The following is a 114650-nucleotide window of genomic DNA, read 5'->3' on the forward strand; positions in this document are numbered from 1 at the left end:
CACGACGATGCCTTCGGCACCCTGCGTGTAGCGGTCGATTTCCAGGTCGTGCGGACGCACATAGGCCGTGCCCTTGCTGTCGCTCACGCCCGCGTAATCAGGCACCTCGAAGCTGGCGTCGCCCGTGGCCATCACGCCGTCATGCACGCGGCCGTGGAACAGGTTGACGTTGCCCAGGAAGCCGTACACGAAAGGCGACGCCGGGTGGTTGTACACTTGCTCAGGGGAACCCAGCTGCTCCACGGTACCCTTGTTCATCAGCACCACCTGGTCCGCCACTTCCAGCGCCTCTTCCTGGTCATGCGTAACGAAAATGCTGGTGACATGCAAGTCGTCATGCAGGCGGCGCAACCAGCGGCGCAATTCCTTGCGCACCTTGGCGTCGAGCGCGCCGAACGGTTCGTCCAGCAGCAGCACACGGGGCTCGACGGCCAGCGCGCGCGCCAGGGCGATACGCTGGCGTTGCCCGCCCGACAGTTGCGGCGGATAGCGGTCGGCCAGCCAGTCCAGCTGCACCAGTTCCAGCAAATCTTTCACCTTGCGGCGGATCTGGTCTTCCGACGGGCGCTCGCTACGCGACTTCACGCGCAAGCCGAAGGCCACGTTTTCGAACACCGTCATGTGCTTGAACAGCGCATAGTGTTGAAACACGAAACCGACTTGGCGCTCGCGCACGTGGCGGTTCGACGCGTCTTCCGCATCGAGCAGCACCTGGCCGCTGTCCGGATGTTCCAGGCCGGCGATGATGCGCAGCAAGGTGGTCTTGCCGCAGCCGGACGGGCCCAGCAGGGCCGTCAGTTCGCCGGCGGGAAAGTCCAGCGAGATATTGTCGAGGGCGACGAAATCGCCAAAACGCTTGTGGATGTTTTTAACTGCGATGGTCATATCAGTGCTCCGTGGAACGTAAGGCGGAATCGTCGGCGTCGCTCTCGTTCAAACGCCACTCAATGAAAGCTTTCAGGGCCAGGGTCACCAGCGCCAGCAGGGCCAGCAGGGAGGCGACGGCAAACGCGGCGGCGAAGTTGTACTCGTTGTACAAAATCTCCACCTGCAGCGGCATGGTGTTCGTTTCGCCGCGGATATGGCCGGAGACCACGGACACGGCACCGAACTCGCCCATGGCACGGGCATTGCACAGGATCACTCCATACAGCAGACCCCACTTGATGTTTGGCAAGGTCACTCTGCGGAAAGTATTCCAGCCCGACGCACCCAGCACGAGGGCGGCCTCCTCCTCTTCGCTGCCCTGCGACTGCATCAGCGGGATCAGTTCGCGCGCCACAAACGGGAAGGTAATGAAGATGGTGGCCAGCACGATGCCGGGCACGGCAAACAAAATCTTGATGTCGTGTTCCTGCAGCCATGGTCCGAACCAGCCCTGGGCGCCAAACATCAGCACATAGATCAGGCCGGAAATCACGGGGGAGACGGAAAACGGCAAGTCGATCAGGGTCAGCAGGATGCTCTTGCCGCGGAATTCGAACTTGGCGATGCACCAGGAGGCGGCCACGCCAAACACCAGGTTCAGCGGCACGGCGATGGCCGCCGTGATCAGGGTCAGCTTGATGGCGGAAATCGCGTCCGGATCGATGATGGCGGCGATATACGCTTCCCAACCCTTCTTGAACGCTTCCGCAAACACGGCCACCAGGGGCACGATCAAAAAGGTCGTCAGGAACAGCAAGGCGATGGTGATCAATACCGTGCGCACCCACAAAGGTTCCAGCACGACGGGACCGACATTCGGCTCAAAACGGCGCGCTGTCGGCCGTGCATTGTCCACGCCAGCGACGGCAGTCGTATTCGTACTCATGATTTCTTCGCCTTTCCGCGCGTCCATGCTTGCAGCAGGTTAATCGTCAACAACAGCAGGAAGGACACCACCAGCATCACCACGGCGATGGCTGTGGCGCCTGCGTAATCGTATTGCTCCAGCTTGGTAATAATGAACAGCGGCGTGATTTCCGACACCATCGGCATATTGCCGGCGATAAAGATCACTGAACCGTACTCGCCCGTGGCACGGGCAAAGGCCAGCGCAAAGCCCGTCAACAAGGATGGCAGGATGGTCGGGAAGATGACGCGGATAAACGTTTGCAATGAATTGGCGCCCAAGCTGGCGGCCGCTTCTTCCAGTTCCTTTTCCGCGTCTTCCAGCACCGGTTGCACGGTGCGCACGACAAACGGCAAGCCGATGAAGGTCAGCGCCACCACCACGCCCAGCGGTGTGAACGCCACCTTGATGCCCAGCACGCCTTCGATGAACTGGCCGAACCAGCCGTTCGACGAGTACAGGGCCGTCAGGGTGATGCCGGCCACGGCCGTCGGCAAGGCAAACGGCAAGTCGACCAGTGCGTCAATGATGCGCTTGCCGGGGAATTTATAGCGCACCAGCACCCAGGCCAGGATGCCGCCAAACACCACGTTCAGCAGCGCGGCGATCAGCGAGGCGCCAAATGTCAGGCGGTACGACGCCATCACGCGCTCGGACGTGACGGCGCTGAAGAAGGCGTCCGATGTCATGGTGAAGGTCTTGAGGAACACCGACGACAGCGGAATGAGGACGATCAAGGCCAGGTAAAAGAGCGTGAAGCCCAGTGACAGCTTAAACCCCGGCATGACCCGAAACGGCGCTCCGCGCGCCTTGAGCGGTGCTGCTGATGCTGCAGACATAGAAACTCCTTCTTATTACATTTTTGAGTTATAGGGCGCAATAATCACATGCAATCGTTATAAAAAGAACTAACCATTTCTCATTTGCTTAGATGGATTTTGCATACTTGCTGGCAGAATCGACTGGCCAAAAAAAACGCACCGATGAGGTGCGTTTTTGCTTCTTAGACATATTTATACCCGAGACAAATGCTGGGGTCAGACCCGACGGGTCTGACCCCGGAATTACTTGTTGGGCTGCGGCGTCAAGCGCAAGTACGGTTTCGCGGCCGTAAAGCCCTTCGGGTATTTCTGCTTGATCACGTCCGGGTCTTGCACGGTCAAGGGAATGATGACGTCGTCGCCATCTTGCCAGTTGCCGGGCGTGGCGACCGTATAGCCGTCCGTCAGTTGCAGGGCATCGATGACGCGCAGGATTTCATTGAAATTGCGGCCCGTGCTGAGCGGATACGTGAGGATCAGGCGTACTTTCTTGTTCGGGTCAATGATGAAGACGGAGCGCACGGTAGCCGTGACGGATTGCTCCGGATGGATCATGTCGTACAGCACCGACACTTTCTTGTCGACGTCGGCGATGATGGGGAAACCCACCACGGTGTTTTGCGTCTCTTCGATATCCTTGATCCAGCTCTTGTGCGACTCGGCAGCGTCCACGGAGAGGGCGATGGCCTTCACATTGCGCTTGTCAAATTCCGGCTTGAGCTTGGCTGTCAAGCCCAGTTCCGTGGTGCACACGGGGGTAAAGTCGGCCGGGTGGGAAAACAGCACCACCCAGGAATCGCCAGCCCACTCGTGGAACTTGAGCTTGCCGATCGAGCTGTCTTGTTCAAAATCAGGGGCGACATCGCCCAGGCGTAAGGTCATCGTGATCTCCTTGAAAAGTTATGTGGCAGGATGTTCGTCGTGTCAGGCTGCCTGACGGTGGCGTTTGTCGCTTTGCGCCAGATCAAACAGTGTCTGCAGTTGCGCCTGGCCGTAGACCCAGTCCCCCAGGCGCGACTCGGCGTTGATATGGCCCAGCGCACCGCCATCAATATACTTGCAATTCCAGCGCCGTGCCCACTGCGCCGCGTGTTCGGCCGTCATCCACGGGTCGGTCTGGCTGGCGATCAGGATGCCGGGGCAAGGCAATCTCTTTTGCGGCAAGGCTTTCGCTACGCCAAACTTGTCCGGATCGGCAGGCCCCACCAGCAGCACGCCGGCCACGCCCTGCGGGTCGCGGGCCAGGCTGTGCGCCGTCGTCAGGCAGCCGAAGCTGTGGGCGACGATCAGGATGGGGCGCGCATCTTGCCGCCGCACCTGATCCAGACGCGCCGACCAGGTGGCCAGGTCGGGCTCGTTCCAGTTGTCCTGCTCGACCCGCTCAAATTGCGGATACAGGCGCTGCCAGCGGCTCTGCCAATGCTCGGGGCCGCTGTTATGCAAGCCCGGCACGATCAGTACCCGGTAATCGGAAAAGCTGCGCAGCGCCATGATGGATCCCTTTTGGTAACAGTCTGGCAATCGTCTCCGATTGCCATCCGACATTACTTGGGTTGGTAGATCTGGTCGAAGATGCCGCCGTCGGCAAAGTGCGCCTTCTGTGCTGCCGTCCAGCCGCCTGCCACTTGCTCGATGGTGAACAGGTTGACCTTGGCGAACTGGGACGCGTATTTCTTCGCCGCCTTGTCCGTGGCCGGACGGTAGTAGTTCTTGGCAATGATATCCTGCGCTTCGTCCGTGTACAGGTAGTTCAGGTAAGCCTCGGCCACCTTGCGCGTACCGTGCTTGTCGGCAAACTTGTCGACGACGGCGACGGGCGGTTCGGCCAGGATGCTGACGGACGGCGTGATGATGTCGAACTTGGTCGGGCCCAGTTCCTTGACGGCCAGGTAAGCCTCGTTTTCCCAGGCGATCAGCACGTCGCCGATACCGCGCTCAACGAAGGTGGTGGTGGCGCCGCGCGCACCTGAATCGAGCACGGGCACGTTTTTATACAGTTTGCCGAGGAATTCCTTGGCCTTGGCTTCGTTGCCGCCCGGCTGGCGCAAGGCGTAGCCCCAGGCAGCCAAATGGTTCCAGCGGGCGCCGCCCGAGGTTTTCGGATTCGGCGTGATGACGGACACGCCCGGCTTGATCATGTCATTCCAATCCTTGATGCCTTTCGGGTTGCCCTTGCGCACCAGGAACACGATGGTCGAGGTGTAAGGCGAGCTATTGTGCGTCAAGCGCTTTTGCCAGTCGGCGGCCAGCAGCTTGTGTTCGGCCAGCGCGTCGATGTCATAGGCCAGGGCCAACGTGACGACGTCCGCTTCCAGGCCGTCAATGACGGCACGCGCCTGCTTGCCGGAACCGCCGTGCGATTGCTTGATCTTGACGTTGTCGCCTGTCTTGCCTTTCCACTCCTTGGCAAATGCCGTGTTCACATCCTGGTACAACTCGCGCGTCGGGTCATACGACACGTTGAGCAGGGTGATATCGGCAGCTTGCGCCGTTTGCAGAACGGCAAACGCGCTGAGGGCGGCGGCAATGATGATTTTTTTCGACAGCATCTAAGATCCCCGTATGGTTGAACTTTCAGAGCCACCAGATTACGGCGCAACGGCCGCAAAGAGAACGAAGCGTTTCGTCGTTTGATATGCGTTTTTCGCATATGGGCGGTGCGCAACGGGGATATAACGCTTAATAAAAGCGGTTGAACAATACAACGGCCCAGGTAGCAAAGGCCAGGATGCAAGTCAGCAGCACGGCGGCGCTGCCGAAGTCCTTGGCGTTTTTCGACAGAGGATGAAGCTCGAGCGAGATGCGGTCGACCACGGCCTCCAGCGCAGAGTTAAGCAATTCTATGATCAATACCAGCAGCAGCACGCCGATCAGCACCAGCTTTTCAAAGGCGGAGATGCGCAGCAGCAAGGCGATCACCGTGCCGACGACGAACAAGCCTAGTTCCTGGCGGAATGCATGTTCATGGCGCCAGGCCGCCTTCAAGCCGTCGAGCGAGTAGAAAAAGGCGGAAAAAATCCGTTTCAAGCCGCTCTTGCTCTTGAATTCATTGACAGGTTGCATAATTTTCCATGGTTCAAAGTACGTCCAGCCGCCAATTATGACGGCCAATATGAGAATTGTGACAATTTATTCGCTGAATATCTCGGAACATTTCACTATTTTTTCACATCATGGTATAAAGAAGCATGAATACTGCATTGCACCAAATCCATCATGAAAATTGAACCGGTCGCTCCCCCGAAGACGACGATCCAGGTCATCGAACGCATGGTCGCCCTGCTCGATGCCCTGGCCAAATATTCCGACCCGGTCAGCCTGAAGGAATTGTCCAAGGTTTCCGGCCTGCACCCGTCGACGGCGCACCGCATCCTCAACGACATGGTGCTGACGCGCTTTGTCGACCGCATCGAACCGGGCACGTACCGCCTGGGCATGCGCCTGCTGGAACTGGGCAATGTGGTGAAAAGCCGCCTCAGCGTGCGCGAAGCGGCGCTTGACTTCATGCGCCAGCTGCACAAGAAAACCCAGCAAACCATCAACCTGTCCGTGCGCCAGGGCGACGAGATCGTCTACATCGACCGCGCCTTTTCCGAGCGCTCTGGCATGCAAGTGGTGCGCGCCATCGGTGGCCGCGGCCCGCTGCATCTGACTTCGACCGGCAAGCTGTTCCTGTCAGTCGATGAGCCGAAAGCCATCCGCGCGTACGCCACGCGCACGGGCTTGGCCGGACACAACAAGAATTCCATCACGGATCTGCAAAAACTCGAGCGCGAGCTGAGCCTGGTGCGCGAGCGCGGCTATGCGCGTGACAATGAAGAGCTGGAACTGGGTGTGCGCTGCATGGCCGCCGGCATCCGCGACGACTCTGGCAAGCTGATCGCCGGCCTGTCGATCTCGGCGCCAGCCGACCGCCTGCAAGATGAGTGGCTGGTGGACCTGGTCGAGACGGCCAACCAGATTTCTGTCACCTTGGGATTTATACCGCAGGACTAGACCACTGCCGCATAAAAATGTTCAGGGCAAGGCGCACTAACGAAGACAGTACGACTAGTACGGCAAGTTAGTGCAACGCTGCCATGGACATTCGCATTGAAACTTAATTAACCGCCAGGCAAGCTCATGTTGGCAGGCTTGAGTGCTTCCAGCCACTTGCGCATGCGTCCCGCATCGGCCGTACGTGACTGTTTCCCTTTGGAATCGAGGAAGACCATGATCACGGCCCGTCCCTCGATGACGGCCTGCATCATCAGACAACGTCCCGCTTCATTGATGAAGCCCGTCTTTTGCAAGCCGATTTCCCAGCCCGGATTGGCCACCAGATGATTCGTATTGCCAAACTGCATGGGCTGGCCACTGGCTTCGACGATGGCTTTCGGGTCCGTCGAGTACTCGCGCAGCAATGGATGGCGGAAGGCGGCCATGGCAAGCTTGCCCAGGTCGCGCGCGCTGGCCACGTTCATTTTCGACAAGCCGCTGGAATCGACGTAATGCGTATCGAGCATGCCCAGCTGGCGCGCCTTGCTATTCATGGCGTCGACAAAGGCCGGCAAACCGCCCGGATAATTGCGGCCCAAGGCCGAGGCGGCGCGGTTTTCCGAGCTCATCAGGGCAATGTGCAGCATATTGCCACGCGTCAATTGCGAGCCCACTTTCAGGCGTGAGCTGCTGAACTTGGCACGGTCGACATCCTCGTCCGTGATCGTCAGCACTTCATCCATGTCCTGGCGCGCTTCGACCACCACCAGGCCCGTCATCATCTTGGTGATGGAGGCGATGGGCAAGGCCACATTGGAATTCTTTTCAAACAGCACTTCCGAATTGTTCTGGTCCAGCACCAGCGCCACGCTGGACTTGAGGTCGAGCGGATCGCGCGTCAGGTTCAGGCCGGCCAGGTCGCCCATGGTGGGCATCGGTGCGGCCATGGGCACGGCCACGCTGCTGACTTTTTGATAGATAACCTTGCGTTTGCCACGCACCATGACGACCCGGCGCACGGTCTTTTCGCGCGGCGCGGCCGTCGCACCCTTACGCAGCACGACTTTGACTTTCTTGGTGTTGTGTTTCTTTGCGGCTGAGGATTTGCCGTTCGCCTCCCTGGCGTGCACGGCCGCAGCCGGCGCCAGCGCAAACAGCAGGGAAGCCAGGATACCCAGCGCAAGTTTAAACTTAGCCATTCGATAATTCCCCGTGAAGCTGTTGCCTTATTGCAGTGTAGCGAAATGCAGAGTAATCGCAAGCCTATTTAACAGTTGGAACAGTATTTATTGCAGTAACGAAATACAAATAGTTATCTATCAGCAAACAAACCTCTCCTTAATCAGCTGATTGCTTGTGCAAATCGCCAGAGTGTCTATTTATCCATGAATTTAACAAAGCCCGCCAGCGGCTCGCGTTCCGTGTTCAAGCGGTTCTCGATCTTGTCCGGGTCGGCATAGCCGAGAGCCATGCCGCACACCACCATTTCGCTGGCCGGCACGCCCAGTTCCTCGCGGATGATGTCATGGTAGTGGATGAAGGCCGCTTGCGGGCAGGTATCGAGTCCCCGCGCGCGCGCCGCCAGCATGATGTTTTGCAAGAACATGCCATAGTCGAGCCAGGACCCCTGTTCCAGCACCCTTTCGATGGTAAAGATCAGGCCCACGGGCGCATCGAAAAACTGGAAATTGCGTCCATGCTGGGCCGCCATGCCGGCCGTGTCGCCGCGCTCCAGGCCCAGCAGTTGATACAGGTCCAGGCCGATCTTGCGGCGGCGCTCGATGAACGGCGCCGTCCACTGGCGCGGATAATACGTATACGACGCCGTGCGCGCGGGAGCATCAGGCGCCTTGGGTGCGGCATAAGCGTCGAGGATGCGGCGCGACAGGCGCAGACGCGCTTCACCCGACAGCACATACACTTTCCACGGCTGCATGTTGGCGCCCGATGGCGCGCGCGCCGCCACCTCCAGGATGCGCGCAATATCGTCTTGCGCCACCGGCGTGGGCAAAAAGGCGCGGATCGAGCGACGCGACACAATGACGGCGTCCACGGCTTGCTGCGCCGACGGTGTTTCAGATACTTGTTTGCTCACTGCCCTGCTCTCCTGCTATTTCTTGACAACAAAAACCACGCCGACCACGGCTACCAGCATGCCGGCGATGCCCAGCATATTAAATGCTTCGCCAAACATCAGCCAGGCCATCACGGCCGTCGTGGGCGGCGTCAGGTACAGCAAGCCCGTCACCTTCGTCGCATCGCTGCGGCGGATCAGGGCGAACAGCAGAAAAATGGCGCCGATGGACAGGACGAGTACAGACCACAGCAAGGCGCCAACAAAATTCGCCGTCCATTGGACGTTGCTGAAATGCAGGTCCAGACCTTCGTAATACAGGGCAAACGGCAACACGACCACGATGGAGGCGGCAAACTGCACCACTGTGCCCGTGCGCAAGTCGAATTGGGGACAGTGGCGTTTTTGATACATGGTGCCGGCCGTCATCGACAGCAGAGCGAACACGCACAGCAGCACGCTTTCCACGGTCAGGCCCACGAGATTGATCTTGGCATACACGACCAGAGCCACGCCCAGCAAGCCAAAGAATAGGCCCAGCCACTGGCGCGGGCGCACGGATTCGCCGATCAGGGGCGCGGCGCAGGCCGTCAGCACAGGCTGCATGCCCACGATCAGGGCGGACAGGCCGGCTGGCATGCCCAGCTTGATGGCGCACCAGACGCCGGCCAGATAGCCAGCCTGCATCAGGATGCCGGCCACGGCGATCTGGCGAAACTGTCCCACGGGCCACGGCGCACGCAACAGCAGCACCAGCGGCAGCAGGATCACCAGCACGCCCAGGAAGCGCAGCAGCAGGAAGGTCAGCGGCGGCGCGTACGGCAGGCCGAACTTGGCGACAATAAAACCTGTGCTCCATAACAACACAAAGAAACCGGGCAAGGCCATCGGCGCCAGGGTCGTCAAGAAAGGGGCTTTGGGGGCTTTGCCGCTGGCGCCGGCTGCGGCGGGAAGATTGGACATGGTATCAACTCGGGAAACGGGATCGGCACCGGGGCGCTGCGCCAGTGCGGGAGGCAAAGTCTAGCATGCTGCGCCGCAATCGTCCCCGCAGCCACTGGAAACGATAGTTTAAGTCCAAACTATTAACACACAGAAAGCAAATATTTCTCTTTAGAAACAAAGACTTTTGACGCAAATCTATTCAATTGTTGCATCGCACAAGAATCGCTTGACTTACGTTTTTTTCACCGTAGAATAGGGTTTGTTGCGTTGCACAATTCTTGTTCAGCTTGAAAATTTAGATTCACCTGCTTTCCCAAACGGTACACGCAGCATCAAATTAACCAGATTTCGATTTTTTGGAGATTTATATGTTTTCAATTCCTGAGCAATTTTCGTCCGCTACCAAAGCCAACCTGGAAGCCCAATTCGCCCTTTTCTCGTCGCTGACGGGCAAAGCCTTCGAAGGCATCGAAAAGATCGTCGAACTGAACCTGACCGCTGCCAAGGCAACGCTGGAAGAATCGACCGCCGCCGCCAAGCAATTGCTGTCGGCAAAAGATCCACAAGAATTCTTCTCGCTGAGCGCTGCTCAAGCCCAGCCTAGCGCCGAAAAGGCCATCGCTTACGGTCGTCACCTGGCTGCCATCACGTCCGGCACCCAAGCCGAGTTCAGCAAAGCAGCTGAATCGCAAATCGCTGAAACCAACCGCAAAGTCCTGTCGCTGGTGGAAGAAGTGACCAAGAACGCGCCAGCCGGTTCGGAAAACGCCGTTGCCATCCTGAAAAGCGCCATCGGCAACGCCAATGCAGGCTACGAGCAATTCTCGAAAACCAGCAAGCAAGCCGTTGAAGCCATCGAAGCGAACCTGACTTCGGCCGTGAACCAGTTCACGCAAGCGGCTGAAAAAGTCGCGCCACGCACGGCTGCCAAGTAATTCTTGCGCGACCGCTACGGCGGTCCGCTGTTACCGGCTCCTCCAGGCATCCATCCTGCACTTCCCCGACGGATGCCATTATGCCCCAGCCTCGCTGGGGCATTTTTTATGCCTGAGCACTTCCTGAGCGCGATTACTCCCCCAGATACGCCGCCTTCACGCGCGGGTCGTCGAGCATGGCGGCCGCATTGCCGCCCATGGTGACCAGCCCGGAATCCATCACATAGCCGCGGTGCGCCGCCTGCAGTGCCAGGCGGGCATTCTGTTCGACCAGCAAGATCGTAATGCCTTCGGATGACACCTTGCGGATCACCTCGAAAATTTTCTCGACCATGATGGGCGACAGGCCCATCGATGGCTCGTCAAGCAGCAGCAGCTTCGGATGGCTCATCAGCGCGCGCGCCATGGCCAGCATCTGCTGCTCGCCGCCGGAGAGGGTGCCGGCCATCTGCGCCGCCCGTTCCTTCAGGCGCGGGAATACGTCGAACCATTTCTCGATATCGGCCTCGACACCCGCCTTGTCCGTGCGCGTATAGGCGCCCATCATGAGGTTTTCGCGGATCGACATGCGGGTAAACACGCCCCGCCCTTCCGGCACCATGGCCAGCTTCCTTTCCACCAGGTGAAATGATTTCGTGCCCTTGAGCGATTCGCCCAGATAACTGATCGTACCTTCGATCTTGCAAGCAGGCAAAGTGCCCGTGATGGCTTTCAAGGTCGTCGTCTTGCCGGCGCCGTTCGCGCCGATCAGGGCGATCAGCTCGCCCTCGTTGACTTCCAGATCGATGCCTTTCACCGCCTTGATGCCGCCGTAAGCCACATGCAGGCCCGCGACCTTGAGTACGCTGTTGTTCAAGCCATTGTTACTCATGCGTGCGATCCCCCCAGATAAGCCTCGATAACGGCCGGGTTTTGTTGTATTTCTGCCGGCAAGCCTTCCGCGATGCGCTTGCCATACTCGAGCACCGTGATGCGGTCGCACAATCCCATCATCAGTTTCACATCGTGCTCGATCAACAGCACGGTCTTGCCTTCGGCCTTGATTTTCACCAGCAACTCGCGCAGGGCCAGCTTTTCCGTGGCGTTCATGCCCGCCGCCGGCTCATCGAGGGCCAGCAGGGTCGGGTCGGTCGCCAGCGCGCGGGCGATTTCCAGGCGCCGCTGGTCGCCATACGACAAAAAGCGCGCCGTGCGGTTGGCGAACTGGGCGATGCCGACGAAATCGAGCAGCTCCATGGCCCGCTTGCGGATGGACGCCTCTTCTTCGCGCGCCGCCTTGTGGCGGAAGATGGCGCCGAACACGCCCTGGTGCGAGCGCACATGGCGCCCCACCATGACGTTTTCCAGCGCCGTCATGTCGCCAAACAGGCGGATGTTCTGGAAGGTGCGCGCAATGCCCGCCTTGGCCACCTTGTGCGGCGCGGAGGGTGAATACGGCTTGCCGGCCAGCTCGAAGGTACCCGTGTCGGGCTGGTACAGTCCCGTGATGACATTGAAAAACGTGGTCTTGCCGGCGCCGTTCGGGCCGATCAAGCCATAAATCTGGCCTTGCCGGATGGTAATGCCCACGTCGGTCAGCGCCTGCAAGCCGCCGAAACGTTTATTCACGCCGGCGATGTTGAGAATGATTTGTTCGCTCATGCTATCCCTCCCTTAAGCGGACACGACGCCGGTGGACTTGTTCGGCTGGTCCACATCGTGGTCGGGCCGGTCTTCGTGCTTCGGCGATGGCCACAGGCCGGCGGGACGGTTAAGCATGATCAACACCATGGCCAAGCCGTACAGCAACTGGCGCAGCACTTCCGCCTCGATCACCACGTGGCCGAACAGCGCCTGCTGGGCCGGCTCCACCACGTGGCGCAGTACTTCGGGTATCGAGGCGAGGATCACGCCGCCGAGGATCACGCCGGGGATATGGCCGATACCGCCCAGCACCACCATGGCCAGCACAGCGATCGATTCCGTCAGCGAGAACGATTCCGGCGAGACAAAGCCCTGGAACGAGGCAAACATGGCGCCGGCCACGCCGCCGAACGAGGCGCCCATGGAAAAGGCCAGCAATTTCACGTTGCGCGTATTGATACCCATGGCCTTGGCGGCAATCTCGTCTTCGCGGATGGCCACCCAGGCCCGGCCCAGGCGTGAATGCTGGAGGCGCTTGGTGACGAACACGACGGCGATGCACAGGAAAAGGAACAAAAAGTAATACGCATTCACGGACGGCATGGAAAAACCGCCCACCACGACGGTGCTGTTGGTGCCCGCCTCGCCCGCCAGGTTGACGCCAAAGATACGGATGGGATCGATCAAATTGATGCCTTGCGGCCCATTCGTGAAATTAATGGGATCGTTCAAATTGTTCATGAAGATGCGGATGATCTCGCCAAAGCCCAGGGTCACGATGGCCAGGTAGTCGCCGCGCAGTTTCAAGGTGGGCGCGCCCAGCAAGGCGCCGAACAGGCCGGCAACAAAGGCGGCCAGCGGCACGATGAGCCAAATCGACAGGTGGATGCCGTTTTCGCGGATTTCCGGCCCCATCAGCTGTACCAGAGTTTCGCCCAGCACGGGATACTGGTTCACCACCGATTCTAGCAGGATGGCAAACTGCGGCGACGCCAGCAAGGCCGTCAGGTAAGCCCCCACGGCGTAAAAGGCGATGTAGCCGAGGTCGAGCAGGCCGGCAAAGCCGACGACGATGTTCAAGCCCAGGGCCAGCATGATGTACAGCAAGGCCATGTCGATGATGCGCACCCACGAATTGCCGAACTGCGCGGCAAAAAACGGGAACACTATCAGCAGCGCGGCCAGGCCCAGCATGCCGGCGTAGGCTTTGGTCGGATTTTTCTTAGCGTCAAAATCGAGTAGTGCCATGATTTAATCTCCCAGTTTCACATCAGGCACGGTCGGCCACTCGTTCGCCCATGATGCCGGACGGGCGCAGGGTCAGCACGATGATCAGCACGACGAAGGCAAAGATATCCTGATAGTGGCTGCCCAGGAAGCCGCCCGTGATGTCGCCGATATAGCCGGCGCCCAGGCTCTCGATAATGCCCAGCAAGATACCGCCCAGCATGGCGCCGTAGATATTGCCGATGCCGCCCAGCACGGCCGCACAGAAAGCTTTCAAGCCGGGAATGGCACCCATGGAAAATTGTATGGAGGCATAGTTGGCGCCCCACATCACGCCCGCCACGGCCGCCAGCGCGGCGCCGATGGCAAAGGTGGCCACGATGACCTTGTCGGAATCGACGCCCATGAGGCCCGCCACGCGGGGGTTTTCAGCCGTGGCGCGCATGGCGCGGCCCATTCTTGTTTTTTCCACCAGCAACACCAATCCTCCCATCGACAAGGCGGCCAGGGCCAGCAGCAGCACTTGCGTTTGCGAAATCACGGCGCCGCCCACATTGATGGGGTCGGTCGACAGCAATTGCGGGAAGGGCAAGGGATTGCGCGTCCAGATCATCATGGCAAAGGTTTGCAGCAGGATGGAGACGCCGATGGCGGTAATCAGGGGGGCGAGGCGGGGGGCGTTGCGCAGGCGGCGGTAGGCGACCCGCTCGATGATGATATTGACCAGAATACAGATGGGAATGGCGCCGAGGATGGCGGTGGCCAGTTTCAGATAGCCGGGCCAGTCCGGCACATAAATGCCCAGCAGCTTGAGGATGGTCAAGCCCACCATGGCGCCGATCATGAGCACATCGCCGTGGGCGAAGTTGATCAGGTTCAAGACGCCGTACACCATCGTGTAACCGAGGGCGACTAAGGCGTACATGCTGCCCAGCACCAAGCCGTTAATGATCTGCTGGATGAATGTATCCATGATTGCCCTATCAAATATGCATTTTTCGGGAACAACTTCCGCCAGAACATGTCGCTGATACAAAAACGGCACCGGAGGAAGAATTCCTGCAGTGCCATCCCTGGATCGTTCTCACCAGCATGGTGCACGCACTCAAAACGGGCGTGACATCACTTAGTCATAACGACAACACATTCAAGCTTGAGGCAATCATAACGATCTTTTGCAAAAACTAAACTTGGAATAAATCAATCATTTCAAAATTAAATTCGGTTTTGAGGTGACTATTTCATCGATACTCAAGAACCATACAGGCTCAGGCGACGTCGCGCTTGATGCCATCGAGGCCTTTCGGCATCGGGAACGTCACGGCTTCCTGCACCCCGTCGAGGGGGCGCACGCTCTTCACGCCACATTCTTTCAAGCGGTCGATGACGGCTTGCACCAGCACCTCGGGCGCCGAGGCGCCAGCCGTCACGCCCACGCGCAGCTTGCCTTCCAGCCAGGCGGGGTCGATTTGCGAGGCATTGTCGACCATATAGGCTGGCGTGCCCATCTTCTCGGCCACTTCGCGCAAGCGGTTCGAATTCGAGCTGTTCGGGCTGCCGACGACGATCACCACTTCCACTTGCGGGGCCATGAATTTCACCGCTTCCTGGCGGTTCGTAGTGGCGTAGCAAATGTCGCCTTTTTTCGGCTCGGCAATGTTCGGATATTTCGCTTTCAAGGCCGCAATAATGTCGCTAGTGTCGTCAACTGACAACGTTGTTTGCGAAACATAGGCCAGGCTCTCCGGATTGGCGACCTGCAATGCCGCCACATCTTCGAGCGTTTCCACCAGATGCATGCCCATATCGGCCTGGCCCATCGTGCCTTCGACCTCGGGATGGCCATCGTGGCCGATCATGACGATCTCGCGGCCTTCGCGGCGCATCTTGCCTACTTCCATGTGCACCTTGGTGACCAGCGGGCAAGTCGCATCAAAAATGCTCAGGCCACGCGATTCCGCCTCGGCGCGCACGGCTTTCGACACGCCATGCGCGGAAAACACGAGCGTATTGCCAGCAGGTACGTCATCGAGGTCGTCGATGAAGATGGCACCCTTGTTGCGCAAGTCGGCCACCACATAGGCGTTGTGGACGATTTCATGGCGTACATAGATCGGTGCACCAAATTGCTGCAAGGCACGCTCGACGATTTCGATCGCCCGGTCGACGCCAGCGCAGAAACCGCGGGGCTGGGCCAGTAACAGTTCTTTATCCATCGCTATTCCCTTTTACAGCACCGAAATGAGCTTGACTTCAAAGCGCAGCGGCTGACCGGCCAGCGGATGATTGAAGTCGAACAGGGCGGAGTCCTCGCGCATTTCGCGCAGCACGCCGGCAAAGCGGCCGCCGCCCGGCGCGGCAAAGTCGACCAGGTCGCCGATCTTGTAGTCGGCGCCCGGCACGGAGTTTTCGTCCAGCGTCGCGCGCGACACCGACTGCACCAGCTCGGGATTACGCTCGCCAAAGCCTTCGCCGGCGGCCAGCTCGAACGTATGGTGCGTGCCCTCAGGCAAGCCTAGCAGGCGCTGCTCGAGGAATGGCGCCAGCTGGCCCTGTCCCAGCATCAAGGTAGCAGGATTTCCGCTAAAGGTAGTGACAATATCAGTACCGTCAACAGTAGCAAGACGATAATGCAGGGTGAGGTAAGCCGCTTCGGTGACGACTGCTGGTTGCTCGATGGACATAGTGAGTTTTCAAGTAGCTGATGCAAAACGATATTGTAAGCCACACTGGCCGCGCCTGCCCCATGGCTTCGTCAAAGAAGGCCATGCTGGGGCTCGCGCCGGTGACAAACAGGAGAACAGCATGGGCATCAAGGACTGGCCGGCCAGAGAACGGCCGCGCGAACGCCTGATCGAGGATGGCGCACACTCGCTGTCGGATGCGGAATTACTGGCCGTATTCCTGCGCACTGGCGTGCGCGGCAAGAGCGCGGTGGAGCTGGCGCGCGATACGGTGGAACACTTCGGCTCCCTGCGGGGCCTGTTTGGCGCCAGCCTCGTGAGTTTTTCCGCCGTGCATGGCATGGGCAGCGCCAAGTTCGCCCAGCTGCAAGCAGTCATGGAACTGGCGCGGCGCGCCATCATCGAGGATTTGCAGGCGGGCCAGGCCCTCAGTTCGCCGCATGCGGTAAAAGACTATTTGCGCCTGACCCTGGGCAACCTGGCGCACGAAGCGTTTCACGTGTTGTTTTTGGACGTCAAGAACCGCCTGATCACCACCCGCGAAATGTTTCGCGGCACCCTCACCCACACCAGCGTGTACCCGCGCGAAGTGGTCAAGCAGGCGCTGCTGCACAACGCGGCCAGCGTCATGCTGGCCCACAACCACCCGTCCGGCACGCAGGAACCAAGCGAATCGGATTTATTGCTGACGCGCACGCTGGTGCAGGCCTTGTCGCTGGTGGACGTGCGCATCCTCGACCATTTCGTCGTGGCCGGGCGGCAAGTGCATTCGTTTGCGGAACACGGCCAGATCTAGGCCAGCGCCGCTCTGGTCGCAGTTAACCATGTGTAAACAAGGACATACGTGACAGAGCCGAAACGCTTATCTAACAGGAAACAGCACTGTTTACCAGTGCTTTTCCCTATGGGGAAAAGGGAAAGTCAAATTGTTAAATTAATTCACAACAACATGACACAATTGTTTTTCGCAAGTCATTGATAAATCTGCTTATTTTAGATATACTCTCGTTTTTCCAATTTGGAATATCTTTAAGGAGTGCGCCATGGCACGTGTTTGCCAAGTCACTGGGAAGAAGCCGATGGTCGGCAACAATGTTTCCCATGCAAACAACAAAACCAAACGTCGTTTTTTGCCTAACTTGCAGAATCGTCGTATTTTTGTTGAATCTGAAAACCGCTGGGTCTCCCTGCGTTTGTCCAACGCCGGTCTGCGCGTCATCGATAAAGTCGGCATCGACGCCGTATTGGTCGATATGCGCGCTCGTGGCGAAAAAGTCTAATTAGCAGAATAAGGGAGCTATCATGGCAAAATCAGGCCGCGACAAAATCAAGTTAGAATCGACCGCCGGTACGGGTCACTTCTACACGACTACCAAAAACAAGCGTACGACGCCTGCGAAAATGGAGATCATGAAATTTGATCCTAAAGCACGCAAGCACGTAACGTACAAAGAAACCAAAATCAAGTAATTGATATTGTGTTCTGTAAAAAGAGCCGCTCCAATGAGCGGTTTTTTTTCGCCCTGATTTTCAGCCGGCTGCCCTTCCCTTTTGCCGGGACGAAAAAAAGGCCCTGAAATCCAGGGCCTTGATATGGCGCAGTCTTGATTATGCGTAGCTACGCAGGCGCAAGGAAAAATCTTGTAGCGACTTGATGCCCGACGCTTCGGCGCGCGTGCACCAGTCTTGCAGCTTCTGCAGCAACTGTTCGCGCGTAAAGTGCGAACGCTCCCAGATGGCGCCCAGTTCCACGCGCATGTGGTGCATGGTTTCCAGCGCCTTGCTGTGCTGGAACAGTTCCGACAACTGCTCGTGATGCGCATCGGCCAGTTTGCCCGGTTCGCGCTGCATCAGCTTGCGCGACGATTTCAGGAAGCGCTTTTCCAGTTCAGCCTTGTGCTTCAGGTGCTCGAGCTCCTCTTTCCAGGCATGCTTGATCGATTTGGCGTACTTGGCCATCACGTCGTAGCGGTTGGCGATGACCGATTGCAAGGTCTCGAAATCCGCTTCCAGCTTGCCGTGCGAGAACTTCGGTTCCGGCGCCAGCTTTTTCACCTTGGCCAGGCCCAGCATTTCCAGCGCGCGGATATATGCCCAGCCAATATCGATTTCATACCATTTCGACGACAGCTTGGCCGACGTCGCATACGTATGGTGGTTGTTATGCAACTCTTCACCACCGATCAGGATGCCGAAGGGAATGATGTTGGTGGCCGCGTCGGCGCAATCGTAGTTGCGGTAGCCCCAGTAGTGGCCGATGCCATTGATGATGCCGGCTGCCGTAATCGGGATCCACATCATTTGCACGGCCCACACGGAAATGCCGATCACGCCGAACAACACGAAATTGATGACGAACAGCGACACCACGCCCAGCCAGCTGTATTTGGTGTACAGATTGCGTTCGATCCAGTCAGTCGGCGTGCCGTGGCCGTACTTGGCCATGGTTTCCATGTTCTTCGATTCGGCGCGGTACAGCTCGGCGCCTTCCCAGAACACTTTCTTGATGCCGCGCGTCACAGGGCTGTGCGGATCTTCTTCCGTATCGCACTTGGCATGGTGTTTGCGGTGGATGGCAGCCCATTCCTTGGTGACCTGGCCCGTCGTCAGCCACAGCCAGAAACGGAAGAAATGGCTGGGGATGGCGTGCAATTCCAGCGCCCGGTGGGCCTGGTGGCGATGCAGGTAAATCGTGACGCTGGCGATCGTGATATGCGTGACCACCATGGTGTACAGGAAAACTTGCCATGCGGACAGATCGGTAACGCCAGTTGCCATGAACTGCAAAACGTCGTGTAAAACGGAACTCAATGTCATTACTACTACTCCAAGTGGACAGGCATGCGCACGGTCGCTCCAGTGACTCTGGAGGTCCGGCCGAGTTAATTTTAGGCGTAATTGTACGCCCTAATGGGTGCTATCAGGCAAAATCGGAGGCAGGCAGCGAGGTTAAGGCTGGGTGCCGGACGGCGGGGACTCACCCTCTGCCGCGCCCGCGAGCGGGGCAGGAGGCGTGCCAACAATACGCAATTCGCGTTGCGGAAACGGTACAGTGACCTTATGTTCCTGCAAGGTGCGCCAGATGGCGCGGTTCACATTCGACTTCACGCCGCCGGTGCCGTTTTCCGGGTCCGCGATCCAGAAGCCGATCTGCACGTCAAGGCCGTCGGCGCCGAAACGCACGAGGGTGGCCGATGGCGGATTGCTTTGCGACACACGCGGCACCTTGGCCGTCGCCGCTTCCAGCAAGGGGAAGATGACATCGAGATCCGTTTCATAGCCTACTGACACGGCCGTCGACAGCCAGACCATGCGGTTGCTCAACGACATGTTCTGCACCCCGCCGGAAATCAGCATTTCATTCGGTACGATGGATTCAACGCCATCGCCACCCAATAACACAGTATAGCGCGTATTGATCTGCGTCACCTTTCCCGTAAATTGGCCGACGGTGATCATGTCGCCAATGGTCAGGCTGCGGTCGAGCAGGATGATGAAGCCGGAGACGAAGTTCGCGGCGATCTTTTGCAAGCCAAAGCCCAGCGCCACGCCAAAGGCGCCGCCAAACACGGACAGCACCGTCAGGTCGATACCCACCAGCGACAGGCTGACCAGCACGGAAACGAGGATCAGCACGGCGCGACCCATGCGCGACAGCACCACGCGCAAGGAGGTGTGCAAGCCCTGCATTTTCATCAGGCGTTCATCGAGCGAGGTACCGGCCCACATGGCCAGCACCAGCAGCACGGCCACGGAAATAGCGGCTTGCAAGATGGCAGCCACTGACACCTTGTTGCGCCCAAGCGGTACGACGATGCCCTCCAGGAATGCATGCAAATCCGGCCACAGGCCCGTGATATACAGGGCCATGCCGGCCCACACCACCACCGTGAAAATCTTTTCCAGCAACAACATGGTGGGGCTGATATCGCCATGGCGGGCAAAAATGCGGCGCAGCACATAAAAACCGAAGCGCACCAGCGCCATCGAGGTGCACAGGGGGATGGCAATGCTGAGCAGGTTCACCGACTGGAACTTGACCAGGAAATGTTGCGCAATGCCCAGCAGCATGGCCGCCAGCACGGGCGTCAGGATACGGATGAAACTATCCGTGCGCTGCAAGGTTTCCGGCGTGGCCGGGACAGCAGCCGCTTCCGCCCGCTGATGCAGGAAGACGCGCAACTGCCGCACCAGCAGCCAGCTCAGGGCCAGGCAGGCAACAATGACCAGCGCCTGCCACAGGATGGCCGGTTGGCGGAAATCATTGACAAAATCGGTGATCAGGTTGAGCAGCGGGGTTTCGTTCATGGCAGATGGGGTCTGGAAGGTGGGACAGAAGTGGTACGGATGGGCATCGCACCCATGCAGCCAGGCGGGCTGGCGGCATTGAAAGCCGCCACTGCAGGGTGCAGCGGCGGCCCGTGACAGGCTTACTCGGCTTGTTCAGCGTCAACGTCGTCGGCCGGTTTTTCATCGGCGTAGACTTTTTTCGGCATGACCTTGCGCTCGAACACGGCGGCGAAGAAGCCGTCGGTCTGGTGCAGATGCGGCAGCAATTTCAGGTAGTCACCCATTTCCAGGTCGATCTTCTGTTCAGCCAGCACCTTGCTCATCGGCACGAGCGTGAAGTCCGGATGGGCCGCCAGGAATTGCTCGGCGATAAAATCGTTTTCTTCGTTCAGGAAGCTGCAGGTGGCGTACACCAGGCGGCCGCCGCCCTTGACCAGGCGCGCCGCGCCGGCCAGGATGGCTGCCTGCTTGGCTTGCAGTTCGACGATGGAGTTCGGTTGCTGGCGCCATTTCACGTCCGGATTGCGGCGCAGGGTGCCCAGGCCGCTGCACGGGGCATCGACCAGCACGCGGTCGATCTTGCCGGCCAGGCGCTTGATCTTGGCATCGCGCTCATGCGCGATCTGCACCGGATGCACGTTCGACAGGCCGCTGCGGGCCATGCGCGGCTTCAGCTTGGCCAGACGCTTTTCCGACACGTCGAACGCATACAAACGGCCCGTGTTGCGCATCAGCGCGCCCAGTGCCAGGGTCTTGCCGCCCGCGCCGGCACAGAAATCAACCACCATCTCGCCACGCTTGGCGCCGACGATTTGCGACAGGATCTGGCTGCCTTCATCTTGCACTTCGATGGCGCCGCTCTGGAACAAAGGCATGTTTTGCAGCGAAGGCTTCTTGATCACGCGCAAGCCCAGCGGCGCATAGGGCGTCGGGGTGCTGAGGATAGGTGCTTCGGCCAGAGCCAGCATCACGTCTTCGCGCGTCGCCTTGAGCGAATTGACGCGCAAGTCCAGCGGCGCCGGCGCGTTCAGCGCATCGGCCAGCTTCATGGTTTCCGCTTCGCCGAACTGGGCGATCAGCTTGTCGAACAGCCAGGTCGGCATGTTGGCGCGCATGTTCGACGGCATCAGGCTGCGGTCGATCTGTGTGATGCGCTCCAGCCATTCCACTTCTTCTTCCGTCAAGCCGCCCAGCGAATCGGCGCCGACGGCTTCGGCCAGGCCGAGGATGGTCAAACGACGCATGGTGGGGCCACTGCCCGCTTCGGCGAAATCGGTAAAGAACGATTTGTTGCGCAGTACGGCATAAATGCCTTCGGCGATGGCGCCGCGTTCGCGCGAACCGAGGCGCGGATGGTCGCGGAAATAGCGCGACAGGGTCGTGTCGGCCGGGGCCGTGAAACGTAAAATTTCGCGCAATACTTCTTCAGCATTGGCAAGTATCGCTGGTGGCAATCTCATTGTTATTCTTCCTGTAATATTTTATTGAGGGTCCACGCGGACCTGGCCATGCTCGACTGACAGTTTATCGTCAATGAACAGGCGGATGGCGCGCGGGTAAAGCAGATGTTCCTGTACCAGCACGCGCGCCGATAAGCTGTCTTCTGTGTCGCCTGGCAAGACTGGCACCACCGCACTCGCCACGGCCGGGCCATGATCGAGCTCGGCAGTCACGAAATGCACGGTCGCGCCGTGTTCCGTCACACCCGCCTCGAGCGCCTGGCGGTGCGTCGCCATGCCCGGGAACAGCGGCAGCAGCGACGGGTGGATATTGAGCATGCGCCCCGCGTAATGGTCGACGAAAGGCGGCGTCAGGATGCGCATGAAACCGGCCAGCACGACCAGGTCGGGGGCGAAGCCGTCGATCACGGCTTGCAGCGCCGCATCAAACTGCTCGCGGCTGGCATAATCCTTGTTGGCAACGACTGCCGTCGCTATCCCATGTTCCGCGGCAAAAACCAATCCCTGGGCGTCGGCCCGGTTACTGATGACGGCGGCAATACGGGCTGGCCATTGCTCGGCTTGCGCCGCGCGTACGACCGCTTCCATGTTGCTGCCGCGTCCGGAAATGAGGATAACGATATTTTTCATAGCGCGCATTGTACCCGCTATGGCGATGCGAATCTAGAAAGGCCGGTATTATTGTTGCGGCGCAACATGAGCGCCGACGCGCCGCAGCCGCCCCGCAATGCCGATTACCATTTGCACGAGAGCCCGGTTTTACGGCGCCGCGGCAAGAGTAAGTATTTACTCGAACGAATAGAAGACGCGGAACGGCACTTTCTTCTCGGCCCAGTAGTCGGCCGCGTCGCGGAACACGTCGAGCAGGATCTCGCGCGCTTCCTTGTCAAATTTTTGCGTATTTGGCAATTGCTCCAGCACCACCAGGAAGCCCGTTTGCGTGCCGGCCTTGTGCATGGTATCCGTCAGGCACAGACGCAGGGCATCGAAATTCTTCGCCAGGTTCTTCGGGAACAGGAATGCTTCTGCAATAATGCCGATGACTTGTTGTTTGGTCTGTCCAGCGTGGCAATGCGCATATAAAAAGTGCTGCCCGAGACGGATCGCCTCGTCTTGTAACTCGGTCACGCGAAAGGCACGGATGGACTGGACAAGGTTGGGCGGCACGGTTAGTAACAAACTCATTTTTCCCTCAAATCGACCTGTTATGTATGGATTTGTTCTATCTGCTCTTCTTATTGCATCCCCGCACGCGGGTCAATGCGCACGCGGTGATTCGATCTGTATCAACTTTTATGCGATTCAGTGCGATTTTATATAAGCCATACGCGTATTAGGGTAACGTGTTGTCCTGTATGAATCAACCCGAATATGATGTCAAACGCAAGATTTGTTACAAACCGCTAGTTTCAAGTCATTCAACATCATGTATCGATTGAAAGTGCATGTTACAGACTGTGGGGCAAGGGGCTTGGGCTGTTACATTTTGTTGCCATGCGAAACACTTGCCTCTTGCTGGCGGGATTACTATAGTCCCAAGTTGTAAAAAATACCCTGAAAGATTCTCTACATAATGAGGTTACAAATGAACTTGCAAGCCAAATTGATGATGTCAGCCCTTTGTCTCGGCGCATTGCCACTCGCTCAGGCTGCCGACTTTGAAGATTTCGGCAAAGTCGTGCGCGTTGTGCCGCAAGTGGAACAGATCAATCGTCCACGCCAGGAATGCCGTACGGAATACGTGCAAGTGCAGGCGCCGCCGCAACAGCGCAGCGCTGGCGGCTCCATCGTCGGCGGTATCGCCGGTGCCCTGCTCGGTAGCCAGGTCGGTGGCGGCAATGGCCGCACGGCCGCCGCGGCGGCTGGCGCGATTGCCGGCGCCGTCGTCGGCGACCGTGTCGACAACCAGAACAACTACCAGGGCGGCATGCAGGAACAAGCCGTCAAGCAATGCCGCCAGGTCGACCATTGGGAATCGCGCAACAATGGCTATCAGGTTACTTACGACTACCGCGGCCGCAACTACACGAGCATCATGTCCTATGATCCGGGCGAAAGAGTTCGTCTGCGTGTCTCGATCGAGCCAGCACAACAGTAAGCGCGATAACCGGCCTGTACCATGCCAGCCCCAGCGGCTGGCATTTTTTATGGCGCCTCGGCACGGGCTATAATGCGGCACACTTTCAGGCCGCCTTATGCTTATCAAACGAAAATCCATCGAACAAGTCGAATCCTCGCGCCCCGCGCGCAAGCCCCGCTATGCCCCTGTCACCCTGTCCGAAATGGATGGCGTGCGCTATCTGCATTTCGGCACGGAATGGGTGCAGGGCGCCATGCGCATCCGCAAACCGGACTGGCCTGAGCTCGAATACGCGCAACAGATGATGGCGTGGATGCTGTGGATCGAACAACCTCAGCGCCTGGCTCAGTTGGGCCTGGGCACGGCCGCGCTGACCAAGTTCTGCTACCGCCAGTTCCCGCAGGCGCAAGTCGAAGCCATCGAACTGAACCCGTCCGTCATCACCATCTGCGCCTCGATGTTCAAGCTGCCGCCCAACGACGAGCGCCTGCACGTGCGCGAGATGGATGCGCTCGACTACGTCAACGACGACGCCAACCACGGCACCCTGGACGCCCTGCAAGTGGACCTGTATGACGCCACGGCGCGCGGTCCCGTGCTCGACAGCGCCGATTTCTATGCCGCCTGCTGCGCCTGTCTGGCGCCGCACGGCATCATGACGGTGAACCTGTTTGGCGACCACCCCAGCTACGCGAAGAACATCAAGGCGATGAAGTTTGCGTTTGCACAGGTGATCTGCCTGCCGGAAGTCCATGATGGGAACGTGGTCGCGATCGCGTTCAAGACGAAAGTGGCGCTCGATGCGGAAGCGCAAGCGGCCCTGCTGGAACGCGCCAAGCAGATCGTCGCCGAGACCAAGCTGCCCGCCAAGACCTGGGTCAAGGGCATCGTCAGCACCCTGTAACCGCCGGCAAGGCCGGCAGCCTGGAAAGGCGCCGGCCATGCCAGACTCCGCTCCTCTTCTCCCTCCTCCGGCTGCGCCGCTGGAACTGACGCAACTTCTGGCCTGGCTGCAGCACGACGGCTTGCTCGACGCGGCGCAAGCGGCCGCCATCGACGCCCAGGCCGCCCAGCTGCCGACGCCTGCCTTGCATCCGCTGTGCAGCATCGCGCATGGCGCGCTGACGCTCGATATCCTGTGCGCATGGCTGGCGCGGCGGGCCAGCCTGCCGTACATGCGCATCGATCCCTTGCACATCGATTTCAGCCAGGTGGCCGATGTCATGACGGCCAGCTATGCGGCCCGCTTCAACATCCTGCCCGTGGAAAGCACGCCGGAGCGCATCGTCATCGCCACGGCCCAGCCCTACGCGCTCGCCTGGCAGGCGCAGCTGGGAAAGCTGGCGCCCCGCAAGCTGAGCCTCGTCATTGCCAACCCGCTGCACATTGCCGATGCCATCGCGCAATTTTTCAGTCTGGCCAGTTCTGTCAAGGTCGCCCGGCAAGCGTCCACGCAAGACCTGGCGCTGCGCCAGAATGTCGAGCAACTGGTGGAGCTGGGACGCAACAAGACCAGCCTCGACGCCAACGACCAGCACGTGGTGCGCATCGTCGACTGGCTGTGGCAATACGCGTTTGCCCAGCGCGCCTCCGACATCCATTTGGAACCGAAACGCGACGCTGGCTTCGTGCGCCTGCGCATCGATGGCCGGCTTTACCAGGCCTACCAGTTGCCGCCCGTGGTATTGCTGGCCATGACGGCGCGCATCAAGTTGCTGGGGCGCATGGACGTGGTGGAAAAGCGCCGCCCCCAGGACGGCCGCATCAAGACGCGCAATGCGCAGGGCCAGGAAATCGAGCTGCGCCTGTCCACCTTGCCCACGGCCTTCGGCGAAAAGCTCGTCATGCGCATCTTCGACCCGGAAGTGGCCGTCAAGAGCCTGTTTGACCTGGGCTTTCCGCCTGCAGATGCCGAACGCTGGCGCCAGCTGACGGCACGCACGCACGGCATCGTGCTGGTCACGGGTCCCACCGGATCGGGCAAGACCAGCACCCTGTACAGTACCTTGAAGGCGCTGGCCAGTAGCGAAGTCAATGTGTGCACGGTGGAAGACCCCATCGAAATGGTGGAACCGGCCTTCAACCAGATGCAGGTGCAAACCCAGGCTGGCATTGAACTGTCGTTTGCCGATGGCGTACGGGCGCTGTTGCGGCAAGACCCCGACATCATCATGGTGGGAGAAATCCGCGACCTGGCCACGGCCGAGATGGCCATGCAGGCGGCGCTGACGGGCCATTTGGTGCTGTCGACACTGCACACCAACGACGCTCCCTCGGCGGTCATGCGCCTGCTGGAACTGGGCTTGCCCGCCTACCTGCTGGAAGCGTGCCTGGCCGGCGTGCTGGCGCAGCGGCTGCTGCGCTGCCTGTGCCCGGACTGCAAGCAGCTCGATGCCGCCCCGGGCGCCGCGCCATGGCAGCGACTGACGGGCGGCCAGCTGGAACGGCCCGACGCCATGTACCGCCCCGTCGGCTGCGCCCAGTGCCGGCACAGCGGCTACCTGGGGCGCGCCGGCATTTATGAGCTGCTGAGCGTGACGGAAACATTCGGCCAGCTGGTCAAGGCGGGCGCCGACCTGCATGCCTTGCGCCGCCAGAGCATCCTCGACGGCATGACGCCGCTGCGCATCGCCGGCGCGCGCAAGATCATCGATGGTACGACCAGCATCGACGAAGTGCTGAAGCTCACGGCAGCCCTGCCTTAGCAGGTCAGCACTTTCTAACAGGAATGCTTTGCATTCTTTTTCAACTGATATATAATGCGGCCTCTTTCGGGTCGTTAGCTCAGCTGGTAGAGCAGCGGACTTTTAATCCGTTGGTCGCAGGTTCGAATCCCGCACGGCCTACCACGAATGCGCAGTACTAAAAAGCCCATCCTCACGGATGGGCTTTTTTCGTTTCAGCCCCCCAGGGTTATACTGGCTCTTCGTCTTGCCAGCCCTGAAAGAAACGCATGAAACTTGCCGCCGCCGCCCTCCTCCTGGTCACCGCCTGCCTGCCTGCGCACGCACAGCCGCCCATTGTGCTCGACGGCCAGTACAGCGCGCGCACGGACGAAATGAGCCTGGAAATCATCGGCAACCGCGTCTGCTTCGCGCCCGACAAGGCGCAATGGGGCCGATTGCCCCGGCCGGCGGCTTCGCACGCTGCATGGTTTTGTTTCAGCAACGATGCCGAAGCGCGCCGCCAGCTGCGCGTACCCGCGCGCCAGGCCGACAATTGCGGCTGGCAAGCGCGTGCGCGCATCGTCATTGATACGTATCAACCGTATGTGGAACAGGGCGACGGCAACGACATGGCGCGCCTGGCATCGGTCATCAAGGTGGCGCAACCGAACGCCATCGCCTGCGAATAGTATTAATCGAGTTCGTATTCCTGCAGATAGCGCGCGAACAAGTCGCCATCAGCCAGCGGACAGACAAAACCCGCGCCCCAGTCGGCAAGCAGCAACTGTTCTTTCACGGGCAGCAGCAACAGCTCAGGCATGCCATCGCTGCACCACAGGTCGCACACGATGCCCTTGTCATCCAGGCCGGCAAACAAGGTCTCCGTCTTGTCGCCGCCAAAGGCCAGCACGTTCTTGCATTCCACCCGGTAACTGCTGTAGCCCGTGTAGACGGCGTCATACGGTGGCAAGGCATCCGCCAGCGCCAGGCGCAACTGGTCGGCCGTGAGGCCCAGTACGCGCACCTGCGACGGCGGCGCCTCGGGCACGTACATGGCCGTCCAGCCGGCGCCACTGCGGTGCGCGTCGGCGAACGCCTGCTGTTCGCCCATCTGCGTCAAACAGTGCTGTAAATTATCCAGCGGCAGCAGTTCGATCATGCAAAAATCGTCTTCGTGATAATACGCTTCGCGCATGCTTCAATTCTCCAGCAAATCTTGTAACTGGGCATTGCGCCGCACCGTCAGCAGGCCGGCCCAGGTCTCGCTCGTCACGGACGGATAGCGCACGGCGCCGAAATTCATCCAGGCATCGCGGTAAGCCAGCCACAGGCGCTGAGTGGCGCGGATGCCATCCTTGCCCACGGCGCCCGCATAGGTTTCCGCCGGCTTTTTCATGAGCTTGCCGTAGATGGCGTTGAGTTCCTTGTCGAGCGCCGCCGCCTGCTCCCTGGACATGCTTGGCGGCAGCTTGGCCGCTTCGTACTCGCGCAAATCGTGCGCCAGCTGGTCGAGCTCTGCCGTGCGGGCGGCGATGCTCAGGGCGGCGCGCGCCGTGCCGCTCAAATCCGTTTCATTAGCGGCGCGCGCATCGGCAAACTTGCTTGTTGCCGTCTGCAGCTTTTGCAGTGATGCTTGCGCCACTGCCGGCATGCCCGCACTGACTTTGTCTGTTGCCTGCGCGCGCACGCGCTGCTTTTGCCGCGCATCGATGGCGCTGCACACGCCCATCATGTAGCCGCTGGTGATGTCGTCGCACAAGTCGATCATGCCGCGCCCGCTGGCATTGATCTGCTGCAAGTGTTCGATGCGCCCCCGCATCTCGGCGGGCGCAGCATCGATGCTGCACGCATACTTCAGCGCCAGCAACGGGTCTTTCTGCACGCCCTGTCCATTCTGGTACAGCATCATCAAGACGGCGCTGTTCTGCGTTGCCATCGCGCAATGACGCACGGGACGCCAGTCGGCCGGCTTGGGCGAGGAAATACTCTTGGTATCGTAATACAGGTCTGTTGCCTGGCACTGCTGCAAAGCAGCCACGGCGGACGGCGCCGGCAGGTCGGCAGGCGGCGGCGCCGCATCCTTGACCTTCAGGCAGCCCGCATACCAGGCCGTGCTTTCCGCCTGGCCCACGCCCATGGCGCTGGTATTCGGGTACGGTGCGGCGGCAGCGGCAAAACCCGGGCTGGCGAGCAGCGTGCCGGCACCCAGCAATAGCGTTTTCAATAAGGATAGACAAGTTTTCATGTTCAAGCAGCGCCAGCGTGAGTAAAGCGGCAAGTTTAACTGATCAGCCAAGCTGCGCCCGCCCGATACACGCCCATCGCGCCTGGTAAGTAACGGTACTCAGCCTTGGCAGGGCAGGAAGCCATGGGCAATAATGTTGCCCGCTATACTTTTTTCACTTCCCGGACCACGCCCATGACCTTACCCCGTCTTCGCCGTTCCCTCGGCTCCCTGCTGATCGCAGCAGCCTGCGCCTCGCTGGCAATGACCGTCCACGCCGCCGATACCACGACGGCTATACCCGTTGCCACCACGCAAACGCAAGTCAAACATGCCATCACGCACGAAGACGTGTGGCTGATGAAACGGGTGGGTGCCCCTGTCGCCAGCCCGGACGGGCGATGGGCTGTGTTTTCCGTCATCGACAGCGCCTACGATAGCAAGGAGCAATGGTCGGACCTGTGGATCAAGTCGCTGCTAGACGACAGCCCAGCGCGCCGCCTGACCTCTTCCAAAGGCGGCGAAAGCGCCGTGGCCTGGTCGCCGGACAGCCGCCAGCTGGTGTTCGTCGCCAAGCGCGATGGCGATGAAGCGGGTCAGATCTACCGCCTCGACGTGGCCGCTGGCGGCGAAGCGCAACGCCTGACCTCGCTCACCTTGGGCGCACGCATGCCGAAATGGAGCCCGGATGGCACGCAATTGCTGTTCATCAGCGACATCTATCCAGGCAACAAGACGGAAGCCGACGTCAAGCAAAGCGCGAAAGAACGCAAGGAGCGCAAAGTCAGCGCCCGCTCGTATGAAACGACGGCGCCCCGCTATTTCGACAAATGGCTGACCGACAAGCAGGTGCGCCTGTTCATCGTCGACGCCAACGCTGCTGCCCGAGGTGAAAACACAGCGCGCGACATCCTGTCGGGCACGCAACTGGTCACCCTGCCGGGCTTTGGCGGGGGCCAGGGCGACGAGGGACAATCGCTGGACGCCGTCTGGACGCCGGATGGCAAGGCCGTCGTTTTCAACGCGGCCACCAACCGCGATGCCGCCCAGCGCGAAGCCGTCTACTCACAACTGTATTTGCTGCCCTTGGCGGGCGGCGAAGCGCAGCGTTTGACGCAGGACAAACATAGCTACGGTTCCCTGAAATTCGCTGCCGATGGCAAGACCCTGTTCGCCTTGAGCGACGCGCAAACACCGGGCAAGGTCTATGACGTGAAGCGCCTGGCCAGCTTCGCCTGGCCGATGAGCAACCCTGCACCGACCATCCTGACGGCCAAGCTGGACCGTTCGATTTCGCGCTATGTGCTGCCCGAGGGCGGCAAGCGCGTCATCTTCAGCTATGAACACGCGGGCCTGGAAAAGCTGTACTCGATCGACGCCAGCGGTGGTGACGTGCGCGAGGAGCCATCCTTGCCGACGGGCAGCATCAATTCGCTGAGCAGCGGCGGCAAGGCCCTGGTCGGCGTGTGGGAGTCAAGCATCAACCCGCCGGAAATCTATGCCTTCAACGGCAAGCAGCCGAAGCGGCTGACGGCCTTCAGCACGGACAAGGCAAGTAAAATCGACTGGCAGGCGCCCGAGCACTTCTGGTTCACCACGGCCGACGGCCGCCAGATCCACAATATGCTCGTCAAGCCGGCCAACTTTGACCCGAACAAGAAATATCCGCTGTTTACCGTCATCCATGGCGGCGCGGCCAGCATGTGGCGCGACCAGTTCGTGCTGCGCTGGAACTATCACTTGCTGGCCAAACCAGGCTATGTCGTGCTCCTGACCGACTACAAGGGTTCCACCGGCTATGGCGAGGAATTCTCGCGCTCGATTCAATTCGACCCATTGAAAGGCCCGGGCGATGAAGTCAACCAGGGCGTCGATGAAGCCATCAAGAAATATGCCTTCATCGACAGTACGAAACTGGCCGCCGGCGGCGCCAGCTATGGCGGCCACCTGGCCAACTGGCTGCAAGCGACCACCACGCGCTACAAGGCCATCGTCTCGCACGCGGGCGAAATGGACTTGATCATGCAATGGGGCACCAGTGATGGCGGCTTCGGCCGTGAAACCAATGCGGGCGGCCCCGTCTGGTCGAACCTGCCCGTATGGCGCGATCAAAGCCCCGTCATGCAGGCAGGCAACCACGAAAAAGGCACGGGTTTCACGACACCGATCCTGATCACCGTGGGCGAGCTCGACTACCGCGTGCCGGCCAACAATGCCTTGATGAACTTTGCAGTGCAACAGCGCCTGAACGTGCCGGCAAAATTGCTGGTGTTCCCGGACGAAAACCACTGGATCTTGAAGGGCGAGAACAGCCGTTTCTTCTATAGCGAAGTCGAGGGCTGGCTGGCGAAGTATTTAAAATAATCCTGCTGCACGCTGCTTGAAGAGCCAGGCTCCGCGCACGCGGGCCTGGCTTTTTTCATGCGGGCTGGACTGTGGCCACGGCCGCCGTCTGCCGTCGTATCGCCAGCACCAGCAGCGCGGCCAGCAGGCAGGCGGCGCCGGCCGCGAACAGGGCCGGGTTGTAGGTCAGCATCAGGGTGCGGATGCGGCCAGCCCCATAGGCGGCCACGGCGGCGCCCAGCTGGTGGCCCGCGAAGATCCAGCCAAACACCATGCCCGCGCGCTCCCGGCCAAACGTGGCCCCCACCAGTTTCACCGTCGGCGGCACGGTGGCGATCCAGTCCAGGCCGTAGAACATGGCGAACAGCGACAGGCCATACAAGGTGAATTCCGAATACGGCAGCCAGAACAGGGACAAGCCCCGCAAGCCGTAGTACCAGAACAGCAATTTGCGGTTGTCATAGCGGTCCGACAGCCAGCCGGACAAGATCGTGCCGAACAGGTCGAAGGCGCCCATCATGGCCAGCACGGAGGCGGCCGGCACGGCGGACAGGCCCGAATCGCCGCACAGCGAGATGAAGTGCGTCTGGATCAGACCGTTGGTGCTGAGGCCGCAGATGAAGAAGGTGCCGAAGAGTATCCAGAAAGTGCGGTTTGCCGCCACGCTGCGCAAGATCAGGAACGGCGTGGCAAACGTCATTGCTGCCGCCGGCGCCACCACCAGGGGCGTGTCGGGATCGGCGCCATAGGGCCGCAAGGCAAGGTCTTGCGGCCGGTTGCGCATGCACAGGAAGGCCAGCACGGCGACGATGGCGCAGGCGGCAAACACGGGCATGACGGCCGTGCGCCAGCCGAAGTGCTCGATCAGCCAGGCGCCCACGGGCAGGAACAGCAACTGGCCCGTGGCTGAGCTGGCCGTCAGCACGCCCACCACCAGGCCACGGTGCGTCTCGAACCAGCGGTTCGCCACCACGGCACTCAAGACCAGCGCCGTCATGCCCGAGCCCAGCCCCAGCAGGATGCCCCACAGCGCCACCAGGTGCCAGAACTGCGTCATGCGCGTGGCCAGCAGCATGCCAGCCGCGATCAGCCCCAGCGCCACGCAGATGATATTGCGCAAGCCGAAGCGCTCCATCAGGATGGCGGCAAACGGTCCCATCAGACCGAACAGCACGAAGCGCACGGCCAGCGCCGAGGAAATCTGCTCGGCATCCCAGCCGAACTCGCGGCTCAAGGGTTGCATCAGCGCCCCCGGCAAGCCCAGCGCGGCAGACGAGGTCAAGGCGGTGAGGAAGGTGATGGCGACGATGACCCAGGCAAAGTGCATGCCGCGGCGCGCCAGACATTGCGAAAAAGGATAGGAAAGCATGCAGTCCTCATGAGAAAAAGTGGATGCCGATCATTGCCATCTGGCGGCATTTTTCTCATGTTATATTATGATAGTAATTTATACAATCAAAAAAAACTGGCGCGACACTGCTGCGTGCTGCTCCAGTCCTGGCTGCAAGCTTGTGACATGGAGTCAGACCCGGCGGGTCTGACTCCATACATTACTTCACCTTCAAGCCATTCTTCACATCCGTCACCCCTTCCACGCCACGCGCCAGGTCGGCGGCTTTTTTCACTTGCGCCTGGGAAGGCACGAAGCCGCTGAGCATGACGACGCCGTTCACCGTTTCCACGTGCACGTCGAGCGCTTTCAAGTCACTGTCCTTGACGAGGTCCGCCTTGATCTTGGTGGTGATGACAGAGTCTTCCACTGCCACCTTGGTGCTGCTGGCCGCATTGCGCGTCATGCAGGCGGCCTTGGCCGTCGCATCCATGGCGTCACAGTTTTCCTTCATGGTGGCAGGCGGATTCTGCGCCACGTTGGTGCCAGCCGTGGCGCCCGTGTTGGCGTCGGCCAGCGCGGCCGTTTTTGCCGTCTTGGCATCGTTCATGCACGATGTCTTGTCGGCGCCCGTGCGGTCGCCGCACTTGGCCTTGGCCAGGTCATACTCGGCATTGGCGACATCCTTGCGGGCCTTGCCCAGTTCGCGCGGCGTGTTGCGGTACTGGGCCACGGCGTCCGAGTCGGCCTTGGTGCGCGCCACCCTGGCTTCTTCCACGCAGACTTTTTTCGCATTGCCGCTCTGGCTGTCGCAAGCGGCCTTGGCCTGCTTGTAGTCGGCCGATGCCTTGTCCGTCAAACTCTTGTACGAGGCATCCTGCGCATACGCGGGCGTGGCGGCAAGCAGTGCGCTGGCACTGGCGGCCAGCATGAGTGCGATCATTTTGTTCATGATGGTTCCTCTCTGGTTAGTTGATGCCCAGATTAGACCCCTGCCGGACGCAAAGCTCCGTGCGACAGCACACGCTGACTAGCCATCTGCACAAAATTCACCGTTTATTTGTCGCCGCTCAAGCCTTTTCGCCACAATACTTGCGCCTGTTCAAATGATGAAGCGGCCCCATCAAATGCACCTGCACCATCCGCCAGCGCCAGCCATGCCTGCGTGGCGTGCGAACCGCCCGTGCTGTCGCCGCCGGCGCGCACGCCGCGCATCCAGGCCAGTACCTCCTGATACTGCCCGGGGTGGCGTCCATGCATCCAGGCCAGGGCCACCAGGTCCGCATAAGCCTCTTCACGGCGCGTCTCGCGCAGCTCCTGCGCCAGCGATGTCAGCTTGTCCTGCTGCCTGCCGGGCGGCTCGGCAAAACCGCGTGGCAAGGCGTGCCAGTCACCCTGGGCATAGCGCTGGCAATGGCCGATTTCATGCGCCGTCATCGCTTCCATCATCATGCCTTGGCGCGCAACTGGCACGCCCTGCAAGACACTGTCCGCCTGTGTATTGCCGCGCAGCGACAAGACCAGCTTGCAGCGCCCCGCTTCGTAGCCCAGCGCCAACGGCACGGCGCCGGGCGCATCCTGGGGCTGCACGATGATATCGATGGGTAAGCCTTGCGCGCGGGCAAAGGCGATGACGGGCTGGCCAGCCTGCAGCCTGCGGCTTTCCAGATCGGTGAGCTGAGCATGCGCCATGGCAGGTGCGGCACTAAGCAAACTCAACAGCGAAATCAGTTTCAACATGGGATCAACGGCAAGAAAGGAATGCAACCACTGCAGAGTAAGCGGTGAAGATATTTCCACAAGGAAAAACTGGCAACTATTCACAAATAAAGACGAAAAAAAACCGGTGCAGCAGCACCGGCTTTTCACACTGACAATCGTCAGGGCGGATTTATTTCTTCGTCGCTTTATCCAGGGCGCGGGCCGTGACGAATTCCGGACGGATATCGTTCGGCACGGCTTTCATCTTGTCGAGCGCCACTTGCACTTCCGGACGAATCACCACGTACTTGCTCATCAACGCTTGCGCGCGCGCATAGTCGCCCGTCGCCTCGATAGTCAAAAATTCGCGGTCCAGGTCGATCACGGCCTGTTTGATCTTGCCAAAATCAACGCCAAACTTGCCGTCGCCCAGGGAAACAAAACCGCCCTTGTCGAGGATGTAATTCATCTGGATGGCCATGCCACGCGCATGCGAATCCGTCAGGCCGAAATGCAGGGTGCGGAAACCGGAGGCGAGAAAAGTGTTGTACAGCTTGCGCTCGGCCGCCTCGCCCTGGCCCAGGGTGTCGTTCAGCTGCCCCTTGTCCATCATGTAGCGCAGCGCAAACAAGCCCGTGATGTCGGCCTTGGCTTCTTCGATGGTCGAATATGCTTCCTTCAAGTCCTGGCGTGGCGTCGATGGCTTGCCGTCGACGACGGTGGCGTGCGGGCCCAGGCCGTGCATGATTTCATGCGCGAGGATGTGCGTGAAAAAGGAATTGAAGTCGACGTCCTGCTGCGCGTCGGCGGTCAGCACCAGTTTCGAGATCGGCGTCAGGGTGGCCTTGAACTTGGCTTCCTGCACGTTTTTCAACATCACACGCTTGGAACCGCGCGCGCTGATGATGCGCTCGTCGTTGGGCAGGTTGTAGGCGGCTGTCTGCACGGCCATGTTGCCGTCGCCCGCGCCATACACCTGGTTGACCACCACCATCGGTGCCAGCGCGCCCACTTTCGGGTTGCGGTACTGGGCATCGAGCGGCAGGTTGTCTTCCAGCTCCTGCATGTGCTTGGCGAAGAAGTTCAGCTTCTGCGTCTCGGCCTGGTCGCGGATATTCACATAGGCTTCGAAGGCCGCCTTGTAGCCGAACAGCTCGTCGTTATACGTTTCATACGGGCCGATGGTGATGTCGACGGGCGAGTCGAGGTCCATCCAGGCGAAGTCGGACGGCAGATAGTCGTTGTCGAGGAAAGCCTTGGCGCGCAAGGTGAGGAATTTCTTCAGGGACGCGTTGTCCGTGGCGGCCGCCGCCTCGTCGAGCAGCTTGGCCAGCTGCTTGAGTTCCACCTTGTACTCGTCCGAATACTTGACGGTCTGATATTTGCCATCCTTGCCCGCGCGAATCGTCGTGAAGAACCATTGCGCCTGCTGCTTGTCGTCCGCCGACAAGCCACTCATCCACGCTTCCAGGCTGGCCTTGGTGGCGCCCTGCGGATAGAAATTACCCGCTTCCGGCTTGTGCGCGGGAATGGCGATGCCCGCATAGCTGGCGGGCATGAACGAGGCGTGCGCGTCGAGCACCGACCATGGCCCCTTGTTGATCCAGAAATAATTCAGGCGCGCCTGGCCCAGCTTTGATTTATCCTTCTTCAAGGCCGCCCACAGCGCTTCATTGCCGGACCAGCGCTGGCGCAGTTGCAGCACGTCAACCAGCTTGGCCGCTTCGACCAGCTTGGCGATGGCCTGGCGGTCGCCAAAGGACAGGTGTGTGACATCGGCGGTCAGTTCAACGGGCGCATAGCGGGCGCTCATGGCCGTCAGTTGTTGCGCCGTGGCCGGGCTTGCTGGTGCGGCGGCTGGCGTTGCGGCGCAGGCGCTGCCGACGGCGGCGGCCATCAGCAGGGGAATCAGGAGTTTTTTCATGGGGGTCTCGGTTAGATTTTTCTCAGAAAAAAAAGCGGCTGGCGCGGATGGCGCGCTACCGCTTTCTTGCTCAGACTGCGATTGTCCCACCTGCCCCATGGCATGGCAAGCCGCTTACCAGACCTTGTACACCTGCCCCGTCTGCGCCCCTTCCACGCTGCGGCTGTAAGCCAGGGCCACACGGCTGGCGGCAGCTGGCTCGAAGCCGTAGAAGAAGGGACCGTAAGCTTCCAGCGATTCTGCCAGCACCGTGGGGCTGACGACATTGATGCGCACGCCGCGCGCCAGTTCGATGGCGGCGCCCCGCACGAAGCCTTCCACGGCCGCATTCGTCATACTGGCGGCCGCACCGAAGCGGATCGGGTGCTCGGCCACGATGCCGCTGGTCAGGGTGATCGAGCCACCGTCGTTCAGGTATTCCTGCGCCACCAGCGCCACGTTGACCTGGCCCATCAACTTGCTGTCCAGGCCCAGCTGGAATTGCTCGGGAGTAAATTCGGCCAGGGGACCGAAATGCAGCTTGCCGGCCGTGACGACGACGGCGTCGACCTTGCCGATGCGCTTGAACAGGGCGCGCACTTGCGCAATGTCGCCCATGTCCGCCTGGTGCGTGCCGCTGCGGCTGCCCACTTCGATGATTTCATGGCGTTGCGCCAGTTGTGCCGCGACGGCCGTGCCGATGGTGCCGCTGGCACCGATGATGACGATTTTCATGCTGCTTCCTTGTCTGGGGTTGAACGATGAAGCCAGTATGCACCGCTTCCAAAAAGGAATAAATACGCTAGAATTTATAAGATTACCAACTCACAGTTTGCAATCAAGGTGTATGGATAAATTGCGCAGCATGGAAATCTTTGTCGCCGTCGTCGACCAGGGCAGTTTTACGGCCGCCGCCGACACCTTCCACATCTCGCCCGTGATGGTGGGCAAGCACATCAGGCAGCTCGAAGAGCGGCTGGGCACGCGCTTGCTGGCGCGCACCACGCGCCGGCAAAGCCTGACGGAAATCGGCCAGCAGTATGTGGAGCAGTGCCGCCAGATCCTGGCGCAGATCGCCGCAGCCGAAACGGGCGCGGAAGCGATGCAGGCCACGCCGCGCGGCAAGCTGAAAATCACGGCGCCCGTTTCCTTCGGCAGCGAACGCATGGCGCCGCTGCTGGCCGAGTATCTGACGGCCTATCCAGACGTGAGTCTGGAGCTGAATCTGAATGACAGGATGGTGGATCTGGTGGAGGAAGGTTTTGATGCGGCCATCCGCATCGGCGCGCTGGACGATTCCGGCATGGTGGCGCGCCCCTTGCGGCCTTACGCGATGGTGATCTGCGCCTCGCCCGACTACCTGGCCAGGCACGGCACGCCGCGCTCGCCGGAGGACCTGGCGCGGCACGAGTGCGTGGATTTCATGCAGTGGTCGCGCCACATGCGCTGGCGCCTGAGCGGCAAGGAAGCGCGCCACGATGGCGCGGCGGCCGAGAGCCGCTTCCGCTCGAACAATGGGCAGGCGCTGCGCATGGCGGCCCTGCACGGCTTCGGCATCGTCATGCAGGCGGAAATCCTGCTGGCCGACGATATCGCGGCGGGCCGCCTGGTGCCGCTGCTTCAGGATTATGTGCCGGCGCCGCGCCTGATGCATGTGCTGTATCCGCGCGACCGCCAGCCCACGCCCAAGCTGACGACCTTCATCGACTTTCTGCTGGAACGCTACGGGCCAGCGGCGACACCGCCGCCGGCCACGCTCACGTAACTGAGAACTTAGTTGGCCTTTGCCAGCTTCGCCAGCTCGCCATCGGGCTGCCAGCCGGCACCTAAAGAGCGGGCCACGGCAACGGTCGCCAGCAAGCGCTGGGTCTTGATCTGCACGGCGGCACGGTCAGCTGCCAGCGAGCTGCGCTGGGCATCGGTGACATCCAGGTAGGTAGAAATGCCGCGCTCGTAGCGCGTGCGCGCCACCAGGTAGGCGCGCGCGGCCGCTGCCTGCGACAGGGCCTGGGCGTCGCCCTGCAACTGGCGCTGCTCCACGTCGGACAAGGCGTCTTCCACTTCGCGCAAGGCCGTCAGCAGCTTCGTTTCGTGATTCGCCACGGCTTCCGCATAGCGCGCCTTGGACAAGTCCAGGTTGGCCTGGTTGCGGCCACCGTCGAAGATGGGCAGGGACAGGGCCAGTGGGCCAAAGCTGAACTGGCGCGAACCTCCTTGCGCCAGGTCGCGCAGTTTTTCGGAGGCGTAGCCGAAATTGCCCGTCAATTGCAGCGAGGGGTAAAACGCGCCTTCGGCCACGCCCACTTGCGCGTTCGCCGCGCGCAGGTTCGCCACGCTGGAGACCAGGTCCGGGCGGTGCGCCAGCAGGCTGGCAGGCAAGCCGACAGGGATACCTGGCGGCAGCGGCAAGATGGAAGGCTCGGCGGCCACCGGCAATTGCAGCGCCGACGGCGGCTTGCCCGTCAGGGTGGCCAAGCTGTTTTCCAGCTGGTTGCGCTGGCGCTTGACTTCATGCAGGTCGGCTTGCGCATTCGACAGTTCGACTTTTGCGCGCGCCAGGTCCAGCTCATTCGTCAGGCCCGCATTGAAGCGCGCTTCGACCAGCTGTGCCGACTCGCGGCGCGTGTCGAGCGCACCGTTCAGTATCGCCATTTCCGCATCCAGTCCCCGCAGTTGCCAGTAATTGCTGGCCACTTGCGCCGACAGCATCAGCAGCACGCCGTCACGGTCTGCCTGCGCCGCCAGCGCCTGCGAATCGGCCGCTTCGACCATGCGTTTCACGCGGCCCAGCAAGTCGACTTCATACGACAGCGAGCCGCCCACGGAAAAATTGTTGCCGCTGATGGAGCGGTTGCCCAGGGCCAGACCCTGCGAGGTGTTGGCCGAAGTGCGCGAATTCGAGATGCCGGTGCTGACGTTGACGCTCGGACCCTGGTTGGCGCGCGCCGTGCCGCTTTGCGCCAGCGCCTGCAGCAGGCGCTCACCCGCCGCTTTCACGCTGGGATTATCCTGCAGCGCGCTTTGCTCCAGGCGGTCCAGGGTAGCGTCGCCATAAATGCTCCACCACTCTTTGGGCAGCTGCGCTGCATCCGCTGCGGCAGCGCCGTGGCGGAAAACACCGTTGTCGATGCCGGCCACATTCGCCGGGGCGGTGAAATCCTGGCCCACTGTACCGCAGGCGGAGAGCGCCACGGCAAGGGAAGCGGCCAGCGCAATTTTCGTCAATACTGTTTGCATGGTGTATACCTTCTTGTTCTTTAAGGGCTTGCGTTGGCGGTCAATGACCGCCGCCACCGCCACCGGGAGCTTTGAGTTTGTCGGCCAGCCACAGGGGCAAGATGCAGGCCAGCAGGATGGCGCCGATCAGGAAAAAGCCATCGTTGTAGGCCATCACATACGCTTCGCGGCGCACGATGCCGTCGATCGCCTGCAAGGCCTGGTTGCCGGCCGTGACGGCGTCATAGCCCTTGGCCATGAAAGTGGACGTCAGCTGGTCGATGCGCAGCTGCGTGGCGCTGGAATACGCATTGATCGCTTCACCCAGGCGCTGCGAGTGGAAATGCTCGCGAGTGCTCAGGGCCGTGGCCAGCAGGGCGATGCCGATCGAGCCGCCCAGGTTGCGCGTCATGTTGAACAGGCTTGATGCGGACGGCATGTCCTTCGGCGCGATCCCCTTCATGGCGAAGTTCGACAGGGTCAACATGACGAAGGGCTGGCCCAGCGCGCGCACCACCTGCGACCACAGCAGCTGGTCGTAGCCGGTGGAAGCGTCCATGTAGGCATTCATCATGCACGAGCCGCCGAACAGCAGCAGGCCGAACGAGCACAGGATGCGGTTGTCCACCACGGACGACAGCTTGGCGACGAAGGGCATGATGAACAGCTGCGGCAAGCCTACCCACATGATGACTTCACCGATCTGCATCGGCGAATAGCCGGCGATCTGGCCCAGGAACAGGGGCAGCAAAAAGGCCGAGCCATACAGGCCCATGCCCGTCACGGCCGACAGCACGGTGGCGACCAGAAAATTTCGCTGGCCGTACAGGGCCAGGTTGACGAACGGTTCGGCGCGCGTGGCGCTGGTGACGACCCAGCCCAGGATGCCCGTCAGCGCCAGCGCGGCAAAGGCAATGATGAAACCGGAGTCGAACCAGTCCTTCGAATTACCCTCTTCCAGGAAGATGGTCAGGCAGCCCAGGCCCAGGGCCATGAAGAAGATGCCCAGCCAGTCGGCTTTCCAGAACATCTCCAGCTTCATCGGCTCCTTGTCCAGGCCATAGATCATGCCGGCGATCAGCAGCACGCCCGGCACCCAGTTGATGTAGAAGATCGAGGGCCAGCCATACAGCTCGGAGAGGTAGCCGCCCAGGGTCGGGCCCATGGCCGGCGCCAGAGTGGCTGTCAGGCCGAAAATGGCCATGCCGACGGCGCGCTTCGACGGCGGCAGCTTGAGCATCACCAGGGTGAACGCCATCGGAATCAGCGCGCCGCCCGTAAAGCCTTGCAGCATGCGGAAGACGATCATGCTTTCCAGGTTCCAGGCCGTACCGCACAGGGTGGAGAACAGCAGGAAGAAGGCGGTGGTGCCGATCATGTAGGTGCGCAAGCCGAACACGCGCGCCAGCAGCGCGGTGAGGGGAATGACGATAATTTCCGCCACCAGGTAGGCCGTGGAAATCCACGAACCCTCTTCCTGGGTGGCCGACAGCGAGCCAAGGATATCCTTGAGCGAGGAGTTGGTGATCTGGATGTCGAGCACCGCCATGAAGGCGCCCAGCATGCCGGCGGCGACCGCCAGCCAGGTGCGCCCGGAGACTTTCTCGCTGATCACGGGGAACGCCGGCGATGCCGCCGGTGTGGTGGAAGGGCTGCTCATGAAAACTTAGCGGGCGGCGGTCTGCGCGGCGGGAGCAGCTGGCGCAGCGGCATGGCGCGGCGCCTTGTCCTGAGACGACACGGGCTGGTTGACTTCCACTTCAGCAATCACCGACATGCCCGGCACCAGGCGGCCATTCATGGCCTTGATGTCTTCCGGCTTGAAGACGATTTTGACCGGCACGCGCTGGACGATCTTGGTGAAGTTGCCGGTGGCGTTATCTGCAGGCAGCAGGGCGAATTGCGCGCCCGAGGCAGGTGCGAAGCTGTCGACCGTGCCCACCAGTTTCTTGCCTGGCATGGCGTCGATGGTCACGTGCACGCTCTGGCCGCGGTGCAGGTCGGCCAATTGGGTTTCCTTGAAGTTGGCGGTGACCCAGACGTTGTCTTGCACGATGGCCGTCAATTGCTGGCCAGGCTGCACGCGCATGCCCGTTTCCACGTTGCGCTTGCCGATGCGGCCGGCAACGGGGGCCAGGATGCGGTTGTACTGCAGCTGCTGTTCCGCGTCCTTTAATTGCACGCGCAGCACGGCCACTTGCGCCTTGGCCACGTCGCGTGCGGCTTGCGCCGCACCAATCTGCGCCTTGGCAGCCGAAGCGCTGTCGCGGCGGGCGGCCAGGTCGGCCACGGCGCTCGAGCGGGCCGCATTGGCCGCATCGAGTTCCGCTTTCGAGACGGCTTTCATCTGGCTCGTGTACAGCTGGCCATAACGGTCTGCATCCTGTTTTGCGCGCAGCAGCTGTGCATCGGCCTGCGCCACTTGCGCCTGGGCGGCGCTCGCTTGCGCCTGCACTTGCGCGATTTGCGCGTCGGCCTGCAGCACTTGCTGCTCGGCGCTGGCGATCTGCGCGGCGATCTGCTCGGTTTTCACGCGCTGGTCGAAGGGATCGAGTTCAGCGATCACGTCGCCCTCTTTCACCATTTGATTATCGTCAATGAAGACCTTGGTGACGACGCCGGAAATGCGTGCCGAAACGGGATGCACGTGGCCGGACACATAGGCGTTTTCCGTTTCCACGAAATAGTGGCTGCGATACCACATGCGCGCGCCAGCGCCCAGCGCGACGAGGACGATCAGGCCGGCGATGATTTTTACGCGGTTGTTAGGTGGTGCGGAGCTGGCGGAAGCGGCGGGCAAGGAAGGTGCGGCAGGGGCCGCGGGTGGGACGGCGCTAAGCACCTTGTGCTCTGCTTGGCCTGGCTGGTTGGACATACTCGCTCCGAAAATGAAATGATATAGGTTCATTATTGGACAAAGAAAAGCCAAAGTCAAGAAATGAAACGATTGCATTTCATTTTAATTTGCACTACAGTGTAAGCCATCACTTACCTTCCAACTTATAAAGAGACCCAGACCATGTCCGATCCCGGCCTCAGCAATACCTTAAGCACCGATACAGAATCCGGCGATGCCCCACAGGAACTTTCCTGCTGCGGCAAACCGGCCGGCCGGCCGCGCGCGGCCGACATGGAAGCGCGCATGGAAAACCTGCTGCACACGGCTGGCTGCCTGTTTCTGGAAAAAGGGTATGGAAAGGTCAGCCTGGAAATGATCGCCCGCGAAGCCCATGTGGCCGTACGCACGATTTATGTGAAATTTGGCGGCAAGGCGGGCTTGTTCAACGCCGTGGTGGAGCTGCGCCGCGCCGCCTACTTCTCGACCATGCCGGCGCTGGAAACGGATATGCGCCCCTTGCCCGCCATCCTGGGCGAGTTCGGCTTGCTGTTCGTACAACTGGTCACCATGCCGGCGGCCATTCGCCTGAATCGCATGGTGGTGGCCGAAGCGGCCACGCACCCGGAACTGGCGGAAACGTTTTACAAAGTGGGGCCGGGTCAGACGCGCGAGATGCTGATCAAGTTTTTCAGCCGTCCCGACATCGCGCCACTGTTTCGCGCGGAGTTGACGCCGTCCATCCTGGCGCTGCACCTGCTCAATTGCCTGTTGGGCGACCAGATGTCGCGCCTGCTGTTTCCGCCGCAGCAGCAGCCGGATGTGGCACAGTTGCGCGCCAAGGTAGCGCTTAGCCTGGACCTGTTTCTGCGCGGCACCTTGCACCAGCCGCTCGCGGCCTGACGCGCGATTCAGCCATGGCAGCCGCCTTCTTCCTGCATCGCTGATTCGGCAGCCTCATCGTTCAAGCCCAGCGCACGCAAGAAAGGCTGGGCCGCCGACGGTCCATCAAGACTCAGTGACGACTCAATTCCATCAAGGCGTTCCGGGCCATAGCGCATCAGGTCGAACGAGGTTTCAAAGCGCTGCGCCAGGAAATAAGTGCGGAAGTAATCGAAGGAAAACGCCACCTGGCCATCGGCCAGCAGCAGCAAGCCATGCGCATGCAGTGGCGCCAGCCAGTCCCCTGCGGCCATGCTCCAGCCCTTCACGCCGCAATAGTCGCTGGCAAAACGCTGCAGTTCCGCTTCGCCGAGGAACAGGGTCTTGGCTTCGAACATCACGAACGCCAGCTCGATCAGGAATTCGCGCGCATCGGCAGCCACGCCAGCACCCTCACGCTGCCGCGCGCCAGCCTTGCCCAGCAAACCATCGAGATAAACGCGTTCGCTTGCCAGCTGCGGCAGCAAGGTAGCAAACACATACTCGGCATCCATCTGCCCCGTTTCCTGGCCGTTCGGCGTGTACAGTACCGACAGGGCGAAGTTCTTGCTCACGTCGTCGAACTCGCGCAGCGACACAGTCCACTGCGTGCCTGGCGCGTCGCCCTCGGCCCCGCCCGTGCCGAACTCGAGCACGGAAAACGCCGCCATCTGGCCATGCGCTCCGTACAGGCTGCCGGGATTGCTCTTGAACAGGATGCCCAGCGACTTCATCAGTGAACTGGCGTCGCCCGTATGCTGGTGGCCGTGGAACACGGCGTGGATATTCTTGTAGTGCGCGCGCTGCTCGGCACTGGCGTGCTCATCGGCGGAGAAAAAACTGAAGCCGGCATTGCCCAGCGCCGCAGCCGCAACACCCTGCACGCGGCTGCCCGGCACCAGGTAGTAACGCGCACCGGGCAAGCTGGCCGCCTGCAGCAAGGGGCGCAGGAAGTATTCGTAGACATACACAGGCGTCGTGCCGGCACAGGCGTCCGGCGCCACCAGCTGCCCCGTGAAGAAAATCGCATCGATCTGCTTGCCCGCCGCCAGAATGGCAGCCACATCCTGGTACAAGGCATGCAGCATCACGGCTTGCTCTTGCTCATCAGCCCGACGCAAACGGACATCGGCAATATGAAGGGCGGTAAATTTTTTCATTGTTGCAAAACTTTCTTAGAGCCTATCCCAGTAGGGAGCGTCTTCTGCTGGTCGTTCATCAGGAGCGCGGACAAGGCCGTGAGGAGAACGCATGGCGAGCCACGCGACGACGATCAACGCAGTCCCCGCTTCTGAGGGGCGCCAGCAAGGGATGTATTCATCTACTGAGACAGGCTCTCAGTACAGCGGAACTTGAGCGACCCACACGCTGGCAGCATTCCTGGAAAAATCACACGCTTCTATTGAAGCAAAAGCAAAACATGGTTACAGACCTCTATTCTGCCATTTTTTCCACAAGGCAATACTCACCAATTTTCACAAGACATAGACGCGCCACGTTTTACCATGCCAAAGGTCAAGGGAAATAAAAAAACCGGGAACAAGTCCCGGTTTTTATACTGAAAGTTAATTTTTTATCAGCGCTTGCGCGGTGGCGGCAAATCCGTGCACACAGCGTCGGGGGCGGGTGGATGCTCTTGCCGATGTCGGTGCCGTCGCAGCCCATTTCGATGGCCAGGGCGATTTCGCCGCTTCATCGTTCACCTGTTGCCCGCATGCGTGCCGACGATGATGCCGCCGATGATGTGTTTAATCGTTGCTGGATAATAAAAAACCCCGCAATCGCTTGCGGGGTTTTTAGTGTTACGACACAGCGCTACAACATCAACGCTTGCGCGGTGGCGGCAAATCCGTGCAGACACCTTCGTACACTTCAGCGGCCATACCGATCGACTCGCCCAGCGTCGGGTGCGGGTGGATGGTCTTGCCGATGTCGGTGCCGTCGCAGCCCATTTCGATGGCCAGGGCGATTTCGCCGCTTCATCGTTCACCCGTCGCCCGCATGCGTGCCGACGATGGTGCCGCCGATGATGTGTCTCATCGTTGCTGGATAATAAAAAACCCCGCAATCGCTTGCGGGGTTTTTAGTGTTACAACATCAACGCTTGCGCGGTGGCGGCAAGTCCGTGCAGACACCTTCGTAGACTTCAGCGGCCATACCGATCGACTCGCCCAGCGTCGGGTGCGGGTGGATGGTCTTGCCGATGTCGGTGCCGTCGCAGCCCATTTCGATGGCCAGGGCGATTTCGCCGATCATGTCGCCCGCATGCGTACCGACGATGGTGCCGCCGATGATGCGATGCGTTTCTGCGTCGAACAGCAGCTTGGTAAAGCCTTCTGCGCGGCCATTGGCCACGGCGCGGCCCGAGGCGGCCCACGGGAAGTGGCCCTTCTCGACCTTGATGCCCTTGGCTTTCGCTTCGTCTTCCGTAATGCCGGCCCATGCCACTTCCGGGTCCGTGTAGGCGACCGACGGGATCACCTTGACATCGAAGTGGGACTTCTGGCCGGCGGCAGCTTCCGCTGCCACGTGGGCTTCATGCACGGCCTTGTGCGCCAGCATCGGCTGGCCCACCAGATCGCCGATGGCGAAGATGTTAGGCACGTTGGTGCGCATCTGGCTGTCGACGTTGATGAAACCGCGGTCCGTCACTTGCACGCCGGCCTTGTCTGCGGCCAGCTTCTTGCCGTTCGGACTACGGCCCACGGCGACGAGCACCAGGTCGTAGACTTGCGGCGCTGGCGCCGTGGCGCCCGCTTCGGCTGCTTCGAACGTGACCTTGATGCCTTCCGGCAACGCCTCGACGGCCACCGTCTTGGTCTTGGTCATGATGTTATCGAAGCGCTTCTCGTTGAACTTCTGCCACACCTTGACGGCGTCGCGGTCGGCGCCCTGCATCAGGCCATCCATCATTTCGACCACGTCGATGCGCGCGCCAAACGTGGAATACACGGTCGCCATTTCCAGGCCGATGATGCCGCCGCCGATGACCAGCATGCGTTTCGGGATCTGGCGCAATTCCAGCGCACCCGTCGAATCGACGATGCGCGGGTCTTCCGGCACGAAGGGCAGTTTCACCACGGACGAACCGGCAGCGATGATGGCCTGCTTGAACTGCACGACTTTTTTCGAGCCGTCGCCTGCCGTCACTTCGATGTGGTTGGCGCTGAGGAACTGGCCCACGCCGGTAACGATTTGCGTCTTGCGTGCCTTGGCCATGCCAGCCAGGCCGCCCGTCATGTTCGAGATGACGCCTTCCTTGTACTTGCGTACCTGGTCGATGTCGATCGTCGGCTTGGCAAACGTCACGCCCGTATTCGACATGTGCGCCGTTTCATCGATGACGGAGGCGACGTGCAGCAGCGCCTTCGACGGGATGCAGCCCACGTTCAGGCACACGCCGCCGAGGGTGGCGTAGCGCTCGACGATGACCGTCGACATGCCCAGGTCGGCCGCGCGGAACGCCGCCGAGTAACCGCCAGGACCACCGCCCAGCACCATCATGTCGACGTCGATGTCGACCTGGCCGCTGTAATTGCTGGCCGGGATGGCGGCAACGGCCGCAGATGCTGGTGCGGCAGCGGCTGCCGGAGCGGCTGCAACCGGCGCAGGAGCGGCCGCTGGCGCAGCAGCCGCCGCGCCTTCAGATGCTTCCACCACCAGCAGCGCGCTGCCTTCGGCGATCTTGTCGCCAACCTTGACCTTGATTTCCTTGACGACACCCGCATGGGTCGAAGGAATTTCCATGCTGGCCTTGTCCGATTCGACCGTGATCAGGGACTGGTCCACCTTGATGGTGTCACCCACCTTGACCATCAGTTCGATGACTTCGACTTCCTTGAAGTCGCCGATATTCGGTACTTTTACCTCTACTGTGCTCATCAATCGCTCCTTACAGCAGAATTTTGCGCATGTCGGCCAGGACTTCGCCGAGGTACACGGAGAATCGCGCGCCCATCGCGCCATCGACCACGCGGTGGTCGTAGGACAGCGAGGTGCCCATCATCAAACGTGGCTGGAAGGCCTTGCCATCCCATACCGGCTTGATCGAGGCTTTCGACAGACCCAGAATCGCCACTTCCGGCGCATTCACGATAGGCGTGAAGTGCGTGCCGCCGATGCCGCCCAGGGACGAGATCGTGAAGCTGGCGCCCTGCATGTCGGCCGGTTTCAGCTTGCCTTCGCGCGCCTGCAAGGACAGTTCCGTCATTTCGCGGGCGATTTGCGAGACCGACTTCTGGTCCGCGCCCTTGATCACAGGCACCACCAGGCCATTCGGCGTGTCGGCCGCGAAGCCGATGTTGTAGTACTGCTTGAGGATCAGGTTTTCGCCCTTGGCGTCGAGCGAAGCGTTAAACGCCGGGAATTTCTTCAGCGCGGCGACGGAGGCCTTGATGACGAAGGCCAGCATGGTCAGCTTGGCCGCATCCTTGTTCTTCGCGTTGGCCGCGTTGGTATCGACGCGGAACGCTTCCAGGTCCGTCACGTCCGCTTCGTCGAATTGCGTGACGTGCGGGATCATGACCCAGTTGCGGTGCAAATTCGGACCCGAGATTTTCTTGATGCGCGACAACGGCAGCAATTCGGTCGCGCCGAACTTGCTGAAGTCCAGCGACGGCCATGGCAGCAAGTCCAGGCCCACGCCCGAACCGGCCTTCGCCACTGGCGCGTTCGGCGCAGCGACGGCGCCCGACATCACGCCCTTGACGAAATTCTGCACGTCTTCCTGGGTGATGCGGCCCTTCGGGCCGGAACCGCCCACGCGGGCCAGGTCCACGCCCAGTTCGCGCGCGAACTTGCGGATCGAAGGCGACGCATGTGCCAGCTTGCCATTTGCGGCAGGCGCGGCGGCAGGGGCAGCAGCAGCGACCGGTGCCGAAGCGACGGCTGGTGCGGCGGCGGCTTGCGCGGCAGGTGCAGGAGCGGCGGCAGGTGCAGCAGCAGGAGCGGCGGCGCCGCCGGTCGTTTCCACGACCAGTACCAGCGAACCCTTGGCAACCTTGTCGCCAACCTTGACTTTCAACTCCTTGACGATACCGGCGTGGCTCGATGGAATTTCCATGCTGGCCTTGTCCGATTCGACCGTCAGCAGCGACTGGTCGACCTTGATGGCATCGCCCACCTTGACCATCAATTCGATGACTTCGACTTCCTTGAAGTCGCCGATATCGGGCACGGTCACTTCGACCAGGGCTGGCGCGCCGGCGGCGGCGGCGGGTACCGGTGCGGCAGCAGCGGGGGCGGCTTCAGCGGCAGGTGCTGCTACTGGAGCAGCAGCGGCGGCAGGCGCAGGCGCCGAGGCGTCGTCCGCCACTTCCAGCAGCAGGACCAGCGAACCTTCGGCGATCTTGTCGCCCACGTTGACTTTCAATTCCTTGACGACACCGGCGTGGCTCGATGGAATTTCCATGCTGGCCTTGTCCGATTCGACCGTGATCAGGGACTGGTCTACCTTGACCGTGTCGCCTGGCTTGACCATCAGTTCAATGATCTCGACTTCCTTGAAATCGCCGATATCCGGGACTTTGACTTCCACAATGCTCATAGCTTGCTCCGTTATTTTATTTGTCAGATGGACCCGCACACACGCCAGGGCGGCACTTTCGCACCGCCCTGGCATCATCGGGTCCGCACAACGATTACTGGGTCACCGGATTCGGTTTGTTCGCGTCGATGCCGTACTTGGCAATCGCCTGCTCCACCACCGACACGTCGATCTTGCCTTCGTCAGCCAGCGATTTGAGCGCGGCCACGGTGACATAATAACGGTTCACTTCGAAGAACTCGCGCAGCTTGGCGCGGCTGTCCGAGCGGCCAAAGCCATCGGTGCCCAACACTTTGTAAGTGCGGCCCTTCGGCATGAAGGCGCGGATCTGTTCTGCAAACGCGCGCATGTAATCGGTCGTGGCGACGATCGGGCCATCCGTGTCCTGCATCAGCGACGTCACGTACGGCACGCGCTGCTCTTTCGACGGGTTGACCATGTTCCAGCGCTCGGCATCCTGGCCATCGCGGGCCACCAGGGTCAGCGACGGCGCCGACCACACATCTGCGGCCACGCCCCAATCGTTTTGCAGCAATTCGGCAGCGAAGATCGATTCGCGCAGGATGGTGCCGCAACCGATCAGTTGTACGCGCAGTTTGGCGTCGGCCTGGCCTTCCTGCAGCTTGTACATGCCTTTCAGGATGCCTTCTTCCTGGCCTGGCTTGATGCCTGGCTGGGCGTAGTTCTCGTTCATGATCGTGATGTAGTAGAACACATCTTCCTGATTGGCGATCATACGGCGCAGGCCGTCCTGGATGATGACGGCGACTTCATGGCTGAAGGTCGGGTCGTACGGCATGCAGGTCGGGATGGTTGCGGCGAAGATATGGCTGTGGCCATCTTCGTGCTGCAAGCCTTCGCCGTTCAGGGTCGTACGGCCAGCCGTGCCGCCCATCAGGAAGCCACGGGCGCGCATGTCGGCAGAAGCCCATACCTGGTCGCCGATGCGCTGGAAGCCGAACATCGAGTAGAAGGTGTAGAACGGGATCATGATGCGGTCGTTGGTCGAATACGACGTCGCCGCGGCGATCCACGAGCTCATGCCACCCGCTTCGTTGATGCCCTCTTGCAGGATCTGGCCAGCCTTGTCTTCGCGGTAGTACATGACCTGGTCTTTGTCGACCGGCTCGTACAACTGGCCTTTCGGGTTGTAGATGCCGATCTGGCGGAACAGGCCTTCCATGCCGAAGGTACGCGATTCATCGACCAGGATAGGCACCACGCGCTGGCCCAGATTCGGGTCTTTCAGCAGGGTCGAAATGACGCGCACGAAGGCTTGCGTGGTCGAGATTTCACGGCCTTCAGGCGTGGCTTCCAGCACGTTCTTGAACGCGTCCAGGCCAGGCACAGGCAGGGTTTCTTCCGACTTCTGGCGACGCTGCGGCAGGTAGCCGCCCAGGGCCTTGCGGCGCTCGTGCAGGTAGACCATTTCCGGCGCATCGTCGGCAGGCTTGAAGAATGGGATGTCGGCCAGCTTGTCGTCAGGAATAGGCAGCGAGAAGCGGTCGCGCATTTCGCGGATGGCTTCGTCGTCCAGTTTTTTCGTCTGGTGCGCCGTGTTGCGCGCTTCGCCCGACTTGCCCATGCCGTAGCCCTTGATGGTTTTCACCAGCAGGACGGTTGGCTGGCCCTTGTGTTCCTGGGCGATCTTGAAGGCCGCGTAGATCTTGTGCGGATCATGGCCGCCACGGGTCAGGCGCCAGATGTCGTCGTCCGTCATGTTGGCAACCATTTCCAGCAGCTTCGGATGCTTGCCGAAGAAGTGCTTGCGCACGTAGGCGCCGTCTTTCGCTTTGTAGTTCTGGTATTCGCCGTCGACGGTTTCCATCATCACGCGCTGCAGGATGCCTTCCTTGTCTTGTGCCAGCAAGGCGTCCCAGCCCGGGCCCCAGATGACCTTGACGACGTTCCAGCCGGCGCCGCGGAATTCGCCTTCCAGTTCCTGGATGATCTTGGTATTGCCGCGCACAGGGCCGTCCAGGCGCTGCAGGTTGCAGTTGACCACGATGACCAGGTTGTCGAGCATGTCGCGTGCGGCCAGGCCGATCGCGCCCAGCGATTCCGGCTCGTCCATCTCGCCATCGCCGCAGAAGGCCCAGATCTTGCGGTTGTCGGTTTTCGCGATGCCGCGTGCGTGCAGGTATTTCAGGAAGCGCGCCTGGTAGATCGCCATGTGCGGGCCCAGGCCCATCGACACGGTCGGGAACTGCCAGAAGTCAGGCATCAATTTAGGATGCGGGTACGAAGACAGGCCCTTGCCGTCAACTTCCTTGCGGAAGTTCAGCATTTGCTCTTCCGTCAAGCGACCTTCGAGGAAGGCGCGCGCGTAGACGCCGGGCGAGGAGTGGCCCTGGATGTACAGCAGGTCGCCGCCGTGGTCGGCCGTTGGCGCGTGCCAGAAATGGTTGAAACCGATGCCCAGCATGTTCGCCAGCGAAGCAAACGAGGACAAGTGGCCGCCCAGATCGCCGTCGGCGCGGTTGGCCTTGACCACCATGGCCATGGCGTTCCAGCGCATCCACGAGCGCAGGCGCTCTTCATATTCCAGGTTGCCGGGACAGTGTGCTTCTTGTTTGGTGGGGATGGTATTGACGTAGGCGGTGGTGCTGGAGAACGGGATCTGGGCGCCACGGCGGCGGGCCAGGTCAACCATGCGTTCCATCAGGTAATGCGCGCGTTCCGGACCTTCATTTTCCAGAACGGCTTCGAGCGCGTCCAGCCACTCCTTGGTTTCCTGCATATCCGGGTCGGTGCCGATCTGTGTCGTTACCTGGTTCAGTTGAGCTGACATCTGTTGAGTCTCCTTTGTGAACGCCCCACCCCGATTTTCCGGATCGCTGTCGGACGGTATTTCGCTGATTATTTACTATTAAGTCGGTTTAGTGTGGGGATTCTAACAGCGTATTTACTATTTTTCAAATTACGATATAGCATTTCGCATTGTGAAATTACCCTATGAAATTTATGCTGCAGTGCCGCAAATTCTGCCCGGAAATTAGGGTGAGCAGAGTAACAAAAGGAATGAACACCCCCAGTCGCCCGCACAGGCTCCCCGGGCCAAGCGGGCCTGAAAAATGTCGAAGGCTAGGCGCAGCGACGCAGACAGTACGTCGGTACGGCAAGGAGCTGCAACGCCGCCATCGGCATTTTCTCAAGCTCGCGTCTCTGGCCCGCTGTTGTTACGCCTTTGCATAGCCAAAACCGCCCCTTTGCGCCGCCCGGCTTTATAATCTGTCTTTTCCCTCCCACCAGCTCTCAGCCTCCCTACTATGCCAGCACAACTGATCGACGGAATCGCCCTTTCCCAAAAACTGCGCAGCGAGATCGCCACGCGCGCCGCCGCCCTCACGGCCAAAGGCATCCAGCCCGGCCTGGCCGTAATTCTCGTCGGCGAAGACCCGGCCAGCCAGGTGTATGTCCGCAACAAGGTCAAGGCGTGCGGCGACGTGGGTTTTCACTCGGTGCTGGAAAAATATGAAGCGGACCTGTCCGAAGCGGACTTGCTGGCACGTATCGCCAGCCTGAATACCGACCCGGCCATCCACGGCATCCTCGTGCAAATGCCCTTGCCCAAGCACATCAACCCGCACAAGGTCATCGAAGCGATCGCCACGACGAAAGACGTGGATGGCTATTCCGTCCTGAGCGCCGGCGAACTGATGACGGGCTTGCCCGGCTTCCGCCCGTGCACGCCTTACGGCTGCATGAAATTGATCGAAAGCACGGGCGTGGACTTGCGCGGCAAGCACGCCGTCGTCATCGGCCGTAGCAACACCGTCGGCAAGCCGATGGCCCTGCTGCTCTTGCAAGCGAACGCTACCGTCACCATCTGCCATAGTGCAACCCCGGACCTGGGCCTGTACACGCGCCAGGCCGACGTCGTCGTGGCCGCCGTCGGCCGCCGCAACACCCTGACAGCCGACATGGTCAAACCAGGCGCCATCGTCATCGATGTGGGCATGAACCGCGACGATGACAGCAAGCTGTGCGGTGACGTGGATTTTGCGGGCGTGAAAGAAGTCGCCTCCCACATCACGCCCGTGCCGGGTGGTGTTGGCCCGATGACGATCACCATGTTATTAATGAACACGGTAGAGGCTGCCGAGCGCATCTAAAGAATCACCCCGGGGCGGCGTTGCCGCCCTATTAATATGGAACCGACGATGAATACCAATCCCCTGCTTGATTTTTCCGGACTGCCACGCTTCGACGCGATTACGCACGAGCATGTCACGCCTGCCATCGATACCCTGCTGGCCCAGGCGCGCGCCACCGTGGCGCAGCTGGAAGCGCCGATGGAAGAAGTGAGTTGGGAAAACTTCGTCGCCCCCCAGGACCAGATCGCCGAAACTCTGGGCCGCGCCTGGAGCATCGTCAACCACCTCAACAGCGTGGTCGATACGCCCGAGCTGCGCGCCGCCTACAATGCCAACCAGCCCAAGGTGACGGAATTCTGGACCGAGCTGGGCCAGAACGAAATCCTCTTCGGCAAATACAAGCAGCTGCAGTCCAGCGCCGGCTTTGCCAGCCTGTCGCCGGCGCGCCGGCGCATCGTCGACAATGCCGTGCGCGACTTCCGCCTGGGCGGCGCCGAATTGCCCGAAGACAAGAAAGAGCGCTTTGGCGCCATCCAGGAAGAACATGCGGCCGTCTCCACGCGTTTTTCCGAAAACGTGCTCGATGCCACGAATGACTACAAGTTGCTGGTCGACAATGAAGCGGATCTCGCAGGCTTGCCCGACGACGTGAAGGCCGCCGCGCGCGCCGCCGCCGAGAAGGCGGGCAAAGCGGGCTATGAATTCTCGCTGCACTTCCCCTCTTACTACCCGATCCTGCAATTTGCCGACAATCGCGCGCTGCGCGAAACCATCTACCGTGCCAACGCCACCAAGGCCTCGGACCAGGGCGAGGTCTTCAGCAAGAAGGACGAGTGGGACAACACGCACAACATCGTCACTTTGTTGAGACTGCGCAACGAAGAGGCAAAACTGCTCGGCTACGGCAATTTTGCCGAAGTGTCGCTGGTCTCCAAAATGGCCACCTCGCCCGCGCAAGTCATCGCTTTCCTGGAAGACCTGGCCAAACGCGCGCGCCCGTTCGCAGAGAAGGACCTAGCCGAATTGAAACAATTCGCGCGGGAAGAACTGGACATCGCCGAGCTGCAAGCGTGGGACGTGCCATACGCTTCCGAAAAGCTGCAGGAACGCCGCTACGCGTTCTCGGCCCAGGAAGTAAAACAGTATTTCCCTGAACACAAGGTGATCGACGGCCTGTTCCGCCAGATCCAGAATCTGTTCGCGGTCGCGATCAAGCCCGATACGGCGCCCGTCTGGCACCCGGACGTGCGCTTTTACCGCATTGAGCGCGACGGCCAGCTGGTCGGCCAGTTCTACCTGGACCTGTATGCGCGCGCGGGCAAGAGCGGCGGCGCCTGGATGGACGATGCGCGCGGTCGCCGTGCCGATGCCAGCCAAGTGCAAACCCCGATCGCCTACCTGACCTGCAACTTCACGGAACCGGCCGTGGTCGACGGCCAAGCCCAGCCTGCCCTGTTCACGCACGATGAAGTGATCACCCTGTTCCACGAATTCGGCCACGGCCTGCACCATATGCTGACGGTGGTCGACGAACTGGGCGTGTCGGGCATCTCCGGCGTCGAATGGGATGCCGTGGAACTGCCCTCGCAATTCATGGAAAACTTCTGCTGGGAATGGGAAGTGCTCGAACACATGACGGCGCATGCCGTCACGGGCGAGCCGCTGCCGCGCGCGCTGTACGACAAGATGCTGGCGGCCAAGAACTTCCAGTCCGGCTTGCAAACCCTGCGCCAGGTAGAATTTTCCTTGCTCGACATGCATTTGCACTATGACTACGATGCCAGCACGGGCCAGAGCGTACAGCAGCTGATCGACGGCGTGCGCGCCAGGTTTTCGCTGCTCATCCCGCCTCCGTTCAACCGCTTCCAGAATGCCTTCGGCCATATCTTTGCCGGCGGCTACGCGGCCGGCTACTACAGCTACAAATGGGCCGAGGTGCTGTCCGCCGACGCCTATGCAGCGTTCGAGGAAGCCAAGGCGCTGGGGCAGGCCGCCACCACCGCGGCCGGCAAGCGCTACCTGCAAGAAATCCTGTCCGTCGGTGGCTCGCGCCCCGCGCTGGAATCGTTTACGGCCTTCCGTGGCCGTGAACCATCGATCGACGCGCTGCTGCGCCACAGCGGCATGGCAGCCTGAAGGGTGATATGAGCAGCACCATGAACCGCGTCGATTTTCACAGCAACGTGCCGGACAAGCTGGCCTACGCCTGCCGCCTGGCGCGCAAGGCCTATATGGCCGGCAACAAGGTCGTCGTGCTGGCGCAAGATGCCGCCCAGCTCGACGCCTTGAACACGGCCATGTGGACCATTTCAGCCACGGATTTCCTGCCGCACGTGCTGGCCGGCGACCCGCTGGCGGCGCAAACGCCCATCATCCTGACCGATGACGCGGCCGCGGAGCTGCCGCACCACGACATCCTCGTCAACCTGTCGCAGTTGCCGCCGCCCAACTATGCGCAGTTCCAGCGCGTCTTCGAGATCGTTTCCATGGAGGAGCAAGATGCGCAGGCGGGCCGCCAGCGCTTTTTGCACTACCGCAAGCTGAACGTGCAGCCAACGCACTTCGTGGCGGGTAAAGCATGAACGAACAGCCATTCGACCAGGGCATTCCGCTGCTGACGGAAGTACTGTCGGGGCCGGAAGCCTTGCATGAGACGACGGCGGAGCCGGAAACCGTGCCGAGCATCGGCAGGACCGACATGATCGAAGTGGCCGATATTGCCGAGATGGAGGCCGCACCTGCTCCCGCCATTGCCCAACCCGACTGGGACGCCATCGAACAGCGGCTGACCCAGCGCATCCTGCACCAGGTGCAGGGCAAGATCGATCATCTGCTGGAAGAACGCATCGCCCACGTGCTGCAAACGGCCCTGCAAAACGCGCTGATCGGCATGCGCGGCGCCCTGCGCGCAGACTTGCAGCAATCGCTGGAGCAGATCGTGGCGCATGCGGTCAGCCATGAGCTGGGGCATTTGCATCCACCTGCGCAGTAAGCACACGCCTGTCGTTGACACCATGTCACCCGCCGGCAAACATCCGGGGTCAGACCCGACGTGACTCGGCGTCCCCGTCTGACCCCGGCATTCAAGCCTTTGGGATAAATGACCGTCACTGCATTCGCGCTCTACACCCTTCCCCCTCCCAACGCCATTCTTTGGTGCGCTCGTGCCTGCGAAATCGGTGCATCGCGCCTCACTTTGGTGATTGTTGCGACAAAATGCAAAAAGCCCCAAAAGCGGCTTTGCGCGGCCTGTTTTTTGTTGTAACGTACTTCACACGTACCGCCATTCGAAGCGGTTTCACGAGACGCCGCCGTATCTTTATCCATTGGAGAATGTTTATGCTGCTCAAGACCAAAGTCCTTCCTTTCGCCATCGCCCTCGCCTTTGCCGGCCATGCGGGCGCGCAGGAAATCATCAAGATAGGCCACGTCGCCCCGGTCTCTGGCGCCAGCTCCCACCTGGGCAAGGATAATGAGAATGCGGCCAAGATGGCCATCGAGGATTTGAACGCCAAAGGCTTCAAGATCGACGGCAAAGCCGTGAAATTCGTGCTGGTGCCCGAAGATGACGCGGCAGATCCCAAACAGGGCACGGCCGTGGCGCAAAAACTGGTCGACGCCAAGGTCAACGGCGTCGTCGGCCATTTGAACTCGGGCACGACGATACCCGCCTCGCGCATTTACTTCAATGCCGGCATTCCGCAGATTTCACCGGCCGCCACCAACCCGACGTATACCCAGCAGAAATTCAACACGGCCTTCCGCGTGGTGGCCAATGACAACAAGCTGGGCGGTACCCTGGGTGCATATGCCGTGGGCAAGCTGCAAGCGAAGAAAATCGCCGTCATCGATGACCGCACGGCCTACGGCCAGGGCGTGGCGGAACAGTTCGTCAAGGGCGCCAAGAAGGCGGCGCCTGGCGTGCAAATCGTCGGCAAGGAATTTACGAATGCCAACGCGACCGACTTCAATGCCATCCTGACCAGCATCAAGTCGAAAAATCCCGACCTGATCTTCTTTGGCGGCATGGATTCCGTGGGCGGCCCCATGCTGCGCCAGATGAAGGCGCTGGGCATCAAGGCCAAGTTCATGGGCGGCGACGGCCTGTGCACGGAACCACTGGGCAAGCTGGCGGGCGACGCCGTGGGCGAAGACATGGTCACCTGCGCGGAAGCGGGCGGCGTGACGGGCGCGCAGCAAAAAGGCATGGACGATTTCCGCGCCCGCTACAAGCAGAAATACAATATGGAAGTGCAGCTGTACGCGCCGTACGTCTACGATGCCGTGATGACCATGGCCACCGCCATGGCCGACGCGAAATCGTCGAAGCCGTCCGTCTACCTGCCGTTCCTGGCGAAGGTGCACTACCAGGGCGTGACGGGCCCCATCTCGTTCGATGCCAACGGCGACATCAAGGATGGCGCGCTGACCCTGTTCACCTACCGGGATGGCAAGAAAACCAAGATGGAAGTGATTAAATAGGCGGCTGCTCGGCCACGTAAGCGAGCAAGCCTTCGACCAGCGCGTCGAAGGTGGCGCGGCAGCGCAGGCTGCCGCGCAAGTCTGCATGCATGGTGACCCAGGTTTCCATGGGCAGCGAAAACGCTTGCGGCAACACGCGCCGCAGGGCCGGGTCGCGCGCCGCCAGCGCCGCCTGGCATACGCCGATGCCGGCGCCCGCGCGTATCAGGGCCAGTTGCGCCAGGTCGCTGTCGCTGCGCCAGGCAAAGTTTTCCCGCGTAAATCCATCAAAGGCCGCGCCCGCGTTGCGCACGAAGGGACTCGCCTCGTCATAGCCGATGATGGCATGGCGCGCCAGATCGGCCAGTGCCAAAGGCATGCCATGCTGCGCCAGATAGTCCGCGTGCGCATGCAGGCCCAGTTCGATATCGCCCACCTTGCGCGCCACCAGCTGTTCCTGGCGGGGCCGCAGCATGCGCACGGCAATATCCGCTTCCCGGCGCAGCAAGTCCTGCACCTTGTTACTCAATACCAATTCAATAATCAAGTCCGGATGGCGCGCACGCAGGCGGGCCAGTATCGCCGGCAGCACCTGCACGCCCACCACTTCGCTGGCCGCGATGCGCACGACGCCAGCCACGCCCTGCCCTTGACTGCTGGCGGCGCGCTGCATCAGGGCCGCCGTATGCTCCATGGTTTCCGCGTGGGGGCGCAGCGCCAGCGCCACTTCCGTGGGCAGCAGGCCCTGCTGGGAACGCGTAAACAGGGTCGCGCCCAGCGCCTGCTCCAGCGCGGCGACATGCCGGCCGACGGTGGGCTGCGTGATGCCCAGCGCGCGGGCCGCGCCGGACAGCGAACCATGCTTGAGCACGGCCAGCAGCGAACGATAGTATTCCCAGGCAATGGAGGTAGTCATACATAAATGTATAGCCTGTCATCGATGTTCGTCAATTCTCAATTAGCCTTGCGTGGCAGATACTGGCTCCATCAACCACAGGGAGGCCATGATGGAGAACACGAAAAACACGAAAGCGGTATTGGTGCTGGGCGCCACGGGCGGCATCGGCGGCGAAATGCTGCGCCAGCTAGCGGCGGCGGGCTGGCAGGTACGCGCCTTGACGCGGGGAGAAACGCCATCGCCGCGCGGCGACGGCGTTGCATGGCTGCGCGGCGATGCGCTGTCGCGCGCGGACGTGCTGGCGGCCGCCAAAGGTTGCGCCGTCATCGTGCACGCCGTCAACCCGCCCGGCTACCGCCACTGGGGCCGGCTGGTGCTGCCCATGCTCGACAACACCATCGCGGCCGCCATCGCCGAAGGCGCCACCATCGTGCTGCCTGGTACCGTGTACAACTTTGGCCCCGATGCCTTCCCCAGGCTGGCCGAGGACGCACCGCAGCACCCGCAGACGCGCAAGGGCGCCATCCGCGTGGAACTGGAAGCGCGCCTGGAGCGGGCAAGCACGCAGGGCGCCAGGGTCCTGATCGTGCGGGCGGGCGATTTCTTCGGCCCCCGTGCCGGCAATAACTGGTTTTCGCAGGGTCTCGTCAAGCCGGGCCAGAGCGTGCGCAGCGTGCTGTATCCGGGCGCACCCGGCGTGGGCCATCAGTGGTCCTACCTGCCCGACGTGGCGCACACGATGCTGCAATTGCTGGCCATGCGCGCCACCTTGCCCGCGTTTGCGCGCTTTCACATGGCTGGCCACTGGGACCACGACGGCAGGCAAATGACGGGGGCGATTGCCCGCGTGCTGGAACAGGCCACGGGTACGCCACCGGCCATCCGACGTTTTCCGTGGTGGCTGGTGGCACTGGCGTCACCGTTCGTGGCGACCCTGCGTGAAATGCGCGAAATGCGCTATTTATGGCAAACCCCGCTACAGATGGACAATGCGCAGCTGCTGGCCGTACTGGGCCGGGAGCCGCATACGCCGCTCGACGAGGCGGTGCGGGCGACATTGCAGGGCATGGGCAATCTGCAAAAGGCAGCGGGCAAAAAAAACGCGCCGGGATTGCCGGCGCGTTAATTGCAGGTACTGCGGCACAGATTATTTCTGTGCCAGTACCCATTTGACCAGGGTGTGGGCTTCCGCATCGCTCACCTGCGGGTTGGCTGGCATCGGGATCGCGCCCCAGGTGCCGGAACCGCCCTTCATGACTTTCGCCACGAGCTTGGCTTCCGCGTCCTTTTGGCCGGCATACTTGGCCGCCACGTCTTTATACGCCGGGCCCACCAGTTTCGTGCTCACCGCGTGGCAAGCCATGCAGTTCTTTGCTTTCGCCAGGTCCGGATTGGCCAACGCTGCTTGCGATGCCAGAGCCGACACGGCCAATACACTCACCAACATAAAACGTTTCATTGTCTTTTCTCCAAAGTTACTTCCTGCGGCATTTTACTGTGTTTCCGCAGATGCACCACGAGCCCAGATCAAGCGTTTCAATGTAGTAACGCAATGTAGTAGCGATTAGGCACTCATATTCTGCCCCATCTGCGCGCGCCTGACCATGTTGTTTGTAAGGCGATGTAACGACAAGCGGCCCCGCACGGTCAAATGGGGCCTGCCGTCGCACTTACACAACAAATCAGCGTTTCTTCAGCTGCGACAGATCGCGCACGGCGCCGCGGTCGGCCGATGTCGTCAGGGCCGCATAGGCCTGCAGCGCCTGCGATACATAGCGTTCGCGGTTGACGGGCAGCCAGGCATCGTCCCCCTTCGCTTCCATGGCGGCGCGACGCGCGGCCAGTTGCGCATCCGTCACGCGCAGGTTAATGCTGCGCTCGGGGATATCGATGTCGATGAAGTCGCCCTCTTCCACCAGGCCGATGGCGCCCCCTTCGGCCGCTTCCGGCGACGCGTGACCGATCACCAGGCCAGAAGAACCGCCCGAGAAGCGCCCGTCCGTGAACAGCGCGCATGCCTTGCCCAGCCCCTTCGATTTGATATACGAGGTCGGGTACAGCATTTCCTGCATGCCGGGGCCACCTTTCGGGCCTTCGTAGCGGATGATGACGACATCGCCTTCATGTACGGTGTCTTCCAGGATGGCCGCGACAGCCGCATCCTGGCTTTCGAACACGCGCGCCTTGCCCGAGAATTTCAAAATGCTTTCATCCACGCCGGCCGTCTTGACAATGCAACCCTTTTCGGCCAGGTTGCCGTACAAGACCGCCAGGCCGCCATCCTGCGAATAGGCGTGGGCCTTGTCGCGGATGCAGCCCGTGGCACGATCCGTGTCGACGGCGGCGAAGCGCTCCGATTGCGAGAACGCCGTCTGCGTCGGCACGCCGCCCGGGGCGGCGCGGAACAGTTCATGCACGGCAGGATTATCCGTGCACATGATGTCGTTTTGCGCGATGGCGTCGGCCAGGGTAGTCGCGTGGATGGTTGGCAAAGTCGTGTTGAGCAGGCCGGCACGCGCCAGTTCGCCCAGGATGCCCACGATGCCGCCCGCGCGGTGCACGTCTTCGATATGGTATTTGTCCGTCATCGGCGCCACCTTGCACAGGCAGGGCACCTTGCGCGAGATGCGGTCGATGTCAGCCATCGTGAATTCCACTTCCGCCTCGTGCGCGGCGGCCAGCAAATGCAGCACGGTGTTGGTCGAGCCACCCATGGAGACGTCGAGCGCCATGGCATTTTCGAAGGCGGCCTTGGTGGCGATCGAGCGCGGCAGCACGGAGTAATCGTCCTGCTCGTAATGGCGCTTGGCCAGGTCCACGATCAGACGTCCCGCGCGCAGGAACAGTTGCTGGCGGTCGGAGTGCGTGGCCAGGATGGTGCCGTTGCCAGGCAGGGCCAGGCCCAGCGCCTCGGTCAGGCAGTTCATCGAGTTGGCCGTAAACATGCCGGAGCAGGAACCGCAGGTCGGACAGGCCGAACGCTCGATTTCCGCCACGTCGGCGTCGGACACGCTGCTGTCGCCCGCCTTGATCATGGCGTCGACCAGGTCCAGTTTGATGATCTTCTGCGTGCCGTTGACTACCTTGACGACCTTGCCCGCTTCCATCGGCCCGCCCGAGATGAAGACGACGGGGATATTGATGCGCATGGCGGCCATCAGCATGCCCGGCGTGATCTTGTCGCAGTTCGAGATGCACACCATGGCGTCGGCGCAGTGGGCATTGACCATGTATTCGACGGAGTCAGCGATCAGGTCGCGCGACGGCAGCGAATACAGCATGCCGCCGTGGCCCATGGCGATGCCGTCATCGACGGCGATGGTGTTGAACTCCTTGGCCACGCCGCCTGCCGCCTCGATTTCGCGCGCCACCATCTGGCCCAGGTCTTTCAGATGCACGTGACCGGGCACGAACTGGGTGAACGAGTTGACGACGGCGATGATCGGCTTGTCGAAATCGCCATCCTTCATGCCGGTGGCGCGCCACAGGGCGCGGGCGCCAGCCATGTTGCGGCCGTGGGTGGTGGTGCGGGAGCGGTATTGCGGCATGATGGACCTTCCAAAAGTGTTGGTGCCTGACTGTGCGGGCCTGTAGTAAAACCCTGCGTACAGTGGGGGTACGTCAGATTGCCTTGCGCGCGCCCCACTGTCAAATATATGATGCACGTGTCTGTGAGTCTTTTTACATATCACAGCACTTATTCCACATGGAAACGCATATGAATCTCGAACTGCGCCAGTTGCGCTATTTCGTCACCGTCGCCGAGGAATTGCACTTCGGCCGCGCCGCCGCGCGCCTGCACATGACACAGCCGCCCCTGTCGCAAACCATCATGGCCCTGGAAGAGCTGCTGGGTGTGCCCCTGTTCGTGCGCACGCGCCGCGAGGTACAGCTGACGCCGGCAGGCAGCGCCCTGCTGCCCGAAGCGCGCCGGCTGCTGGCACAGGCACTCGATTTGCCGGCGCTGGTACGGCGGGCCGCGCAGGGCGAGGCGGGGCGTTTGAGCCTGGCGTTTGTCTCCTCGGCCGACTACAGCGTGCTGCCGCCCTTGCTGCGCGCTTACCAGACGGCCTATCCGCAGGTGCAGATTGCACTGCAGGAAGCCACCTCCGATTTGCAGCTCGATGAATTGCTGGCCGGGCGCACGGATGCGGGCCTGTTGATCCCGCCCCTGCCCGAGAAGGCGAAAGGAGAGCTCGATTATCTGCCAGTGCTGGCCGAGCCGCTGGTGCTGGCTGCGCCGTCCGGCCTCGACATCCTGACTGTGCCAGGGCCCGTGCACCTGCGCGACGTGCCGGCCCTGCCTTTGATCATCTTCCCGCGCGCGATATCGCCCGCCCTGCATGACGCGATCCTCGGCGTGTTCCGCGCGGCCGGCATCACGCCGCAGATCGGCCAGGAAGCGATCCAGATGCAAACCATCGTCAGCCTCGTCTCGGCTGGCATGGGCATCGCGCTTGTGCCACAATCGGTATCGAATCTGATGCGCCCCGGCGTAGAATACAGGCCGCTGCAGGACGCCACGCCCCTGGTGGAAACGGGCCTGGCCTGGCGCCGCGACAATCCGTCCGCCGTACTGCAAGGCTTTTTGGCGCTGCTGCGCAAGCAGATCAGCGCGACCGCCGATTAAATTAAGTGGCCGCTAAGGCAAAAAACCGCAAGCGCCCCCATACTACGCAACCTTAGCTTTAAACAAAGAAAGAAACCCCATGCTGATACACCCGATGCCCGACCCGATCGCCATACAAATCGGCCCGCTCGCCGTGCACTGGTACGGTCTGATGTATGTGCTGGCCTTCGCCCTGTTCATTATCCTGGGCCGCGTGCGCATCAAGCAGCCGCATATCGCCGTGCTGGGCTGGAAGAAGGAAGACCTCGATGACATGCTGTTCTACGGCATGCTGGGCGTGGTGATCGGCGGGCGCCTGGGCGAAGTGCTGTTCTACCGTCCCGAATACTTCATGCACAATCCGCTGGAGATCTTCATGGTCTGGCATGGCGGCATGTCCTTCCATGGTGGCTTCCTCGGTGTCATCCTGGCCATGTACGTGTGGAGCCGCAAGGCGGGCCGCAACCTGTTCGACGTGCTCGACTTCATCGCGCCGCTGGTACCGCTCGGTTATGCGGCGGGCCGCCTGGGCAACTTCATCAATGCCGAACTGCCGGGCCGCATCGCCCCGGAAAGCCTGCCGTGGGCCATGCAATGGCCAGGCATCCCCTACCCCGTGCATCCGTCGCCGCTCTACCAGATGCTGGTCGACGGCATTTTGGTCTTCATCATCCTGTGGCTGTATGCCCGCAAGCAGCGCCCGCGCATGGCTGTCGGTGCCATGTTCACCCTGCTGTACGGCTGCGCGCGTTTCTTCACAGAATACTTCCGCACGCCGGACTGGGAAGTCGTATGGCTGGGCGTGCCGATCACGTCAGGCCAGATGCTGTCGCTGCCGATGATCGTTGGCGCCATCGCGCTGCTGGTGTGGGCCCATAAAAGCCAGGTGATCGGCACGCCGCCTACCAAGGCCCGCCCGGCAAATACGTAACACCGCTTTCCCCCGGTGGCGCGCCAGGCAGGCGCGCCACACCTCCTTCTGCAACATTTCTCTAAAAACAGCAAAATTTCTTGGTGGAATAGACTTGCTGTTGACATCTGGGTATCATCGTTTTCAGTGCAGCCATACTGGCGGCACGCCACGACGCCACGATACCGATGCCACCGGGGAGTGCCTTGCCATGCCGCCTGCCGGGCGAAAACTGACATGCTGGATCGCGCTGGGCACCTGCTACGTGCTGGCCCAGCTGGCCTTGACGGCCTGGGCCGGCACGCGCGCCCCTTGGGTGAGCTATGCATTCAGCATTGTCTCGCCCCTGCTGGCGATGGCCGCCTGTTGCCGCTGTGCCTACATCAGCGCGGCAGGCGCCGCCAGGACAGGCTGGGCCCTGTTCGCCGTGGCCATGCTGTTCTGGAGCACGGGCATGATATTGTCGGCCTGGCAAGACCTGAGTGGCCAGGTAGCATCCGACGCCACGTATTTTTCCGATTTTGCCTATTTCATGTATGGCGCGCCCCTGCTGCTGGCCATGTCGTCCGTGACGCACGAACATCCCTCGCGCACCCTGCGATGGCACGACGCCGTGCAGGTGTTGCTGGCGACTTACCTTGCCTATTTGGCCATCTTTTCCGTGTCGCCCTTCGACCAGCGCTCCATCGCGCCGATTCCCGCCAGTCTGCTGGTGCTGACCTATAACGTGGAAAATCTGGCCCTGGCCTGCTGCGCCTCGCTGCGCCTGCTGGCGCACCGCCGCGATGGCGGGCAAGGCCGCTTTTACCTGCTCCTGACGGTATTTTTATGGTGCTATGCGGGCTGCGCGGGCGCGTATAACTATCTGACCTTGCACGGCGTGACGGAGCAATGGAGCGAAGTGCTGCCGGGCCTGCCGTTCCTGCTGCTGGTGCTGCTCACCACGCGTGTCCCGGCGGCGCAGGCGGGGATGGAAAGTACACAGGCGCAGCGGGCCCCGCAAAAGCTGACCCTGCTGATCGACAATTTCAGCCCCATCTTCTTTACGGCCGCCTTGCTGGGCCTGGGTTTTGCCGTCATGCGCACGCATTTCTACCTGGCGGCGGCATCGCTGTTCGTCGCGCTGTTGCTCCACGCGCTACGCTCGGCCACCCTGCAAAGCCGCTACATGCAAAGCGAACTGGCTTTACGTGCGGCGCATGACAAGCTGGAAAAACTGTCGCTGACGGATGGCTTGACGGGCATCGCCAACCGGCGCTGCTTCGACCAGACCTTGCAGCTGGAGTGGCAGCGCGCCGCGCGCAACAATCACCCACTGGCGCTGCTGATCATCGATATCGATTTCTTCAAAAGCCTCAACGATACCTTCGGCCACCCGTATGGCGACGCCTGCCTGGTGCAGATCGCGGCAGCCCTGCATTCCGCGCTGCCGCGCGCCAGCGACCTGGCGGCCCGCTTCGGCGGCGAGGAGTTTGCCGCCATCCTGCCCGCCACCGACGGCGCTGGCGCGCTGGCGGTGGCGCACAAGATACAGGAAGCGATCGCCGCTGCCGCCATCGTCCACGCGCCGTCGCGCGGCGGCCTGGTCACGGCCAGCATCGGCCTGGCGCTCAATAGCGAGGGGCAGACGCCGGAACAATTGCTGGCCGCCGCCGACCAGGCCCTGTACCGGGCCAAGCAGAATGGCCGCAACCGGGTCGAGGAGCAGGCGTAGATCAGGCCTTCAACTTGCCGGTAATGACTTTCCATTGCGCCGGCGTCACGGGCGTGATCGACAAGCGGCTGCCCTTCTTGAGCAGCAGCATATCTTCCAGTTCCGGCATCTGGCGCATTTCGGACAGAGGCAGCAGCGCCGTCTTCTTCACGCCCCGCACGTCGACACTGATCCAGCGCGGCTGGGCCAAGGTGGCCTTGGCATCGAAATATTTGCCATCCTCTTCAAACTGGCTGTGATCGGGATACGCGCCGCTGGCCACTTCGGCGACGCCCGCCACGCCTGGCTGCGGGCAACTGGAGTGATAAAACAACACGCCATCGCCCACCTGCATGCCGTCGCGCATGAAGTTGCGCGCCTGGTAGTTGCGCACGCCAAACCACGGCATGGTGTGCTGCGGCGCGGCCATCAGGTCGTCTATGCTCACGTCATCGGGTTCGGATTTCATCAGCCAATATTGTTTCATCTAGACTCCGTATCAAAGCGACAGACGTAAAAAAACGGTTGCGCATGATGCGGCAACCGTTTTCAGTGGTAATGCAAATTGGGCCCCGCCTGTGCCGCTATGCCGGCATCCCGAACCAAACGGTTCAAGGTGGTCACGTTAGTTCAATTTCGGGTTCGTCGAACGAGCGACGCTCACTCCCATCAAACAAAATTCGCAACCGATGCGCATAAATGGTTCAAGGAATATATGGCAATCGCGAACACCGCAGGGTAGACCCAAGTTTACTCCTTTGATCGCGCATCGCAAAGACAAATCGTACTGTGTCCGCTTAAAATCCAATTAATAACACTGACCAAAACCGTAGCGAGCGGCGATGAATTGTGGCCAAGAAGCGCAGCTGTGCTTGAGCACAGCGAGCATCGCAGGCCGCAAGGCGCGACGCGCAGCAGGTTTGGTTCGGTGTTTAAAAAAGATTTTCCTGGGGCGTCAACGCACTATCGAGCACAGTATGCATGGCCGAGATTTTTTGCTTCACTTCCAGTATCGTCAGCTCCGACAGCGGACCTTGCGGCGACTTTACGGAGAGGAATTCTGCGGCCACGCCCAGAGCGGCCAGCACGGCGATGCGGTCATTGCCCTTGACCTTGCCCGCGTCGCGGATGGCTTTCATTTTGCTATCGAGATAGATTGCCGCTTCGCGCAGCGCACGCTCTTCACCGTCGCGGCACACCATGCTGTAGGACTGGCCCATGATATTGACATCGACACGCGGCATTACGCTTCCCTCTCGTTTTCGGCAATATAGGCGCCCGCTTCCGAAGCGGCTTGCTCCAGGCCAGCTTGCACCAGTTCGGGAATTTTTTCCAGCAACGCTTCCACCCGCTCCTGCGCCTCGCGCATGCGTTGCACATACAGGGCGTTCTCGGCGGCCAGCGCGGCATTGTCCTTGCGCAATTGCGCGTTTTCACGGCGCAGCGCATGGGTCATTTCGGCCAGCAGGCCGATCTTGTCGGATAATTCGTTGAATTCGGAAATCATCCCGCCACTATAGGGCGGACGCTCCATGGGCGTCAATCGAATCACGCCGCTGTCACACATATTTACATCAATGCAGGGCAGTTGGCGGACAATACACACTTTTTCCGGCGCTTTTCGCCAAGTGCGCGCATCTTCCAGCGCCCCGATGGCAGCGTTTACTCGTCGACGTAATCAGGTTCGATATCGAGTCCGCCATAGCGGTTTTCGCAAGAGCGGCGCGTCAGCGTCTGTTGCCCACCCTTGCCGTCAAGCACCATCGTCAAGTCACGGCAAGTGCGGCTGTAGCTGCCAGGTTTGGCGTCCGTCCGCGAGGGCGTCAGGCGCACTGCCAGCGGCACCGCATTGCCCAAGCCCTTGTTGCTCCACTGGCGCGTCTTGCCATCCTCTTCATCTTTCAAAGTGCGCACGGCGGCCGTCAGCAGCGCTTTCTGTTCCTTGGCATTGAGCCTGGCGATGGTGACGTCCGACAGGAACGGCGGATATACGATAGGTGCCGGATCCTTGCCCTGCACGTCCCACTTGCCGCTGTTTTGCGAACAGGTGCGGCGGCTCAGGTCCTGCGACTTGCCGCCCGCCGTGACGACGAATTTCAGGTCGCGGCAGACGTGCGCCTTCAGGCTGTGTTCCGTCATGCCGGAATTGCTGAAGTTATACGTCACTTTCACCAGCACGCCACTGTCGCCGCCGTTGTCCCATACATGTGCTTCCTGGTCGTCGTCATCCTTGTTCAAATCGTTGAACAAGTCGTTCAGCAGCATTTCCTTTTCCAGCGGTGTCAGGGTCGCCACGGTAATCTCGTCGACGATGGTGGGCGTTTGCGCGGCGGCATTGCCCAGGCAGGCCAGGCCGATGAGGGTGGCGCCCAGCAGGCGCAGGGCGGGATGGGAAATCGGGAATGGCATGGTGTTCTTTCTGGTGCAAGTAATGATGTGTGACGATATTGATATGCAATTACAATCATCTTATCAAATTCCATAGTAAAACTCTGTATCCTGCGCGTACAGGAACGCCCCCCATGCGGACGGCATGCTAGAGTCGCTGCTGTTGCTGACGCCCGGGAAGTTGGCTTGCGCCAGCGCAAACCCAGTGCAGATGCAGGCTCTGCTTATCGTGTATGTATATATTCCTCTTGAATAAGCCCTTGAAGTTGACCCATACCGTCCCTATAATTAGCACTCGTTAGTAGAGAGTGCTAACAAACTCTTTCGTAGCAATCCTCAGGACTGATGGTGCTTGCCAGACCACTGCAGGGAACGCTACGCGGCGGGCGACGCCGCGATGCACCACTGCCGGATACAGGCAAGGACAGGATGACTTGGGGTTTGCTTGACCGTTGCGGGCTGCTTTCAACGGCGGTCACTGAAAGCACGTCTGGCGCTGTGCCGGACATGTATTCATTTAGCAACACTTATCCATTGAACTTTAAGGAGTTTTGTATGAATCTGCGCCCATTGAACGATCGCGTCATCGTCAAACGCCTCGACCAGGAAACCAAAACTGCGTCCGGCCTCATCATTCCTGATGCAGCTGCTGAAAAACCGGATCAAGGCGAAGTCCTTGCCGTAGGCAATGGCAAGATTCTCGACGACGGCAAAGTCCGTCCTCTGGATGTCAAAGTAGGCGACCGCGTCCTGTTCGGCAAGTACGCCGGCCAAACCGTCAAAGTTGACGGCGATGAGCTGCTGGTCATGCGCGAAGAAGACATCATGGCGATCGTCGTCAAGTAATTGTTTCCACGTTGTAGACAGATACATCCCGAAACTCAGGAGAATTGAACATGGCAGCTAAAGAAGTAGTATTCGGCGACGCAGCGCGCGCCAAGATGGTCGAAGGCGTCAATATCCTCGCCAACGCAGTCAAAGTAACGCTGGGCCCGAAAGGCCGCAACGTGGTCCTGGAGCGCTCGTTCGGCGCCCCTACCGTCACCAAGGATGGTGTGTCGGTAGCGAAAGAAGTTGAACTCAAAGACAAGCTCATGAACATGGGCGCGCAAATGGTCAAGGAAGTTGCTTCCCGCACCAGCGACAACGCCGGCGACGGCACCACCACCGCCACCGTACTGGCACAAGCCATCGTGCGCGAAGGCATGAAGTTCGTTGCCGCCGGCATGAACCCGATGGACCTGAAGCGCGGTATCGACAAAGCAGTTGCTGCAACCGTCGAAGAACTGGCGAAAATCGCCCGTCCTTGCACCACGACCAAAGAAATCGCCCAAGTTGGCGCGATCTCGGCGAACTCGGACTACTCGATCGGCGAGCGTATCGCTGAAGCGATGGAAAAAGTCGGCAAAGAAGGCGTGATCACCGTTGAAGACGGCAAGTCGCTGAACGACGAGCTCGATATCGTTGAAGGCATGCAGTTCGACCGCGGCTACCTGTCGCCATACTTCATCAACAACCCAGAGAAACAAGTTGCCGTACTGGACAGCCCATTCGTCCTGCTGTGCGACAAGAAAATCTCGAACATCCGTGACCTGCTGCCGGTACTGGAACAAGTCGCTAAAGCTGGCCGTCCACTGCTGATCATCGCAGAAGACATCGAAGGCGAAGCGCTGGCGACCCTGGTTGTGAACAACATCCGCGGCATCCTGAAAACTTGCGCAGTGAAAGCACCTGGCTTCGGCGACCGCCGCAAAGCCATGCTGGAAGACATCGCTGTCCTGACCGGCGGCCAAGTGATCGCTGAAGAAGTCGGCCTGACCCTGGAAAAAGTGACCCTGGCCGAACTGGGCCAAGCGAAACGCATCGAAGTGGGCAAGGAAAACACCATCGTTATCGATGGCGCCGGCGAAGCTGCCTCGATCGAAGCACGCGTGAAACAAGTGCGTGTACAGATCGAAGAAGCGACCTCGGACTACGACCGTGAAAAACTGCAAGAGCGCGTGGCCAAACTGGCTGGCGGCGTTGCCGTGATCAAGGTTGGCGCTGCCACCGAAGTCGAAATGAAAGAGAAAAAAGCCCGCGTTGAAGATGCACTGCACGCTACCCGCGCTGCCGTGGAAGAAGGCATCGTGCCAGGCGGCGGCGTAGCCCTGCTGCGCGCACGCGCCAACATCACGGTCAAGGGCGACAATCCTGATCAAGATGCCGGTATCAAGATCGTCCTGCGCGCAATGGAAGAGCCACTGCGCATGATCGTGCAAAACGCTGGCGAAGAAGCTTCGGTCGTCGTGGCAGCCGTATTGGCTGGCACGGGCAACTACGGCTACAACGCTGCCAACGGCACGTATGGCGACATGGTGGAAATGGGCGTTCTGGACCCAGCCAAAGTGACCCGTTCGGCGCTGCAAAACGCTGCTTCGATCGCTTCGCTGATGCTGACAACCGACTGCATGGTCTGCGAAATCGCTGACGACAAAGCAGGCGGCGGCATGGGCGGCGGCATGGGTGGTATGGGCGGCATGGGCGGCATGGACGGCATGATGTAATCCCGGCGGCCCCGCGCGCAGGCGACGGCACGCGGGGCCGCACACGCCGGGACAGGACAGGCAGACCAAAAGCTGTTTGCACCTGCCCGGCAGCCCCGAAAGCTATCTTCTACGGAAGGTAGCTTTTTTTTCGCCTATAGATTTTTTGGCAGACCCGTTTGGCGAGCCTGTTTGACAAGCCCGGCGATTGCCCACCCGCGCGTTTTGCTTTAGCATGGCCGCCATCGTCCTTCTTTCTCACGCCACCATCATGCCGCCACGCGCCTCTTCTTCCAAAACCACCATCATCGCCGGCATCCTGGCCGGTTTGCTGGCCGCCGGGCTAGGCGCTTTCTACCTGCACCAGCAATCCGCGCCGCACGCTGACAATGGCCCGGCCGCGAGCAGCCAGGCGGCGCAGGAGCAGAACGCGCGCGCCGTCGATGCGCTGATGGCATTGCCGGAAATCAAGGCATGGTCGGCCCACATCGAAAAGGCTACCGGCGGCCGCGCCCATGGAGCCGTGATGGAAACGTCGCCCGAGACGCGCCTCGTCGATGGCGTCGCGTGCTATCAGCTGAGCTTTTTCGAAAGCACGCCGGACGCGGCCCACCGCTGGGAAAGCTTTGTCGTCACGCCCGACGGCAAGCGCATCCTCGTCGACGACATCGTCACAGGCGACCTGCTGAGTCTGGAACAATGGCGCAAGGACAACGCGCCCATGCAGCGCATCGCCACCCAGTAATTGCCCCTACGCCGGCGCCCCTTGCGGCGCCGCGCCGCGCACGCGCGCCACCCACCACACCGTCCACAGCGACAAGCCCGCCGCCAGCCAGCCATTCATGCCATAGCCGCTGATATGGCCGGCCGCATCCGTCTGCAGGGTCAGGCCTCCCATCCACGCGCCCAGGCCGCTGCCCAGGCTTTGCAGGGCCGAATTGGCACTTAGAAACGCACCGCGCTTGTGCGGCTCCGGTATCGTCGTCAGCAGCGCCTGCAGCGGTATCGTGCGGCCCGAGACGAGGGCCATAAAAAACGGAAACACCAGCATCAGCGCCAGCAGCGGCAACTGAGGCAAATGCGTCATGAACATCAGCGGCGCGATCGACATCAGGGAGACCCAGCGGTACACCTGCTGCTTGCCGGCTCGGTCCGCCCAGCGGCCGATCAGGCGCGCCGTGAAGATCGTGGCGCAGCCGCCCGCCAGATACACCCACGTGACGTCGGCCGGCGCCAGCCCCATATTGCCCACCAGCACGGGCGAAATAAAGGGAATCACCAGCATGCCCGCCGTCATGTTGACGATGGACAAGGCAAACGCTTCCAGGTGACGCCGTTCCCGCAGCAGCGCCAGCAAGTTGGGCAGCACCTGGCGCAGCGGCGTGGGAGCCGCGCCCATGTGCGCCGTCAACGATGGCAGCACGCGCGCAGCGCCCAGCCAGATCAGCAGCGACAGTACAACCAGCAGGAAAAACGGCGAGGCCCAGCCAAAGTGGGCGGCCAGCACCACGCCGGTGGGCACACCGCCCACGGCCGCCATGGCAAACGAGGTCATGACAATGCCCGTGGCCGCGCCACGCCGCTCGGCGGGAATCACGTCACCGATGATGGCCATGACGATGGCGCCCAGCACGCCGCCCGTCAACCCCGCAAAGGCGCGCGACCACAGCAGCACATGGAAGTTCGGCGCCAGCGCACAAGCCAGGTTAGACACGGTAAACAGGCAAAACATGGTCAACAGCAGCTTCCTGCGGTCGAAGCGGTCGATATACGTGGCCGCCAGCAAGCCGGACAGGCCCGCGCACCAGGCATACGCGGAAACGGCGCCCGAGACGGCAGCCGGGCCGATATGGAACGCCTGCATCAGCTGGGGCGCCAGCGGCATCATCACCATGAAATCCATGATGACGGTAAATTGCGTGAGCGCCAGCAGCCACAGCATCGCGCGTTCGCGCGCCGGGGTCAGCATGGGAACAGGCGCGACCTTCGATGCGGCCATCATGCCAGCGCCTCGATATCGGTACGGGCCTGGCGCAGGATGGCGCGCACGGCATCGAGGCGACGGGCATCGGGCTCGCCCGCGCGCCCGCGCGCCAGCACGGCCGCCTTCAATTCGTGCATCAGCTGGCGCAGATCGTCTTCCGCGCCGGCCGGCGCATCGACCTTGGCGGCAATCGCGTCGACATAGGCGCGGTTCGCTGCCAGGAAGGCCAGCCCCTCGGGCGTGATGCTGTGCAGTTTCTTGTTGCCATCGAGGCTGACGACGACATAACCATGGCCCACCAGGCCATGCATGAGCGGATAGATGGCGCCGGGACTGGGCGCATACGCGCCGCCGGCGCGTTGGGCTATGGACTTGATGATGTCGTAGCCATGGCGCGGCTTGTCGGCGATCAATTGCAGCACCAGATAGCGCAAGGTGCCCGCATCGAACATTTTGGGTCCGCGGGCAAGCGGACTGCCAAGCGGGCCCGGCGTGTCTCCCTGAGGGTGGATTGCCGCGCGTACGGGGTGTGCCCCGCGCAAAAGATGGAACATGGTGCATCCTTAAGATATATCGCAATAAGATATATCTTATGATTGAAAATGGCACATTGCAAGGTTTACTTTCCGGCATCGAAGACCGATACTCGCCCACATGCCCGCCACCTCTGTCCGCCCCCTCACGCCAGACGACGCCAGCGCCTACCGCGCGCTGCGCCTGGCCGGCATCGCCGAACTGCCCGCCGCCTTCTGCACCACGCACGCGGCAGAAAGCGGCTTGCCGCTGGCACAGATAGCCCAGCGCTTGCGTGCCACACCACACCAAATAATATTTGGCGCTTTCAATGGGGAACAGTTGATCGCCATTGCCGGCCTGCGCCGCGAACCGATTGCCGTCGTGCATGACAAAGCCAGCCTGTGGGGCGTCTATGTGGCGCCGCAGGCGCGCGGGCGCGGCGCGGGACGGAAGCTGGTACAGGCGGCCATCGACCATGCTTGCGCCATTTCCGAACTGGGCCGCGTGCGCCTGGCCGTGGCGCAGGACAACCACGCGGCGTTGAGCCTGTACCTGGGCTGCGGTTTTGCCCTGGCGGACAGCCCCGCATCGGAGGGCATGCTGCAATTGCAGCTGTTACTGCCCCGCCCGGCACGTGCAAGTGCAAGCGCAAGTGCCGAAAGTAATGTCTTTATGAAAATCAATACCTTACAAATCCCTGCAAAATAGCAGCCAGACCGTTTTTCCTGTTGCAAGCAAACGCGGCAGGCCTTAGCATCGCGGCTTACAAAAAAAACTTGGGGAGAGCCAATGTCATCGGCCGAGACACAAACCGCCACGGGCAAGATGCCCCGGCAAATACCGTACATCATTGCCAACGAAGGCTGCGAACGTTTCAGCTTTTATGGCATGCGCAACATCCTGACGCCATTCCTCATCAGCACCTTGCTGCTGATGATCCCGATCGACCAGCGCACGGGCGAAGCCAAGCACGTCTTCCACACCTTCGTCATCGGCGTGTATTTCTTCCCGCTGCTGGGCGGCTGGCTGGCCGACCGCTTCTTTGGCAAGTACAACACCATCTTCTGGCTCAGCCTCGTATATTGCGCCGGGCATGCCTCGCTGGCCATTTTTGAGAACAATGTCAACGGCTTCTATTTCGGCCTGTTCCTGATCGCCTTCGGTTCCGGCGGCATCAAACCGCTGGTGGCCTCGTTTGTGGGTGACCAGTTCGACCAGACCAACAAGCACAAGGCCAAGCTGGTATTCGACCTGTTCTACTGGATCATCAACTTCGGCTCCTTCTTCGCTTCGCTGCTGATGCCGATGTTCCTGCGCGACTTTGGTCCGTCGATCGCCTTCGGCATTCCCGGCTTGATGATGCTGGCCGCCACCATCGTCTTCTGGATGGGCGCCAAGAAATACGTGCATGTGCCGCCGGCGCCGCCGAATCCCGACTCGTTCACCCGCGTGGCCCGCACGGCCCTGCTGGCGCGTGTCGATGGCGGTTCGCGCCCGGGCCTGTATGTGGCCTACGTCGGCGTGATCGGCGCTCTGTATGCGTTCTACAGCATTCCCGAATGGGGCTTCGTGATTGCGGCATGTACGGCGCTGGTCTTGCTGCTGGCCTTCGGCAGCATCGGCACGGCCATGCAGCTGGAACGCGCGCGCGGCATCCACCCGGACGAAGCCGTCGAAGGCGTGCGCGCCGTGCTGCGCATCCTCGTCATCTTCGCCCTCGTCACGCCGTTCTTCTCGCTGTTCGACCAGAAGGCTTCGACGTGGATCGTGCAGGCGAATACCATGGAAAAGCCAAGCTGGTTCCTGCCGGCGCAGATGCAGGCGCTGAACCCGATGCTGGTGATGCTGCTGATCCCGTTCAACAATCTGGTGCTGTACCCGATGCTGAACCGCTTCGGCCTGGAAGCGACGGCCCTGCGCCGCATGACCGCCGGTATCGGCTTTTCCTCGCTGGCCTGGATCGTCATCGGCCTCTTGCAGCTGGCGCTTGACAGCGGCAACGCCGTTTCCATCATGTGGCAAATCCTGCCATACGCCTTGCTGACATTCGGCGAAGTGCTGGTCTCGGCGACGGGCCTGGAGTTTGCATACAGCCAGGCGCCCGTCTCCATGAAGGGCGCCATCATGAGCTTCTGGAATTTGTCCACCACCGTCGGCAACCTGTGGGTGCTGATCGTCAACCGCAGCGTCATGAACGAAGGCGTGATCGGCAAGATCGCCGAAAGCGGCATCAGCGTGACGGCCTTCCAGATGTTCTTCTTTGCCGCCTTTGCCGCGGTGGCCATGCTGGCCTTCGGCCTGTATGCAAGGCGCTACAAGATGGTCGACAACTACCGCCAGGCGGTCATCCCGGCAAAAGCCTGATGCCTGTTTGAACTGTCACAATGAAGAAGGGCGCCCTCGGGCGCCCTTTTTACGTCGTCACCGTCGGCGCGTCGCGCCCCGTGCGCTCGCGGATCTGCGCCAGCTGCTGCGCCACCGCGATCAGTCCCGCCAGCGCTTGCTGGGTCGGGATGTCATGCTGCGCCGGATCGGCTTCATAGCGCTCCAGGTACAGGCGCAGGGTGGCGCCTTCGGTGCCCGTGCCGGACAGGCGCAGCACGATGCGCGCGCCATCCGTCATGATGATGCGGATGCCCTGCTGCGTCGCCACGGAGCCATCGACGGGGTCCGTGTAGCTGAAATCGTCGGCCAGCGCCACCGTGTAGCCATCGAACACCTGGCCCGGCAAGGCGGCCAGCTGGCCGCGCACGGCTTCCATCAGCTGCTGCGCGCCGGCGCTGTCGATATCTTCATAATCGTGGCGCGAATAGTAGTTGCGGCCATACGTGGCCCAATGCGCGCGCACGATGTCTTCCACCGATTGCTGTTTTTGCGCCAGCAGGTTGAGCCAGAACAAGACGGCCCACAAGCCATCCTTTTCGCGCACGTGGTTCGAGCCCGTGCCGTAGCTTTCCTCGCCGCACAGGGTGGCCATGCCGGCGTCGAGCAGGGTGCCGAAGAACTTCCAGCCCGTCGGCGTCTCGTGGCACGGTATGCCCAGCGCGCTAGCGACCCGGTCGGCCGCGCCGGATGTGGGCATGGAGCGGGCGATGCCGCTCAAGCCCCCACGGTAGCCGGGCGCCACCGTAGCGTTGGCGGCCAGGATGGCCAGGCTGTCCGAGGGCGTCACGTCGAAGCGCCGGCCGACGATCATGTTGCGGTCGCCGTCGCCGTCCGAGGCGGCGCCGAAGTCGGGGGCATCCTCAGCGGCCATGATGGCGATCAACTCTTGCGCGTTGACGGGATTCGGGTCCGGATGGCCGCCGCCGAAATCTTCCAGGGGCACGCCGTTGATGACGCTGCCCTTCGGCGCGCCCAGCATGCCTTCCAGGATGGCCGTCGCATACGGGCCGGAGACAGCGTGCATGCCGTCAAAGCAGATGCGCAGGCCGCCCGCGAACAGGGAGCGGATGGCGTCGAAATCGAACAGCTGCTGCATCAGTTCCCCGTAGTCGGCAACGGGGTCGATCACTTCGACCGTCATTTGCTCGATGCGCGCCAATCCCAGCGCATCGAGGTCGATGTCGGCCGCGTCGCTGATGCGGTATTCGGTGATCGTTTGCGTGCGCGCAAACATGGCTTCGGTGACCTTTTCGGGCGCCGGGCCGCCATTGGCGATGTTGTACTTGATGCCGAAGTCGCCATCGGGGCCGCCCGGGTTATGACTGGCCGACAGGATGATGCCGCCGCTGGCGCCATGCTTGCGGATCACGCAACTGACGGCAGGCGTCGACAGGATGCCGCCCTGCCCCAACAGCACGCGCGCATAGCCGTGCGCGGCCGCCATGCGCAGCACCGTCTGGATGGCCGTGCGGTTGTAATAGCGGCCATCGCCGCCCAGCACCAGGGTCTGGCCATGGCAGTCGCCGAGCGTGTCAAAAACACTCTGCACGAAGTTTTCCAGGTATTGCGCTGCGCTGAAGACAGCCACCTTCTTGCGCAAACCTGAAGTGCCGGGCCGCTGGCCGGCAATCGGCGCCGTATTGATAATTTGAATAGCCATCTTGTCTCCCTATCAACTTCCGATGGTAACGCATGCCAGGCGCGCGGCAAAGCGTTGTACGTCTGCCACGGTGCGGTAAACCGCTTAGCGCGACATCCCGGCATGCCATATAATGAGAATCATTCTCATATGCGGCATTCCTGGCTGCGGACTTATACATCGGACGCCGTGGTTGCACGCTATTACCAAGAACTGTTGAACTTTTGCTGGCGCAGCTTGCGCAACCGCGAAGCTGCTGCCGACCTGGTGCAGGAAAGCTATGCGCGCGTGCTGGGCGAAGCGGCCGTGCGCGAACCGCGCGCGCTGCTGTACCACACGGCGCGCAACCTGCTGATCGACCAGCACCGGCGCGCCACCTTGCGCCAGCACGAAGCGCTCGACGCCTTGCCCGATACGGCGCATCCGGCCGCGCCGCGCCATTTGCAGCCGGAACAAGCGCTGGAAAGCAGCCAGGACTGGCAAGCCTGCGTGGCCGCCATCGACGCATTGCCGCCCCGCTGCCGCGACGCCTTCGTACTACACATTTTTGAGGAATTGCCGCACGCGCAAATCGCCGCACGCATGGGCATTTCCGTGAGCATGGTGGAAAAGCATATCGCTCGCGGCATGCTCAGTTGCCAGGCGCAGTTGCGTTCTCTGCGGGAATGCGCATAATGCCGTCCATGACCGCCCACCCGCCACGCCATGATTTCGGCCCCTCTGCCCAGGAGCAGGCGGACTTGCGCGAGCATGCCGCTTTTGCCGCCACGCAGGATGGCGTGGCGCTGGCGGCCGCCACCTGGTTCAGCCGGCGGGGCAACCTTGATGCACAGCAACAGGCCGACTTTGCCGCCTGGCTGGCGGCCGATGCGCAGCACGCGCAAGCGTATGCGCAGCTAAAGGATACGCACCGCGCAGCGCGCAAGATTCCCGCGCAGGTGGCCGCCCGCTGGGCAGTGCCACCGGCAGCGCCAGCACCATTTCCCCGCCGCCCGCTTCTGCGCTCTCTGCGCGTTCTGCCGTATGCGGCCGCCGCCATGCTGCTGCTCAGCGTGGGCGCGGGCGGCTATCAGTGGTGGCAGCAACAAGCCGTGTTCAGCCAGGCGTATGCCACCATGCGCGGCCAGCGCCTGGCCATTGCCCTGCCAGACGGCAGCAGCGTGCAGCTCGATACGGCCACGCAGCTGCACGTCACCCTGTACCGCCAGCGCCGCGAAGTGCGTCTGGCGCACGGTGAAGCGCTGTTCCAGGTGCAAGCGAAGCAGGGCCAGCCGTTTGACGTGCTGAGCGGTCCTTTGAAAGTGACGGTGGTGGGCACGCAGTTTTCCGTACGCAACACCGTGGCCCACGACGGCCAGCTGCGCGTGGCCGTACAACATGGCCAGGTGCGCGTGGCGGGCGCAGGAAAAGATCTGGTCAACCTGCGGGCCGGCCAGGGCATCAGCAGCGATACCAGCGGCCGCCTGTCGGCCATCTCCAGCCTGGCCCCAGGCAGCGTGGCGCCCTGGCGCGACGGCCGTGTCACCTTCGACAATGTGCCGCTGGACGCGGCGCTGGCCGAATTCGAGCGCTATGGCGACACGGGCCTGGCCGTGCGCGATCCCGCCGTGGCCAGGCTGCGCATCGGCGGCAGTTTCAGCCTGACACAGCTCGACCGCTTCGCCTCTGCCTTGCCGCAGCTGCTACCCGTACACGTCGTACGCGATGGTGCCGTCAGCGAGATCCGCATGGCGGAAAAAATGCCTGCGCAAGCCCCTGCGATGCGGCTGCCTGAAAAATAAATGCAAATAGTTCGCATTCTCAGGTGAGGATTTGGCTCGCTACCGCGTCTACCAAGTTAATCGACAACAAATTAACCTGGAGAAATGCAACATGTGGTCCCCCCGCCTCAATCTGACACCCGCCCCGCTCGCCCTGGCCGCCATGCTGGCCTTGGGTAACATCCCCCTGGCACAGGCGCAAACCTTGTCCCCCGTCAAACTGTCCATCGCCGCCCAGCCGCTGGGGCAAGCCCTGAATGAGCTGGCGCGGCAAGCCAATTTACAACTGCTGTTCGCACCGGAACTCGTGGCCGGCAAGACGGCGCCCGCCGTCAGCGGTACTCTCAGCGTGGCCGACAGCCTGGAACGCCTGCTGGCCGGCAGCGGCCTGGCAGCTGCCATTGACGGCAACAGCGTCATCATCCGCCCCGCGCCTGCCGCCACGGGCAAGGTGGCGACCCTGGCGGAAATCACCGTCAGCGCGCGCCAGGAGGCGACGACCGATACCGAGCTGACCAAGTCGTACGCGGCGCAGGCGGTCAGCATCGGCAAGGGCCGGCAAAGCCTGCGCGAGATTCCCCAGTCCGTCTCCGTGCTGACGCGCCAGCAACTGAACGACCAGAATTTGCTGAGCCTGGACGACGCCATGCGCGGCGTGACGGGCATCACCGTCGAAGCGAGCAGCACGGGCGGCAACCACGGCAACTTTTATTCGCGCGGCTATGCGCTCGACGCGGTGCAAGTCGATGGCGTGATGACGCCGGCCAGCACGGGCAACGACCTGTCGGCCGGCTTCGGCCTGGCCATCTATGACCGTGTGGAAGTGTTGCGCGGCCCCGCCGGCCTGTTCCAGGGCGCGGGCGACCCGGGCGGCACCATCAACCTGGTGCGCAAACGCGCGCGCGACACCTTCGCCGCCAGCGGCGTGCTCAGCGCCGGTTCCTGGGACCGCTACTATGCGGAGGCGGACGTCACGGGCCCCCTGAGCGCGGACGGCAGGGTGCGCGGCCGCCTGGTGGCCGCCTATGAGCACCGGCGCTCCTTCGTCGACCACGTGTATGCAGAAAAACCGCTGTTGTACGGCACCGTTGCCGTCGACGTGGCGCCTGGCACCGTACTGACGGGCGGCGTCACCTACCAGGAGTACAAGGGCCGCCCCGCCTTCGGTCTGCCCGCGTATGAAGACGGGCGCCTGCTCGACGTGCCCCGCTCCACCTATCTCGACCCGGCCTGGAACCACATCACGGAAAAGGTCACGGAGTACTTTGCCGAACTCGAGCATAAACTGGACAACGGTGGCCAGTTCAAGGCGACTGCCCTGTACCGTGAGCAGGACGAACCGTCGCGCAATTTCGGCTGGTCCGACTGTTCGGCCGATCCTGTCACGGGCGACAGTTGCCTGGTCAGCTGGAACTACCGCAGCCACTGGAAGACGCAGGGACTCGATGCCTGGCTGGCCACGCCCTTCCAGGCGTTTGGCCGCAGCCACGACCTGATCGTGGGCGCCGACTACCGCCAGGTGCACAAGAATTTCCAGTATGGAGGCGGAGACAATGCGCCGATCAATATTGTTCATCCTGACAACAATATCGCGCAGCCCAGCTACACTTTTTCCAACGGCAACGACAACCGCAGCAAACAGTTCGGCCTGTATGCGCGCACCCGCCTGCAGGCGACGGACCGGCTGGCCGTCAACTTGGGCGGGCGCCTGACGCATTGGGACAACCACACCGTCAATCGCAATGCGTATTTCAATCAGTTCACCGATGTCAGCAACACCATCAATGCGAAATTTACGCCGTACGCGGGCCTGGTCTACGAGCTGAACAAGCAAGTGTCGGCCTACGGCAGCTACACGCGCATCTTCACGCCCCAGTCCACCACGGACGCGGCCGGCCAAACCCTGAAGCCACGCACGGGCCAGCAGTTCGAGCTGGGCCTGAAGGCGGAACTGTTTGACAAGAACGTCAACGCGCATGCGGCCCTGTTCCGCATGGAAGATGAAAATCGCGTCATGCCCGATCCGGCCAACCCGCTGTTTTCCATCGGCGCGGGCAAGATGCGCAGCCAGGGCATGGAAGCAGAACTGAGCGGCAGCCCCCTGCCTGGCTGGAACATCACGAGCGGCTATTCCTACACCAGCACGCGCACCCTCGAAGGCAGCGACGACCAGAAGGCCCAGCTGTACACCTTCATCGCGCCGCGCCACAATGTCAACGTGTGGACCAATTACCGGCTGGCCGGCGCGCTCGATAAAATCAGCGTGGGCGGCGGCTTGCGCAGCGTCAGCAGCATGTACCGCTTGAACGGGCCCGTGAAATTCGAGCAGGGGCCCGTCACCACGGTGGGCTTGCAGGCTGGCTACCGCCTCAGTCCCAAGCTGGAGCTGTCGCTCACGGTGAACAACCTGTTCGACAAGAAATACTACACGCGCGTGTGGGCCGCCTATGGTTCCAACTTCTATGGCGAACCGCGCAACGCCATGCTGACCCTGCGCGGCCAGCTGTAACCCTCGCACCGCAGGACGGCCGCCGCCAGGAATGAGGCGGCCGTCCTCGCTTACAACATTGCACTCTTGCATGTCTCACAACCCCGAACTATAATAAGAATAGTTCTCATTCACATTTAGACTCCTCCAGAGCCTGCGCGCAGTCGCCTGACCGATGCGCGGCTGGATGACACGCTGCGCCAGCCAGGCACCACCGCCAAGCAAGCCTCCCACACCAAAAAACGCCAGCCGCTCGACGGTGGGCACACGAGAAGAAGGTTGTTTCATGGCGCAAGCACGTTCGTTGGCCGGCATGGTTGCCGGCCCGTTTTCCCCACATATTGGCAACATCAGCCTGCGTCCGCTGGTCATCGCCGTGCATTCAGCCTTGCTGACGGCGGCGCTGGGCGCAGGTGCAGCCCTGGCAACGGAGGTGCCTGCCAAGCCCGAGGAAGCCACCCTCAGCGAGATCAAGGTGCAAGCCCAGCAAGACAAGGCATCGACCGAGCACACAGGTTCCTACACGACAAAACAGATGGCCACGGCCACGCGCATGGGCTTGTCGATCCGCGAAACGCCGCAATCGATTTCCGTGGTGACGCGCCAGCGCATGGATGACATGGGGCTGAACAGCCTGGCAGAGGTGCTGGTGCAGTCGACGGGCGTGACGGTGCAGGAAAATGACAGCGAACGCACCAATTTTTCTGCGCGCGGCTTTTCCATCGGCAATTACCAGATCGATGGCGTGGCTGTCAATTCCGGGTCCAATGCACTGTTCGACACGGCCATCTATGACCGCATCGAAATCGTGCGCGGCGCCACGGGCCTGGTCAGCGGCAATGGCGACCCGTCGGCCACCATCAACATGCTGCACAAGCGTCCCGGCAAGGAGTTCGCCGCCTCGGCCGGCCTGACGCTGGGTTCCTGGAGCAAGATCCGGCTGGAAGGCGACATCAGTGCGCCGCTCAATGCCGATGGCAGTATCCGCGGGCGTGTCGTCGTGGCGGGCCAGAACCGCCATTCCTATATGGACCTGTACCAGGAACGCAAGCTGGTGGGCGCCGTCATCGTCGAGGCGGACCTGACGCCGGACACCCTGCTGACGGCCGGTATCGACTACCAGAAAAATACGCCGAAGGGCACGAGCTGGGGCACCACCCCCCTGTTCTTCTCTGATGGCACGCCCGCCAACATGCCCCGCTCGTTCAACATGGCGGCCAAGTGGAGCAGCTGGGAGCGCGAGTTCCAGAACAGCTATGTCTACCTCGAGCACCGCTACTCCAACGACTGGAAGATCAAGGCCGCCTACGGGCGCCTGGACAGCTCCTCGAACGGCAAGCTGTTCTACGGCGGCAGCGGCTATCCGAAACGCGACGGCAGCGGCCTGGAAGTCTGGAGCGGCGCCTTCCCCTACGATGAAAAACAGGACAACTTCGACCTGTCGGCCAACGGCACCTTTCCCCTGTTCGGCCGCCAGCACGACCTGGTGCTGGGCGTGAACGGCTGGAAGCGCGTTGGCACGACGAATGAAACCTTGCTGCCCGATCCGCTGCCATTTGCCACCACCATCCCCGACTTCCGCAACTGGACGGGCGACGTGCCCGAACCCAGCCTGACGCGCACGGGTGCGCGCGACGTCGCCACCACCAAACAGTCGGGTGCCTTCATCGCCACCCGCATCAATGTCACGGACAGCTTCAAGGTGCTGGCCGGCGCGCGCGTCTCCAAATGGGAAACCTACAACGACCGCTACGACACCCAGGGCCGTTTTGAGAAGCGCAGCTCGGCCTACAAGACGGACGATGTCGTCACGCCATATGCGGGCATGGTGCTCGATGTGAGCAAAAGCACTTCGCTGTACGCCAGCTATACGGACCTGTTCAAGCCGCAAAACCTGAAGGACAAGAGCAACGCCTTTCTGGACCCGATCACGGGCAGCAACGTGGAAGCGGGCGTGAAAAGCGAATTCCTCGACGGCGCCGTGAACGCCTCGTTCGCCGTGTATGAAGCCAGGCAGGACAACCTGGGCGAGGAAGACAGATCTGTGCCGCTGACCTTTGTGCTGCCGGACGGCAGCCGCCCCTATGTCTCGACGGGCAAGGGCACGAAAAGCCGCGGCTACGAGGCGGAAGTGTCGGGCAGCCCCTTGAGCGGCTGGCAGCTGTTCGCCGGATACACGCACAGCAAATCGAAGACGGGCAAGGGCGTGGTGACCAACACCATCCAGCCGACCAACATGCTGCGCGTCTCGACCACCTACCGCCTGCCGGGCGAGCTGCAAAATCTCACCATCGGCGGCGGCTTGAACTGGCAGAACGAGATTTACACGACGGCCACCCTGCCAAATAAAAGCAAGATCCGTGTCAGCCAGGGCAGTTACGTGCTGGCCAACCTGATGGCGCGCTACCAGATCAGCCCGAAACTGTCGGCCAGCCTGAATGTCAACAACCTGTTCGACAAAACGTATTTCCGCCGCGTGGGTTTCTATAACGGCGGCTATTACGGCGAACCGCGCAACGTGGCGCTGAACCTGCGCTACCAGTACTGATGCACGCAGTCCTTGGGAACCCGGCCGATTTTCCATTCACATAAAAAGATAAGGGATACACCATGCACATACCTTCCATCGCGCGCCTCGGCGCCCTCGCCACCGCCCTGCTGGGCGCGGCCATCGCCTGCGGCAACGCCAGCGCGCACCAGATCTGGCTGCAGCAGGACGGCAAGGCGGCCAGCGTGTATTTCGGCGAATTCGGCGACAACCTGCGCGAAGCGTCGCCCGGCCTGCTGGACAAGTTCAGCATCAAGAACGTGACGTGGCTGTCGGCCAAGGGGGCGCAGCCGCTGCAGGCGAGCAAGACGGCCGGCGCGTTCATCCTGAATGGCAAGGTGGGCGCAGGCGAAAGCATCATCGTCGAGGAAGACAACTACCCGTCATGGGAAGAGAAAAAGGATGGCAAGGCCACGCGCACCGTGTGGATTCCCGCCGCGCGCCTGGTCGCCGACGGCAAGGCGCAGGCGCCCGCACTGACGCTGGACCTCGTGCCGACAGGCAAACCAGGCCAGTTCCAGGTCAGCTACCAGGGCCAGCCGCTGGCGCAGGCCAAGGTCAACGCCGTGGTGCAATCGGGCTGGGGCAAGGAAGCGTGGAGCGATGCGCAAGGCCTGGTCAGCTTCCCGCTGCCATGGAAGGGAAGCTATGTGCTGGAAGTCCAGCACACGGACAAAACGGCTGGCCAGCGCGGCACGCAAGCCTATGACAAGGCCATGTTCGTGACCACACTGAGCCTGGTGCAGCAGCAAGGCGTGACACCGCTGCCGGCCGGCCCTGCCCTGCCACCGAGCAAGGATCACGACTGACCATGCAAGCGCCTGCCAATACTGAAATCACTGGAAAAATGCCGCGTCTGCGGCTCTCCGCCGGCGCCGTATACCGCCTCGACGTGGCTACGCGCAGCGTGGCGGCCATCGTTGGCGGCTACGTGCTGGCAGCACTGGTCACCATGCTGCTGTCGGTGAGCCTGCCCATGGCCCGTTCCGAAGCCGTCATGACAGCCACCCTGCTGTCGTTTGCCATCTACACCTGCGCCGTGATGTGGGTCTTCGCCACGCGCAGCGCCCTGCGCGCCTGGCTGGGCCTGGCGATCCCCGCCGCCGTCATCGCCGCCATCCTGCAGTGGATGGATGCACTATCCTGGAGTCTCGCATGAAAGAAGGTTTCCGCCAGTCGATGGCATGGCTGCACACCTGGTCCGGCCTGCTCGTCTGCTGGATCTTGCTGCTGGTGTTTTGCGCCGGCACGGCCAGCTACTACCGCAATGAAATCACACTGTGGATGCAGCCCGAGCTGCATGGCGCCGCCACCAGCCGTGTGAGCACCGAGGAAGCGGCCACTGTCGCGCAAAAAGCCATGCAGGAGCGGGCCACGGGCGCCACGCGCTGGTTCATCAGCCTGCCCGGCGAGCGCAGCCCCGCCACGCAGCTGGGCTGGAGCAAACCGTCGCAACCCGGTGAAAAGAAACGCGGGCGGCGCGGCAATTTTCATAGCGAAAAAGCCGACCCGGCCACGGGCGAGGTGCTGTCGAAGCCACGCGACACGCGGGGCGGCGAATTCCTCTACCGCCTGCATTTCGACCTGCACTACATGTCGGCCATCTGGGGCCGCTGGATCGTGGGTTTCTGCGCCATGTTCATGTTCGTCTCCATCATCAGCGGCATCGTCACGCACAAGCGCATCTTCAAGGACCTGTTTACCTTCCGGCCGAAAAAAGGCCAGCGCTCGTGGCTCGACGCGCACAACGTGACAGCCGTGCTGGCCCTGCCCTACCACATCATGATCACCTACACGGGTCTGGTCACCCTAATGTTCCTGTACATGCCGTCCGGCGCCACGGCCGCCTACAAGGGCGACCAGGACGCCTTCTTTGCCGAAGCGTTTCCCGGCCGCTCGGGCGACAGCAAGCCGGCCGGCGTGGCCGCGCCCCTGACGCCACTGGCACCCCTCGTGCGCCAGGCGGAACAGCAGTGGGGCGGCAAGGTCGAACGCATCTCCGTCAACCACCCGGGCGACGCCAACGCCACCATTTCGCTGACACGCGCCGGCGGACGCGATATGTCGTCGAAGCAGCCGTCGATGGAATTCGATGGCGTTTCCGGCAAGCTGCTGTCCACCGATGGCGCCGCGCAGCCTGGCGCGGCCGCCACGCACGGCGTCATGGTCGGCTTGCACATCGCGCATTTCGGCGGACCGCTGCTGCGCGCCCTGTTCTTCCTGTCCGGCCTGGCCGGCTGCGCCATGGTCGCCACGGGCGCCTTGCTGTGGGCCGTCAAGACGCGCCAGAAGCAAGCCAAGGCGCTGGCCGCCGGCAAGCGCGCCAGCGTCGGCCTGCGCCTGGTCGAAGCGCTCAACATCGGCGCCATCGCCGGCATCCCGATCGCCTTCGGCGCCTACTTCTGGGCCAACCGCCTGCTGCCGGTGACGATGGAAGACCGGCCGAAGGAAGAAATCGCCTGCTTCTTCGGCGCCTGGGCCCTGGCCGCCATCATCGCCCAGCTGCGCCCGTCGCGCGCCATGTGGCGCATGCAGCTGGCCGCTGGCGCCTTCCTGCTGGCGGCCCTGCCCGTGCTGAACGTCTTCACCACCGGGTCGCACCTGGGCGTGACACTGTTCCTGGGCCGCGGCCCGGTAGCGGTGGCCGCCTTCGACCTGGTGGTGCTGGTGCTGGGCCTGGGCCTGGCGTATGCGGCGTTCAAATTGAAACCGCTGCCAGTGAAGGCGCCCAAACCCGCACCCGTCGCCAAGCCGGCGCCAACGATGGAGGCCGCGTGATGGAGCTGTTAGCCAATTTCCTTGTCTTTGCATTGTGCTATGCAGGCCTGTCTTCGCTGTGCCTGGCCATGGACCGCCACTACGCTGACCTGCACGGGCGTGGCGCCGAACCGCCCGCGCCGCTGCGCCGCCGCCTGCAGTGGACGGGCTGGCTGGCGCTGGCGGCCGGACTGGCCTGGGCCATGCATATCGCCGGCGGAGGCTATGGCCTCGTCTACTGGGTCGGCAGCCTGACGGGCTGCGGCTTGCTGCTGATCTGGCTGCTGCCCTACGCGCCTCACCAGGCCATGCGTCTGGCGCGCATGATCGGCGTGGCGGCCATGCTGGCCGCCAGCGCGATGGCCATTCTGTAGAGATAGTCCTGTGCCGCCACGGCGTGGCGGCAAGCGCGTGGCGGCACAGCAACAGCGCATTGCGCCAGCACGCTCACCGCGCTAAAATGAGAATAATTCTTATTTGCATTAAGGCCTTCTCCACCATGCCAGGCAGTCCGTTCGCGCCCTCCCCCATGCTTCCCACGCAACTTGAAAGCCATTACCGAGCACACCACGGCTGGCTGGCGCACTGGCTGCAGCGGCGCCTGGGTAATGCTGCCGAGGCGGCTGACCTGATGCAGGATACCTTTACACGCCTGCTGGCCGGCCCCACGGGGCAGCCGCAAACGCCGGCCCTGCGCACGCCGAAGGCCTATCTGGCGACAGTTGCCAAGCATTTGCTGATCAATCATTTACGGCGCCAGTCGCTGGAACGCGCCTGGGCCGATGCGCTGGCCGCGCAGCCAGAGCAGTACCAGCCCTCCGCCGAGCGGCGCGCGGAAATCCTGCAGGCGCTGCAAGCGGTCGACGCCATGCTCGATGGCTTGAAACCGAAGGTGCGCGCCGTCTTCATCCTGGCGCAGATCGAAGGCCATGCGTATGCGGACATCGCCGCGCAGCTGGGCATCGGCGAACGCTCCGTGAAGCGTTACATGGCCGAGGCGCTGACCGAATGCGTGCTGCTGGTGCCGGACTTGCCGGCATGAGCGCCGCTGCTCCGCTTTATCCTCCTCTGTCGCGCAAGGTGGCGCGCCAGGCCGTCGAATGGTATTTATTGGAGCAATCGGGCCAGGCCACATCGGATGACCTGACGGCGTCGGCGCAATGGCGCGCACTCGACCCGGAACATGCGCGCGCCTGGAGTAAGGTACAGCAAGTGAGCCAGACGGCCGGCCGGCTGCCGCCGGAGTTGGCCGTGCCCGTATTGCGCCGGCCGCAGCGACGCGCGGCCATGCAGATACTGCTGGCGCTGATGGCGGCACCCGCCACCTGGCTGCTGGCGCGCCATGAACTGCTGGCCGACTACCGCAGCAGCGTGGGCGAACGGCGCGAGGTGTCCTTGCCCGATGGCGGCACCCTTGTGCTCAACACGGAAAGCGCCGTCGACCTGGCGTATGGCGCCGACGAACGCCGGCTGACGCTGCGCCACGGCGAAGTACTGATACAGACGCGCCCCGACCACGCGGGCAGCCGCCCCTTCATCGTCGCCACCTGCCATGGCCGCATCCGCGCGCTGGGCACGCGCTTTACCGTGCGCGTCGACGACGACAGCAGCCGCGTGACGGTGCTCGAACACGCGGTGGAAATCACGCCGCGCGCGCCCTCGGCCACCGTGCGCACGCTCATGGCGGGACAGCAAAGCCGCTTCGACGCCAGCCACGCCAGCCTGCCCGCGCCGGCGCCGCCGCAAGCCGATGCATGGGCGCGTGGCATGCTGGCGGCGCAGGACATGCGCCTCGATGCCTTCGCCTTTGAGCTGTCACGCTACCGCCCCGGCCTGCTGCGCGTGGAACCGCAGGTGGCTGGCTTGCGCCTGACGGGCGCCTTCCAGCTCGACGACACGGACGCCGTGCTGGACAGCCTGGCGCGCATGCTGCCCGTCGACGTGCTGTACCGCACCCAATACTGGGTCACTCTCGTGGCCCGCAAAAAATAGTTTATAAAAGATGGCCCTTTTTTTCGGCATGGCCTGTCCTGAGGGTATTGCAACGATATCTTCAACGACACTCCACCGGAAAGGCCAGACCATGCACCCACCCCGTTTGACTCCCCTCGCGCGCACCATCGGCAGCGCCGTGATCTTGCTGTCGCTGGCGCAGGCGCCGGCCCTGGCGGCAGCTTCCGCCACCGCCCCAGCCAGCACGCAAATCAGTTTCAGCGTGCCGCCGGGCGAGCTGTCCGCCGCCATCGCCAGCTTTGCCATCGAAGCAAAAGTGAGCGTGGGCGCGGCGGCCGAACTGCTGCAAGGCATGCGCACGCCAGGCCTGAACGGCAGCTACACGGTGCCGCAGGCACTGGCCCGCCTGCTAACCGGCACAGGACTGGAGGCGCTGCCCAGCGGAGAGCGCAGTTACGTGCTGCGCAAGGCGGGCGCTGCATCGCACGGCGCGCCGATCGCCGCCACGCTGGACGAAGTAGCCGTCAGCTCCAGCGCCCTGCGCGACGGCACCACGGAAGGCAAGCGCGGCTACGCAGGCCTGACCAGCGCCACGCGTTTGAACCTGTCGCTGCGCGAAACGCCGCAGGCGGTCAGCGTCATCACGCGCCAGCAGATCGACGACCAGGGTTTGCGCACGTTGCAGGATGTACTGGTCCAGGCGCCCGGCATCACGGTCGACCATTCGTCGAGCACGCGCGAATACGACCAGGTGTTTTCACGGGGATTTGAAGTGACGTCGTACATGTTCGACGGCATCCCGACCAGCAAGAACCTGGAAGCACGCACCTACGACATGGCCATCTACGACAGGGTCGAAATCATCCGCGGCGCGACGGGCCTGATCAGCGGCACGGGCAGCCCGTCGGCGGCCGTCAACCTGGTGCGCAAGCGCCCGGGCCGCAGCTTTGCCGCCACGGCCGGCGCGCAGCTCGGTTCGTGGGACCGCTACCGCGTCGAAGGCGATGTCTCGACACCATTGACGTCGGACGGCAAGGTGCGCGCGCGCGTCGTCGCCGCGCATGAAGACCAGCGCTCGTTCATCGACCGCTACCAGCAGAAGAAGGACGTGCTGTACGCCATCGTCGAAGCGGACCTGACGCCATCGACAGTGCTCAGCGCCGGCATCAACTATCAACAGGAAAAGCTCAAGGGCGCGGGCCGCGACTTCCCCATGTTCTATGCCGATGGCTCGCAGACGCGCTTCCCCCGCTCGATGAACGGCACGGCCGCGTGGAGCACGTACGAGCGCGAACAGAGCATGCTGTTCGCCACGCTCGACCACTATTTCGACAACGACTGGATCGCCAAGGTCGCAGTCAGCCGCAGCAGCAACCAGTACGATGCCTTGCAGGGCTTTTCCGGCAATGGCTACCCGGACCGCGTGACGGGCGGCGGCATGCGGCTGTGGCTGGCCAACTGGCACAGCAAGCCGCAACAGACCTCGCTCGACGCCTATGTCAGCGGCCCGTTCCAGGCCTTCGGCCGCCAGCATGAACTGGTGCTGGGCGTGAGCGCCTCGGAACTCAAGACGAACAGCCCCATCTATCCGGGCTGGCGCCTCGATGGCTATGACTACACGGTGCCAGATATCCACGCCTGGAATGGCGATATGCCGGTGCCCGACTACAGCGGCACGCGTCTGGGCAGTTCGTACGACAAGGAACGGGAAAGCGGCCTGTATTCGACCCTGCGCCTGCGCCCGACGGATGCGCTGTCGGTGATCCTCGGCGCGCGCCTGTCGTACTGGAAGCGCGACATCCGCAGCGACTATTTCAATGACACGGACCTGTACGATGCGATGCGCGAAAACGGCAAGATCACGCCGTATGCAGGCCTCGTCTACGACCTGGGCCAGCACTGGTCGGCCTACGCCAGCTACACCAGCATCTTCACGCCGCAAAGCCAGCGCGACGTCAACAGCCGCTTCCTGGCGCCGCTCGAAGGCAAGAACTACGAAGTGGGCGCCAAGGGCGAATTCTTCGGCGGCAAGCTCACCACCAGTGCCGCCCTCTTCCAGCTGAAACAGGAAAACCTGGCCGAAGCCGATCCGGGCAATGTCTGGATCATCGGCACGGGCGGCGGTTCCTACGCCTATCACACGGTCAAGGGCGCCACCACGCGCGGCTTCGAAGCGGAAGTCTCGGGCCAGCTGCGCCCCGACTGGCAACTGACGGCCAGCTATGCCTACAGCCGCATCCGCAATGCTGCCGGCGCGCGCATCCAGACCAACCAGCCGCAAGCCATGGCCAAGCTGTGGAGCACCTGGCGCCTGGCGCAAGGCGTGCCGGGCCTGGTGCTGGGCGGCGGCGTGAACTGGCAGAGCAATATCTACATGGATGACCGCGGGCCGAACGGCGAACGCTTCACGCAGAAGGCGTATGCCGTGGCGGGACTGATGGCGCAGTATCAGGTCAGCAAGCAGCTGCTGGCGACCCTGAACGTCAACAACGTCTTCGACAAGAAGTACTACTCGACGGGCATGGGCGGATACTACGGCGATCCGCGCAACGCCGTGCTGTCGCTGCGCTATCAGTTCTGAATGACTTCACTACTTTTGAGCAGCGCCTCGATGCCCTCGGGCGCCATGGCGCGGCCGAGAAAATAGCCAAACGCCTCGTCGCAGCCCATCTCGGCGAGCAGTTCCAGCTGCGCGCCGCTTTCCACGCCGCTGGCGATGGTGCGCAGTCCGAGCGTGCGTGCCATCGCGACGATGGCGCGCACCATGGCACTGTCGTCGCCCGGCTTGCCCAGGTCGTCGACGAAGCACTTTTCGATCTTCACGGCATCCGTGGGAAAGCGTTTCAGGTAGTTGAGCGACGCGTCGCCCGTGCCAAAGTCGCTGATGGAAACCGACATGCCCAGCTGGCGGAACTGGCGCAATATCAGTTCGCAGTTCTGGTTGCGGTCGATCAGGATGCCGGCGGCGATTTCCAGCTCGATGCAGTGTCCCGGCACGCCGGCCGCCGCCAGCGCGGCGGCGAAATTGCGCGCAATATCGCGCTGGTAAAACTGGCGCGCCGACAGGCTGACGGACACCGTTAACACTTGCCCCTGCGCCATCCAGCTGCGTGCCTGTTCCACCGCCGTGGCCATCACCCAGGCCCCCACCGGCAGGATCAAGGCGCTTTCTTCCAGCACCGGCAAAAAATCGAGCGGCATCATCAGTCCAAGTTCCGGGTGCTTCCAGCGCAGCAACGCCTTCACTCCCGTGATCCTGCGCGTCTTCAGGTCCATGCGCGGCTGGTAGAACAGGGCGAATTCCTTGCGTTCGAGCGCATGGCGCAGGGCCGTCTCGAGGATGGTGCGCGAATACGACTGCGTCTGCATGCGCACGGCGTAACGCAAACAAGTACCCGGCGCATGGCGCTTGGCCGCGTACATGGCCAGGTCGGCCTTTTCGATCAGTGCATTGACGTCGTCGTCATCGTCCGGGTAGAGGGCCACGCCCACGCTGGCCGCCACCGACAGACTGTATTCGCTGATGACGAAGGGCGCGGCGATGGCGGCGACGATTTTTTCGGCCACCCGCTCGGCATCGTGCGCCGTGCGCAGTTCCGTCAGCAGGATGATGAATTCATCGCCGCCCTGGCGCGCCACCGTATCGACCTTGCGCACGCACTGCTGCACCCGACGCGCGAACTCCGTCAGCACCTGGTCGCCCACGTCGTGCCCCAGACTATCGTTGATGGATTTGAAGCGGTCGATGTCGATGAACAGCACGGCCAGCAAGCCCTGGTGGCGGCGCGCGTAGGCGATGCCGTGCTCAAAGCGGATCTGGAAATGCAGGCGGTTCGGCAAACCCGTCAGGCCGTCGTGGTGGGCGATGAATTCCAGTTGCTGCTCGGCGCGCCGGCGGGCCGATACATCGTGCAGCAGCAGCACGGCACCCCGCTGCGCCAGCGGCGCGCAACTGTACTGCACGTCAATGCGCTTGCCATCGAGATGGCGCAGCAGCACCGCGCCGCGCGCCACTTCCAGCACTTCCTGCTGCGCCACGCACTCGCGCACCTGGCGCGCCGCATCGATGGGCGTGCCGTCCTGGAACAGCGGCAGCAGCTCCGTCACGGGCTGGCCCAGGCCATCGCCGCCCAGCAGCCCACCGATGGCGCTGGCGCGGGGATTCAGGTACTGCACCACGCCGTCGTGGTCGGTGCCGATGACAGCCGCCGGCAGCGCGTGCAGCAGCGCCAGCGCATCTGCCATGGGCTGCGCCTGCGCCGCCTGCAGCACTACGCCATTCGCCTGGTGCATGCGCCAGGCGCGCGCCGCATGCCACTGGCAGGCCAGCAGCACGCTGAGCACCACGGCAAGGGCCAGGCACAGCGCCAGCAGCAGCGCCGTCATGCGTCACCCGGCAGACGGAAAGTGAGGAACATGGTTTTCCTTTGCAACGCGCGCCATGCGGCCGGGCGCAGATCCATGCGGAAAGGAAATAGTATAAGAATTTCGCCGAATTTTTTGCCTGATCGGGCACCGCTTGACTGGCATCAAGCGCTGCGGGACGGGCCAGCGTCAGCTCAGCGAAAGCCTCCGGGCCGGCGCAGCGACGCCGGGAACAGCATGCAGTTTGAAGATGCTGACAGCGTCAGCCAGGCTGGCTGCCTGCTGCTGCAGCGCGTCCGCAGCGGCGGCAGCCTGCTCCACCAGAGCCGCGTTCTGCTGCGTCACGCCATCCATCTGGCTGATGGCGATGCTGATCTGCTCGATGCCATCGCGCTGCTCCACGCTGGCCACGGCGATCTCGCCGATGATGGCGTTCACGCGCTGCACGCTACTGACCACGTCATCCATCGTGCGCCCCGCCTGGCCGGCAAGCACGCTGCCCTCTTCCACCGTGCGCACGGATTCGCCGATCAGCTGCTTGATTTCCATGGCCGCCGCGGCCGACCTGTGCGCCAGGCTGCGCACTTCGGTGGCAACGACGGCGAAGCCGCGTCCCTGCTCGCCCGCGCGCGCTGCTTCCACTGCCGCATTCAAGGCCAGGATATTCGTCTGGAAAGCGATGCCGTCGATGACGGCGATGATGTCGACGATGCGCTTCGACGAGGCATTGATATGGCTCATGGTCTGCACCACTTGCGCCACGGCCTCGCCACCCCGCTGCGCCACGTCGGACGCGCCGCCGGCAAGCTGGCGCGCCTGGTCCGCGTTGTCGTTATTCTGCCGCACGGTGGAGGTCAGCTCGATCATCGAAGCGGCCGTTTCTTCCAGCGAACTGGCCTGTTCCTCCGTGCGCGAAGACAGGTCCATGTTGCCGCTGGCAATTTCGCTCGACGCCGTGGCGATGGCGTCCGTACCGGCCCGTACCCGTCCCACGATATCGGCCAGGTTGCCGCTCATTGCCTTCAAGGCACGCAGCAGGTCACCGATTTCATCACGGCTGCTGTCGGCCACGACGGCGCGCAAGTCGCCAGCCGCCACTTGCTGGGCGATGCCCACGGCCGCACCCAGCGGCACCGTGATGCTGCGGATCAGCCACCACACGGTGATAGACCCCACGACCAGGGTCACCAGCACGGTTGCCAGCATGGCGATGCTGGCGCTGCGGTGCGCGGCCGTATCCTGCTCCTTCATCTGCGCCATCAGGCTGTGCGACTGCTTGCCGATCGTGGCGACGATGGCGTCGATCTGGCGCGTCGGTTCGCGGTCCATGCCCTTGACCAGCGCATCGACCGTGTGGGCGCTGTCGGCGCGCGCGCCGTCATACTGCTGCAGCGCCGCCAGGTAGCTCACGCCCAGCGCGTCGTGCGCCTGCATGGCTTGCGCCACGGGCGCCGTATCGAGATGCAACGCGGCCATCATCGCCTGCAGGCCGGCCAGTTCCTTGCGCGTCTGCGCGCCGCTGGCCACAAACGCTTCGCGGTAGCGCTGGAAGGCGGCCGCATCGCCGCCGCGCAACAGGATGTTTTTCCATTCCTGCACCTGGATCTTGAATTCCACCTGCGCGCTGCGCGCCGCGTCGACCGCTTCCGTCAGGGCCACGGAGCGCTGCATGGCATCCGCACTGCGCGCGCTGGCCGCGTCGAGCGCGCTCCAGCCGCGCACGCCAACGAACACCAGCGCAAGAAAGAAGAAGGCGCCCAACAGACCCAGGCGGACGGAGATTTTCAAATTCGCAAGTTGCATGTGTTTCTCCAAACGACAAGAACAGGATGGCAACAACGGCGCCGCCAAAAACTATCCAATTCTCACCAAATGGGGAAATCATGCAGCGTGCCCCGTGAAAAACCAAGCGGCGCTTTCGCTAGAGAAACACTTTCAGCATAGAAACAACAAATTACACGAGAAGGTTGACTGTCTGGCCATATTGCAGGACGCGCAGCATGGCCGGGCCGGCAATCTTGCCGATTACGCTAGCGCGCCACGGCCGCTCCCGCGAATTCCTCGCGCAGCAGCGGGTATAACCGCCGGTAGCGCGCCAGCCTATCGTCCAGCAAGGCGGAGGCTTGCGGCGCGATCGTTTCCTGCACGGGCGGACGCGTGCACACCTGCGCAGGCGGCAAGCCCGTCACTGCCATCTGCGCCAGGCGCGCCGCGCCCAGGGTGCCGCCGGCCACGCCATGGTCGTGGCGCAGCACGTTCAAGCCCGAGGCATTCGCGCACAGCTGGGCCCAGAAGCGGCTGCGCGAACCGCCGCCCACGAACGACGCTTCTTCCAGGCGCGTGCCGGCGCTGCGCAGGGCCGCATTGCCGTCAGCCATGGCAAAGGCCACGCCCTCCATCACGCTGTAGGCCAGTTCCGCGCGCCCGTGCTCCGTCGACAAACCGAAGAACACGCCGCGCGCCGTGGCGTCGTTGTGCGGCGTGCGTTCGCCGCTCAAATACGGCAGGAAGATGGGGGCCATGCGCGCCTCGACGCCTTCGGCAAGGGTCGCCAGTTCACCGATGTCGGACGACTGCGTCAGCCGCGCCACCCAGCTCAGGCTGGATGCGGCGCTGAGGATCACGCTCATCTGGTGCCAGCGCTCAGGCAGGCAATGGCAGAACGCGTGCACGCCCTGGCCCGGATTGGGCGCAAAGCCATCGCTGCCGGCGAACAGCACGCCCGAGGTCCCCAGCGACAGCAGTCCGGCGCCCGGCTCCACCACGCCCAGGCCCACGGCGGCCGCCGCGTTATCGCCCGCGCCGCCGGCCAGCACTACCGTGTGCGCGATGCCCCATTCCTGGCACAGGGCCGGGCGCACCTGCGCCGCGGCGGCGCTACCCTCGACCAGGCGCGGCATATGCTCGCGCGTCAGGCCCGTGGCGGCCAGCATGCGTTCGGACCAGTCGCGTTTGGCCACGTCCAGCCACAGTGTGCCGGAAGCGTCGGACATGTCGGACACATACTCGCCCGTCAGGCGCAGCGCCACGTAATCCTTGGGCAGCAAGACCTTGGCCGTGGCACGGAACAGCGACGGCTCGTATTTTTGCAGCCACAGCAGCTTGGGCGCCGTGAAACCCGGCATGGCCTGATTGCCCGTAATGGCGCGCGACTCGGGCACCAGCGCCTCGAGTTCCACGCATTCGGCAAAGGCACGCGTATCGTTCCACAGGATGGCCGCGCGCAGCACGTGCTGCTGCTTGTCGAGCAGGGTGGCGCCATGCATCTGGCCCGACAGGGCAATGCCGCGCAAGCCGGAAAACGCCACCGGCTGCGCGGCGCGGATGGCGGCGATGACGTCCAGGGTGGCGTGCCACCAGTCTTCGGGATTTTGCTCCGACCAGCCGGGATGGGGACTCGACACGCGCAGGGTCACGCCGGCGCTGGCAAGGATGGCTTGGGCGTCATCGGTGAGGATGGCCTTGACTTCGGAAGTGCCGATATCGATACCGAGATAAGTCATTTGATTCCAAGAGAAAGTTAAGAATGGCCGTCGCCGGACGGCTCGGGCATGTTCATCAGCAGGCAGGAGCGGAATTTCGACGGCGACATCTGCTTGTGGGCCAAGAACTGACGGTTGAAATTGGAAAGGTTGTTGAATCCCGTGCGGTAGCAGATATCGGTGACCTTCATGTCCGTGTTCATCAGCAGCTCGCAGGCCAGCGCGATGCGCTCCTGATTCACGTATTGAATGAACGAGGTGCCCGTATGCTTGCGGAAGAAACGCGTGAACTTGAGCGTGTTCATCTCCGCCACGTCGGCCACATCCTGCTCGCAAAAATCGAGCGTGATGTTCTGCTTGATATAGGCCAGCACCAGGTTGATGGTCGATGACATATAGCGGCCCGCCTGCGCCAGGTAAGTGACGCTGGCCAGGGGCCGCCGCTCGCGGCAGTCACACAGCTCGCCGAACAGGCGCGTAAACAGTTCGACCCGGCGCAAGCCCTGCGCCGTCGTCAATTCCTTCATCAGCGGCACCAGGCGCAGGCCAAGCGCATCGGGAAATTGCAAGCCCCTGCCAGCCTCTCCCAGCAGGGTTTTCAGGGGCGCCATTTCCGGGAACAGCAGCGCGCAACGTTCGATGAAGTCGCCGGAAAACTGCAGCACCAGGTCGCGCTCGGGCAAGACCACGCCTTCCGGAAGTTCGCTGACCCAGTTGTGCGGCAGGTTCGGACCTGTCAAGATCAGATTGCCCGCCCCGTAACTGCCGATATGGTCGCCGATAAAAAATTTGCCGTTCGACGTGATGATGAAGTGCAGTTCGTATTCAGGATGAAAATGCCATTTCGCCACGGTATGCGGAAAGCCGTGCGCCCATGCGCGAAACGATTCGTGGATCGGTTTGTGGATCAGTTCCAGGTCAGGCGTCACGGCAGTTCCCTTGCACAGTCTCGGTGCCAGCTATTCTAACCACTTAGTTGAGCACTGAGCGCAACTGCCAGCCCGCTGTCGGCATCGAACAGATGCACGTGCTCTTCATCGAAGGCCAGCGCCAGGGTCTGCCCTACCTGCGCCGCGCTGTTGGCCGCATTCGCCGGCAGCAGCGCCGACAGGCTCAAGGCGCCGCACTGAAAGCTGATCAGCGCTTCGGCGCCCAGCAGCTCGACCAGGTCAATCACGCACGACAGGCCATGCGTGCCTGCCTGCTCTTGCGGCAGCGCCGCACGCAAGTGGTTCGGGCGCAGGCCGAAGACCACGCGCGTGCCTGTCGACAAAGCCGCGAAGCGTGACGAAATCAATGGCCAGCGGTAGCCGGCGCACACCAGCACCGTTTGCCCGCCGTCTTTTTCGACGACGCCATCGATGAAGTTCATGGCTGGCGTGCCGATGAAGCCTGCCGCAAACAGGGTCCGCGGATGGTTGTACAGTTCCGCCGGCGTGCCGATCTGCTCGATATGCCCGCCCTTCATCAGCACCACCCTGTCGGCCAGGGTCATGGCCTCGAGCTGGTCGTGCGTGACGTACAGGGTGGTGGTGCGCAGGCGTCGGTGCAGGCGTTTGATGTCGGCGCGCAGCTGCGCGCGCAGCTTGGCGTCCAGGTTAGACAGCGGTTCATCGAACAGAAAGACCTGCGGCGTTTTGATCATGGCGCGCGCAATCGCCGTGCGTTGCTGCTGGCCACCCGACATGGCGCGCGGCTTGCGCTCGAGCAGGCTGTCCAGGCTGAGAATGGCCGCCACCTCGCGCACGCGGCGCTCGATCTCGTCGTTCGGCACCTTCAGGCGGCGCAGGCCGAAGGCGATGTTCTCGTACACCGTCATGTGCGGATACAAGGCGTAGTTCTGGAATACCATCGCCACGTTGCGCGCACGAGGCGGCAAATCGTTGACGATGGTGCCGCCGATGTGCAGCTCGCCGCCGCTGATGTCTTCCAGTCCGGCGATCATGCGCAGCAGGGTCGACTTGCCGCAGCCAGATGGCCCCAGCAGGACGATGAATTCGCCGTCGGCTATCTCCAGGTCGAACGGCTGCAGCACGGCCGTTTTCTCATCATAAGTCTTGTGCAGCTGCCTGCAAGCGATGTTTGCCATGGTGTTGTCTCCAGTGTACTGAGTGACTGGCTCAAGCCAGTTCGATCTGAATCTTGACGTCGTGCGGATAGCCCTTGGCCGCTTCCTCGAACGCCTGCACGCCATCGGCAAAGCCGAAGGTGCGCGATATGAAGGGCTTCACGTCGATCTTGCCGGAGGCCAGCAAGGCAATGGCGCGCGGGAAGATGTTCGCGTAGCGGAAGACGGATTCAATACGCACTTCCTTGGCCTGGATGGCGACGATGTCGAAAGGCACGTTCTCGGGCGGCATGCCGACCAGCACCAGGCAACCGTTCGGGCACAGCAGGTCGACGATATTGTCGTAGGCGCGCATGCTGCCGCTGGCCTCGAAAACGATGTCGGCGCCCCAGCCTTCTGTCAGGTCGCGCACCGTGTCGGCCAGGCTGGCCTGGCGCACGTCGACCGTAGTCACGGCAGGATTGCCGGCGAACAGGGCCAGTTTTTCCGGTACCAGGTCGGCCAGGATGACGCGCGAGCAGCCGCCTGCCAGCGCGGCCAGCGCATTCATGGCGCCGATGGTGCCGGCGCCGATCACCACCGCCACGTCACCCGGTTTGATGGCCGCCTTCTTGGCTGCCTGCAAGCCGATGGCCAGCGGTTCGACGATGGCGCCTTCGCCAAAGCTGACGCTGTCGGGCAGCTTGAAGGTAAATGCGGCCGGATGCACGACATAAGGCGTAAGGCAGCCGTGGATGGGTGGCGTGGCCCAGAAGCGCACGGCCGGATCGAGGTTGTACAGGCCGCGCATGGTGGCTGGAGAATCGAACTGCGGCACGCCCGGCTCCATGCAGACCCGGTCCCCCACTTTCAGGTGCGTCACCTCATGTCCCACTTCCGCCACCACGCCGGCAGCCTCGTGACCGAGCACCATCGGCGCTTCGACGGCGAAGGGACCGATCTTGCCGTGTTTGAAATAATGCACATCGCTGCCGCAGATGCCCACCGTGTGGATCTTGATTTTCACATCGCGCGGGCCGACCGCGAGCGGCAGGTCGATATCGCGCAGGGTGATGGAATGCGCTTGTTCCAGGACGAGTGCTTGCATGATTGATTTCCTTATTTATGTTTGAGCATGGAGTTGAGCAGGCGTCCCAGGATGCCGACGAACAGCAGCGGCGGCAGCGCCAGCAGCACGGTGGACGCGTTCACCACGCCCCACGGCACTTCCTGGCCCATCGAGGTAAAGGCCGATGCCACCACCGGCAGGGTCATGCTTTTCGACGAGGTGAGCGCCAGCGCGATCATCAGTTCATTCCAGACCAGCACGAAGCTGAAGACGATGCCGCCCATCAGGGACTTCGACGCCACCGGCAGGGCCACATACCAGAACACCTGATAAGGGCCGTAACCATCGAGCGCGGCCGCTTCCTCGATCTCCTTCGGGATGCGGGCAAACGCGGGAATCGACAGCCAGATGATGGTCGACAGGGTCACCAGCAGATACGTCACCACCATCGACAGGCGCGAGTCGTACAGGCCCATGTCGATCCAGATCGAGATCAGCGGAATGGCGACGGCCACGGGTGGCAGAAAGCGCAGGGACAGCAGGAAGAACTGGATATCCTTCTTGGCCGGAATCGGATAGCGGGCAAGCGCATACGCGGCCGGTACGCCCAGCACGGCCCCCAACAGCACGGCCACGCCGACGATGGCCACACTGTTACCCAGTCCCGTCAGCACTTCCGGACTGGCCAGCACCTGCTGGTAATTGGCCAGGGTGGGGCTGAAGAAAAAGCGCGGCACGGGCGTGACGATGTCCATCAGCTCCTTGAAGGAATTGAGCACGGCCCACAGGATGGGGAACAGCGCCACCAGCACGATGGCGGTGGTAATGGCCGTGGTGGCGGCATGGTCCACGCCGCGCCGGATAGTCAGTTTTCCCATTTGGCGACCCGCTTCCAGAGTAAAGTGAAGATGACAGTCGTGGCCAGCATCATCAGCACGGCCATGCTGGACGCGTACGACACCTTGCCCATCAGGCCGATGCCTTGCGCATACGCGTACATATCCAGGGTTTCGGTGGAGATGCCGGGGCCGCCCTTGGTCATCACGTAGATCAGGTCGAACGAGCGCAGCGACTCGACCATCTTGATGAACACCAGACTCATGATGGGTACCTTCAGCATCGGCAGCGCGATGTACGCATACACCTGCAGGGTGCTGGCGTAATCGAGACGCGCCGCTTCCAGCGGTTCGCCAGGCAGGGTTTCCAGCAGCTTCAGGATGACGGCGCCGAAGAACAGGCCCCACTGCCAGATGTCAACTAGCGCCACCGCGTACAGGGCCGTGGCGGGGTCGGACAGCAAAGCCGTGCCGCCCAGGCCCACGCATTCGAGCAACCAGTTGAGGATACCCATCAGCGGCGAGTACATGAACTTCCAGATAAAGGCGGCCGAGACGCGCGGCAGCAGCACGGGCACAATCAGGAGCAGCGCGAGAAGATCACGTGTGCGGCCCTTGACTTTCTCGAACAGGAACACGGCCAGCAGCACGCCGACGATCAGCGAGCCGACCACGGTCACCACTTCCCAGATGGCCGACACCTGCACGGCATTGACGAAGCGGCGGTCGCCGAAGAGGCGGATGAAATTGGCAAAACCGACGTAGTCGCTGTCGCTGTAGCGCAGCACGCGGTTTTGCAGGGCCAGGTTGATGGCGGCGATGCTGGGCACCAGGCCCAGTATCAGCAGGACCAGCAGCGGCAGCGTCAGAAAGACGGCCGGCAGCCAGGTGTGGCGTTTCTTGCGGATGGTATGCGGCATAAGGATCAGCTTTCAGGCTCGTTAGCGTAAATCCGGGGTCAGACTCGACGGGGGATTGCGCCCCAGTGGGGCGCAATCCGATCGCGAAGCGACTGACCCCAGCACTTCCGCCGTTGGGTGAAACGGCGATACGCCTTATTTGCGTTTCTGCGCCCGCTGCATCACTTCCGTGGCGTACTCATTGGCCTCATCGAGAGCGCTCTGCACGTCGCCGCGCGTGCCCGTAAACACCTCTTCTAAAACGACGCCCAGGTTGTCGCCAATGTCCGGCCATTCGGGACTAGGCCAGATGGTGACGCGCGAGACGGGCGTGGTGTCCGTCAGGCCCGCCTGGATTTGCGGCTTGACGTGCTTGCGGAAGTAGTCGCTGGCGATGGTGCTGCTGCGGTTGTAGTCGCTGAAGACATTGTCCTTCAGGCGCGCCTGCTCCTGTTCCTTGCCCGTGGCCCACGCGATGAACTTGCCGGCCGCCTGGCGCGTGCATTCATCCTTGGCGCCCGTGGCGGAAATGGCCAGGCCGTGGCCATATGCGGCCGATGCCAGCGGCGCGGGCGGACGCACATAGCCCACCTTGTCGACCACCGAGGATTTTTTCGGGTCTTCCATCCAGTCGGCGAACGGCGTCGACTCGATCATGAATGCCACCTTGCCCGACCTGAATGCTTCGAGCGCGTTGCTCCAGTCGTAGGTGGCGCCACCGGGAGGCGAATACTTGAACAGGTCGCGGTACAGGGTCGTCGCCTTGACGGCCTGCGGCGAATTGAAGGTTGGCACGCCATTGTTTTCCCACTTGCCGCCGGCGGCAAGCATGAACGGAGCCCAGCGCCACACATTCATGCCCGAGCCGCGCTGGCCGCGCGCCGCCCAGCCATACACGTTCGGCGGGCTGTTGATTTTTTTCACGGCGGCGACCAGTTCGTCGAGCGTCTTCGGCACGGCGATGCCAGCCTTTTCCAGCAGGTCGCGGCGGTAGAACAGGAAGTCGCTGCCGCCGATCAGGGGGGCGAAATACGCCACGCCCTTGTACGAGGCGACGGCGCGGCGGCCCGGCAGGAAGTCGTCGTAGTCGGCGTCCTTGGGCAGGTATTTGAGCAGGGGAACGACCCAGCCTGCCGTAGCAAACTCGGCCACGTTGGCTTCGTCGATGTAATAGATCTGGTAGGAGCCGGCCTTGGTGGAAGCGTCCAGGCGGGCCTTGGAGCGGCGGTCGTTTTCGCCGAAATAGCTGATTTGTACCTTGGTGCCGTTTTTCTTTTCATACTCGGCCAGGGTCTTTTCCATCACGGTCAGGCCCAGGCTTTTTTGCGCCAGCACCTTGAGGACGGGCACCGAGCAGCTTTGCGCCGAAGCGTCGGCAAACCCGGCGGACATGAGGGCGCCCCATGCAATAGCAGTCATGATTTTCATAACACGTCTCCATTTTTATAGTCCGGCGGTTTTCCACCGGTATGCCAACTATAAAAACAAAGACGGCGCGCCACCACTACAAAAGGCGCGGGTTTCCAAATACTTTTTTTCACTTTCCCGATACGGATTTGCCGCGTCAATCCAGGCGAAAATCTCTGCGATAGACATTCGTATCCTTGCCATCCGGCTGGCGGCGCGTAAAACGCTCGAAGCGCAGCCCCAGCTTGTTAAGCAAGTTGATCGAGGCCTGGTTCTGCAGCGAGGTGATGCCGTACAGGGTGGGCAGGCGCAGCACGTGCTGCGCATGCTGCACGATGGCGGCCGCCGCCTCCCAGGCATAACCCTGACCCCAGTAGGCGGGACGCACGGCATAGCCAATATCGGGGCCGGGCAGGCTGTCGCGGCGAACCAGCCCGGCCATACCTACCAAGGCGCCATCGCTGAGACGTTCGAGGATGTACAGCGAATAGCCATGGTCGCGGAACTGCGCCATGGGTCCCGACTCCAGCGCGGCACTGGCCGCTTCCACGGTGTGGATATTGCGCTGGCCGATGTTGGCGATCCACGACGGGTCGTTGACCAGTTCCATGTAGAAGGCCGCATCGTCCAGGGTGGCTGTGCGCAGACGCAAACGGGGTGTCTCGATGACGGTGACCGGCTCTATCGTGGCGCCACTCATGCCGGCCACTGCATCGGGTCGGTCAACAGCTGGTACATCACGTAGGCGTCGACATAGCCCAGCTGCGCGTGGCGGTAGGCCAGCGGCAGGGTGGCGACAACCGTGAAGCCCAGTTTTTTCCACAGGGTGACGGCGGCCAGGTTGGTGCTGACGACGAAGTTGAACTGCATCGCCAGGTAGCCCGCGCGGCGCGCTTCTTCCATGCAGTGCACGCCCAGCAGGCGCCCCACGCCCACGCCCTGCGCGGCGGGATCGACCATGAACGAGGCATTGGCCACGTGCGATCCATGGCCCGGCTGGTTCGCCGCCAGCTTGTACATGCCCAGCAGGCGCTCGCTGCCCATCACGGCGACAAAGCTTTGCACGCCGGGGCCGAACCAGTAGGCGTGGCACTCTTCGCGCGAGGTGTCGGCGGGGAAGGTGTAGGTGTCGCCAGCGGCCACCAGGACCTGGAAGATGGCCCACATGGCGTCGAAATCGGCTTCGTTGGCCGGACGGATATCAATTTCTTTCAAGGCGGTGCTCCCGATAACAAGTGATGGCTGATTGTATCAGCGCCCCAGGCGGAAATTGACCGTTTCGGGCCGGCCCGGCAGTTGCAGACGCGATTGCGCGCGCGGCGCCTCGCTGATGATTTTCCCGCGACGCAGCACCAGGCGCCGCGCCGCGCGCAGGCGCAGCGCTTCCACCGTGGAGCTGCAATCGAGGATCAGCAAGTCTGCATGGCAGCCGGGTGCGATGCCATAACCATCGAGCCCCAGGATGCGCGCCGGCGTTTCCGTCACGGCCAGGAAGCAGTCGTGCATGGCTTGCTGGCCCGTCATCTGCGCCACGTGCAAGCCCATGTGCGCCACTTCCAGCATGTCGCCCGAACCGAGGCTGTACCACGGGTCCATCACGCAGTCGTGGCCAAAGGCGACAGGAATGCCGGCGGCCAGCATCTCGGGCACGCGCGTCATGCCGCGCCGTTTCGGATACGTATCGTGGCGCGCCTGCAGGGTAATGTTGATGAGGGGGTTGGCGATGGCCGCCACGCCCGCCTCGCGGATCAGGGGCAGGAGCTTGCTTACATAATAATTGTCCATCGAATGCATGGACGTCAGGTGCGAGCCCGTTACCCTGCCCTGCATGCCAAGGCGCTGGCTGTGGAAGGCCAGGGTTTCGATATGGCGCGACAGCGGGTCATCCGACTCGTCGCAGTGCATGTCGACCATCAGGCCCCGCTCGCAGGCGAATTCGCACAGCAGGCGCACGGATTCCGCGCCATCGGCCATGGTGCGCTCGAAATGCGGGATACCGCCCACCACGTCGACGCCCATGGCAATCGCGCGTTGTAAATTATCGAAGGCGCCGGGACTGCGCAGGATGCCATCCTGCGGGAAGGCCACCAGTTGCAAATCGAGATACGGCGCTACTTGCCGCTTGACGTCGAGCAGCGCCTCGACGGCCAGCAGGCGCGGGTCGCAGATATCCACGTGCGAGCGGATGGCCAGCAAGCCGCGCGCCACGGCCCAGTCGCAATACTGCAGGGCGCGCTCCACCAGGGCGTCCTGCGTCAGTTGCGGTTTCAGCTCGCCCCACAAGGCGATGCCTTCGAGCAGGGTGCCGGACGCGTTCACGCGCGGCAAGCCATAGCTGAGCGTGGCGTCCATGTGGAAGTGCGCATCGACAAACGGCGGCGTGACCAGGTCGCCGGCGGCGTCGATCTCCTGCGCGCCCTGCACAGGCAAGGCGGGGCCGACGGCGGCGATGCGGCCATCCTCGATGGCGATATCGATGGCGCGGCGCCCATCGGGCAGGCTGGCATTGCGGATGACTAGGTCCATGCGGAAACTCCTTCGGTAGACTACGGTGCCTGGTGCTTCAAATTAATTGCCATTTCATACATCTTTTGTGAAATGCTGCAGTGCACGAACGGAGCCACTCGCAAAAGCATAGCCATAGATTCGCTTGCAACACCTTGCGCATGCGCAAACTTCCCGCAAATGCTGCCAGGCGCATGAATAGGGCAAGCATGCGCCGCACGGGCTGAATAAAATAGCTTTCAACTAACTCGAATCACCGCTAGAATATTCATATTGCGTTGCATCATAATCAGGCTCTGATCAGTTACTCAGCACGCTACCCACTTTACAAAACGCGGCCAACTCTGGTTTTCGGGATTTTGCAGAGCGTTTTGCCAGCATTTTAATCCGTACAAAGGAGTAAATATGTTTCCGCTTCCAGAACAAATTTCCAGCGCCGCCAAATCGCAACTGGAAAGCCAGCTGCAAATCTTCAGCACAGTGACCAGCAAAGTCTTCGAAAGTGCCGAGAAAATCATCGCCCTGAACCTGAACGCAGGCAAGGCCGCCCTGTCGCACACGGCGGAAACGGCCCAGCACCTGCTGGAAACGCAAGACCCGCGCGACTTCTTCAGCTACAGCACCAGCCAGGCGCAACCGAATATCGCCAGCCTGCTGGCCTACAGCCGCCAGCTGTTCGGCATCGCCTCGAGCACCCAGGCTGAATTGCTGGCCTCGGCCAAAGCCCGCCTCGATGCGGCCGCGCCTGCAGCCATTCCAGCCCCGGCAGCGGCCAAGCCGGCGCTGGCCGTCGCCGCCCCCGTTGCTACCCCTGCACCAGCGCCTGCACCTGCGCCAGCAGCGGCACCTGCGCCCGTTGCCGCCAAGCCTGCCGAAGTAGCCAAGCCTGCCGCCAAGGCAGTGCCCGCCCCCGCCGCTGTTGCTGCGCCAGCAGCCAAGCCAGCGGCAGCGCCTGCAAAAGTTGCCGAGAAGGTTGCCGACAAACCCGCAGTTAAAGCGGTCGAAGCCAAGCCAGCGGCCAAGCCTGAAACGGCCAAGCCCGCACCGGCGCCTGCCGCCGCGCCAGCGAAGGCCGCCGCCCCCGCCCCCGCCAAGCCGGCTGCCAAACCATTTCCATCGAGCAAACCGGTCGCCAAACCGGCCAGCGCCGCCGGCAAGACTGTGGCCCAAGTAGCCGTCAAGCCAGCCGCCAAGCCGTTGGCCAAGGTTGCACCCAAGGGCATGCCATCGAAACAGCTCGATATGCTGCGCGGCGGCAAAGGCAGCGGCCGCAAGTAAGTCTCGCGCAAGGCAGTGACGCAGCAAAACAACGGGCTACGGCCCGTTTTTTGCGTGCCCGTCCACAGCGCGATTTTCCGCCTTGTTGTATCCTACGCGTACTTTCCGTCCGCGTGCCCGTCCTTCCGCCCCGCGACACCCCATTACTAAAAACAAAAGGTAACCATGAGTTTATCGAGGCTCATCGCCGGCTTCGTGCGTCAGCATTGGCCGGCGTATGCCGCTGCCGCCGTCATGCTGACCGGCGTGGCAACACTGACCGTCTGGATCCCCCGCCGCGTGGGCGCCATCATCGACGCGCTGGCCGCACACCGCATGACGACGAACGAACTGTGGCTTGAGCTGCTGACCCTGCTCGCCGTGGGCGTCGTCATCTACTTCCTGCGCGTGGGCTGGCGCATCACCCTGTTCAAGGCGGCCTACCAGCTGGGCGTGATGCTGCGTACGCGCTTCTACACGCGCATGTCGCAGCAGGGCGCGGCGTTCTACCAGAACCAGCGCACGGGCGACCTGATGGCGCTGGCGACGAACGACATCGACGCCATCGAAATGGCCGCCGGTGAAGCCATGCTGGCCGGCTTCGACGGCACCTTGACCTTGCTGATGGTGCTGGGCGTCATGCTGCTGGGCGTGGACTGGCGCCTGGCCTGCATCGCCCTCTTGCCCTTCCCCCTGATGGGACTGGCCTTCTGGCGCATTTCCAGCCATATCCACACGGCGTCCACGGATTCATTACAGCGCTTTTCCGCGCTGAACGACCATGTGCAGGAATCGCTGTCGGGCGTGCGTACCCTGCGCGCGCTGGGCCTGGAAGAGCGCAGCAGCAAGCAGTTCTCCACCCTGGCCGGCCATGCAGCCAACGCCAGCCTGACGGCGCAGCGCTGGGAAGCGGCGTATGAACCGGCCGTCGGCCTGACCCTGACGGCAGCCACGGCGCTGACCCTGGGCCTGGGCGGCTACCTCGTGTGGCAAGACCAGCTGACCATCGGTGCGCTGACGAGCTTTTCCATGTATCTGGGACAGTTGATCTGGCCCATGTTCGCCGCCGGCTGGGTGCTGTCGTTGATAGAACGGGGGCGCGCCGCCTGGCAGCGCTTGCAGCCCATGCTCGACGCGCCGCTCGCCATCGACGACCATGGCAGCATCGCCACCCTCACGCCCGGCCCCCTGCAGCTGACGGACATCGGCTTCGCCTACGCGGGACAGACTGCGCCTGCGCTCTCCGGCATCTCGCTGCGTTTGCAGCCGGGCCAGACCCTGGGCCTGGTTGGCCCCACGGGCAGCGGCAAGTCGACCCTGCTGCGCGTGCTGCTGCGCCAGGTGACGCCGCAAGCGGGCACGGCCACGTGGAATGGACAGCCGCTGGACGCCTACACCTTGCATGCGTTGCGCGCGGCCATCAGCTGGGTGCCGCAGGAATCGTTCCTGTTCTCCGCCACCATCGCCGACAATATCGCCCTGGCCCGCCCCGGCGCCACGCGCGAGGAAGTGGAACGGGCGGCGCAGCTGGCCGACATCCATGCCGATATTTTGCAATTCCCCGATGGCTATCAGACGCACGTGGGCGAGAAAGGCATTACCCTGTCCGGCGGCCAGCGCCAGCGCGTGGCGATTGCCCGGGCCCTGCTGGCCGACAACGGCTTGCTGCTGCTCGACGATGCCCTGTCCGCCGTCGACACGGGCACGGAAACGCGCATCCTGCAGCATCTGGAAGAACTGCGCGCGCGCCGCCCCGAGCGCAGCGCCATCATCGCCAGCCACCGGCTGAGCGCCGTCGTCAACGCGGACCTGATCCTGGTGCTGCGCGATGGCCACGTCACGGAAACGGGCAACCACGACGCGCTGATGCAGCGCGACGGCTGGTATGCCAGCCAGTGGCGCTATCAACAACTGGAGGCCAGCCTCGATGCCATCTAAGACCGACCAAGCCACCACCACCGCCACGCAATCCGTGCGCCGCCAGGCCGTGCAAGCCATCGGCCTGCTGCGCCGCGCCGCCGCGCCCGACCTGCGCCATTTGTACTGGGCCACGTTCTGGCTGATCCTCGCCGCCGCGCTGGAAGTGACGGGCCCCATCCTGGGCAAGGCCCTGATCGACCAGCATCTGCTGCCGCGCCACCTGGACTGGACGCGCATGGCGCTGCTGCTGGGCGGCTGCCTGCTGACGGGCTGGGTCGCCTCCGGCCTGCGCTACCTGCAACTGGTGCGCCTGTCCGGCCTGGCCATGCGCTCGGTGCAGCGCCTGCGCGAAACCGTCTACCAGCACGTGCTGCGCCTGCCCATGGCCTTCTTCGACCGCGCCATCACGGGCCAGCTGGTCAGCCGCGTCACGAATGACACGGAGGCGGTGAAATCGCTGTACGTGCAGGTGCTGTTCGTCATCCTCGACAGCTCCATCGTCCTGGTCGGCACCATGGCTGCCATGGCCTTCCTCGACTGGCGCTTGATGCTGATCGTGCTGGCCCTGCTGCCGGCCGTGCTGGTCATCGTCTTCCTGTACCAGCGCTGGAGCGCGCCCGCCGTCACGCGCGCGCGCGCCCTGCGCAGCGAGATCAATGGGCAGATCGCCGAATCGATCGGCGGCATGAGCGTACTGCAGGCGAATAATGCGGAACGCCGCTTCGGCACACGCTTCACGGGCATCAACCAGGACCACTACACGGCACGCATGCAGGAATTGCGCGCCAACGCCTGGCTGCTGCGCCCCGCGCTCGACATGCTCAACATCGTGCTGCTGGCCGTGGTCATCTTCAGCTTCGGCCGGCGCGAGATGGGCGCCGTGGAAGTGGGCGTGCTGTATGCGTTCATCAGCTACATCGCGCGCGTGATCGAGCCCTTGATCCAGATCACCATGCAGTTCAGCCAGCTGCAGCAGTCGGTGGTGGCCACGGCGCGCGTCTCGGCCCTGCTGGATGAAACGCAGGCGCTCGAACATGCACAGGGAAGGGAAACACCGGCCCTGCGGCAGACGAAAGCGGACATCGACCTGCCCGCCGTCGACATCAAGAACCTGACCTTCGCCTACGTGGAAAACCAGCCCGTGCTGCACGACCTGTCGCTGAGCATACCGCAAGGCGCTTTCTTCGGCATCGTCGGCCACACGGGCAGCGGCAAGTCGACTTTGCTGTCACTGCTGCTGCGCTTTTACCCCGTCACGCAGGGCAGCATCGCCATCAATGGCGTCGCCCTCGACAGCATCGACAACGAGCATTTCCGAGCCGACGTGGGCCTGGTGCCGCAAGATCCCTTCCTGCTGGCCGCTTCGGCGCGCGAAAACATCGACATGGGGCGCGGCTACACGCAGGTGCAGATCGAAACGGCGGCGCGCGCCGCGCATGCGCACGACTTCATCGCCGCGCTGGAACACGGCTACGATACGCCGCTGGGCGAAGGCGGCTCGCGCCTGTCGTCGGGGCAGAAGCAGCTGATCGCGATTGCCCGCGCGCTGGCCGGCCAGCCGCGCATCCTGCTGCTGGACGAAGCGACGTCGCGCATCGATAGCCAGACGGAACAGATCGTGCAGCTGGCCCTGAATGAATTGCGCGGCAAGGTCACCATCATCGCCATCGCCCACCGCCTGTCGACCATCCGCGAGGCCGACCGGATCATCGTACTCAACCATGGCCGCATCACGGAAGCGGGGCCGCACGAGGCCTTGATGCAGATCGATGGCGGCTTGTACCAGCGCCTGTATCTGCTGCAGCAGCTGGCGCAATAGAGCGTGTTGTCCATGCCCGCCGTGTGCACTTCCGCACATTTCTGCGCCCCGCATGATATTTCTTGACTGCAACAGAATATAATCGTTGCGAAGAGTAGCTCATTGTGGGGGGGGGCGGGACGTTGGCAGGCAGACAGAGACGGGCATCGTGGCGAAAAGCGCATTGGCTGCTGGTCTTGGCCTGCCTGCTGGCGCCTGCCGCCCAGGCCCAGGCCCAGGTCCAAGTCCATGTCGGCAACCTTGAGCAGCATATTGCCGCCGTGCGCGAAGATGGCCGCTTCGTGCCCACGCGCGCCCTGCAGCGCCTGCAAGAGGTGGAAACGCAGGCGCGCAGCGCGCCCCTGCCAGTGCGCGCGGAATTCCTTACCCAACTGAGCACCGTGCGCATGCGCCTGGGGCAGAATGACCTCGCCATGCAGCTGGCCGAGGAACTGATCGCCTACGCCCGCCAGAACAAGAACGACGTGGCGCTGGCCAAGGGCATACTCAGCAAGGCCTACATCACGTTTGCCCTGAACGAACGCCGCGCCTCGCACCTGCTGGCCTTCGAAGCGGAAAAGATCGCCAACCGCACGGACGACCTGCCCGTACGCGTGCAGGCCACCATCAGCGCGGGGCAATCGTGGGCCGAGGAAGGCAATTTCCCTTTTGCGCTGGCCAAACTGCAGGCAGCCGTGGACCTGGCGCGCCAGAGCAATTCTCCCTCCAGCCTGGCCGCCGCCCTGAATGCCCTCACCCTGCTGTACACGCAGATGCGCGAGTACGACAAAGGCTTCGAAGTGCTCGACGAGCTGCTGGCCGTATCAAGCACCCTCGAATCGCCGGGCCGCATGGCGCAGGCGAAAAATACGGAATACGGGCTGGCGCTCGACGCGCGGCAGCCGCAACGGGGCCAGCGCGCCCTGCTGGCGGCCCTGGCGCTGGAACGCCAGCTGGGCGCCAGCGGCATGGTGGCCGTTACCCTCGTCAACCTGTCGGACAGCTACCTGAAAGAAGGCGACTACGCGCGCGCCCTGCGCTATGCGTATGAAGCCATCACGGCGGGGCGCTTGGTCAACAATGAACAGGTGGAGGCGACGGCGCGCCTGAACATCGGCCAGGCCCTGATTGGCCAGGGACGCTTGCAGGAAGGCAAGCAAAGCGTGGCCACGGGCCTGGCCTACTACGAACGCACGGCCAACCAGCCGGACATGCAGGCCGTGCTGCTGGAATACGGCATGGCGCTGGAAAAGGCCGGTGACATGCGGGGCGCCGTCACGGCGTATCACCGCGAGCGGGGCATTTCCAACCTGCTGTTCGAGAAGCAGCGGCAAAAAGCCGTGTACGAATTGCAAGAAAAATATGAGGCGGAAAAGAAACAGCGCCAGATCGAACTGCTCAGCCGCGAGAACCAGCTCAAGAGCACCGAGATCGACAACCGCCGCCTGCAGCAGCGCGTATGGTGGCTGCTGGCGCTGGTGCTGGCCATGGCGTCCGTCATCGTCGGCTTGCTGTACCGCAAGGTGCGCCACGCGAACGTGCAGCTGAACGTCAAGAACCAGGAACTCAAGCGCCAGAGCTCGCGCGACCCGCTGACGGCCTTGTACAACCGCCGCCATTTCCAGGAATTCATGCGCAGCCATGCGGGCAAGCCGCTGCCTGCCTATGGCGACGCCGATGTCGTGGGCGCGCTGTTCCTGCTCGATGTCGACCATTTCAAGCACATCAACGACCGTTACGGCCACGCAGCGGGCGACCTGGTGCTGACGACGATCGCCGAAACCTTGCACGACGTGTTGCGCGAAACGGACATGATCGTGCGCTGGGGCGGCGAGGAATTCCTCGCCTTCCTGCCAGCCGTCTCGCGCGACGGACTCGACGATATCGCGCGGCGCATCCTCAACGGCATGGCGGCACAGGTCATCCATTACCAGGGACAGGCCATCCAGGTGCACGTGTCCGTGGGCTTTGCGCCCTATCCGCTGGCGCCTCTGGGAAGGCCGCTCACGTGGGAACGCAGTGTCAACCTGATCGACATGGCGCTGTATCTGGCCAAGGCGCACGGGCGCAACCGGGCGTATGGCTTGCGCGGTTTCCGGCAGGTGGAAAGAACGACCCTGGAAGCGGTGGAGCAAGACCTGGAACGCGCGTGGCGCGACGGCTATGTGGATTTGAGCGTGGTGCTCGGGGGAACGGACGGGATGGATAGTACAAATACGGGAACAACGGCGCATGGCAGGCCAGCTGGCGCCAGCGATGGCGTGGCCGCAGCTGCCATCACCTGACGACACCTGCGGGAGCCGGGCCGGCGCTGGCCGGCCCTGGCGCGATTACTTGTGCGCGGCGTCCTGCATCTTTTCGCCGGCTTTTTCCACTTTCTTGCCAACGGCATCGGCCGCTTCGCTCATTTTCTTGTCGGCGTCAGCGGCGACCTGGTCCATCTTGGCGCCCGTGTCGGCAGCGGCCTGGCTCACGGCGGCGTCAGCCTTGGTAGCGGCGGCCTTGATGTCGGCTTCAGCCTTGGCAGCGGCCGCATCGATCTTTTGGCCCGCTTGTTCCGCAGGACCGGCAGCGACATCATCTTTCTTCTGGCAGGCAGCCAATGCCACGACCATCATCCCGGCGGCGCACACGGTCATCCAATTTTTGCTTACTTTCATGATATTCCCTTTCATTGTTATCAAAAGACACAGATCAGTTCGCAATATACACCTGCCTAAAATTTTCTAGCGTGCGCTAACGCACATAAAAACATGCTTTTGTGGCGTAGTTGTAAGCAATGGTATCTTGATATCTCTCAGCCACTCTTTCCCTGCGCCGGGCGCGGCAGCGTATAGCCATCGGTCAAGGTATGCAGGAAAACAATCACGTCGGCGATCTCCCCTTCGTTCAGGGCGGGCGCCTGGCCCGGCTGGCGGTCGAACGGCGCTTCCACATTCACATTCGCTGCCAGGCCGGGCGGCAGATCGTTGTACTTGTGCACCTTGCCACTGCTGTCTTTCGGATACCATTTTTGTGGCGCCGTGTCGCGCTGCACGTAAAAACGCAACACCTGCTCCAGGCTGTCAAAGCTGCCGTTGTGGAAGAACACCTTGCGCAGGGCGACATTGCGCAGGGACGGTGTCTTGAAACTGCCGCAATACTCCTTGTGCTCCGTCAAATCGGTGCGGTCCGGGCCGCACAATCCCAGGTCAAAGAACGCCGGGTCCGCATTCGCCGGCAGTTTGGCATTGCGCGGCACGCCGATATTGATCAAGCCATAGTCGGTAAATTGGGGAAAGGCGCCGCCTGAGCTCACCTGGCTGATGTGGCAGGACGCGCAATTGCCCTTGCGTTCATCGTTGAACAGGGCCAGGCCTCGCGCTTCCTGCGGCGTCAAGCTGGCCTGCTTGCGCAGGAAGGCGTCGTACTTGCTGGTGTACGGATAGAAGTCCAACGGGCTTTCCTGGAATACTTCCAGCGACATCAGCGCCCAGCGCAGCGCCTGGCCAGGCTGCTCGAAGATATCCGCGCCATACGTCTGGCGGAACTGCGCCGCCAGCGGCCCCGCCTGCAGCTTGGCGACCACGGCGGCCGCATCGCGGTTGCCCATCTCTCGCCTGGATAACAGGGGCGCAAGCGCCTGTTCGTGGCCAGACTGGGCGCGGCCGTCCCAGTTGCGCCCGCCCGTGGGACCCGCGTCGACGCTGTCGTCGCCATCGTCGTCGTGGTAATGCTCGGTAAACGGGGGGGCATTCTGGAGATAGCGCAGCGACGGCGCGGCGCGCGTGCCCGCATCCTTCAGTTCCGGGCCGCCCAGCTGCACCGCCAGCGCGTTCGGCGGACCGTAGGCGTGTTCGGGACTGTGGCAACTGGCGCAGGCCAGCTTGCCCGACACGGACAGGCTGGGTTCGAAAAACATGGCGCGGCCCATGGCCGTCATTGCCGCCACCGAAGGCTGGCGTTTCAGGGTGGGCGCATACGCGCCCGCCAGGTGGGCGGCGGGCACGGCGGGTGCGTCTTTTTGCGGCGCGGGCTGGCAGGCGGACAGCACGCAAATGGCGAGCAGCAGGGCAGGTATCGTTTTCATCATGGGCTGGCAGCGTAGCAACGGCATGTGACAACTGCGTGACAAGTCCCTGCAAAACGTCATGTATCAAGTCCGTACATTACGTCATGTAACAGACGCTGACATGTCACGCAGCTGACATATTGCCTGCCTAGCATGCGACGTTTTCCACCCAGAAGGCATGAACATGAACTTGCACGCCAACACCGCTTTACGTCCCGTTTTACATCCCTCTTTACGGCCCCTGCCGCTGCTACTGTCGCTGGGCCTGGCCGCCTGCGGCAGCAACTACGCCGTCACGCCCCACGTCACGGGCCAGGTCATCGGCAGCTACTATGAAAACGCCCAGGTATGCCTGGAAAGCAGCACGAGCAAGCTGACCTGCGACAGCGGCTCGGCCGCCGTGCGCACGGCCGCCGACGGCAGCTATACGCTCGACGGCCAGGGCGCCGTGCTGGCGACCATCGGCACGGACGCGATCCGCCATGAAACCATGGGCGACGCGGGCAGCAAGGTCACGCAAAAGCTGCTGCTGCGCGCCCCCGCCGGGCACAGCGCCTTCGTCAGCGCCCTGTCGACGGAACTGGCGCAAATCATGGACGGCAACGGCGGCGACTTTGCGGCGGCCAGCAGCAAGCTGGCCGCGCGCCTGGGCGTGTCGGAAGCGGGCCTGGCGTCGGACTTCAACAAGGCCAGCGGCGACGAGTTGACAAAACTCAAGGCGGAAAACGCCAGCGTGACGGCCTTGGTCGCCAGCGCCAGCACACAGG

102 protein-coding genes, 1 tRNA gene and 1 other RNA gene (2 of these 104 only partly in view) are annotated in these 114650 nt (G+C 62.2%); 43 read left to right on the forward strand and 61 right to left on the reverse strand.

The annotated features are described in order from the left end of the window. The 7 genes from CLU92_RS14650 to CLU92_RS14680 form a co-directional block, all read right to left on the reverse strand. Positions 1-885, reverse strand: the 5' portion of a protein-coding gene (locus CLU92_RS14650; protein WP_096237561.1) for a sulfate/molybdate ABC transporter ATP-binding protein. It extends 186 nt beyond the left edge of the window; 885 of the gene's 1071 nt are visible here — the first part of the coding sequence; the start codon lies at positions 883-885; its stop codon lies off the left edge, out of view. 1 nt (position 886) lies between these two features. Further along, positions 887-1813: a sulfate ABC transporter permease subunit CysW gene (gene cysW / locus CLU92_RS14655; RefSeq protein WP_101484696.1), complete on the reverse strand. Its 927-nt coding sequence runs from the start codon at positions 1811-1813 to the stop codon at positions 887-889. Continuing rightward, positions 1810-2619 (reverse strand): sulfate ABC transporter permease subunit CysT, encoded by an 810-nt coding sequence (cysT, locus tag CLU92_RS14660; protein WP_257562510.1) that lies wholly within the window; start codon positions 2617-2619, stop codon positions 1810-1812. The genes cysW and cysT overlap by 4 nt, the downstream gene beginning before the upstream one ends. Positions 2620-2898: 279 nt before the next feature. Then, positions 2899-3537 (reverse strand): peroxiredoxin, encoded by a 639-nt coding sequence (locus CLU92_RS14665; RefSeq protein ID WP_101482470.1) that lies wholly within the window; start codon positions 3535-3537, stop codon positions 2899-2901. Positions 3538-3579: 42 nt separating this feature from the next. Beyond that, the gene (locus tag CLU92_RS14670) at positions 3580-4146 is read right to left on the reverse strand and encodes an alpha/beta hydrolase (protein ID WP_101482471.1); all 567 of its coding nucleotides are present in this window, start codon (positions 4144-4146) and stop codon (positions 3580-3582) included. A gap of 53 nt (positions 4147-4199) precedes the next feature. Beyond that, positions 4200-5204, reverse strand: coding sequence for a sulfate ABC transporter substrate-binding protein (locus tag CLU92_RS14675; protein WP_101482472.1), 1005 nt, complete (start codon positions 5202-5204; stop codon positions 4200-4202). Between the two features lie 130 nt (positions 5205-5334). Next, positions 5335-5718, reverse strand: coding sequence for a diacylglycerol kinase (locus CLU92_RS14680; protein ID WP_101482473.1), 384 nt, complete (start codon positions 5716-5718; stop codon positions 5335-5337). Between the two features lie 153 nt (positions 5719-5871). On the opposite strand from CLU92_RS14680, the gene CLU92_RS14685 reads away from it, so the two are divergent. Then, positions 5872-6651, forward strand: a complete 780-nt coding sequence (locus CLU92_RS14685) for an IclR family transcriptional regulator (RefSeq protein ID WP_101482474.1) — start codon at positions 5872-5874, stop codon at positions 6649-6651. Between the two features lie 107 nt (positions 6652-6758). Here the strand turns inward: CLU92_RS14685 and pbpG are convergent, their stop codons facing one another. The 3 genes from pbpG to CLU92_RS14700 all read right to left on the reverse strand — a co-directional run bounded on the left by pbpG (position 6759) and on the right by CLU92_RS14700 (position 9670). Then, complete coding sequence (gene pbpG / locus CLU92_RS14690; RefSeq protein WP_101482475.1) at positions 6759-7832, reverse strand: D-alanyl-D-alanine endopeptidase; 1074 nt, start codon at positions 7830-7832, stop codon at positions 6759-6761. Positions 7833-8008: 176 nt separating this feature from the next. Beyond that, positions 8009-8728: a nitroreductase gene (locus tag CLU92_RS14695; RefSeq protein WP_101482476.1), complete on the reverse strand. Its 720-nt coding sequence runs from the start codon at positions 8726-8728 to the stop codon at positions 8009-8011. A gap of 15 nt (positions 8729-8743) precedes the next feature. Next, positions 8744-9670 carry a DMT family transporter gene (locus tag CLU92_RS14700; RefSeq protein WP_101482477.1) on the reverse strand — a complete coding sequence of 309 codons (927 nt, stop codon included), beginning with the start codon at positions 9668-9670 and terminating at the stop codon, positions 8744-8746. Between the two features lie 350 nt (positions 9671-10020). Here CLU92_RS14700 and CLU92_RS14705 point away from each other — a divergent pair, with 350 nt between their 5' ends. Continuing rightward, on the forward strand, positions 10021-10587 hold the full coding sequence (locus CLU92_RS14705) for a phasin family protein (protein WP_101482478.1): 567 nt from the start codon (positions 10021-10023) through the stop codon (positions 10585-10587). Between the two features lie 133 nt (positions 10588-10720). Here CLU92_RS14705 and CLU92_RS14710 read toward each other — a convergent pair whose 3' ends face one another. The 6 genes from CLU92_RS14710 to CLU92_RS14735 all read right to left on the reverse strand — a co-directional run bounded on the left by CLU92_RS14710 (position 10721) and on the right by CLU92_RS14735 (position 16121). Beyond that, positions 10721-11458 carry an ABC transporter ATP-binding protein gene (locus CLU92_RS14710; RefSeq protein WP_373918065.1) on the reverse strand — a complete coding sequence of 246 codons (738 nt, stop codon included), beginning with the start codon at positions 11456-11458 and terminating at the stop codon, positions 10721-10723. Continuing rightward, entirely contained in the window at positions 11455-12228 is a 774-nt protein-coding gene (locus CLU92_RS14715; protein ID WP_070281341.1) for an ABC transporter ATP-binding protein, read from the reverse strand. Before CLU92_RS14715 ends, CLU92_RS14710 begins: the two co-directional genes overlap by 4 nt. Positions 12229-12240: 12 nt before the next feature. After that, positions 12241-13458, reverse strand: coding sequence for an ABC transporter ATP-binding protein (locus CLU92_RS14720; protein ID WP_101482479.1), 1218 nt, complete (start codon positions 13456-13458; stop codon positions 12241-12243). A gap of 22 nt (positions 13459-13480) precedes the next feature. Then, a complete protein-coding gene (locus CLU92_RS14725) occupies positions 13481-14410 on the reverse strand; it encodes a branched-chain amino acid ABC transporter permease (protein ID WP_101482480.1) in 930 nt (309 codons plus the stop codon). 295 nt (positions 14411-14705) lie between these two features. Next, positions 14706-15653, reverse strand: a complete 948-nt coding sequence (gene ispH, locus CLU92_RS14730; RefSeq protein WP_101482481.1) for a 4-hydroxy-3-methylbut-2-enyl diphosphate reductase — start codon at positions 15651-15653, stop codon at positions 14706-14708. A gap of 12 nt (positions 15654-15665) precedes the next feature. Then, positions 15666-16121: a peptidylprolyl isomerase gene (locus CLU92_RS14735; RefSeq protein WP_101482482.1), complete on the reverse strand. Its 456-nt coding sequence runs from the start codon at positions 16119-16121 to the stop codon at positions 15666-15668. 121 nt (positions 16122-16242) lie between these two features. Here CLU92_RS14735 and radC point away from each other — a divergent pair, with 121 nt between their 5' ends. The 3 genes from radC to rpmG all read left to right on the forward strand — a co-directional run bounded on the left by radC (position 16243) and on the right by rpmG (position 17591). Further along, positions 16243-16917 (forward strand): DNA repair protein RadC, encoded by a 675-nt coding sequence (radC, locus tag CLU92_RS14740; RefSeq protein WP_101482483.1) that lies wholly within the window; start codon positions 16243-16245, stop codon positions 16915-16917. A 247-nt stretch (positions 16918-17164) separates the two neighbouring features. Further along, positions 17165-17401: a 50S ribosomal protein L28 gene (gene rpmB / locus CLU92_RS14745; RefSeq protein ID WP_010400928.1), complete on the forward strand. Its 237-nt coding sequence runs from the start codon at positions 17165-17167 to the stop codon at positions 17399-17401. Positions 17402-17423: 22 nt separating this feature from the next. Next, complete coding sequence (gene rpmG, locus CLU92_RS14750) at positions 17424-17591, forward strand: 50S ribosomal protein L33 (RefSeq protein WP_010400929.1); 168 nt, start codon at positions 17424-17426, stop codon at positions 17589-17591. A 138-nt stretch (positions 17592-17729) separates the two neighbouring features. Here rpmG and CLU92_RS14755 read toward each other — a convergent pair whose 3' ends face one another. The 5 genes from CLU92_RS14755 to CLU92_RS14775 all read right to left on the reverse strand — a co-directional run bounded on the left by CLU92_RS14755 (position 17730) and on the right by CLU92_RS14775 (position 23056). Then, a complete protein-coding gene (locus tag CLU92_RS14755; protein ID WP_101482484.1) occupies positions 17730-18938 on the reverse strand; it encodes a fatty acid desaturase in 1209 nt (402 codons plus the stop codon). Between the two features lie 132 nt (positions 18939-19070). Continuing rightward, entirely contained in the window at positions 19071-20429 is a 1359-nt protein-coding gene (locus CLU92_RS14760) for a mechanosensitive ion channel family protein (RefSeq protein WP_101482485.1), read from the reverse strand. Positions 20430-20551: 122 nt separating this feature from the next. Next, positions 20552-21871, reverse strand: a complete 1320-nt coding sequence (locus CLU92_RS14765; protein ID WP_101482486.1) for an RsmB/NOP family class I SAM-dependent RNA methyltransferase — start codon at positions 21869-21871, stop codon at positions 20552-20554. Positions 21872-21892: 21 nt separating this feature from the next. Beyond that, positions 21893-22501, reverse strand: coding sequence for a phosphoribosylglycinamide formyltransferase (gene purN, locus CLU92_RS14770; RefSeq protein ID WP_101482487.1), 609 nt, complete (start codon positions 22499-22501; stop codon positions 21893-21895). 156 nt (positions 22502-22657) lie between these two features. Beyond that, a complete protein-coding gene (locus CLU92_RS14775) occupies positions 22658-23056 on the reverse strand; it encodes a barstar family protein (RefSeq protein WP_101482488.1) in 399 nt (132 codons plus the stop codon). Positions 23057-23456: 400 nt separating this feature from the next. On the opposite strand from CLU92_RS14775, the gene CLU92_RS14780 reads away from it, so the two are divergent. The 5 genes from CLU92_RS14780 (at position 23457) to CLU92_RS14800 (ending at position 27306) form a co-directional block, all read left to right on the forward strand. Next, complete coding sequence (locus CLU92_RS14780; protein ID WP_101482489.1) at positions 23457-23969, forward strand: glycine zipper 2TM domain-containing protein; 513 nt, start codon at positions 23457-23459, stop codon at positions 23967-23969. Positions 23970-24066: 97 nt separating this feature from the next. Further along, entirely contained in the window at positions 24067-24855 is a 789-nt protein-coding gene (locus CLU92_RS14785) for a spermidine synthase (RefSeq protein ID WP_101482490.1), read from the forward strand. Positions 24856-24892: 37 nt separating this feature from the next. Continuing rightward, positions 24893-26656 carry a GspE/PulE family protein gene (locus tag CLU92_RS14790; protein WP_101482491.1) on the forward strand — a complete coding sequence of 588 codons (1764 nt, stop codon included), beginning with the start codon at positions 24893-24895 and terminating at the stop codon, positions 26654-26656. 68 nt (positions 26657-26724) lie between these two features. Next, a tRNA-Lys gene (locus CLU92_RS14795) sits at positions 26725-26800 on the forward strand. A gap of 104 nt (positions 26801-26904) precedes the next feature. Continuing rightward, a complete protein-coding gene (locus tag CLU92_RS14800; RefSeq protein WP_101482492.1) occupies positions 26905-27306 on the forward strand; it encodes a hypothetical protein in 402 nt (133 codons plus the stop codon). 2 nt (positions 27307-27308) lie between these two features. Here CLU92_RS14800 and CLU92_RS14805 read toward each other — a convergent pair whose 3' ends face one another. Together CLU92_RS14805 and CLU92_RS28020 are read right to left on the reverse strand one after the other, a co-directional pair. Continuing rightward, complete coding sequence (locus CLU92_RS14805) at positions 27309-27812, reverse strand: hypothetical protein (RefSeq protein WP_101482493.1); 504 nt, start codon at positions 27810-27812, stop codon at positions 27309-27311. A gap of 3 nt (positions 27813-27815) precedes the next feature. Beyond that, positions 27816-28862 carry a lysozyme inhibitor LprI family protein gene (locus CLU92_RS28020; RefSeq protein ID WP_101482494.1) on the reverse strand — a complete coding sequence of 349 codons (1047 nt, stop codon included), beginning with the start codon at positions 28860-28862 and terminating at the stop codon, positions 27816-27818. A 174-nt stretch (positions 28863-29036) separates the two neighbouring features. On the opposite strand from CLU92_RS28020, the gene CLU92_RS14815 reads away from it, so the two are divergent. After that, entirely contained in the window at positions 29037-31205 is a 2169-nt protein-coding gene (locus CLU92_RS14815; RefSeq protein WP_101484698.1) for a S9 family peptidase, read from the forward strand. A gap of 55 nt (positions 31206-31260) precedes the next feature. Here the strand turns inward: CLU92_RS14815 and CLU92_RS14820 are convergent, their stop codons facing one another. The 5 genes from CLU92_RS14820 to CLU92_RS14840 all read right to left on the reverse strand — a co-directional run bounded on the left by CLU92_RS14820 (position 31261) and on the right by CLU92_RS14840 (position 36853). Next, the gene (locus CLU92_RS14820) at positions 31261-32553 is read right to left on the reverse strand and encodes an MFS transporter (protein ID WP_101482495.1); all 1293 of its coding nucleotides are present in this window, start codon (positions 32551-32553) and stop codon (positions 31261-31263) included. A gap of 181 nt (positions 32554-32734) precedes the next feature. Continuing rightward, positions 32735-33466 (reverse strand): BON domain-containing protein, encoded by a 732-nt coding sequence (locus CLU92_RS14825; RefSeq protein ID WP_101482496.1) that lies wholly within the window; start codon positions 33464-33466, stop codon positions 32735-32737. A gap of 104 nt (positions 33467-33570) precedes the next feature. Beyond that, positions 33571-34254 (reverse strand): hypothetical protein, encoded by a 684-nt coding sequence (locus CLU92_RS14830; RefSeq protein ID WP_101482497.1) that lies wholly within the window; start codon positions 34252-34254, stop codon positions 33571-33573. A 151-nt stretch (positions 34255-34405) separates the two neighbouring features. Further along, positions 34406-36139 (reverse strand): hypothetical protein, encoded by a 1734-nt coding sequence (locus CLU92_RS14835; RefSeq protein WP_101482498.1) that lies wholly within the window; start codon positions 36137-36139, stop codon positions 34406-34408. A 114-nt stretch (positions 36140-36253) separates the two neighbouring features. Beyond that, a complete protein-coding gene (locus tag CLU92_RS14840; RefSeq protein WP_101482499.1) occupies positions 36254-36853 on the reverse strand; it encodes a short chain dehydrogenase in 600 nt (199 codons plus the stop codon). A 112-nt stretch (positions 36854-36965) separates the two neighbouring features. Here CLU92_RS14840 and CLU92_RS14845 point away from each other — a divergent pair, with 112 nt between their 5' ends. Next, positions 36966-37883: a LysR family transcriptional regulator gene (locus tag CLU92_RS14845; protein WP_101482500.1), complete on the forward strand. Its 918-nt coding sequence runs from the start codon at positions 36966-36968 to the stop codon at positions 37881-37883. Positions 37884-37891: 8 nt separating this feature from the next. Here CLU92_RS14845 and CLU92_RS14850 read toward each other — a convergent pair whose 3' ends face one another. Genes CLU92_RS14850 through CLU92_RS14860 form a run of 3 tightly spaced genes read right to left on the reverse strand, consistent with a single transcriptional unit; the run spans position 37892 to position 42209 of the window. Beyond that, complete coding sequence (locus CLU92_RS14850; RefSeq protein WP_166674701.1) at positions 37892-39355, reverse strand: efflux transporter outer membrane subunit; 1464 nt, start codon at positions 39353-39355, stop codon at positions 37892-37894. Positions 39356-39395: 40 nt separating this feature from the next. After that, entirely contained in the window at positions 39396-40994 is a 1599-nt protein-coding gene (locus CLU92_RS14855) for a DHA2 family efflux MFS transporter permease subunit (RefSeq protein ID WP_101482502.1), read from the reverse strand. A 6-nt stretch (positions 40995-41000) separates the two neighbouring features. Continuing rightward, complete coding sequence (locus tag CLU92_RS14860) at positions 41001-42209, reverse strand: HlyD family secretion protein (RefSeq protein ID WP_101482503.1); 1209 nt, start codon at positions 42207-42209, stop codon at positions 41001-41003. A 144-nt stretch (positions 42210-42353) separates the two neighbouring features. Between CLU92_RS14860 and CLU92_RS14865 the strand changes: the two genes are divergently transcribed. Then, positions 42354-43073, forward strand: a complete 720-nt coding sequence (locus CLU92_RS14865; RefSeq protein WP_101482504.1) for a TetR/AcrR family transcriptional regulator — start codon at positions 42354-42356, stop codon at positions 43071-43073. A gap of 8 nt (positions 43074-43081) precedes the next feature. On the opposite strand, the gene CLU92_RS14870 is transcribed toward CLU92_RS14865, so the two are convergent. The 5 genes from CLU92_RS14870 to aceE all read right to left on the reverse strand — a co-directional run bounded on the left by CLU92_RS14870 (position 43082) and on the right by aceE (position 51427). Next, complete coding sequence (locus CLU92_RS14870; RefSeq protein WP_101482505.1) at positions 43082-44251, reverse strand: hypothetical protein; 1170 nt, start codon at positions 44249-44251, stop codon at positions 43082-43084. 663 nt (positions 44252-44914) lie between these two features. Continuing rightward, the gene (locus CLU92_RS28295) at positions 44915-45061 is read right to left on the reverse strand and encodes a hypothetical protein (RefSeq protein ID WP_373918938.1); all 147 of its coding nucleotides are present in this window, start codon (positions 45059-45061) and stop codon (positions 44915-44917) included. Positions 45062-45188: 127 nt separating this feature from the next. Then, on the reverse strand, positions 45189-46973 hold the full coding sequence (gene lpdA / locus CLU92_RS14880) for a dihydrolipoyl dehydrogenase (RefSeq protein ID WP_101482506.1): 1785 nt from the start codon (positions 46971-46973) through the stop codon (positions 45189-45191). Positions 46974-46983: 10 nt separating this feature from the next. Next, the gene (gene aceF / locus CLU92_RS14885) at positions 46984-48636 is read right to left on the reverse strand and encodes a dihydrolipoyllysine-residue acetyltransferase (protein ID WP_101482507.1); all 1653 of its coding nucleotides are present in this window, start codon (positions 48634-48636) and stop codon (positions 46984-46986) included. Positions 48637-48730: 94 nt separating this feature from the next. Further along, entirely contained in the window at positions 48731-51427 is a 2697-nt protein-coding gene (gene aceE / locus CLU92_RS14890; RefSeq protein WP_101482508.1) for a pyruvate dehydrogenase (acetyl-transferring), homodimeric type, read from the reverse strand. A 478-nt stretch (positions 51428-51905) separates the two neighbouring features. Here aceE and folD point away from each other — a divergent pair, with 478 nt between their 5' ends. The 5 genes from folD to CLU92_RS14915 all read left to right on the forward strand — a co-directional run bounded on the left by folD (position 51906) and on the right by CLU92_RS14915 (position 57215). Continuing rightward, positions 51906-52751: a bifunctional methylenetetrahydrofolate dehydrogenase/methenyltetrahydrofolate cyclohydrolase FolD gene (gene folD / locus CLU92_RS14895; RefSeq protein ID WP_101482509.1), complete on the forward strand. Its 846-nt coding sequence runs from the start codon at positions 51906-51908 to the stop codon at positions 52749-52751. Between the two features lie 48 nt (positions 52752-52799). Further along, the gene (locus CLU92_RS14900; protein WP_101482510.1) at positions 52800-54869 is read left to right on the forward strand and encodes a M3 family metallopeptidase; all 2070 of its coding nucleotides are present in this window, start codon (positions 52800-52802) and stop codon (positions 54867-54869) included. 20 nt (positions 54870-54889) lie between these two features. Continuing rightward, the gene (locus CLU92_RS14905; RefSeq protein ID WP_101484699.1) at positions 54890-55315 is read left to right on the forward strand and encodes a DNA polymerase III subunit chi; all 426 of its coding nucleotides are present in this window, start codon (positions 54890-54892) and stop codon (positions 55313-55315) included. After that, positions 55312-55725, forward strand: coding sequence for a hypothetical protein (locus CLU92_RS14910; protein ID WP_101482511.1), 414 nt, complete (start codon positions 55312-55314; stop codon positions 55723-55725). The genes CLU92_RS14905 and CLU92_RS14910 overlap by 4 nt, the downstream gene beginning before the upstream one ends. 347 nt (positions 55726-56072) lie before the next feature. After that, complete coding sequence (locus tag CLU92_RS14915; protein ID WP_101482512.1) at positions 56073-57215, forward strand: branched-chain amino acid ABC transporter substrate-binding protein; 1143 nt, start codon at positions 56073-56075, stop codon at positions 57213-57215. On the opposite strand, the gene CLU92_RS14920 is transcribed toward CLU92_RS14915, so the two are convergent. Further along, positions 57208-58110: a LysR family transcriptional regulator gene (locus CLU92_RS14920; RefSeq protein WP_101482513.1), complete on the reverse strand. Its 903-nt coding sequence runs from the start codon at positions 58108-58110 to the stop codon at positions 57208-57210. The two genes, CLU92_RS14915 and CLU92_RS14920, sit on opposite strands and share 8 nt — an antisense overlap. A gap of 91 nt (positions 58111-58201) precedes the next feature. Here CLU92_RS14920 and CLU92_RS14925 point away from each other — a divergent pair, with 91 nt between their 5' ends. Further along, positions 58202-59218: an NAD-dependent epimerase/dehydratase family protein gene (locus CLU92_RS14925; protein ID WP_101484700.1), complete on the forward strand. Its 1017-nt coding sequence runs from the start codon at positions 58202-58204 to the stop codon at positions 59216-59218. Between the two features lie 21 nt (positions 59219-59239). Here the strand turns inward: CLU92_RS14925 and CLU92_RS14930 are convergent, their stop codons facing one another. Together CLU92_RS14930 and ilvD are read right to left on the reverse strand one after the other, a co-directional pair. After that, positions 59240-59551 (reverse strand): c-type cytochrome, encoded by a 312-nt coding sequence (locus CLU92_RS14930; RefSeq protein WP_086138918.1) that lies wholly within the window; start codon positions 59549-59551, stop codon positions 59240-59242. 223 nt (positions 59552-59774) lie between these two features. Beyond that, on the reverse strand, positions 59775-61640 hold the full coding sequence (gene ilvD / locus CLU92_RS14935) for a dihydroxy-acid dehydratase (protein ID WP_101482514.1): 1866 nt from the start codon (positions 61638-61640) through the stop codon (positions 59775-59777). A gap of 170 nt (positions 61641-61810) precedes the next feature. Between ilvD and CLU92_RS14940 the strand changes: the two genes are divergently transcribed. From CLU92_RS14940 to CLU92_RS14950, 3 genes are all read left to right on the forward strand, one after another. Continuing rightward, positions 61811-62722, forward strand: a complete 912-nt coding sequence (locus tag CLU92_RS14940) for a LysR family transcriptional regulator (RefSeq protein ID WP_101482515.1) — start codon at positions 61811-61813, stop codon at positions 62720-62722. 79 nt (positions 62723-62801) lie between these two features. Next, positions 62802-63632 (forward strand): prolipoprotein diacylglyceryl transferase, encoded by an 831-nt coding sequence (lgt, locus tag CLU92_RS14945; protein ID WP_101482516.1) that lies wholly within the window; start codon positions 62802-62804, stop codon positions 63630-63632. 190 nt (positions 63633-63822) lie between these two features. After that, entirely contained in the window at positions 63823-65325 is a 1503-nt protein-coding gene (locus CLU92_RS14950; protein WP_101482517.1) for a diguanylate cyclase, read from the forward strand. A gap of 1 nt (position 65326) precedes the next feature. On the opposite strand, the gene CLU92_RS14955 is transcribed toward CLU92_RS14950, so the two are convergent. The 5 genes from CLU92_RS14955 to CLU92_RS14975 all read right to left on the reverse strand — a co-directional run bounded on the left by CLU92_RS14955 (position 65327) and on the right by CLU92_RS14975 (position 67713). Beyond that, positions 65327-65791, reverse strand: coding sequence for an EVE domain-containing protein (locus CLU92_RS14955; RefSeq protein ID WP_101482518.1), 465 nt, complete (start codon positions 65789-65791; stop codon positions 65327-65329). Between the two features lie 78 nt (positions 65792-65869). Further along, positions 65870-66047, reverse strand: a non-coding RNA gene (gene ssrS / locus CLU92_RS14960) — 6S RNA. A 189-nt stretch (positions 66048-66236) separates the two neighbouring features. Beyond that, positions 66237-66548, reverse strand: coding sequence for a cell division protein ZapA (locus CLU92_RS14965; RefSeq protein ID WP_034747344.1), 312 nt, complete (start codon positions 66546-66548; stop codon positions 66237-66239). After that, positions 66548-66838, reverse strand: a complete 291-nt coding sequence (locus CLU92_RS14970) for a DUF904 domain-containing protein (protein WP_306821367.1) — start codon at positions 66836-66838, stop codon at positions 66548-66550. The genes CLU92_RS14965 and CLU92_RS14970 overlap by 1 nt, the downstream gene beginning before the upstream one ends. A 128-nt stretch (positions 66839-66966) precedes the next feature. Beyond that, a complete protein-coding gene (locus CLU92_RS14975) occupies positions 66967-67713 on the reverse strand; it encodes a hypothetical protein (protein ID WP_101482520.1) in 747 nt (248 codons plus the stop codon). Between the two features lie 534 nt (positions 67714-68247). Here CLU92_RS14975 and groES point away from each other — a divergent pair. The 3 genes from groES (at position 68248) to CLU92_RS14990 (ending at position 70962) form a co-directional block, all read left to right on the forward strand. Next, positions 68248-68538, forward strand: coding sequence for a co-chaperone GroES (gene groES / locus CLU92_RS14980; protein WP_010400979.1), 291 nt, complete (start codon positions 68248-68250; stop codon positions 68536-68538). 50 nt (positions 68539-68588) lie between these two features. Continuing rightward, complete coding sequence (gene groL / locus CLU92_RS14985; RefSeq protein WP_010400981.1) at positions 68589-70238, forward strand: chaperonin GroEL; 1650 nt, start codon at positions 68589-68591, stop codon at positions 70236-70238. A gap of 214 nt (positions 70239-70452) precedes the next feature. Beyond that, the gene (locus tag CLU92_RS14990) at positions 70453-70962 is read left to right on the forward strand and encodes a hypothetical protein (RefSeq protein WP_101482521.1); all 510 of its coding nucleotides are present in this window, start codon (positions 70453-70455) and stop codon (positions 70960-70962) included. 6 nt (positions 70963-70968) lie between these two features. Here CLU92_RS14990 and CLU92_RS14995 read toward each other — a convergent pair whose 3' ends face one another. Together CLU92_RS14995 and CLU92_RS15000 are read right to left on the reverse strand one after the other, a co-directional pair. Next, positions 70969-72219 carry an MFS transporter gene (locus tag CLU92_RS14995; RefSeq protein WP_101482522.1) on the reverse strand — a complete coding sequence of 417 codons (1251 nt, stop codon included), beginning with the start codon at positions 72217-72219 and terminating at the stop codon, positions 70969-70971. Next, entirely contained in the window at positions 72216-72653 is a 438-nt protein-coding gene (locus CLU92_RS15000; RefSeq protein ID WP_101482523.1) for a PadR family transcriptional regulator, read from the reverse strand. Before CLU92_RS15000 ends, CLU92_RS14995 begins: the two co-directional genes overlap by 4 nt. Positions 72654-72855: 202 nt before the next feature. Between CLU92_RS15000 and CLU92_RS15005 the strand changes: the two genes are divergently transcribed. Further along, the gene (locus tag CLU92_RS15005; RefSeq protein WP_101482524.1) at positions 72856-73425 is read left to right on the forward strand and encodes a GNAT family N-acetyltransferase; all 570 of its coding nucleotides are present in this window, start codon (positions 72856-72858) and stop codon (positions 73423-73425) included. 81 nt (positions 73426-73506) lie between these two features. After that, positions 73507-75081: an oligopeptide:H+ symporter gene (locus tag CLU92_RS15010; RefSeq protein ID WP_101482525.1), complete on the forward strand. Its 1575-nt coding sequence runs from the start codon at positions 73507-73509 to the stop codon at positions 75079-75081. Between the two features lie 49 nt (positions 75082-75130). Here CLU92_RS15010 and CLU92_RS15015 read toward each other — a convergent pair whose 3' ends face one another. Further along, complete coding sequence (locus tag CLU92_RS15015) at positions 75131-76762, reverse strand: alpha-D-glucose phosphate-specific phosphoglucomutase (RefSeq protein ID WP_101482526.1); 1632 nt, start codon at positions 76760-76762, stop codon at positions 75131-75133. Between the two features lie 129 nt (positions 76763-76891). Here CLU92_RS15015 and CLU92_RS15020 point away from each other — a divergent pair, with 129 nt between their 5' ends. The 11 genes from CLU92_RS15020 (at position 76892) to CLU92_RS15070 (ending at position 90828) form a co-directional block, all read left to right on the forward strand. Beyond that, positions 76892-77416, forward strand: coding sequence for a sigma-70 family RNA polymerase sigma factor (locus CLU92_RS15020; protein WP_101482527.1), 525 nt, complete (start codon positions 76892-76894; stop codon positions 77414-77416). Then, entirely contained in the window at positions 77416-78522 is a 1107-nt protein-coding gene (locus tag CLU92_RS15025) for a FecR domain-containing protein (RefSeq protein WP_257561087.1), read from the forward strand. The genes CLU92_RS15020 and CLU92_RS15025 overlap by 1 nt, the downstream gene beginning before the upstream one ends. 91 nt (positions 78523-78613) lie before the next feature. Further along, complete coding sequence (locus CLU92_RS15030) at positions 78614-81010, forward strand: TonB-dependent receptor (RefSeq protein ID WP_101482528.1); 2397 nt, start codon at positions 78614-78616, stop codon at positions 81008-81010. 265 nt (positions 81011-81275) lie between these two features. Then, positions 81276-83537, forward strand: coding sequence for a TonB-dependent siderophore receptor (locus CLU92_RS15035; protein WP_180338522.1), 2262 nt, complete (start codon positions 81276-81278; stop codon positions 83535-83537). A 62-nt stretch (positions 83538-83599) separates the two neighbouring features. Beyond that, positions 83600-84346, forward strand: coding sequence for a DUF4198 domain-containing protein (locus tag CLU92_RS15040; protein WP_101482530.1), 747 nt, complete (start codon positions 83600-83602; stop codon positions 84344-84346). 2 nt (positions 84347-84348) lie between these two features. Next, complete coding sequence (locus CLU92_RS15045; RefSeq protein ID WP_101482531.1) at positions 84349-84696, forward strand: DUF3649 domain-containing protein; 348 nt, start codon at positions 84349-84351, stop codon at positions 84694-84696. After that, complete coding sequence (locus CLU92_RS15050) at positions 84693-86315, forward strand: PepSY-associated TM helix domain-containing protein (RefSeq protein ID WP_101482532.1); 1623 nt, start codon at positions 84693-84695, stop codon at positions 86313-86315. Before CLU92_RS15045 ends, CLU92_RS15050 begins: the two co-directional genes overlap by 4 nt. Next, positions 86315-86668, forward strand: a complete 354-nt coding sequence (locus tag CLU92_RS15055) for a DUF3325 domain-containing protein (RefSeq protein ID WP_101482533.1) — start codon at positions 86315-86317, stop codon at positions 86666-86668. Before CLU92_RS15050 ends, CLU92_RS15055 begins: the two co-directional genes overlap by 1 nt. 125 nt (positions 86669-86793) lie before the next feature. Next, positions 86794-87336: a sigma-70 family RNA polymerase sigma factor gene (locus CLU92_RS15060; protein WP_101482534.1), complete on the forward strand. Its 543-nt coding sequence runs from the start codon at positions 86794-86796 to the stop codon at positions 87334-87336. Next, complete coding sequence (locus tag CLU92_RS15065) at positions 87333-88286, forward strand: FecR domain-containing protein (RefSeq protein WP_243857959.1); 954 nt, start codon at positions 87333-87335, stop codon at positions 88284-88286. The genes CLU92_RS15060 and CLU92_RS15065 overlap by 4 nt, the downstream gene beginning before the upstream one ends. A 91-nt stretch (positions 88287-88377) precedes the next feature. Next, the gene (locus CLU92_RS15070; protein WP_101482536.1) at positions 88378-90828 is read left to right on the forward strand and encodes a TonB-dependent receptor; all 2451 of its coding nucleotides are present in this window, start codon (positions 88378-88380) and stop codon (positions 90826-90828) included. On the opposite strand, the gene CLU92_RS15075 is transcribed toward CLU92_RS15070, so the two are convergent. The 12 genes from CLU92_RS15075 to CLU92_RS15130 all read right to left on the reverse strand — a co-directional run bounded on the left by CLU92_RS15075 (position 90819) and on the right by CLU92_RS15130 (position 104878). Further along, positions 90819-92633 (reverse strand): bifunctional diguanylate cyclase/phosphodiesterase, encoded by a 1815-nt coding sequence (locus tag CLU92_RS15075; protein WP_101482537.1) that lies wholly within the window; start codon positions 92631-92633, stop codon positions 90819-90821. The two genes, CLU92_RS15070 and CLU92_RS15075, sit on opposite strands and share 10 nt — an antisense overlap. Before the next feature lie 168 nt (positions 92634-92801). Beyond that, positions 92802-94415: a methyl-accepting chemotaxis protein gene (locus CLU92_RS15080; protein ID WP_101482538.1), complete on the reverse strand. Its 1614-nt coding sequence runs from the start codon at positions 94413-94415 to the stop codon at positions 92802-92804. Between the two features lie 227 nt (positions 94416-94642). Continuing rightward, entirely contained in the window at positions 94643-96115 is a 1473-nt protein-coding gene (gene xylB, locus CLU92_RS15085; protein ID WP_101482539.1) for a xylulokinase, read from the reverse strand. 17 nt (positions 96116-96132) lie between these two features. Beyond that, complete coding sequence (locus CLU92_RS15090) at positions 96133-97023, reverse strand: AraC family transcriptional regulator (protein ID WP_101482540.1); 891 nt, start codon at positions 97021-97023, stop codon at positions 96133-96135. Positions 97024-97058: 35 nt separating this feature from the next. Continuing rightward, on the reverse strand, positions 97059-98183 hold the full coding sequence (locus tag CLU92_RS15095; RefSeq protein ID WP_101482541.1) for an ABC transporter ATP-binding protein: 1125 nt from the start codon (positions 98181-98183) through the stop codon (positions 97059-97061). A 31-nt stretch (positions 98184-98214) separates the two neighbouring features. Then, positions 98215-99249 (reverse strand): NAD(P)-dependent alcohol dehydrogenase, encoded by a 1035-nt coding sequence (locus CLU92_RS15100; protein ID WP_101482542.1) that lies wholly within the window; start codon positions 99247-99249, stop codon positions 98215-98217. Positions 99250-99260: 11 nt separating this feature from the next. Further along, positions 99261-100088: a carbohydrate ABC transporter permease gene (locus tag CLU92_RS15105; RefSeq protein WP_101482543.1), complete on the reverse strand. Its 828-nt coding sequence runs from the start codon at positions 100086-100088 to the stop codon at positions 99261-99263. Beyond that, entirely contained in the window at positions 100076-100966 is an 891-nt protein-coding gene (locus CLU92_RS15110) for a carbohydrate ABC transporter permease (protein ID WP_101482544.1), read from the reverse strand. Before CLU92_RS15110 ends, CLU92_RS15105 begins: the two co-directional genes overlap by 13 nt. A 135-nt stretch (positions 100967-101101) precedes the next feature. After that, on the reverse strand, positions 101102-102373 hold the full coding sequence (locus CLU92_RS15115) for a sugar ABC transporter substrate-binding protein (protein ID WP_101482545.1): 1272 nt from the start codon (positions 102371-102373) through the stop codon (positions 101102-101104). Between the two features lie 136 nt (positions 102374-102509). Next, complete coding sequence (locus tag CLU92_RS15120) at positions 102510-103052, reverse strand: GNAT family N-acetyltransferase (protein ID WP_101482546.1); 543 nt, start codon at positions 103050-103052, stop codon at positions 102510-102512. After that, the gene (locus CLU92_RS15125; protein ID WP_101482547.1) at positions 103049-103567 is read right to left on the reverse strand and encodes a GNAT family N-acetyltransferase; all 519 of its coding nucleotides are present in this window, start codon (positions 103565-103567) and stop codon (positions 103049-103051) included. Before CLU92_RS15125 ends, CLU92_RS15120 begins: the two co-directional genes overlap by 4 nt. Before the next feature lie 36 nt (positions 103568-103603). Further along, the gene (locus CLU92_RS15130) at positions 103604-104878 is read right to left on the reverse strand and encodes an amidohydrolase family protein (protein WP_101482548.1); all 1275 of its coding nucleotides are present in this window, start codon (positions 104876-104878) and stop codon (positions 103604-103606) included. 384 nt (positions 104879-105262) lie between these two features. On the opposite strand from CLU92_RS15130, the gene CLU92_RS15135 reads away from it, so the two are divergent. From CLU92_RS15135 to CLU92_RS15150, 4 genes are all read left to right on the forward strand, one after another. Beyond that, positions 105263-106135: a phasin family protein gene (locus CLU92_RS15135; RefSeq protein ID WP_101482549.1), complete on the forward strand. Its 873-nt coding sequence runs from the start codon at positions 105263-105265 to the stop codon at positions 106133-106135. Positions 106136-106300: 165 nt separating this feature from the next. Continuing rightward, positions 106301-108052, forward strand: a complete 1752-nt coding sequence (locus CLU92_RS15140) for an ATP-binding cassette domain-containing protein (RefSeq protein WP_101482550.1) — start codon at positions 106301-106303, stop codon at positions 108050-108052. Beyond that, positions 108042-109853: an ABC transporter ATP-binding protein gene (locus CLU92_RS15145; protein WP_101482551.1), complete on the forward strand. Its 1812-nt coding sequence runs from the start codon at positions 108042-108044 to the stop codon at positions 109851-109853. Before CLU92_RS15140 ends, CLU92_RS15145 begins: the two co-directional genes overlap by 11 nt. Positions 109854-110029: 176 nt before the next feature. Continuing rightward, positions 110030-112117: a GGDEF domain-containing protein gene (locus CLU92_RS15150; protein ID WP_306821368.1), complete on the forward strand. Its 2088-nt coding sequence runs from the start codon at positions 110030-110032 to the stop codon at positions 112115-112117. A 45-nt stretch (positions 112118-112162) separates the two neighbouring features. Here the strand turns inward: CLU92_RS15150 and CLU92_RS15155 are convergent, their stop codons facing one another. Continuing rightward, positions 112163-112492: a hypothetical protein gene (locus CLU92_RS15155; RefSeq protein ID WP_035821678.1), complete on the reverse strand. Its 330-nt coding sequence runs from the start codon at positions 112490-112492 to the stop codon at positions 112163-112165. Positions 112493-112629: 137 nt separating this feature from the next. After that, entirely contained in the window at positions 112630-113901 is a 1272-nt protein-coding gene (locus CLU92_RS15160) for a cytochrome-c peroxidase (protein ID WP_101484703.1), read from the reverse strand. Positions 113902-114067: 166 nt separating this feature from the next. Here CLU92_RS15160 and acpA point away from each other — a divergent pair, with 166 nt between their 5' ends. Further along, positions 114068-114650 carry the start of an acid phosphatase gene (gene acpA / locus CLU92_RS15165; RefSeq protein WP_101484704.1) on the forward strand. It continues 1562 nt past the right edge of the window, so 583 of the gene's 2145 nt are visible here — the first part of the coding sequence; its start codon is at positions 114068-114070; the stop codon falls past the right edge of the window.

This window comes from Janthinobacterium sp. 61 (assembly GCF_002846335.1).
Classification (GTDB): Bacteria; Pseudomonadota; Gammaproteobacteria; order Burkholderiales; family Burkholderiaceae_D; genus Janthinobacterium.

Bases quoted from the DNA above. Each gene is read 5' to 3' on its own strand.
- CLU92_RS15050 (WP_101482532.1), top strand. From the start codon at position 84,693: ATGAAAGAAGGTTTCCGCCAGTCGATGGCATGGCTGCACACCTGGTCC.
- CLU92_RS15075 (WP_101482537.1), bottom strand. From the start codon at position 92,633: ATGACGGCGCTGCTGCTGGCGCTGTGCCTGGCCCTTGCCGTGGTGCTC.
- CLU92_RS14850 (WP_166674701.1), bottom strand. From the start codon at position 39,355: ATGCAAACAGTATTGACGAAAATTGCGCTGGCCGCTTCCCTTGCCGTG.
- rpmG (WP_010400929.1), top strand. From the start codon at position 17,424: ATGGCAAAATCAGGCCGCGACAAAATCAAGTTAGAATCGACCGCCGGT.
- CLU92_RS14670 (WP_101482471.1), bottom strand. From the start codon at position 4,146: ATGGCGCTGCGCAGCTTTTCCGATTACCGGGTACTGATCGTGCCGGGC.
- CLU92_RS14685 (WP_101482474.1), top strand. From the start codon at position 5,872: ATGAAAATTGAACCGGTCGCTCCCCCGAAGACGACGATCCAGGTCATC.
- CLU92_RS14785 (WP_101482490.1), top strand. From the start codon at position 24,067: ATGCTTATCAAACGAAAATCCATCGAACAAGTCGAATCCTCGCGCCCC.
- aceF (WP_101482507.1), bottom strand. From the start codon at position 48,636: ATGAGCATTGTGGAAGTCAAAGTCCCGGATATCGGCGATTTCAAGGAA.
- CLU92_RS14680 (WP_101482473.1), bottom strand. From the start codon at position 5,718: ATGCAACCTGTCAATGAATTCAAGAGCAAGAGCGGCTTGAAACGGATT.
- CLU92_RS14835 (WP_101482498.1), bottom strand. From the start codon at position 36,139: ATGAAAAAACTCCTGATTCCCCTGCTGATGGCCGCCGCCGTCGGCAGC.
- xylB (WP_101482539.1), bottom strand. From the start codon at position 96,115: ATGACTTATCTCGGTATCGATATCGGCACTTCCGAAGTCAAGGCCATC.
- CLU92_RS14965 (WP_034747344.1), bottom strand. From the start codon at position 66,548: ATGCCGCGTGTCGATGTCAATATCATGGGCCAGTCCTACAGCATGGTG.
- CLU92_RS14700 (WP_101482477.1), bottom strand. From the start codon at position 9,670: ATGTCCAATCTTCCCGCCGCAGCCGGCGCCAGCGGCAAAGCCCCCAAA.
- rpmB (WP_010400928.1), top strand. From the start codon at position 17,165: ATGGCACGTGTTTGCCAAGTCACTGGGAAGAAGCCGATGGTCGGCAAC.
- CLU92_RS28020 (WP_101482494.1), bottom strand. From the start codon at position 28,862: ATGAAAACTTGTCTATCCTTATTGAAAACGCTATTGCTGGGTGCCGGC.
- CLU92_RS15095 (WP_101482541.1), bottom strand. From the start codon at position 98,183: ATGGCAAACATCGCTTGCAGGCAGCTGCACAAGACTTATGATGAGAAA.
- CLU92_RS14930 (WP_086138918.1), bottom strand. From the start codon at position 59,551: ATGAAACGTTTTATGTTGGTGAGTGTATTGGCCGTGTCGGCTCTGGCA.
- CLU92_RS15105 (WP_101482543.1), bottom strand. From the start codon at position 100,088: ATGGGAAAACTGACTATCCGGCGCGGCGTGGACCATGCCGCCACCACG.
- CLU92_RS14775 (WP_101482488.1), bottom strand. From the start codon at position 23,056: ATGAGTTTGTTACTAACCGTGCCGCCCAACCTTGTCCAGTCCATCCGT.
- CLU92_RS15030 (WP_101482528.1), top strand. From the start codon at position 78,614: ATGTGGTCCCCCCGCCTCAATCTGACACCCGCCCCGCTCGCCCTGGCC.
- CLU92_RS14825 (WP_101482496.1), bottom strand. From the start codon at position 33,466: ATGAACAAAATGATCGCACTCATGCTGGCCGCCAGTGCCAGCGCACTG.
- CLU92_RS15135 (WP_101482549.1), top strand. From the start codon at position 105,263: ATGTTTCCGCTTCCAGAACAAATTTCCAGCGCCGCCAAATCGCAACTG.
- groES (WP_010400979.1), top strand. From the start codon at position 68,248: ATGAATCTGCGCCCATTGAACGATCGCGTCATCGTCAAACGCCTCGAC.
- CLU92_RS15140 (WP_101482550.1), top strand. From the start codon at position 106,301: ATGAGTTTATCGAGGCTCATCGCCGGCTTCGTGCGTCAGCATTGGCCG.
- CLU92_RS14855 (WP_101482502.1), bottom strand. From the start codon at position 40,994: ATGAGCAGCCCTTCCACCACACCGGCGGCATCGCCGGCGTTCCCCGTG.
- CLU92_RS14790 (WP_101482491.1), top strand. From the start codon at position 24,893: ATGCCAGACTCCGCTCCTCTTCTCCCTCCTCCGGCTGCGCCGCTGGAA.
- CLU92_RS14995 (WP_101482522.1), bottom strand. From the start codon at position 72,219: ATGATGGCCGCATCGAAGGTCGCGCCTGTTCCCATGCTGACCCCGGCG.
- CLU92_RS14970 (WP_306821367.1), bottom strand. From the start codon at position 66,838: ATGGAGCGTCCGCCCTATAGTGGCGGGATGATTTCCGAATTCAACGAA.
- ispH (WP_101482481.1), bottom strand. From the start codon at position 15,653: ATGGATAAAGAACTGTTACTGGCCCAGCCCCGCGGTTTCTGCGCTGGC.
- CLU92_RS15065 (WP_243857959.1), top strand. From the start codon at position 87,333: ATGAGCGCCGCTGCTCCGCTTTATCCTCCTCTGTCGCGCAAGGTGGCG.
- CLU92_RS14780 (WP_101482489.1), top strand. From the start codon at position 23,457: ATGAACTTGCAAGCCAAATTGATGATGTCAGCCCTTTGTCTCGGCGCA.
- CLU92_RS14910 (WP_101482511.1), top strand. From the start codon at position 55,312: ATGAACGAACAGCCATTCGACCAGGGCATTCCGCTGCTGACGGAAGTA.
- CLU92_RS14845 (WP_101482500.1), top strand. From the start codon at position 36,966: ATGGATAAATTGCGCAGCATGGAAATCTTTGTCGCCGTCGTCGACCAG.
- CLU92_RS15130 (WP_101482548.1), bottom strand. From the start codon at position 104,878: ATGGACCTAGTCATCCGCAATGCCAGCCTGCCCGATGGGCGCCGCGCC.
- CLU92_RS15060 (WP_101482534.1), top strand. From the start codon at position 86,794: ATGCCAGGCAGTCCGTTCGCGCCCTCCCCCATGCTTCCCACGCAACTT.
- CLU92_RS14905 (WP_101484699.1), top strand. From the start codon at position 54,890: ATGAACCGCGTCGATTTTCACAGCAACGTGCCGGACAAGCTGGCCTAC.
- CLU92_RS14950 (WP_101482517.1), top strand. From the start codon at position 63,823: ATGCCGCCTGCCGGGCGAAAACTGACATGCTGGATCGCGCTGGGCACC.
- ilvD (WP_101482514.1), bottom strand. From the start codon at position 61,640: ATGCCGCAATACCGCTCCCGCACCACCACCCACGGCCGCAACATGGCT.
- CLU92_RS14805 (WP_101482493.1), bottom strand. From the start codon at position 27,812: ATGCGCGAAGCGTATTATCACGAAGACGATTTTTGCATGATCGAACTG.
- CLU92_RS14840 (WP_101482499.1), bottom strand. From the start codon at position 36,853: ATGAAAATCGTCATCATCGGTGCCAGCGGCACCATCGGCACGGCCGTC.
- pbpG (WP_101482475.1), bottom strand. From the start codon at position 7,832: ATGGCTAAGTTTAAACTTGCGCTGGGTATCCTGGCTTCCCTGCTGTTT.
- CLU92_RS15055 (WP_101482533.1), top strand. From the start codon at position 86,315: ATGGAGCTGTTAGCCAATTTCCTTGTCTTTGCATTGTGCTATGCAGGC.
- CLU92_RS15160 (WP_101484703.1), bottom strand. From the start codon at position 113,901: ATGAAAACGATACCTGCCCTGCTGCTCGCCATTTGCGTGCTGTCCGCC.
- folD (WP_101482509.1), top strand. From the start codon at position 51,906: ATGCCAGCACAACTGATCGACGGAATCGCCCTTTCCCAAAAACTGCGC.
- CLU92_RS14925 (WP_101484700.1), top strand. From the start codon at position 58,202: ATGGAGAACACGAAAAACACGAAAGCGGTATTGGTGCTGGGCGCCACG.
- cysT (WP_257562510.1), bottom strand. From the start codon at position 2,619: ATGCCGGGGTTTAAGCTGTCACTGGGCTTCACGCTCTTTTACCTGGCC.
- CLU92_RS15100 (WP_101482542.1), bottom strand. From the start codon at position 99,249: ATGCAAGCACTCGTCCTGGAACAAGCGCATTCCATCACCCTGCGCGAT.
- CLU92_RS14940 (WP_101482515.1), top strand. From the start codon at position 61,811: ATGAATCTCGAACTGCGCCAGTTGCGCTATTTCGTCACCGTCGCCGAG.
- CLU92_RS14990 (WP_101482521.1), top strand. From the start codon at position 70,453: ATGGCCGCCATCGTCCTTCTTTCTCACGCCACCATCATGCCGCCACGC.
- CLU92_RS15110 (WP_101482544.1), bottom strand. From the start codon at position 100,966: ATGCCGCATACCATCCGCAAGAAACGCCACACCTGGCTGCCGGCCGTC.
- purN (WP_101482487.1), bottom strand. From the start codon at position 22,501: ATGAAAAATATCGTTATCCTCATTTCCGGACGCGGCAGCAACATGGAA.
- CLU92_RS14760 (WP_101482485.1), bottom strand. From the start codon at position 20,429: ATGAACGAAACCCCGCTGCTCAACCTGATCACCGATTTTGTCAATGAT.
- lpdA (WP_101482506.1), bottom strand. From the start codon at position 46,973: ATGAGCACAGTAGAGGTAAAAGTACCGAATATCGGCGACTTCAAGGAA.
- CLU92_RS15080 (WP_101482538.1), bottom strand. From the start codon at position 94,415: ATGCAACTTGCGAATTTGAAAATCTCCGTCCGCCTGGGTCTGTTGGGC.
- CLU92_RS14710 (WP_373918065.1), bottom strand. From the start codon at position 11,458: ATGAGTAACAATGGCTTGAACAACAGCGTACTCAAGGTCGCGGGCCTG.
- CLU92_RS14715 (WP_070281341.1), bottom strand. From the start codon at position 12,228: ATGAGCGAACAAATCATTCTCAACATCGCCGGCGTGAATAAACGTTTC.
- CLU92_RS14725 (WP_101482480.1), bottom strand. From the start codon at position 14,410: ATGGATACATTCATCCAGCAGATCATTAACGGCTTGGTGCTGGGCAGC.
- CLU92_RS14870 (WP_101482505.1), bottom strand. From the start codon at position 44,251: ATGAAAAAATTTACCGCCCTTCATATTGCCGATGTCCGTTTGCGTCGG.
- CLU92_RS14800 (WP_101482492.1), top strand. From the start codon at position 26,905: ATGAAACTTGCCGCCGCCGCCCTCCTCCTGGTCACCGCCTGCCTGCCT.
- CLU92_RS15035 (WP_180338522.1), top strand. From the start codon at position 81,276: ATGGCGCAAGCACGTTCGTTGGCCGGCATGGTTGCCGGCCCGTTTTCC.
- CLU92_RS14720 (WP_101482479.1), bottom strand. From the start codon at position 13,458: ATGGCACTACTCGATTTTGACGCTAAGAAAAATCCGACCAAAGCCTAC.
- CLU92_RS14765 (WP_101482486.1), bottom strand. From the start codon at position 21,871: ATGAGATTGCCACCAGCGATACTTGCCAATGCTGAAGAAGTATTGCGC.
- CLU92_RS15000 (WP_101482523.1), bottom strand. From the start codon at position 72,653: ATGTTCGATGCGGGCACCTTGCGCTATCTGGTGCTGCAATTGATCGCC.
- CLU92_RS14920 (WP_101482513.1), bottom strand. From the start codon at position 58,110: ATGACTACCTCCATTGCCTGGGAATACTATCGTTCGCTGCTGGCCGTG.
- CLU92_RS14955 (WP_101482518.1), bottom strand. From the start codon at position 65,791: ATGAAACAATATTGGCTGATGAAATCCGAACCCGATGACGTGAGCATA.
- CLU92_RS15045 (WP_101482531.1), top strand. From the start codon at position 84,349: ATGCAAGCGCCTGCCAATACTGAAATCACTGGAAAAATGCCGCGTCTG.
- CLU92_RS14735 (WP_101482482.1), bottom strand. From the start codon at position 16,121: ATGTCCATCGAGCAACCAGCAGTCGTCACCGAAGCGGCTTACCTCACC.
- CLU92_RS14865 (WP_101482504.1), top strand. From the start codon at position 42,354: ATGTCCGATCCCGGCCTCAGCAATACCTTAAGCACCGATACAGAATCC.
- lgt (WP_101482516.1), top strand. From the start codon at position 62,802: ATGCTGATACACCCGATGCCCGACCCGATCGCCATACAAATCGGCCCG.
- CLU92_RS14815 (WP_101484698.1), top strand. From the start codon at position 29,037: ATGACCTTACCCCGTCTTCGCCGTTCCCTCGGCTCCCTGCTGATCGCA.
- CLU92_RS14915 (WP_101482512.1), top strand. From the start codon at position 56,073: ATGCTGCTCAAGACCAAAGTCCTTCCTTTCGCCATCGCCCTCGCCTTT.
- CLU92_RS15155 (WP_035821678.1), bottom strand. From the start codon at position 112,492: ATGAAAGTAAGCAAAAATTGGATGACCGTGTGCGCCGCCGGGATGATG.
- aceE (WP_101482508.1), bottom strand. From the start codon at position 51,427: ATGTCAGCTCAACTGAACCAGGTAACGACACAGATCGGCACCGACCCG.
- groL (WP_010400981.1), top strand. From the start codon at position 68,589: ATGGCAGCTAAAGAAGTAGTATTCGGCGACGCAGCGCGCGCCAAGATG.
- CLU92_RS14705 (WP_101482478.1), top strand. From the start codon at position 10,021: ATGTTTTCAATTCCTGAGCAATTTTCGTCCGCTACCAAAGCCAACCTG.
- CLU92_RS14830 (WP_101482497.1), bottom strand. From the start codon at position 34,254: ATGTTGAAACTGATTTCGCTGTTGAGTTTGCTTAGTGCCGCACCTGCC.
- CLU92_RS15120 (WP_101482546.1), bottom strand. From the start codon at position 103,052: ATGAGTGGCGCCACGATAGAGCCGGTCACCGTCATCGAGACACCCCGT.
- CLU92_RS15015 (WP_101482526.1), bottom strand. From the start codon at position 76,762: ATGGCTATTCAAATTATCAATACGGCGCCGATTGCCGGCCAGCGGCCC.
- radC (WP_101482483.1), top strand. From the start codon at position 16,243: ATGGGCATCAAGGACTGGCCGGCCAGAGAACGGCCGCGCGAACGCCTG.
- CLU92_RS15145 (WP_101482551.1), top strand. From the start codon at position 108,042: ATGCCATCTAAGACCGACCAAGCCACCACCACCGCCACGCAATCCGTG.
- CLU92_RS15020 (WP_101482527.1), top strand. From the start codon at position 76,892: ATGCGGCATTCCTGGCTGCGGACTTATACATCGGACGCCGTGGTTGCA.
- CLU92_RS14665 (WP_101482470.1), bottom strand. From the start codon at position 3,537: ATGACCTTACGCCTGGGCGATGTCGCCCCTGATTTTGAACAAGACAGC.
- CLU92_RS14675 (WP_101482472.1), bottom strand. From the start codon at position 5,204: ATGCTGTCGAAAAAAATCATCATTGCCGCCGCCCTCAGCGCGTTTGCC.
- CLU92_RS14860 (WP_101482503.1), bottom strand. From the start codon at position 42,209: ATGTCCAACCAGCCAGGCCAAGCAGAGCACAAGGTGCTTAGCGCCGTC.
- CLU92_RS14820 (WP_101482495.1), bottom strand. From the start codon at position 32,553: ATGCTTTCCTATCCTTTTTCGCAATGTCTGGCGCGCCGCGGCATGCAC.
- CLU92_RS14755 (WP_101482484.1), bottom strand. From the start codon at position 18,938: ATGACATTGAGTTCCGTTTTACACGACGTTTTGCAGTTCATGGCAACT.
- CLU92_RS15115 (WP_101482545.1), bottom strand. From the start codon at position 102,373: ATGAAAATCATGACTGCTATTGCATGGGGCGCCCTCATGTCCGCCGGG.
- CLU92_RS15070 (WP_101482536.1), top strand. From the start codon at position 88,378: ATGCACCCACCCCGTTTGACTCCCCTCGCGCGCACCATCGGCAGCGCC.
- CLU92_RS15005 (WP_101482524.1), top strand. From the start codon at position 72,856: ATGCCCGCCACCTCTGTCCGCCCCCTCACGCCAGACGACGCCAGCGCC.
- CLU92_RS15040 (WP_101482530.1), top strand. From the start codon at position 83,600: ATGCACATACCTTCCATCGCGCGCCTCGGCGCCCTCGCCACCGCCCTG.
- CLU92_RS15010 (WP_101482525.1), top strand. From the start codon at position 73,507: ATGTCATCGGCCGAGACACAAACCGCCACGGGCAAGATGCCCCGGCAA.
- CLU92_RS14900 (WP_101482510.1), top strand. From the start codon at position 52,800: ATGAATACCAATCCCCTGCTTGATTTTTCCGGACTGCCACGCTTCGAC.
- cysW (WP_101484696.1), bottom strand. From the start codon at position 1,813: ATGAGTACGAATACGACTGCCGTCGCTGGCGTGGACAATGCACGGCCG.
- CLU92_RS14975 (WP_101482520.1), bottom strand. From the start codon at position 67,713: ATGCCATTCCCGATTTCCCATCCCGCCCTGCGCCTGCTGGGCGCCACC.
- CLU92_RS15025 (WP_257561087.1), top strand. From the start codon at position 77,416: ATGCCGTCCATGACCGCCCACCCGCCACGCCATGATTTCGGCCCCTCT.